We start from the raw sequence: 92,619 nt of genomic DNA on the forward strand, positions 1-92,619 counted from the left end.
GATCTGATTTTATTTGATGATGATATTCATGTCTCACTGACTATGGTGGGAGGAAATATTGTATTCAAAGGAGAAAACAAATGAAAAAATTTATAAAAGAATTTAAAGCATTTATTGCCAGAGGCAATGTGATGGATCTGGCTGTAGGGATGATTGTGGGGTCAGCTTTTACTGCTATTGTCAATTCATTGGTCAATGATATGGTAATGCCTTTTATTGGCTGGCTTATCGGCGGAATGGATTTTAGTAGTCTTAAGATTCAGCTCAATGAAGAAGCCGCTATCTATTATGGACAGTTTATTCAAAATATCATTAGCTTTTTGGCCATTTCCTTTGTCGTCTTTTGCATGATCAAAGCAATTAACCGCCTGCATGCTAAAAAAGAAGAAGAGAAGAAGCCAGAGGCACCGGCAGTTTCTGATGAGGTTAAGTTATTGACGGAAATTCGAGATCTATTAAAGGAAGCAGAAAAAGAATGAAAAAAATTTTGTTTATTGCGACCGGCGGTACAATTGCCTGTAAAACAACGGATAACGGATTAACGCCGTTAATGTCTTCGGAAGAGCTTTTAAGCTATGTCCCGGCGGCTAAGAATTTTTGTACGGTGGATGCGATTCAGATTATGAATATTGATAGTACGAATATGCATCCGGATTATTGGGTAGAAATGGCCAGAAAGGTAGAGGAGGAGTATGCGCATTATGATGGATTTGTAATCGCGCATGGAACCGATACGATGGCCTATACGGCAGCTGCGCTTTCCTATTTGATTCAAAATAGCGGGAAGCCGATCGTGATTACAGGCTCGCAACGGCCGATTGAAATGGATGTAACAGATGCCAAAACAAACCTCTTAGACAGCTTACGCTATGCATCATGGTCAAAGGCAAGCGGTGTCAATATTGTTTTTGGCGGAAAGGTAATTGCTGGTACACGGGCCAGAAAAATGAATACTAAAAGCTTCGATGCGTTTCAAAGCATTAACTTTCCTAATATTGCCGCTATTCAGGATAAGGGAATTGTACAGTACATTCAAAATCTCCCGGTACATACCTCGGCTCCTGTGTTTTATCATACAATGAATCCACGCGTATTTGCTTTTAAGTTGATTCCGGGAATGGATCCAAAGGTACTTACGATGATTGAGGATCAGTATGATGCTTTTGTATTAGAAAGCTATGGTGTCGGCGGAATTCCTGAGGGAGAAAAATATGATTTTCACTCTGTACTGGAATCATTAATTCAAAATGGAAAGACGGTGGTTTTATCGACGCAGGCAATTTATGAGGGAAGCGATATTACCGTATACCGCTCTGGGCATGTGGCAAAAGCCGAATTTGGTATTATGGAATCCTATGATATGACCATGGAAGCAACGGTAACCAAGCTGATGTGGATTCTCGGGCAAACTAATGATCAGGCGGAGATTCGCCGGTTATTTAATACGACGATTGCAAACGATATGTTATCTCAGGAATGGGAATGGGAGGAATAAAAAGTGCTGGAGCATATTTTAAATCAGGAAATAGAAGCGGTATGCAAACAGCTGGGTCCTGATACAAAGCTAGCAAAGCTATTTCGTAATTGCTATCCCAACACTCTTTCAACAACAACAAAACAAGGAAAGGATGGACGATACTTTGTTTTTACAGGTGATATCCCGGCAATGTGGTTAAGAGATTCTTCTGCACAGGTACGGCATTATTTGCCGCTTGCCAGTCATCATCCAGAGATAGCGGATGTGATCGAGGGACTTTGCCAGCAGCAAACATTTTGTATTTTAACGGATCCCTATGCCAATGCTTATAATGAGGAGCCTAATTGGAATTGCTATCGTATTGATCATACAGAAAGAAATGCTTATGTATATGAAAGAAAATACGAGGTAGATTCTCTGTGCTATCCCATTCAGCTGGCATATCTTTTCTGGAAGCAAACGGGAAGAACCGGGCATTTTACCGCAGATTTCCATAAGGCGTTGCAATGTATTATCGATTTGTGGGTCTGCGAACAGGATCATATGAGGCAGTCAGCGTATTCCTTTGAGCGGGATCAGTGTCCTCCTTCCGATACGCTTTTAAATGGGGGAAAAGGGACTCCTGTAGCCGTGACCGGGATGACTTGGTCCGGTTTTAGACCCAGTGATGATGCCTGTCAGTATGGGTATTTAGTACCATCTAATATGTTTGCTTGGGTCGTACTGGCATATGTTCAGGAGATAGCTAAAACACACTATCAGGATGATTCTTTGTGTCAAAAAGCAGAAAAGCTTTGCAGGGAAATCAAGAGCGGAATTGAGAAATATGCAGTTGTAGAGCATCCTGATTTTGGCCTTGTATATGCTTATGAGGTAGACGGCCTAGGAAATGTTAATTTGATGGATGATGCCAATGTCCCCAGCCTATTATCCATTCCTTATCTCGGATATACATCAGCTGAAGATCCAATTTATCAAAATACAAGACGGATGATTTTGAGTAAGGTAAATCCATATTATTATGAAGGAGCTGCTTTAAAAGGGATTGGCAGTCCGCATACACCACCTGAGTATGTTTGGCATATTGCACTTTCCATGCAGGGACTTACAACGACTGATGCAGCAGAAGCAAAAGAACTTTTAGAGCTGCTGGTGCAGACAGATGGTGATACTGGATATATGCACGAGGGTGTGTACGTGCAGGACCCAAAACAATTTACACGTGCTTGGTTTGCTTGGTCTAATTCTTTATTCAGTGAATTTGTTCTTCACTATTTGGAAATGACATGATGTACAAACGAAGGGATTTAAAAAGGCAGGCGCGAAAAGCTTTAAAAAGAAATTATTTTGCCGCCATAGGCGTTTGCTTTATTATGATGCTGTTCTTTGATCGTTACGGGATATCGAAGCAGGCCATCAGCAGCTATAATCCAACATATGAAACGCAAGAGCCGGTTGTAGAGCAAAATACATCTTCCGGACGTTTTGCAATGTGGGATACTATATTGAATGATATCTCCCATCGAGTAGACCAAAAAAGGGAAGAAGATCCTGGCTATGCGACAAAGGGAGTATTAAGTACGCTTTTAAATCATCTTACCCAAAAAACGGGGCCTATTTTTAAAATTATCGGATCCGTAGATAGCTTTATTCGGCATCATATTTCAGAAGGTATTTCTTTTTTAATTAGTATGATGCTCAGTATTCTGACGACAATATTTATCATCAAATTGATACAGATTGGTGAGAAAAGATTCTTTCTTGAGTCAAGGTTATATTCCGATACACAAATTCGTAGAATTGTATATTTATTTAAAAACCCAAAAATTCTTCGACCAGCTTACATAGTATTTTTAACACAGCTTAAGCTGTTTCTTTGGATGCTGACAATTGTTATGTATCCAATTAAATATTATGAATATGCCATGATCTCTTATATTGTAGCAGAAAATCCATCGGCTTCGCCGAAGGCCGTCTTTCAATTGTCTAAGCAGATGATGAAGGGAAATAAGTGGAAGCTCTTCTGTCTGGATCTTTCTTATTGGTACTGGCATTTACTTAATTTTTTGTCCTTTGGCCTAGTGGGAATCCTATTTGTTAATCCTTATCGCATTGCGACTGAAACGGAAGTGTATATTACCTTGCGCAATCAGGCCATTGCAGAAAAATATGAATATTATGAGGTGTTATGTGATTCTTATCTGATTCAGAAGCCGTATGCGGCAAGAGAGGATGACGAACCGGACCTGTATCCGGGTTTATTCGAGGAGTTTAAGGATAAACAGAAAATCGGAACACAGCTGCTTCAGAATTATAACCGTTCCTATGCCATACATACATATATTTTGCTGTTTTTTAGTTTTTCAATGATTGGCTGGCTATGGGAGGTAGGCATCCACTTAATAGAAGATGGGCAGTTTGTAAACAGAGGAGTATTACTTGGTCCATGGCTGCCGATTTATGGAAGCGGCGGCGTTATTATCGTGTTTTTATTACGTAAAATGGGGAAGTGGCCAGTACTGGCATTTCTTAGCAGCATGCTGCTGTGCAGCCTTGTTGAATATTTCACTAGCTGGATGCTGGAAATAAGTAAAGGGGCTAAATGGTGGGACTATAGCGGCTATTTATTTAATTTGAATGGGCGGATTTGCTTAGAGGGGGCTTTAGTGTTCGGAATGGGCGGCTGTCTTTTCATTTATTTCTTAGCTCCTTGGTTAGACGATTTATATAAAAAGATCTCAGTCAGATTACAATGGCTAATTTGTCTTCTACTATTAGCATTATTTATGATGGATTCTATTTATTCTCATTTTTATCCTAATATGGGGGAAGGCATTACAGACTATGATGCGGCATATACGCTGCAGAATATAGCAGTAGGTCATGAAAGATCCTAGTTAAATTTTTCACAAATTCTTTATCTGCCTCGAAAAATGCCTTGCATTTTCATGGTAGATGATTTAAAATAGGCATAGTGGATAAGTTTGGAATATTTGTCTAAACTACTAGCTAACTTCAATTGAAAGGGGTTCACCTGATATGCTGAACAAAAAATCTGTAGATGATATTAATGTAAAGGGTAAAAAAGTTCTTGTGCGCTGCGACTTCAACGTACCGCTGCAGGATGGAAAAATTACCGATGAGAATCGTCTGGTTGCTGCACTGCCTACGATTAAAAAGCTGATCAATGATGGCGGCAGAGTCATTCTGTGCTCCCATTTGGGCAAGCCAAAAGGAGAGCCAAAACCAGAGCTTTCGTTAGCACCAGTTGCTGCGCGTTTAACAGAGCTGTTAAATCAGGAAGTTAAGTTCGCTGCAGATCCTGAGGTTGTTGGCCCTAATGCTAAGGCTGCTGTAGAGGCTATGAAAGATGGCGAGGTAATTTTATTAGAAAATACCCGATATCGTGCAGAAGAAACCAAAAACGGAGAGGCTTTCAGCAAAGAGCTGGCTTCCATCTGTGATGTATTCGTCAATGATGCGTTTGGTACCGCACATCGTGCACACTGCTCCAATGTTGGTGTTACTGAGTTCGTAGACACCGCAGTAGTAGGCTACCTGATGCAAAAGGAAATTGACTTCTTAGGCAATGCCGTTAATAATCCGGAGAGACCCTTTGTAGCAATCTTAGGCGGAGCTAAAGTTTCCAGCAAAATTTCCGTAATTGAGAATCTGCTGGATAAAGTAGATGTCTTGATCATTGGCGGCGGTATGTCTTATACGTTTTCAAAATCTTTGGGCGGTCATATCGGTAACTCTCTGTGCGAAGATGATTATTTAGAGTATGCACAGAAAATGTTGAAGAAAGCAGAAGAAAAGGGCGTTAAATTATTGCTGCCTGTGGATAATCGAATTGGAGATGACTTCTCCAACGATTGTAATATACAGGTTGTTAAACGAGGAGAAATTCCGGATGGTTGGGAAGGTCTGGATATTGGTCCCGAAACAGAAAAATTATTTGCCGAAGCAGTCAAGGACGCTAAAACGGTTGTTTGGAATGGTCCGATGGGATGTTTTGAAATGTCCAATTTTGCTAATGGCACCAAGGCTGTTGCTGCGGCTTTAGCAGAGACGGATGCTACCACCATCATCGGCGGCGGAGATTCTGCAGCTGCTGTAAATATTTTGGGATATGGCGATAAAATGACGCATATTTCAACAGGTGGCGGCGCTTCTTTAGAGTTTCTTGAAGGCAAGGAACTGCCGGGCGTAGCAGCTGCTAACGATCGTTAATCAGGAGGATACAAATTATTATGCGTAAGAGAATTGTTGCCGGAAACTGGAAGATGAACAAAACTCCTGTACAGACAAAGGAGTTAATTGAGACGCTTAAACCTCTGATTGGATCTGAGGAAAAGACAGAAGTTGTATTTTGTCCTCCTTATATTTGCTTGACAACGGCAGTAGAGGCTGTTAAAGGAACCAATATTAAAATTGGCGCTCAGAACATGTATTATGAAGAAAGTGGAGCGTTTACAGGAGAGGTTGCTCCTAATATGCTGAAAGAAGCCGGCTGCGACTATGTCATTTTGGGTCATTCTGAACGCCGCGGCTATTTTGGTGAAACGGATGAGCTCATAAATAAAAAAGTTTTAAAGGCATTTGAACATGATTTGATTCCTATCATCTGTGTGGGCGAGACTTTGGAGCAGAGAGAGCAGGGAATCACAGAAGATTTGGTTCGCCTTCAAACAAAGATTGCCTTGAAGGATGTTCCTGCATCTGATGCAGAAAAGGCCGTTATTGCTTATGAACCCATCTGGGCTATCGGCACTGGAAAAACAGCAACTAACGAACAGGCACAGGAGGTTTGCGGAGCTATCCGTAAGGTGCTTTGTGAGGTTTATGGTAAAGAAACAGCTGAAAAGATTCGCATTCAATATGGTGGTAGTGTAAATGCCGGAAACGCGGCAGATTTATTTGCTATGCCAGATATTGATGGCGGCTTAGTAGGCGGTGCTAGCCTGAAGGCTGATTTTGCAGATATTGTAAAAGCATAAATAAAAGCTGCATAGAAGCCATATCCTTTAACGATATGGCTTCTTTTCATATCATATTTATAAGAATTCTAAAGGAGAGCAATATATGAAGTATACAGAAATGACTATACCGCAGCTACAATCGTTAAAAACAAAATTAAATCTCGAATACGCTGCGTTACAGGCTAAGCAGCTAAAATTAGATATGTCCAGAGGAAAACCTGGAAATGCACAGCTTGATCTGTCAATGGGAATGTTATCGGTTCTATCAACAGCTGAAGACTTGATCAGTGAGGAAGGCATTGATTGTCGTAATTACGGTGTTTTAGAAGGGCTTTTAGAAGCGCGGCGTTTGATCGCAGAGCTTACCGATGCTAGACCGGAGCAGGTCTTTATTGCTGGAAATGCAAGTCTTAACCTCATGTATACTATGATTGCCAATGCTTGGATTTATGGAGTCAATCGATACACACCTTGGGGACTGCAGGGAAAACCCTGCAAACAAGGAACCATTAAGTTTTTATGTCCGGTTCCCGGATATGATCGTCATTTTAAAATCACAGAAAGCTTTGGAATTGAGATGATCAATATTCCGATGACCCCTGAGGGTCCTGATATGAATTTAGTGGAGAGATATGTGGAGCAGGACCCCTCTGTAAAAGGAATTTGGTGTGTTCCCAAATATTCGAATCCTGATGGATATAGCTATAGTGATACAGTTGTTCGCCGAATGGCATGCTTAAAACCGGCGGCTCCTGATTTTCGCATCTTTTGGGATAATGCATATATCATTCATCATCTTGATTTTGAGGATCAGGATCATATTCTGAACATTTTAGAGGAGTGTGCTAAAGCAGGAAATCCTGATATGGTATACGAGTTTGTATCAACTTCTAAAATGGTTTTTCCCGGAAATGGAATTGCGGCTTTGATTAGTTCTGATGCTAATATTGCTGATATGAAGCGTTTGATGGCATCCGAAACGATTGGATATGACAAAATCATGCAATTAAAGCATGTCAAGTTCTTTAAGAACTTAGCCGGAATAGAAGCACATATGAAAAAGCATGCTGCGCTGCTTAAACCGCGTTTTGAAACGATATTTTCTCTTTTTAAAGAATTGGGCGAACTTGGTATAGCTCGCTGGACGACACCTAAGGGCGGATATTTTGTCTCTTTATATACGATGGAAGGGTGTGCTAAGCGTGTGGTTACGCTTTGTAAAGAAGCTGGAGTGATTTTAACAGGGGCGGGCGCTGCTTATCCGTATGGGAAAGACGCACAGGATTCTCATATTAGAATCGCGCCAACCTATCCCTCTAGCGAGGAGCTGAGAGAGGCATGCGAGGTGTTGATTCTTTGTGTTAAGCTAGCCTCTGTAGAAAAATTGCTACAAGAATAAAAGGGAGTACTATCCAATGATATGTGATTCTGTATTTATGGAAGGCGCCATGACGAAGGTATATTCTCTAAATACTATAATTGTTGGAGGAGGAATTGCCGGACTCAATGCTGCATTGAATTTATATGAGCATGGTCAAACGGATATTGCTATTTTAATTGATTCAGCTGCAGGCAGTACAAGTCGCTATGCCTGCAGTGATCAGCAGGCCTATTATAAATTAGCTTCTTTATCGAATGATTCAGACTCTCCTTATCGGATGGCTAAGGCGCTGCAAAGCAGCAATAGCAGCGATGGAGATATCGCTTTAGTAGAGGCTTCTTTATCGCTTAAATGCTTTTATCGTTTAACAGAATTGGGGCTTGCGTTTCCGCAAAACCAATATGGCGAATATATCGGAACGAAGGCCGGCCAGGACAGCGCCCGCCGCTGTATCAGCTGCGGTCCTAATACAACAGCCCAAATTCATCAAGCTTTAGAGCGTGAAGTGAAAAAGAGGGAGATTCCTATTTTTTACGGATATCAGCTGGTAAGAATCTTTACCGATGTCGACCAAAAAGAAGTAATTGGCCTCTTAGCTTTAAATTATGAAGGAGTTAGGGAACGTCATCAGCGGTACCTTCTTTTTAATACTACGAATGTGATCTTAGCAACTGGTGGACCTGGCGGATTATTCCATAATGAAGCGTATCCGGCTGCTCATACTGGCTGTTTAGGAATGGCATTAGAGGCAGGAGCTAAAGCAGTCAATCTAACAGAGTTTCAATATGGTATATGTGCCGCTTCCTTTTCTCTAACAATGAACGGCGCATACCAAGAAGCAATTCCGCGGTACATTTCAGTAGATGCGGAAGGAAATCATGAAAGTGAATTTTTGCTTTCGTATTTTGATGATCTGGAAAAGCTTTATTCGTTGATCCGCCTAAAAGGAACACAATGGGCATTTGATGCTAAAAAGGTGCGTGAGGATGGAACTTCACTGCTCGATCTCTTGATCTATCACGAGATATCAATGAAGGGGCGGCGGGTTTTTATGGATTATCGGGCAAATCCGAAAGGATATGTGGATCCATTAACGCCGGCACAAAGGCTGCAAAAATTGAGCCCTGCTGCTTATCAAATTTTATTGGAACAGGGAATCAATCCAGTGAACACGCCTGTTGAAGTGTGTACGGCCATAATGCATCATAATGGAGGCTTAGCAGTAGATTTTAATTGGGAAAGCACACTTAAGCATCTATTTCCCATTGGGGAAGCTGCTGGTACACATGGCTTTTTTGTACCTATGGGGGCATCCATAAATGAAACACAGGTATCAGGGCTTAGAGCTGCCAGTTATATTGCATCTCAATATCAAAGAGATCCTATGGATATTCATGCCTTTGTCGAAAGGATACGGGAAGCTTATCATCAGAGAATTGAGATGACAGAAGCATTTATTTCTGAGCTGCAGCGTAAGCAGGAGGATCAGGCAATTAGCATTCGCAGTGTACGGACGGAGATTGGAAAACGAATGGATAAAGCCTGTGGACTCTTTCGGGATGCTTCTCGTATTGCTTATGAGCTTAAAACAGCTAAAGAAAGCTTGCGTCAATTACCTTTCTTTTTTAAACCCTATGCCATGCTGGATCTTTCTTTATTTTTTAAAAATTATGATTTACTCATATGCCAAATTGCTTTTTTGAGCGCAATGCTTAATTATGATCATGCCGGTGGGCAAAGCAGAGGATCTTATTTATTATACCACCCCAAAGGAAGCTTGCCTCATCCTAAGCTAGAAGAAATGTTTCGATTTTCTGTTACGGGTTCCGTTTTCTCGGGGAAATTACAGGAAGTTACATATCAGCCAGATTCGATGGAATGTGAGATAGCATGGAGGCCTATACGGCCCATCCCCAAAAGTTGATAAACTATAAAAAAGAGAGGGTATCCTATGATTGTCAGGATACCCTCTTAGATTTCATACAATTCATCATTCTTCTGTATTTTCAGTTAGCGATTGAACGCTTACTACATTACCTCCAGCCGCTTTAAGACGCTGTTTATATTCCTGTTTCTTTTTCAGAAGATCCATCTGCTTTGTCTTATACCATTTCCAGTATAAGATAAAAATAGCTATGGATATGCCGGCAACAACGATATTAGCAGCTAAATACCACATATTCCCGCCAAGTGTAAGGCTAAGATTAAGCAGTGTTAATAATACTAAATGGCCTCCCAGTGCCAACCAGAAAAATCCTTTATTCTTTCGTTTGATAGCATGAAACAAGAAAATGCAAAGCACGGCAGTCATGATAGAAAGCACAAAAACAGCTAGCATTTGAAGATAAAAAGAACTGATTCCGTTTAAATCAAGCTCAGCAGCGTATTCTTGCAGAGTCTCTAATGAAAGATTTTCTGTAACCATTTCATTTAAACGTCCTTCTAATGACATAGAAGCAATTCTAGCATAGCTAACGGAACTGGTAGAAAGCATTAATGCATTACCAAGCCAATAAGAAATGCCGATTGCAATCGCATCGTAAATACGAATTTGGCTTTTTAGTACTAGCTTCATTACAAGATAGAGTGTTACATTCTGTAATACTACATTTAATAACATGTTAATAATATTATACAGCGTTTCATGTGACTTCCAAAAATCAATTGTTAGTCCCACGGAAGACATGAGCATGCTAAACATCCCCATTAAAATATTAGTAGCCAGGAAATAGCTTCCGATACCGCTAATTACAGAAGAAATGCGATATTTATGCGTTTTACGAAGAAAAATTAAAACTAATATCGGCAGTAGGATTTCCACACCGCCAATGATATAGAGTTGCATAGAAATACTCATAGGAACCTCCTAATAATAAACAAAGTGAAAACATATGTTTATCATTATACACGAACTTTTTGTTTTTGTACAGGGGAAAAGCTCCTATTTTACTGGTTTTTCTTGCGTTTCCTTTTTTTGACGCTTGACCTCAATGATTGGTTTTCGAACTAAGATATTAGATAAGGCTTTGCCATCAAAAGGAATGAGCGGCCAGGTATAACGAAGCCCGCTAAAGGATTTAGTTGTATAAAGAACCAAAAAAAGAATAGCGATGCTAGCAATATATCCGACTAAACTGAACAAGCCTGTCATAATGAGAATAAACATTCGGTAGATACGAATTCCCATTCCAAATTCAATACTAGGAACGGCATAGGTAGCTAATGAAGATATTGCCATAAAAAATACTGTATGAGGCGTAAGCAAATTAATTTCAATAGCATATTCACCTAATATTAGTCCCCCAATAATACTCATAGCGGTACTAAGGCTGGAAGGGGTATGAATAGAAGCCATACGAAGAATCTCCAAATTAAGCTCGACAAGAAGTAACTGAATAAAGAGAGGAAAAACCACTTCTACCTGTGGCAGAAGAAACTGGAGCCATTCGGGAGTTGCAGAAGGATTTTCTGCGATCAAGAGCCATGTTGGCGTAAAAAATAAAGAAATTAAAATAGCGGCAAATCGAATCCATCGAATAAAGGTACCTACCAGAGGATTTTGATAATAATCCTCTGAATGCTGTGTAAAATGAAAAAGTGTAGCAGGAAACAGCATTACGGAAGGAGAATTATCGACAAAAAGAGCAACGTGACCTTCTAAAAGATGGGCGGATACAACGTCAGGACGTTCTGTAAATTTGGCTTGAGGAAAAGGATTATACCAACGTTTTTTAATCATTAATTCTTCTAAAGTTTTTTCCCCCATAACAAGTGCTTCCGTATCCAGAGTGGAAATCGTCTGTGTAATGTGCTGGACTAATTTAGGGTCTGCAACACCTTGAATATAGCCAACTGCCACGTCTGTATGCGAACGCGTGCCTACTTCCTTTATTTCGTAGACTAGCTTAGGATCTCGGATTCTTCTGCGCACTAATGCGGTATTAAAAACTAACGTTTCGACCATGCCATCTCTTGCACCGCGAGTGACTTTTTCTAAATCGGGTTCTTCAGGACTGCGTGTAGGATATTCACGCATATCTAGAATCATAGCCTCTTCAAAACCATCGATGACGAGAATTGTAAAACCGGATAAGATACTGGTTATAAGTTTATCAAAAGATCTTTCCTTTGTTACTTCGCTATTGCCAAGCTGAATCTTTAAAAAGCTTTCTAGCGAATCAACACCTTTTGTTTCTTCATCACCTTGAAAATGCTGAAAAAGCCGTAGAACAAGACTGGAATCAATCAAGCCGTTAATAAGGATATAGTATGCCTTATGTGCTCCAATCGTAATTTCTCTCGCAATTAAATCAAAGCTTTTTTCAATTGGAAGCCTGTTTTTAAATTCTCGGATATTTTTTTCTAATTCATTCGATATGATATCTTGCTGCGTAGAATTTTTATTCACTGCCCGACACCTCCATTTTTGCTATAGCTTGTACATTTTTACCTTTATTTATGTAATCAAAACCAGAGTTTTAGGCATCTTGCAGTTTCTTTCAAAAAGCAACAAATTTACTTTTCTTTCTTTTTTTTATATGATATAATCAAAATACAGGGCAATTAAAAGAGCCCCTTAGGGTTATTTGTAAAGTAAACATTTTAGAAAGAGAGGATTTTATATGCCTTTTTCAACGACTGTTGATCATGTGAAACATCCACAGGTAGCTACTTTAGGTCTTATGGCTTTAGACAGTGCCAATGAATTAGGGAAAAAAGTCGATGAACATTTAAGGGAGCTTTATCACAATCAGGAGGATAGCTGTCAAAACGGTGAATCTTCTTTCTTAATTCCTTGTTCTTGTCCCAGGTTTCAAAATGGAGATGCTAAAGGAATTATTCATCAATCAGTAAGAGGCGTTGATTTATATCTTCTTACAGATGTAGGAAATTACAACTGTACATATAAAATGTTTGGAGAAGAAGTACATATGTCTCCAGATGATCATTTTGCAGATCTAAAACGTGCAATTCAGGCAATTAGCGGAAAAGCCTATCGAATTACAGTCATCATGCCTAATATGTATGGTGCTCGTCAGCATCGCCGCAGCTACAGAGAATCTCTTGACTGTGCCGTTGCACTTCAGGAGCTGCAGAATATGGGAGTTTCTTCTATTTTGACTTTTGATGCACATGATCCAAGAGTTCAAAATGCAGTACCGCTCATGGGGTTTGATAATGTGATGCCTTCCTATCAGGTATTAAAAGCACTTTTGCAGCATGTGCCTGATATTCAATTAGATAAAGATTCTTTTATGGTGGTAAGTCCTGATGAAGGAGCCATTTCTCGAAATGTTTACTATGCATCTGTTATCGGAGTAGATATGGGGATGTATTATAAACGCCGTGATTATTCGCGGATTGTGAATGGAAGAAACCCAATTGTTGCACATGAGTTTTTAGGTAGTGACATTAATGGAAAAGATGTGCTAGTCTATGATGATATGATTGCCTCAGGGGATTCTATGTTGGATATTGCTTATGATCTTAAGCGAAGAGGAGCTAGAAGAGTATTTGCTGGCTGTACATATGGATTATTTACGGAAGGTTTAGATCGGTTCCATGAGGCAGTAGAACGTGGTGTTCTTTCTGGTGTCCTTTCCACTAATCTTACATATCGTAAACCGGAGCTTTTAGCGGCTCCTTGGTATTATGAAGTTGATGTTTCTAAATATGTTGCGTATTTCATTGCATCGATGAATCATAATATGTCTGTCAATAGTCTATTGGATCCTCATCAAAAAATTAAAGATTTGATCGATGGACATAGAAAAGGGCAGTTAGAACAAATGAATTTATTTTAACCTAAAAGTAAAAAGGAGGTTTTCCCTTTAAAGTGGGAAAACCTCCTTTTTTAGTTAATGATAAAATACTACATAATAGAGCGGAAGAGACCGATCACTTTTCCTAATATAATACAGTCTTTTACTAAGATAGGATCCATATGATCATTTTCTGGCTGCAGGCGAATATAATCCTTTTCTTTATAAAATGTTTTTACTGTAACACTATCCCCTAAAAGGGCAACAACCTTATCATGATTGACCGCTGTATTTTGTTTACGGATTAAAATTAAATCATTTTCATAAATACCAACATTGATCATACTTTCTCCCTGTACGCGTAGCATAAAACACTCAGAATTATGTGTAAAATCTACAGGGATCGGAAAGTAATCTTCAATATTTTCAACGGCAAGAATGGGCTCGCCTGCACGTACACGTCCTAAAATCGGAACTGCGATTAGTTCAGGACCTTGCACAGGGTTTTGAAAGGCAACTACGCGCTCTGAGGGAATAAAAGATTGACCGGATAAGGAATCTTCTTTTTCAGGACGACGGCAAATTTCGATAGCTCTTGTTTTGGCGGGATCTCTTCTAATATATCCCTTTTCCTCCAGCCGCGTTAAATGACCATGCACCGTAGAAGTGGAGCGGAGCCCTACAGCTTCGCAGATTTCTCTGACGGAAGGGGGATAGGCCTTTACTTCCTGTCGACGAATGATGTATTCCAAAATTTCTCTTTGTTTTTTAGAAATGCTCATATAATAATTTCTCCTCATTTAGTATATATTCCGCTCGTTCTTTACTGAACACTCGTTTGACTTACAGCAAGCAGAATCCAGTGATACCGTAATTGACGAGAGTATGTCAGCTATTTATTATGCTTATTATATCATGGAAAATGGGCGTTGTCAAACGAGCGTTCGTAAAATGTTTTTTTGAATTTTCAGCTTGACAAGAAAAGATGTTCGTGTTATGATAAGAACATTCAATCGATAGAACATTTTTTCGCATGTAGGGAAAGGAGGATCTTATGGTTTACAGTATATATAAACAGCGAGCACTTCGCCAGAGAAAAATCAATCGTCAGTATCGTCAGCTAGTGTTATTTCTTTGTGGTATTATCACTTTGCTATTGGTTTTATTAATTTTTACACGTAGCAATCCAGCTAAAGCAGAGGATTGGGTGGTTGAAACATATCAAAGTGTTATTATACAGCCGGGAGATAGCCTATGGGATTTAGCCGAGGCGCACCGTCAGCCCAATATGGCAATTCAGGATTATATAAAAGAAGTGCGACAAATTAATCACATAAAAACAGACGAACTAGTGTCCGGAGAATATTTGATCTTACCCATTTATACGTATGATTCTCCTATAGAAAATTAGCAGATTTCTTTATTTTGGAATATGGGGGAGAAGCTCTCATACCTATTTTCCCGTTTTAGGTATGAGAGCCTTTCATTTTCTAGAACCGCCTGATAAATTCAGGAAAATAGAGGCTTTTGCTTGACATGAAGGAAATTCTATGATACACTCCAATAGTTGCCGCACGAAGAGGTTTTAAATTCCTTATGGATACCACATTCGGCGAGTTTATATGAGAAGGAGGTGCTCGGATGTACGCTGTCATTGAAACAGGTGGGAAACAGTACCGGGTACAAGAAGGAGACGTTATCTCTGTTGAGAAGTTAGGCTTAATCGAGGGCGAGATCTATGATTTTGACAAGGTATTACTGATCGCAGATGAGGCCGGTATCAAAACAGGAAGCCCTTATGTAGCTGGTGCTAGTGTAAAAGCTACTGTAATCACGGAAGGACGCGGTAAAAAAATCTATGTTTACAAGTATAAGTCCAAAAAGACTTATCATAAGAAAACAGGTCATAGACAGTATTTTACCAAAGTGCAGATCAATGCGATCAATGCTTAATATAGTCCGATGATTACTGCACGATTGTTCCAAAACTCAGTCAATCAGTATTATGGTTTCTTAATTGAGGGACATGCAGGATACGGCGAAGAGGGAGAGGATATTATCTGTTCTGCTGTATCAGCCTTGGCATTAAATACCGTTAATTCGATTGAGAAATTTACTGCATTTCAGCCCTTTTGCAAAATACAGGATGGATATCTATCCTGTACAGTATCTGAGCTACAATTTCCAAATTCAGCTTCTGATATTGATTTTAAAGATGTCAGTTTATTATTGAATTCTCTGGCTCTTGGACTGGAATCAATTGTACAGACATATGGAACACAGTATCTTCATGTATTGATTACTCAAAAATAAGGAGGTGCGTTTTCATGTTCATGATGAATCTTCAACTGTTTGCCCATAAAAAGGGTGTTGGTTCTACTAAAAACGGCCGTGATTCTGAATCTAAACGCCTTGGCGCTAAAAGAGCAGATGGTCAGGTTGTTAAAGCAGGTAATATCTTATACCGTCAGAGAGGTACTCGTATTCATCCCGGTATCAATGTAGGGATTGGTAAGGATGATACTTTGTTTGCTTTAGTAGACGGAAGAGTCAAGTTCGAAAGAAAAGGACGCGACAAAAAGCAAGTATCTGTATATCCTGCTTAATAGCGCTCTAGATAGCCTGATTAAAGGAAATCTTAGTAGCAACTGACAGGCTTCAAATATCGTATTTGAAGCCTGTTTTTTTCAAAGTAAGCGTATCGAAAGGAAGTATGAGCATGTTTGTAGATGAAGCAAAAATTTTAATTCAGTCCGGAAAAGGCGGCAATGGCTGTGCTTCCTTTAGACGTGAAAAATATATTCCCAACGGAGGCCCGGATGGCGGAGACGGCGGTAAGGGCGGCGATATCATTTTTATGGCCGTAGAAAATTTAAACACCTTAGCTGATTTTCGTAATCGTAAAAACTTTAAGGCAGAAAACGGCAGGGATGGAAGTGGCAATAATTGCTCCGGAAAGAAAGGAGAAAATTTGATTATTGAAGTCCCAGTTGGAACTGTCATTCGAGAAGCAGAAAGTAATCTTGTGATTATTGATATGGCATACGCTGGGCAGCAGGAGATCCTTTTAAAAGGCGGAAAAGGGGGAAAGGGGAATCAACATTATGCTACCTCTACCATGCAGATTCCGCAATATGCCCAGCGAGGACAAGAGGGAAAAGCGCTTTTAGTTAAATTGGAATTGAAGGTTCTAGCGGATGTAGGCCTTCTTGGATATCCTAATGCCGGAAAATCTACTTTTTTATCCCGCATATCAAATGCTAAACCTAAAATTGCAAGCTATCCATTTACAACCATTGCTCCGAATCTTGGCGTTGTGAATCTATCATATGGAAAAACCTTGGTTGTGGCTGATATCCCAGGACTGATTGATGGTGCTGCTGAAGGAGTAGGACTTGGTCATGAATTTCTAAAACATTTGGAGAGAACCCGCGTTTTAATTCATTTAGTGGATACGGCCGGAGTAGATGGCCGAGACCCGGTAGAGGATATAGAAAATATTAATCGAGAGCTCTCGCTTTATAGCCAGGAGCTAGCCTCACTCCCACAGGTCATCGGCGCCAATAAGATGGACTTGCCTGATTCTGAGCTTTATTATGAAGAGCTTCAAAAATATTGCATTCAGCATGGCTATGATTTATTTCCAATTTCGGCTGCAACGGGGAAGGGGATCCAAGAGCTTTTAAATAAAGTAGTCCAGATTAGAGATACAATGGAAGCAGAGCCCGTTGTATTTCCCAGGGAGTTCTTTGTAGAGCAGTCCAGTACTCATGAAGAGGGCGACGGTATTTTGGTCGACTGTACAGAAGCACATGTTTATGAAATAACAGGGGAGCCCATTGAAAAAATGCTCGGCTATACTAACTTAGAATCAGAAAAGGGATTTGATTTCTTTCAAAAATTTATGCGTGAACGAGGGATTATTGCTAGGTTAGAGGAATTAGGAATAGAAGAAGGAGATACCGTTCAGGTGGGCGGTATTGCTTTTGAATATTATCGTTAAATAAGGAGCTGACTATGATTACAAGCAAACAAAGAGCCTATTTAAGAAAATTGGTGCATGATATGGAGCCTATTTTTCAAGTAGGCAAATCTGGAATTACTCCAGAGCTGGTGCAGGCAATTGATGAAGCATTAGAAGCCAGGGAGCTCATTAAAGTAACCGTTCTAAAAAATTGCGAAGAGGACGTGCGTTCTATTTGTGAAAAGGTAACCTCCAGAACACATAGTGATCCTGTTCTTGTGATTGGACACAAATTTTCTATTTATCGTGCTGCGGATAAACCCAAGTTGGAGCTTCCTAAAAAATGATAGAATCTAAAGGGAAGAGCAGACCTAAAATTGCCGTCATGGGCGGCACATTTGATCCAATTCATTATGGACATTTAGTTACGGCTGAAGCAGTCATGTATGAGTACCAAATTGACCGTGTTTTATTTATCCCCAGCGGTCAGCCGCCGCATAAGGCAGGAAAAACAGTTACGGCAGCTGAACATCGTTATTTGATGACGCTGCTTGCAACAGAAACCAATCCTCAATTTTTTTGTTCTCGTATTGAAATTGATCGTCAAGGGTATACCTATACGATTGATACAATTCAAGAACTTAAAAAAATGAATCCAGAAACAGATATCTATTTTATTACAGGCGCGGATGCGTTTTCAGAGATTCTAACATGGAAGGATCCAGAACTGCTTTTATCAAGCTGTCATTTTGTGGCAGCAACCAGGCCCGGATACAGCCGAAAACAGGCAGCTCCTCAAATTGAAGCCATAATGAATCGTCATAAAAATACGCTTCATTATCTGGAAGTACCAGCTCTTACTATTTCTTCCAGTGATATCCGTAAGCGCGTTTCTGAAGGCAGACCTATTAAATATCTTTTGCCAGAGGCAGTAGAAACTTATATTAAAAAACATGGGTTGTATTGTTAAAGAGGAAACTTAATATGACTGATAAGGAATACCAAGAATTAAGAAATGATATTTTAGCATGGCTCTCAAAACGGTTAAAACCCAAACGTATAACTCATACCTTAGGAGTAGAAGAGACAGCAGTAGCTTTAGCGCGTATCTGGGAAAATGATGTATATGAGGCATCTTTGGCAGCATTATTGCATGATAATGCAAAGAATTTAGATACTCAGTTTCTTTATGAAATATGTCAGAAAGAATATCCTTCTTTTTCTCTTTCTTTAGAGTATGCTTCGGTGCTGCATGCCTTTGCCGGCGCCAGCATTGCTGCTAAGCGATACCCGATGCTATCTGAGGACATCATCTATGCTATTTGTTATCATACAACGGCAAGGCCTCATATGTCGCTGCTGGAGAAGATTATCTATGCAGCTGACTTTGCAGAACCAGGCCGTGAATCCATTCCGGGCTTAGAAATCATCAGAGAACGCCTCTTTATCGATTTAGAGGCAGGGATACGGCAAATTCTACAGCAGACAGTCAGTTATGTTAATCTGAAAAAGAAAAAGATACATCCATTAACATTGGATGCATTACAATATTATGAAAATCAATCAAAATCATGAAGTAGAGAGAAAGGAAAAGACAATGGATAAAAAAGAACTTTTAGCTGATCTGGCAATATCTGGAAAAATGGCAAAAGCAGCTTATGAGGCACTGGAGGATAAACAGGGAGAAGATATCAAGGTATTAGATATTCATGAAATCTCTGTTTTAGCAGATTATTTTATCATTGCGCATGGAAATAACCCTAATCATGTAAAGGCTTTAATCGATGCTGTTGAAGATCAATTAGCTGAGCTGGGTTATACAACCAATCACGTTGAGGGATATCATGAAGGCACTTGGGTGCTATTAGATTTTGGCCGCATTATTGTTCATGTATTTCATAAGGAAGCACGTTTATTTTATGACTTAGAACGTATTTGGTCGGATGGAAAAACGATTTCCATTGAAGAATTACCTCGGGCATAAGCGTTTAAGAGAAGTAGATTTCTCTTGATATATCTTTTCGTAAAACGCAAGTTTTACGAAATGTATAAGCTAAAAAAGAATCTCTCTCAATTTGAGAGAGATTCTTTTTTATTTCTTTTCTTTATAATAGCTTTGCGCATGATTACAAGACGGACAGATTCTGGGAGCTTCATATCCTTCGTGAATATAGCCACATATCATACAAATCCATTTTGTTTTTTCTGGGCGTTTAAAAACTTCGTCACGTTCCATGCGTTCTTTTAATTCCAGAAAACGCTGCTCATGAAATTCTTCTACCTTGGCAATGGCCTTATAAGCAGCGGCAACCGTTTGAAAGCCTTCTTTTTCAGCCATATCAGCGGCCTCTTTGTATAAGGCTGCCCATTCCTCATGTTCTCCCTGCGCCGCGCTGAGTAGATTATCCTGCGTATCACCTAACGATACTGGATAATCAGCACCGACTGTGACAGCATCATGATTTAAGCCACCCTCAACTAAAAAATTATAAAAGCGTTTGGCATGTGCCTGTTCATTGGCAGCTGTTTCTTCAAAAATTTCTGCTATTTCCATATAGCCCTCACGGCGTGCGGTATCTGCAAAAAATACATACCGATTGCGTGCCTGTGATTCTCCGGCAAAAGCTTTCATCAAATTATCCGCTGTTTCCGTTCCTTTTAATTGCAGTGTTTGCATTGGTTTCCTCCTAAAAATAAATGAGTATTGATAGCTTATGTTTTTATGGGTAATTTATACATTTTAATAAAAAAACCTTAACTATTCGTTAAATATATGCTACAATAAGCAAATAAGGAGGAACATCCATGAATTATCAACGACTTTTAAGCTATACGCGCAAAGCGATAGATGAATATCAAATGATTGAAGAACATGATCAAATTGCAATTGGTGTATCAGGGGGCAAAGACAGTATCACATTGGCACTTGCCTTAAAAGGACTGCAGCGTTTTTATCCTAAACCGTTTACCATCAAAGCCTATACGGTTGCCCTTGGGTTTCCAGAAATGGATTATGCCCCGCTGGAGGCCTTTATGGCCGATTGGGAGATTCCGTTTGAAGTAATCCAAACGGATATTGCACAGATTGTTTTTGAAGAACGAAAAGAAAAGAATCCTTGCGCGCTGTGCGCGAAAATGAGGAAAGGTGCATTCAATGAGAAGGTTAAAGCAGACGGATGCAATAAAGTAGCTCTTGGCCATCATAAAGAAGATGTCGTAGAAACATTTCTTTTAAGTCTTTTGTATGAAGGACGCTTTCATACGTTTTCACCGGTTACGCATTGGGATCGTATGGGCCTCTACTCTATTCGTCCGCTGATTTATGTGCCGGAGCAGGAAATTGTTTATTTTGCCAATCAGAATCAGCTGCCTGTTATGAAAAATGCTTGTCCTGCAGATGGATATACGAAGCGGGAGGAAGCTAAGCAGCAGCTGCGTTTATGGAATCAAAGGGATCATCATGCGACGAACCGAATTTTTTCGGCAATACAGAATTCCAAGATGAAAGGATGGGGATGAAGATGACCTATCATGAGGAAGAAAAAAAAGAGCTGACAATCAAGCTTAGAAAGCTATTGCTGACACTGCCGGAATTTTGCTACGAGTATTTTAGGGGAATTGAACCGACAACGGCTGAGCGTACGCGGTTGGGCTATGCTCATGATTTGATGATTTTTTTTGAGTTTATGCGGGAGACGTTGCCGTCACTTAAAGAAAAAACAATTCAAGAGATCCAGATCTCTGATTTAAAAAGTATAACCACCACACAGCTTGAGATGTTTTTGGATTACTTGACTTATTATGACAGGGAGGGAGAGGAATTCCAAAATGGAGAAAAGGGAAAGGCAAGGAAGCTGGCGGCCGTAAGAAGCCTTTTTAAATATTTCTATCGTAAACAGCTTCTGCCCTCTAATCCAGCTTCTTTGATCAGCACACCGAAAATACATGATAAAACGATTATTAAATTGGATGTAGATGAAATCGCACGTTTGCTGGATCAGGTAGAATCCGGAGATAAACTGACCAAAAAACAGCAGGCCTATCATAAAGCTACCAAAACCCGTGATCTGGCGATTGTAACGCTGTTATTGGGAACGGGAATCCGTGTCTCCGAGTGCGTGGGGCTGGATGTACAGGATGTAGATTTTAACCATAATGGCATTAAAATTATTCGAAAAGGCGGTAATGAGGCAATCGTCTATTTTGGTGATGAGGTTCGCGAGGCGCTGATCGATTATATCGCCCAGCGAAAAGACATTTTGCCAATGGCCGGGCATGAAAACGCGCTTTTTCTTTCTATGCAAAAACGGCGGCTAACAGTGCGTTCGGTTGAAAATTTAGTGAAAAAATATTCTCAAAGTGTGATTGCCCTCAAACATATTTCCCCCCACAAGCTGCGCAGCTCCTATGGTACGGCTCTATATAATGAAACGGGTGATATTTATTTAGTAGCTGATGTGCTGGGGCATAAGGATGTAAATACAACTCGAAAGCATTATGCTCAGCTAGAAGATGCGAGAAGGCGTTCTGCCGCCAAAGCAGTTCATTTGCGGCGAGAAGATTAGATATGAAATTGTCTGGAAAGAGGTTTTCCCTTTCGTTCACGGGATATCTCTACCAGCCCTAGCTGCGTAAAGCCATGAACCTTTGTTTTGTGCAGATCGAGCTCAGAAAAAGTCTTTTGTAAGATTGCTAAAAGCTGATTTTTATGAGCTATCTCCCGCATATCGATAAAGTCAATCATAATAATACCAGCAAGATTACGCAGCAGAATTTGTTGTACAATATAGGGCACCGCTTGGATGTTAAACTGGGCCACCGCTATTTCCTTATCACGGCCGGCGATTGCCTTTCCGGTGTTTACATCAATTACGGCAAGAGCCTCTGTCTCTTCAACAAAGAGATAGCCGCCATGAGAAAGAAATACTTTCTTCTGCAGTGCCTTGGGAAGCTGAGCGGAGATCTTGTAAAAATCCATCAGCGGCCAATGAGAATCCTGATATAATTGAAAGCAGGATTCTAATTCAGAATGCTGCAATAAGATCTCTTCTTTGATTTGTTTAAATAAAGCAGCATCATCTACTACGATTTTTCCAATCTTTGCGACTGGTAAAGATAAAATTAATTTTCCCACAGAGCTGCCAGCTCGGTATAGCGTATCTCCAATGCGGCTATATTTGGCCTGTTCTGTAATTTTCTGATACAGCTGATACAAACGGAGAGCTTCCTGCTGCAAAGGGAGCTCTTCTTTGCTCTGACTATCCGTTCGTAAAATATATCCTATTTTTCCGCATTGCGGAAAAGAGCTGCCGATATCCTTCAAGCGGGCACGTTCCTTTGGATCGGCAATTTTAGCGGAAACTCCCAGTTTAGAGTTAGCAGGTGTAAGCACAATGTATCGGCCTGTCAGGCTAAGCTGATCGGTGACAACCATCCCCTTCTCTCCCACTGCGTCCTTTTGCAGCTGCACTAGGCATTCCTGACCAGGTTTATAGTTTCTGGCAGTCGTTTGATCTATGGGCATAAAAGCCGGCCGTTTTTCTCCAATATTGAGAAAAACGGCATTGATTCCCGGGACAATTTCTTCAATTTGAGCTAAACGAATATCTCCTAAAATTTCTTCGTTTTCTTGTACATATTCATGATAGGCAATGAGCTGATCCTCCCATAAAATGCCGGCCTGTATTTTTTCTGGAAGCTTTGAAATCATAATCTGATACATGAAGCTCACACCTCACCTGGATTGGATAAACTTTGAAACCCAAATTTAGATTTTTCAAACAGCTCTAATCTGGTAATTTGTTCCGTATACTGATAGCTCTCCTTATGCATGTGCTGATAAAGCGCTTCTACCAATAGCTCCGGCTTTAAGTTTTTTTCGCTGCCGCAGGCGCATAATAAAAGAAGGGTTTGAGCATCCTCCATTTGCCAGTCATAGATCCAGGGCTTGATATCTACCTCAATCTGCTGCTTGCGGCCATGAAGCTTTCCCAATTTAGTCACCAGAATCTGCTCCTGCTTAATCCACTCCTCTATCAGGGCAGGCCAATTTTCGGATGCCTGAAATTGAATACGATACAGAGCAGCCTGTACCTTAGCCATAGCGGAGGGCCCCTGCTCCTCTATGGTACGGCAAGCAAGCACCTGTAACCCTTCTGGCAGCTCTTGATTAAGCAAGCACAGCAAATCTTCGTCGCCCATTTCCTTTTCAAGCTTTAACTCCATGACTTCCTTTTCTCCTACACAGCCAAGAGCAAGCGGACTGGCAAAGCTCATCAGTGGATGCGGATTAAACCCCTGTGAATACGCAAGCGGAATCCCCGCACGCCGTAAAGCGCGCTGCAGCGTTCGCATAAGGTCTAAATGACCAACAAATTTTAATATTCCGCCTTTATAAAATACAAGTTGTTTTTTCATTGGTGATTCTCCTCATAACATACGCCAGTATCAGAAATCTTTCGTATTCCGCAGCCTGCGCAGTTTTCACGGCAATTAGGCGTTACTACACCCTTTAGGCCATTCTGATATTCTCGGTACAGGAATTTTTTATTTACGCCCACATCGATATGGTCCCAAGGAAATACTTCGTCCTCTTTCCGCTCGCGGTAACAATAATAAGAAAGCTCTACGCCGCTTTCTTCAATTGCTGTACGCCAAGCTGCTTCATCAAATAAATCAGACCAACTGTCAAATTTGCATCCATTTTTCCAGGCATGATAAATCAGCGAGCCCGTTCTGCGATCGCCTCGTGCTAATAGCCCCTCTAATGTGCTTAAGAAAGCGTCATGACAGTTATACTGGATTTTTTTATTGTAGATTTGGCTATTTAAGAAATGCTGTTTATCCATATAGGATTCATAATCTGTTTGAGCACACCACTGAAACGGAGTAAAAGGCTTGGGCACGAAGAATGAGGTGCTTACTGTGACACGCAGATCACGCGAACGGTTTTCCTTGGGAATGGCATGCCATTCTGAAACGATTTTACCGGCCAAATTAGCGATCCCCTGAATATCCTCTTCCGTTTCGGTGGGGAGTCCCAGCATAAAATAAAGTTTAACACGATCCCATTTTCCTTCAAAGGCCAGTTTAACGCCAGTTAAGATCTCTTCTTCCGTAATCCCCTTATTGATCACATCTCTCAGTCTTTGGGTGCCGGCTTCCGCCGCAAAAGTCAGACCGCTTTTTTTGCCTTGTGCCAATTCTTCCATCAATTTGAGCGAAAAAGCATCTACGCGTAAAGAAGGAAGCGAGACGTTGATATGAGGATAGCGCTCATGAATTTCCCTTAACAGATCATATAATCCCGGATAATCGTTGGAACTGAGTGAAGTGAGTGAAATTTCATCATATCCGGTAGCCTTTAACGTTTCATCAGCCCACTGCATGATTTTTTCACGGCTGCGCAGCCGTACAGGGCGATAAATCATGCCGGCCTGACAAAAACGGCATCCGTGGATGCAGCCTCTGAAAATCTCCATAACAGCTCTATCATGTACAATTTGAAGATAGGGAATAATAGGTTTGGTTGGATAAGATAGCTCGTCCATTGAAGATACGAGAACCTTGGTGACCTTTTTCGGTGCTTCCGGACAATTGGGCCGAATCGCTGCGATTCTGGGCATATGATCGCACCCTGCTGCAGGTTTATCTTCATAAATGACATCATAAAATGAGGGTACGTACATCCCTGGAATCTGTGCCGCTATTTTTAAAAACTCTCTTCGGCTGCCACCGCTTTTTTTATGAGCAGAATAAGCATTAAAAAGATGCTCGTACTCGACCTCTCCTTCTCCCATATAATACAAATCAATAAAATCGGCTAAGGGTTCTGGATTATAGGCGTTCGGTCCTCCGGCAATGACAAGAGGATCCTCATCTCCCCTCTCCTTGCTATAAAGAGGAATACCAGCCATATCGAGCATATTTAAAATATTGGTATAGGACATTTCATATTGGAGCGTAAATCCAACAAAATCAAATTCCTTTAGAGGCGTATATGTCTCTAAAGAATAAAGTGGAATCTGCTGCGTACGCATTGCTTTTTCCATATCAGGCCAAGGAGCAAAACAGCGTTCGCAATATACGCCTTCATAACGGTTGAGTTCATGATATAATACCTGCAGCCCCAGATGACACATACCTACATCATATACATCTGGAAAGCAAAAACAAAAATGTGTATCAATTTGAGCAAGATCTTTATGAATTGTATTGACTTCTCCGCCAATATAACGAGCAGGCTTTTGAACAGATAATAATAAGGAATCCGGTAATGTAACCCGCAAAATAGTGCCTCCTTTAGATATCGATAAAGTTTAAAATTACCTTGTCCTTTATTATACCTTAGTAGCAGTGAGATTGCAAACGGATTCTGATCTCTGTTATTTAGGGAAAAATAGCTCCTTCAAGGAACCGCTCCATTCCTTAGAAGGCAGTTCTATGGTAGAAGTCAATTCTTTTTTTACAAAGGAATGCAGTTGCTCTGAGGCAGAAGAAGGAAATATATATTGACTTCCCAGAATTAACATGAGAACAAGAATAGCTCCTCCTATTTGAAAAAAGTGACAAAAAGGATATACAGCATGGGAATAAAGCTTAGTTCCTTTCTTTTTAGGAATACGATTTCTATGTAACTCTTCTCTTTTCATGTAAATCTCCCTTTGACAGCTTGGTTATTTTATTATATGCATAGAAATTTTCACTATTCCTTTAGTACGCTATGAAACACGTAAATCATTTAACCAATGAAGGTTTCTAAAAACAAAAAATCGTATCGCTCAGAAAGACTTTGCGATACGATTTTTCTATTTTTAATGGTTTCATGTATAATAAAAGCTTATTTATAAAGTGTACGCCAATCTAAGTCCCCACGATCAAGCGCTAAAATCAATAATTCAGCAGTAGCCAGATTCGTTGCTACCGGTATATTATGTGCATCACAATGCAATACCACATTGGCCAAATTAGGCTCATGTGGCTTACTGGTTTCCGGATCCCGTAAAAAAATGACCATATCAATCGTATCGTTATCTATCTGTGCACAGAGCTGCTGCTCGCCAAAAGAACCGGTTAAGAATTTTTTGATGTGTAAATTAGTCACTTCTTCAATTCGGCGGCCGGTTGTTCCGGTAGCACATAAATCATGCTTTGACAAAATATGATGATATGCTACACAAAAATTCTGCATAAGAGTTTTTTTGTTGTCATGGGCAATGAAACCAATATTCACATTCCATACCTCCTTAATCTAATTTTTTTATTTTCTGCGTTAATACGAAGTACCAATCCAATGCCTATCATATTCGCTGTTAAAGAACTAAGTCCATAGCTAACAAATGGTAACGGCAAACCGGTATTTGGTAAGACTGCAGTGGATACTCCCATATGAATTGCTGACTGAAAGGCAATCATCGTTGCAATACCAATACAAATTAGTTTTCCAAACAAATCTTCTGCGTGGGAAGCGATCCGTAAAATCCTAAGTGCTAAAGAAAGAAACAATAAAATGACAATACTACATCCGACAAAGCCGAGCTCCTCGCCAATAATCCCAAAAATGAAATCTGTCGTTGGCACAGGAACCATACCGCTATTATGAAAAATACCCACACCATATAATGCGCCAGAACCAATAGCCGTCCGTGATTGAATTGTTTGATATGCAGTCGTCAGAGCATACTCTTCCGGATGTAACCAGGCCAAAATACGATCAACTTGGTATTCTCCTAAAAGACGCGGTGTCGGGCTGATCGCATCATAATAAACAACGATAACAAATATAATCATTAGAATGAGACCGGGAATGACATATCGCCATGGCAATTTAGCAGAAAATAAAGTAGCACCTGCAATCGCAAGGATAACCAATGAAGTAGAAAGATCTGGTTCCTTATAAACTAAAAATAAAGGCACTAGAATAATCAAAACTGCGATGAGTATGATACCAAAACGATGAATTCGGTCCTGAAACTTATCAAGAAACCATCCAAGTATCAGCGTCAGTGAAATTTTACATAACTCTGAAGGCTGAATATTAAAATCACCGATAAGCGGTAACCATCTCCTGACATTATCATTTTCATCAGCCCCTGTGCCAAATTGCAAAACGAGAACTAATAAAATCAGAACTATCCCATAGGCAGGGATCGCGATCATCTTTAAAAAAGAGTAATCACATAACATGATCAGCAGGATGGCAATTAAACCTAATACATAGCCAATAAGCTGCTTAATCATCAGACTATCCAGAAAAAAATGCTCGCTATCATATACCCATCCATTTGCGCTGCCAATCATAACGGTACCGAAGAGCACCAGTATGGTAACCAGCAATAAAACCCAACCATCAAAATATTTAAAATTTTCCGTTCGTAACATACAAAGCCTCTTTCTGCTTTTTGTACGCTTTACACAAATAGATAAGGCATTTCATAGCAAGTATATTCAATTTATCATATCTACTGTCTTGTGTCAAGCGCAATTCCATAATAATTTGCGATTACATCCCGAAAAACAGGGATCGCATTAGCCGATCCACCCCCATAGGGAATCACCACCGTTACCGTAATTTGCGGATGATCGTAGGAGGCGTATCCAGTAAATAAAGAATGATCCGGACGATCTTCTAACTCTTGAGCTGTACCCGTCTTTCCGGCTGTGTGCAGACCAGCAGCATCCAGTATGGATAATTCCTGAGCATGTTCATCTGTAACAACGCGACGCATTCCTTGCTGTACAATAGAAAAAATTTCTGAACTGATTTCAGCATCGCTTTCCTTATGAGGTGCGCTCTCAAATATAATTTCTCCTTTTGCAGAATGAATCTCATCTACCAGATATAGATTATAAACAGAGCCACCATTTGCTAAGGTACAGGTATATCGATTGATATTAGCTGCAGAAAATGCATTTGTTCCCTGCCCGATTGCCGAACGGACAGCATCCTGATCAGAGGTTTTGGGAGTCCCCTCCCCTATTTCAATTCCTGTTGGAGTTGCCAATCCTAATTTTTCAGCATACGTAGCTAATTTTTTTAAACCAACCATATCATTAAATTCTGATGCACTATTGGGATCGGAGAGTCTAAAGCCAACATCATAGAAAAAATAATTACAGGAATGATTGAGTGCTTCTATTACATTAAGGGTGCCATGACTTACTGTACTCCAGCAAGTCGGTTGATCTATACTATTTACATTAGGATATCGATAGGCATCATAAATTGTGGTATATGCATCAATATATCCTAGATCTAGTCCCGCAATGGCTGTACACATTTTATATGTGGAACCAATTGCTCTCATCTCATATAACGCCCGAAATGCCAAGGGGCCAGAATTATCCTGCACAATTTGATTATAATAATTCAAATTATTGATAAATAAATTAGGATCATAGGATGGATAGCTCACCATAGCTAATACCTCTCCTGTATTACAATCTGTGAGAACAACAGATCCGCTACAGGGATCCAGATTCAGATGAGCAGGTGTAATTTCATCCTCTTGAATTTTTTTTATCAAACAATCCAAAACGGAAAGCTCACCGCTTAAAACGGCCTCTCTGCTCCCATCTTGATTATGGATCAAACCTTCCTCATACATTAAATATAAAACAGAAGCCTGTGAATAAAGGTTGTTTTCAATCAGATATCGATAGATTCTTTTTTTATATTCTATATTTTGGCGCAAACGTTCCATCTCTGTATCAACGATTGTTTCCAATATTATATCAATGTTGGTTTCCTCTCCTACAGAATATTGAGCCCTGTCTAAATATTCATGCTGCAGGCAATATTCTAAGAATTCACGAATGCTCAGCTGTTCCTGTGCATAGACAGAATAAAAATCACTATCCTTTTGATAGTCATAAGATAAATACCCCTGATCACGCATAGCTTCAATCATTAGGTTATATATATCTTTCAATAGCTCTGGATATTGAGAAAGAGAAAGCTGTGAATTGAGCATTGCATCTTTTAATTGAGATAATTCCCAATCAGATTCCTGCTGATATAAATTTTTTAAGGAAACTGAATATTCTCCAGTGCTGCTTTCGATTTTTGCAATAGAAATAAAATTATTTTCAATAAGCGCACAATATATATCCTCTAAGCTATAGGTTTTTCCTTTTTTAGAAGATTCCCCTGTAATTTTGCTGATCAAAAGCGATTTGATTTGTTGGTACAGAGCATGATACGCTTGTTCCTGCAAATCTCTGTCGATTGTTAAAAAAATACTATTTCCCTGCACAGCAGGAATTAATGTTGTCTCATTGACACGCGTACCAGATTCCCCATCCAGCTCAATTCGAACGCGTCCACTGCTGCCACGAAGCTGTTCTTCATACTGTAATTCAATACCTGTTTTGCCGATGGTGTCATTTTCCGTATATCCCAATTCCTTTTTCTCTTCCAGCTCCTCTTCGTTGATATGTCCGGCATATCCCACAATATGAGCAAATAATTCTCCTTCTGGATACTCTCTTGCATATTCTGTTTTTACAGAAAAACCAATAAAATCACTTCTTCGCTCCATAATAGCGGCTTGTGTTTTCTCCGAAACATTTCGGATCAATAAAATAGGTTTAGTTGGTTCCCAACGACCACAAAAGATGGCATAGCGAATTTGAGCCAGCGTAAACTGTTGTTCAATAGAGGCTGTCTCCGGTAAATGAAAAGTATTTTCTTTTATTTGTTGAAATGCTTCTTCAGCAGTTGTTTTCTTTTGTTCAAAACTTAATTCATCGCGGCTTGTTCCAAAAATCTCTGCTAAAAAATTATATAAAGCTACCTGATTTTGCTCCGAAGAATAAGCAGACAAATAATAAAAACCAACCGATGGATCATACTCAATCGGAAAAGGCTGAGAAAGTGAAATCTGATCCTTGTTCTCTTTTATAATCTCCAAAAGATATAAAATAGACGCATTTAAATTCTCATTATCTGCATCCGGAGTATAGTACAATGAAAGGCTGCTGTTATTTAATGCTAACGGCCTTCCGTATCGATCATAAATGCAGCCCCGGATTCCTTCCAGTTCTTGTTCTTCATAAATATTTTCAGCGGCCATTTTTTTATAATGATCCGCATCTAAAATCTGAATTTGGTACAAACTTGTCCAGATTCCGCCGAAAATAACTAGGACAACTATTGTAATTAAAAATATGCGGTTAGTGATCGCCGCAAGTAATCGCTTCCAAAACGCCTTCAAGCTTTTCTATCCTTTCCGTTTTGTATCCAATGATCTATTTTTTTAGTCCCTTGACTTAACAGTCGTATCATAGGATAAATGGGTACGCTGATTAAAACGGTATAACATAATTCCGGCAAGATCCTATGCAGCATATAGAAACCTAAATGCAAGTCGCCGGTAAAAAAACAGTAAATAAAATATTGAATTAAACCATATAAAAAATCAGCTCCTGCCACAATCACTAACGGCAATATGAAATGTCCCTGATGAAAATCTTTATTAAAATATCCACTTATATGACCTATCATATAGTATATTAAACCATATACACCAAGAACCTTACAAAAAAGGAAATCCTGTAGTAATCCAATCCAAATTCCTAGCCTTCTCCCCCGTTGACTTCCCTGTAGAATTCCCCAAAAGACAATCAGCAGTAAGGATAAATTAGGCGTAATATGAGCAATAGCCAGCTGTCTCACCCATGTGGCTTCTCCTAATAGATTAAGAAAACCGATTATCCCTATAATGAGCATGCTCATGAATTACCATCTCCTGCAATTTCTTTGTGCATATCTTGTTTCCAAATTTCTGTAATTACCAAAACTGTATCAAGCTGATCCAAATTAACAACAGGTTTTACATACGCCAGACTTTCATATCCGGTGCCCAAAGGTTTAATTTCAATTACAGTACCAATTCTAAGTCCTGGGGGATATATATCTCCTAATGAGGAGGTTACAATTTCATCTCCGATTGTAATGTCAATATCATTCGTTACAAATTGAATCATACACAAGTCTTCATCAACCGCTCCTGTATCAGGAGAACTATACCCTCGTGCTCCCTGAACAGCGACCAAATCACCGCCTTTACGATTGATTTGTCCATAAATATAACTGTCTTTATTGACTACTGATACAATTTTTGCATAGTGCCCATAAACTTCACTTACATGCCCAGCTAAGCCATTATCAGCTAAAATCGGCATGTACTTTTCTATTCCATCTTCGCTTCCCTTATCAATGATAAAAGACTCATACCAATTGTTTGGAGAAAGTCCAACAATTTGGGCACCTGTTTTAGGATAATCTTTATAATAGGTATCTAGTGCATATAACTCTTCTAATTCCTGTACACGCCGAGCATCACTTTGCAGGCGCAAATTTTCATTTTGCACCCGCTCTAATTCTTCTTTGAGACGTACATTTTCGTCTTCTAAATTTTTCTTGGTCTGCATATCTTGAAGAATATCCATAACCCAGCTTTCTGCTGCTAAATATCCTTTTTGAATCGGCTCTGCAACCGTATTAAGAGTACTGCGTACTGCTTCAAAACGCTGTCCTAGTAACCAGGTAGCAAGCAATAAGACACCACAAAAGCTTATTCCTATTATTAGTTTCCATTTAGTAGGTAATTTTTTTTTCTTTTTCTTTTTTTCTTCCTGCATTTAACTTAAACCCTTTTAATCTGTTAAACGAGCCGGTACCAAAACATTTTTCAGTCGGTCCAGAGATTCTAGTACGATTCCTGTCCCATTTGCCACACAATCTAAAGGATTTTCTGCAATATTAACAATCATTCCTGTATTTCTTTCAATCATGCGATCAAGTCCTTTGAGCAACGCTCCGCCGCCTGTGAGCATGATCCCTGTATCCAAAATATCTGCTGAAAGCTCTGGCGGGGTCTTTTCTAAAGTAACCTTAATGGCATCAATCATTGTCATAACAGGTTCGTAGATAGCCTCTGCTACTTGAAAATTATTGATCTCAACTGTTCGAGGAAGCCCAGACATTACGTCACGCCCCTTGATACTCATTCTTTCTTCCGGTGTATTTTCATCCACATAAGCAGTGCCAATTGTCATTTTCATCTGCTCGGCAGTTCGTTCTCCGATCATTAAATTATAGGTACGCTTAATATAAGATACAATCGCTTCATCCATTGCATCGCCTGCTACCCTTAAAGACTTGCTTGTCACAATACCACCTAAAGAAATGACAGCAACCTCTGTTGTTCCGCCACCGATATCAACGACCATACTTCCCATCGCATTTTCTACCGGCATACCAGCACCAATAGCGGCGGCCATTGGTTCTTCAATCAAATAGGTTCCTTTTTCACTAGCGCCTGCCTGCAGAGAAACATCAATAATGGCTCTTCGCTCTACTTCCGTAATTCCATAGGGAATACAGATCACCAGATTGGGTTTTTTACCAAACCTCTGATTGACAACCTTTCGAATAAAATATTGCAGCATCGCTTTCGTTGTTGAATAATCAGCAATGACGCCATCCTTCATAGGACGTACTGCAATAATATTCCCTGGTGTACGCCCTATCATCCTTTTGGCTTCATCACCAACGGCGACTACCTCACGCGTATCCGAATTAAGGGCCACCACAGAAGGCTCATTAACGATAATCCCCTCGCCTTTTAAAAAAACTAATGTATTAGCTGTTCCTAGGTCAATTCCTAGGCCTTTTTGTAAAAACATTGCTTACCTCCTCTATTGCTCTTCTCTTTGTGTATTTTCGTGTTCTTTAAAAGAATAATACCGTCCATCTCCCAAAATGATATGATCAATCATTGGAATTTCTAATAATTTTGACGCTTGTCTAAGACGATCCGTTAAAACAATATCATTTAAACTAGGAAGCGGATTGCCGCTTGGATGATTATGGAGCAAAACAAATGCATAAGCGCCTTGCTCCCAAGCCGCTAAAAAAATGCTTCTTGGACTTAGAAGGGATCGCGTCATAGTTCCCACTGAAAGATTTTGATCTCCCAACAGCTCCATTTTGGAGTTAAAATATATCGCTTTGATGACTTCCTGCGTTAGATAGCGCATTTCTTCCATATATAAATCAGCGATTGACTTGGGAGTATCCAAAATGATTCTCTCTAATGCCCTCTGCTTACTTAACCGTCTGGAAAGCTCTGCTAAAGCACGGATTTGGATGGCTTTAACCCGTCCGATTCCTTTATACTGCTGTAGTTTTCGCAGTGATTGATGACAAAGAGCTGTCAAAGGTTCTCTTCCCTGCGCCGGCACAGAAGCAAGCAATCGCGTTGCAAGATCCACAGCCCTTTCACCATTTGAACCAGTTTTTAATACAATGGCTAAAAGCTGTGCATCCGTAAGGGATTCTTCGCCTTTAGCTTCTAAAAGCTCATATGGCTGTTCTGAATACGGCAGCTCCTTCATTGTCATATTTTTTATTTGCATATAAAGCCCTTCTGATCAATTGATCTTCTGATGGCTTATTTTGCAGCAGGGGTGAAAAGTGAAATTCTTTCTCTATATCCTATAATTTCCGAAAAATGAAATCTTATACAATCCGTTTATATTTTTCTATAAATAAGAATGGAAATAAAAATTCCAATGATAGACGCTAAATTAATACTGAATTGAAAGCCAAATGTGAGTTGAATCACACTCAAATTTAAGGTAACTGTTTCAAGCCCAAATGACTTTCCATATGCAAGCCAATAGAAAAAATCATATTGTCCCAGCCAGTTTCCCAAAAATCCGCCTAAAACAATTCCTGCAAAAATAAATAAAAATAACGTGAGCGTACTTTTTCCTTTTACTGACATGCTTTCCTCCTATAAGTCACTAACCCATGTAAGATATTTTACCATGATTTTCAGGGTTTGTATACCGATATAAAAAAATTTACATTTTATCTGTTTAACCAATTTATGCTACTATAAACATACATACGCCACTGTATGCAAGCACCCGCTGAAAAGTTAATAACTTCTCAGCGGGTATTTGTTTCTTTTAATATGCATTTTATTCCGCTAAATGGATAATCTTAACCGGACATTTTTCTGCGCAGGCATGACATCCTGTACACAGAGAAGCATCTATCTGCGGCAGCCCATTTTCCATTTTTATTGCGCCGGCTTCACAAGCCCTCATACAAAGCCCGCATCCAATACAGCCAACCTGACATACCTCTTTTACCTCTTTTCCTCGTTCAGGATTAGAACAAGAAGGTCTAACCGATAATGAAGCAGGAACCATAGAAATCAAATTTTTAGGACATGCTTTTATACAGCTGCCACAAGCCTTGCACTTTTTCTCATCAACCTTCGCTACGCCGTTTACAATCTGAATGGCATCAAAGGAGCAAACTGCAAGACAGCTGCCAAAGCCTAAACAACCATATGCACACAGCTTTGGCCCTCCTCCCGGTATCATAGCGGCCTCATTACAGCTGTGAATGCCATGATACTGGTATCGGTCGCCGGCAACATCCTTATTTCCGCTGCAGCGTATGTAGGCTACCATACGATCTCCTGTTTCTGCTGCAACACCCATAATTTTTCCCATCGCCTCTGCCGTCTTAGCGCCTCCAACCGGACATTTTCCTACAGCCGCTTCTCCTGCTGCTACAGCCTTCGCATAGGCATCACATCCGGCATACCCACAGGCCCCGCAATTGGCGCCCGGGAGCGCGTCTCTCAATTCAGGAAATAGCGGATCTTGCGGTACTGCAAATTTCTTGGAAGCATATCCCAGCAGCAATCCAAAAACAATCCCCAGTATTCCAAGAATAAGTAAAGGAATCAGAACATTCCAAATCATAGTAAGTCCTCCTTAGATCAACCCTTGAAAGCCAAGGAATGCAATCGCCATTAATCCTGCAGAAATAAGTGCAATCGGAAATCCTTCAAAACAGGAAAGAATTTTATTATGTTCCGTTCTTTCGCGGATCCCTGCAAATAATACGATACCCATCATAAATCCTAATCCGCCTGCAAATCCATTTACAACGCTTTCCAGCATATTATAGCCAGATTGCATGTTGAGCACCGCCACTCCCAACACGGCACAATTTGTCGTAATCAGGGGTAAATATACGCCAAGTGACGAATAAAGTGCAGGACTAATTTTTTGAATAACCATTTCCACAAATTGTACCAAAGAAGCGATGACCAAAATAAACGCAATTGTGTATAAGTACTCTTTATGAAGAGGAACCAAAACTAACGTATAAACCAGATAGGAAAATGCAGAGGCCACTGTCATGACAAAAGTAACGGCAAGTCCCATGCCAACTGCAGAATCCAGCTTTTTAGAAACGCCTAAGAAAGGACAAATGCCCATAAAGCGCGACATTACAAAATTATTTACGAAAATAGAGCTGATAAGAATGGTAATGAGTGATGCCATTGTTTATTCCCCCTTTTTCTTTTCGCTTTTCTTGCGAACAGCATTAAAGACCGCAAGCAAAATTCCCAGAGCAAAAAAGGCACCCGGCGCCATAATCATGATGGCGGCTGGTTGATAGGCAGATGGCATCACCTGCAGTCCAAAAAGAGAGCCCGCACCTAAGATCTCACGTACAGCTCCTAAAACTGTCAGCGCTACCGTAAATCCAAGCCCCATTCCTAATCCATCGAGCGCTGAATCTACAGGACCATGTTTAGAAGCATATGCTTCTGCCCGGCCTAAAATAATGCAGTTTACAACAATCAATGGAATAAATAATCCTAAGCTCTGATACAGTGTATCATAAAAAAGTGCCTGCAACAGCAAATCAATAATGGTAACAAAAGAAGCAATTACCACAATAAAAGCAGGAATTCGAATTTTATCAGGAATCGCCTTTCGTAAAAGCGATATAACCAGATTAGCCCCGATCAAAACTACCGTTACGGATAACCCCATACCTAAACCATTTAAGGCTGATGTTGTGGTGGCTAAGGTTGGACACATCCCGAGTACTTGGATAAAAGTAGGGTTTTCAGTGACCAATCCGCGTTTTAAATGCTCACTTATTTTAGCCATCCTACTTCTCTCCCTTCAAATATTCATTATAATAGGCAAAGGCCATGTTGACCCCAGCCGTTACACCATTCGAGGTTTTGGTTGCCCCTGTAATAGCATCAATTTCTGTGTCAGAAGCCGCTCCTGTTTTGGTAACACTCAAATCAGCAGCCGTTGTTTTTTCTTTATATTGCTCTAAAAATTCATCTTCTGCCGCTTTAGCACCAAGGCCCGGCGTTTCTGCATGACTAATAACCTTCACGCCTGTTACCGCTCCGTTTAGATCGATACCAACGGCCATTTCCAAATCATCTCCGGCATATCCTTTAGTCAGAACCTTAATGGCATATCCTTTTTCTGAGCTATACACCTCTAGGATCTCTTCTTCCCATTCTTGTGCGACCTCTACAGAGGTAAGCGTCCCTGCATCCGGCAGCACCTTCTGATAAGCAGCCTGATTCACAGATTCTTTTTTATCGGCAATTAAATCCTTTGTAGATTCATAGACGATGCCCAGCAAAAGCCCCGCTGCTGCACAAACAAATAGGAGAACAAATCCCATTTTTAAAATTGCATTTTTTTTCATGCTGATTTCTCCTCCTTTTTCTTAGCAGCCTTTTTAGAAGAGGTTCCAAACACACGCGGCATCGTAAAACGATCAATTAAAGGTACGCATAAGTTCATCAATAAAATAGAAAAAGAAACGCCCTCTGGATATCCGCCATAAAAACGAATTAAGACAGTTAACAGCCCACAGCCTACTCCCATGATCCATTTTCCAGCCTTATTCATCGGAGAAGTTGTATAGTCAGTTGCCATAAAGAAGGCTCCCAGCATTAAGCCGCCGGTTAAAATCTGATAGATACCATCCTGTCCCAGCAAATAGGAAAGAATCAATACCGTTCCAATATAAGAAACCGGAATAATATAATCGATCACTTTGCGCAGAATTAGATAAATCCCGCCCAGCAAGATTAATACTGTCGACGTCTCTCCCAAGCTTCCGGGAATCACGCCTAAAAAGCAGCTAAGCTTACTAGGAATCTCCCCCGCCTCGCTTTGCATCATGGCTAAAGGCGTAGCAACTGTAACGCCATCAATTTGGAACGTCACCATAGCAGAGGACCATGCTACCAATAAAAAGCAGCGGCCAGCCAGTGCAGGATTCATAAAGTTTTGGCCGATGCCGCCAAAAATCTGCTTGACAATAATAATAGCAAATGCAGAACCGACAATCGGCATCCACCACGGAACACTAGCTGGTAAATTAAATGCCAAAAGCATTCCTGTTACAATAGCACTGCAATCTGAAACCGTTACCTTTTGCTTAGTTACTTTTTGCCAGATATATTCTGAAAGTACAGCAGAGACAACAGATAGAACAATGATAACAAGCGCTCTGATTCCAAAATATAAAGAAGAAAAAATAACGATCGGAATCATAGCAAAAATAACATCGCGCATAATAGAAGCTGTAGAGTGCGATGCTCTTTCATGGGGTGATGTAGATGTATATAAAAGCTGCTCTTCTGCCATTAGTTTTTTCCTCCTTTCACGGCGGCTTGTCTTTTTAAATCAGCAATCGTTTTTCTTCCTAATTTACAGGTTTGCGTTAAATGTCGTTTGGCAGGACAAGCGTAGCTGCAGGATCCGCATTCAATACAATCTGTGCCATGCAGCCGTACAAAACCATCCCAATCTCTTCTCAGCACCAGCTGATTGAGTTCATAGGGCTGCAGATGAATGGGACATGCCTCAATACATTTACCACAGCGAATACATGCACTCTCCTCCGGTAATGCAGCTTCTTCCTCTGACAATAATAAAATACAAGAAGAGGTTTTGATAACCGGAATTTCTAATGTGCTAACCGGCATCCCCATCATCGGACCACCGCAAATCATTTTAGCCGGCTTCTTAATCAAACCTCCGGCTGCATCAACGACTTCTTGAAAACTTGTGCCAATTCGTACTCGAAAATTTCCTGGGTTTTTAACACAATCTCCAGCCACTGTTACGATACGGCGCTGCAACGGACGAGCTTGCGTAACAGCTCTTGATATCGCTACTACAGTATCTACATTTAATACAATGCATCCTACATCGGCAGGCAGGCCTCCGGAAGGAACCTCTCGTCCCGTTACGGCATAAATCAGCTGTTTTTCGCCGCCCTGCGGATATTTGGTTTTTAATGCAACAATATCTATATCTTTTTCATCCTGAATATAGGACTGAAGTGTTTCCATCGCTTTAGGCTTGTTATTTTCAATACCAATACACGCTCTGGCCCCTGGAAATAAAGACAGCGCAATACGAAGTCCATTGACTACACGCCATGAATCCTCCAGCATAACGCGATAATCTGAAGTCAAATATGGCTCGCATTCAGAACCATTCATAATCACATATTCAATCTTTTTATCCGGTGCAGGACTTAATTTGATATGTGTTGGAAACCCGGCTCCTCCCATGCCTACAATGCCTGCCAATTTGATTCTCTCTAAAATCTCTTCTTTTGTAAGCTCTTTATAGCTGCATGGTTTTATCTCTTTTTCTAATGTATGATACTGATGATCGTTTTCAATAATCACGCTCAGAACCTTTGTACCGTTAGGATGCAGCACCGGCTTAACATCCTTTACTGTACCGGATACGCTGGTATATATATAAGCGCCCAGCCCCGTCGGCTCTCCAATGATCTGATCTCTAAGTACGCAGTCTCCCTTTTTTACAATAGGCCTGCAGGGAGCCCCCAGATGCTGCTGCATAGGATAGATCATATCCCCCTGAGGATCCATAAAATCCTGGATCGGCTTATCGCAGGTCTGAAGCTTTTCATCCGGCGGATGAACCCCGCCTTTAAAGGTTTTCAATATCGAAGAGAACTGATTCTTCACTACGCATTTCCTCCTAAACTTTTTCCTGAAAGCTACTATTTCTATTGTAACGGATATTTAAAAATTGTCAATGACTCAATTTTTAAAATATATTGTATATTTTTTCACAAATGCACCATGATAATCAGTAGAAAGGAGGATATACTCATGAGTTCAAAACCTTTTGATATTTTATGTCTGACTTTGACAATTGTAGGCGCAATTGTATGGGGCTTAATCGGTTTTTTCAATTTCAACCTAGTTGACGCCCTCTTTGGTTTTTCCTGGGTTTCGCGTGTGATTTATGCCTTAGTTGGCCTCTCAGGCCTGTATTGCTTAAGCATGTATGGCAAAATCGCCGCTGCTGATGCCTACCACAGATCGTAAATCCTATCACGCCCAACGGCAACCAATGCTTTGGGCGTGATATTTTTATAAAATCTAAAAAATGATTTGAAAATATGCCTTCATAATGCTATAATATCTATAACAAATTTACAAGCCTTATATCTTTATGAAGGCACTCATTAAGGAGGAATTCTTATGATTCAATTAATTGCTGGGCGTGAAGGTGCCGGAAAAACTAAAAGTTTAATTGACATGGCTAATGCTCTTGTAAAAACCAATGATGGACATATTGTGTATGTCGATGCAGACCAGAGTCAGATTTTCCGTTTGGATTACGCAATTCGGCTGGTACAGACAGCTGAATATCCCATGGAAACCAGCAGTGAATTTTTTGGTTTTGTTTGTGGTATCCTTTCTCAGGATTATGATATTAACACCGTTTTCATCGATGGACTGCTGAAAAATGCCAAAATTGAGGCTACACATATGGAAGAGCTGCTCGATAAGGTAAACGATGTTGCCGACAAATACAATATTCATTTCATTATTAGTATGTGCTGCGATGAATCACAGATTCCTGAAAAGTATCAGTCTTGCTTGTTAAAATAAAATTCTATAAAAAAAAGAGAGAGTAAATTCTCTCTTTTTTTATTGCAAAAATACTCCGTTTTCCTCCATATACTTCTTCATTGATGCTGGCAAATCAGCTTCCACCACTCTTCCTTCCATGTATTGAAGATGATCCGGACAGTCTGCAAATACCAATCGTTTGGCAACCAGCATAGGGGCAAAGCAGTTGGCTTTTTGATTATATTTTCCATCCCCCACAATAGGATGTCCCTCATAAGCTAGCTGCGACCGAATTTGATGACTTTTTCCCGTGAGCAGCTGCACCTCTACCAGGCTATAGCGTCCGCATTGCCGCAGCAGCTTTACATAGCTCTCGATCCTTTGATACTCCCCTTGATCCTCCTGATATGGACACAAAATGGCTTTATTATTCTTTTCATCCTTTCGCCATGTATGAATCAGCTGTGTTCTTTGCTGCCACTTTTCAGGGAGTCCCTCTACCAGCGCCCAGTAAAATTTCTGTAAAGTATGTTCCTTGAGCATTTGCGCAATCGCCTGCCCGCTTTCTACATTTTTAGCCAAAATGACAGCTCCCGATGTATTTCGGTCCAGACGATTGCAGACACCAGGCCGATAGGAAGCAGCCCCACCATGTTGCTTTACAATCATTTGTCTGCCGATCTCTGTAAGTGATATATCCTGCGGCTTACTTTTCTGCGACAGCAATCCTGCCGGCTTATCTAAGATCAACAGGTTTTCATCCTCATAAAGCACCGGCACAGCCGGAAAAGAAGGAGGCACTTCTTCTTCTTTTCTCTCTCGATAGCCAAAAGAGCTAAGCTGCTCATTGGTGAAAAACAATCGAACCACATCGTTCTCCTGCAGAATCATCGATAATTCTTTAGGCTTTTTTCCATTCACCTTAATCTTGCGGCTACGCAATGCCTTAAAAAAAAGGCTGCGGGGAGCCTTAGGGAAAATCTTTTCTAAAAAGCGGGCCAACTGACGGCCCGCTTCTTGTTTTTGAATCACAAATTCAATCATTTTTCAGGAATATCCATTTTCTTGGCCAGCTCCGTAGCAGAAGTAACCAAGCCAGCCAACGACTGAATCTCTGACGGAATGATAATTTTTGTCGCCTGACCATCCGCAGCTTTGGCAAATGCTTCGAGGCTTTTCAAAGAAATGACACCGGCATCCGGCGCCGCATTTTTCAGCATAGAAATACCTTCTGCCGTAGCCTGCTGCACCTTGCGGATAGCCTCTGCTTCACCCTCAGCCTCACGGATCTGCGCTTCCTTCTTAGCCTCCGCGTGCAAAATAGCCGCCTGCTTAGAAGCTTCTGCCTCCAGAATCAGAGATTCCTTTTTACCTTCCGCTACCAAAATCTGAGACTGTTTAGTTCCCTCTGCACGCAAAATGGATTCACGCTTTTCACGCTCAGCCTTCATCTGCTTTTCCATTGCCTGCTGAATCTCTGCCGGCGGGATAATATTTTTAACCTCAACGCGGTTTACTTTAATCCCCCATGGATCCGTAGCTTCATCCAGAATGGTGCGCATTCTTGTATTGATAATATCACGAGAGGTAAAGGTTTCATCCAGCTCCAAATCACCGATAATATTACGAAGCGTTGTCGCTGATAAGTTTGCGATAGCCATCATCGGCTTTTCTACGCCATAGGTATATGCTTTGGGATCTGTAATCTGGAAAAAGACAACCGTATCAATTTGAATCGTTGCATTATCCTCTGTGATAACCGGCTGCGGCGGGAAATCCGCCACCTGCTCCTTTAAATTGACTTTACGCGCCACCTTATCTAAGATCGGCACTTTAAAATGAAGCCCTACACCCCATGTCTGCTTATAGGCACCCAGCCTTTCAATAACATATGCATTCGCCTGTGGCACAATCCTAAAGCAGGAAGCTGCCAGCATGATAATCAAAAGAATAATAATACCGCCAATAATATATCCCATTTCTTTTCCTCCTCTTTTATGAACGAACTACAACCTTTACGCCTTCTACGCGTATCACTGTCACAACAGTCCCCACCGGTATGGCTGTTTTACCGTCTTCGACTTTAGCAGACCACACCTGCCCTTCGAGCTTAACCTGTCCTTTGCCTTCCATAGGAAGAATTTCTTCAATGACTTCTCCCATTTTTCCCGGAATCGCATCCACATTGGTCTTTTTCAGGCCCGGCTTTAGGAATTTAACGGCCAACGGCCTTGTTAAAACCAGCATCACAATCGTCACAACAATAAAGCAGACGATCTGCAGCCAAAGGGCGGCTCCTAGGATGCCGGCTACAAGGGCTGCGAGCCCTCCAAATGCAAACCAAATGGAAGTTAATCCAAGCGTCAGCGCCTCTACGACCACACAGATAATCGTCAGCGCCAGCCAAAAGTAGACTATGGTATCGATGCTTGTCACCCCCTCTATATGCTATATCCGTATTATAGCATTTTCCTTTTTAAAGTCAATAATACAGCACATTATGCTTCTAGTATTTTCATGATTTTTTGTTTAATTCTCTGCAGTGCATTATCAATCGATTTAGGCTGCTTTCCCAAATGATCTGCAATCTGAATATAATCCATACCAGACAAAAACAGTGTTAACACATTCTTTTCCATGCTGCTGAGCCGATTTCCAATAGATTGCTTAAGCTGCTGCATTTTTTCTTCATCCATCAAAATTTTCTCTGGATTTAGATCAGAAGGACCCGGCAGGACATCTGCCAGTCTTCTTTCTTTGCCCTCTTTATCCCAAATATGGCTTTCTAATGAGACAGCCTGATTCAGCGGCATATGCTTTAAACGGGAAGAGATGCGTACAGCGGAGATAATCTGTCTTGTGATACACAGCTCTGCAAATTTTTTAAAATTGACATCCTTTTCCGGCCGAAAGTCCATAATCGCTTTATATAAGCCAATCATTCCTTCCTGGATGACATCGTCTCGGTCAGCTCCCATTAGAAAATATGTTCTGGCCTTGCCGCGGACCATCTCCTTATAGCGTTCCATCAGTATATCTGTTGCTTCTAGTATATCTGACATCTGATCTGTCTGATGGATTCGGGCAAGCAGTTCCTCATCCGGAAGTGTATTTCCATTTTCTTTTATCATTTCCCTACCCTGTATTTTCATTAAGACCGCTGCCGCAGCGCTTCAAACAGCAAAATACCGGCCGCTACTGAAGCATTTAAAGAAGTGACCTGCCCTTTCATTGGCAGGCTTACAACAAAGTCACAGCGCTCCTTCACCAAACGGGTAATTCCCTCATGCTCACCGCCAATAATAAGCGCAAGTGGTCCCTTCAAATCTGTCTGATATACGCTCTGCCCGTCCATATCAGCACAGGCAGTCCAAATGCCCTGCTGTTTCAGCTCTTCAATGAGCTTAGCGACGCTTGCTACCTTGGCTACCGGCATATATTCCAGAGCACCGGCGGCTGTTTTGGCCACTGCTTCTGTGAGCCCCACCGCATGATGCCTGGAAATAATCACGCCATGTACGCCGGCGGCTTCCGCACTCCGCAAAATGGCACCCAAATTATGGGGATCCTGAATGCTCTCACAGATTAAAAGAAAAGGGGCCTCGCCTTTTTCCTCCGCTCGTCTTAAAATATCGGCTACCTCAGCATACTGAGAAGCGGCGCACAGCGCAACGACCCCCTGATGATTGCCTTTATCACACAGTGTATCCAGCTTAGCTTTGTCCGTCTCCTGTATTAAAATTCTCTTTTTCTTGGCCAGTCCCGCAATCTGAATCAATGAACCGCTGTGCGGAGGCCTAGACAGATATAGTTTCTCAATCTCTCGGCCGGCTTTGATCGCTTCTAATACGGTATTTCTGCCATAAATAATCGAATCCGTCATTCTTTTCCTCCTGTTTTTTCCCTCTTAAACCGATCTGTCGCCAGCTTCATAAGCGCATATAAACGCTCCTCCTGTTTCGTTACATACAAATACCCCAGCAGCGCTTCAAACCCAGTAGCCCATTTATAATCCACCAGCGTCGTATTTTTAGGCACGGTTAAAGACTTTTGATTTCTTCCGCGTTTAAAGACCTCTGTCTCTTCCTCTGTTAAATCCTCCATAATCAGCTTCATCATTTTCGCCTGAGAAGAAGCCTTAACAAAATGAACCGCTTCCACATGCATCTGTTTAGGTGTCTCCTGCTTGGTAAGCACCAGATGACTGCGGATATACAGGTCATACAGCGTATCGCCTATATATGCCAGTGCCAGCGGCTTGATCTGCTTAATTTCAAGCTGCTGGCCGGCGGCTTCCTGACAAATCAGCTCTAGAATGCCCATGCCTAGTGCTGCACCTTTTTCTTCATATCCGCCCAGGAGGCATGAATTTTAAATCCAGCCTTTTCATAGGCGCTTCTAGCCGGATTATCCTCCGCCGTAAACAGCGTCATATAGCGAGCGCCCGCCCGCTTAAACTCCAGACAAAGCTTATTAAACAGAACACTGGCAGCCCCGCACCCGCGGCACTCTGAATGAATTGCCAGTCCAAGAAAATATCCGCGTCCATAAGCATCCGGCACAATAGGCCCGGCAAAGCCTCCTACTCTTCCGTGATCAGACACAATCAGCATCGGTCTTGGCCCTCCCTCTCGGTTCATTTCTGCGGGGATTTGCCAGTTCCATAAATCATTATTTAAATCATCCACCAGCTCCTGCATTCCATGATGCCGCTTCGCATCATAAAATTCTACAGTATACCCAGCCTTCTCCATTTTTTGCTGATATGGCTTTAGAGCCTCCTCGGGCCATTCATAGTCAGCCAGCTCCAGATGATAGCTGTTTTGATATGAAAAATCACGAAAGCCCATATTCTTAAAAAACAAATGAGCGCCGCTGCCAAGCTGCACGCCTGGCGCATTAGGATGGCGGTGCGCCTGCGTATTCGGTAAAATCCAGGTAATATTAACTGGATTAAAATAGGATACCTCCAGCTCCTGCATAGGGATTTGCCGCTCCTTCGCAAAGCAAAGCATGGCCTGCTGCAGCTTCTCAAGAAGCGCACGGCCTACTCCCTTTCTGCGCTTAGCAGGAATCACCTGAATCATCGTAACAAAAAACTTTTTTACGCCGCTATCAAAAAGCCCTAAAATGAAGCCCTCTTCTTCCGGTGCATAAAAAGAAAAAACCTGATCCTCCGCTTTAGGCGGTACTAAAAACAGGTCACAGAATTCTGCTTCCGTTAAACGCAGATAAAGCTGCTCTCCTCTATCGGTACATGCATTGTATATCTGAACAGCCCTTTGACAATTTTCTTTTGTAATCGGCCTATACGAGTTTTCCATTTTATTCTCCTTTAACTTGACATTTATTCTGATAGAGTGTTTAATAAGACTATCCTAGTATATTACAAATTTTTCAGGAGGTCAACGCATGCTTTATGATATTATGCAGAAAAACGAAAAGCTGGTTATAGGCCTGATGAGCGGAACTTCTGCAGATGGCATAGACGCCGTACTGGTAAAAATCAGCGGCCATGGCATCGAAACAAAGGTAGAGCAGCTCGCTTTTGTCAGCCCTCCCTATACCGAAGAGGTCAGGGAACGCATTTTACAGGTCGCTGCCGGGAACTTTGGCGGAAGTCAGGAGCTTTGCTTAATGAACGTATTGCTTGGCGAATTATTCGCCGATGCCTGTCTCATGCTCTGTGAAAAAGCCGGCATCCAGCCAAGCGATGTCGACTTAATCGGAACTCACGGGCAGACGGTATATCACATTCCTACCGCTCAGCCCTATCTGGGTCATTCCATTACGGCAACCCTTCAGATCGGTGAACCCTCTGTACTCTGCGAACGGCTCGGCATCCTTACCGTATCCGATTTTCGCGTACGCGATGTAGCGGCTGGCGGCTTCGGCGCGCCTCTTGTGCCCTATACTGAGTACATTTTATACAGCGACCCGACGCGCCATGTCGGACTGCAAAACATCGGCGGTATCGGCAATATCACCGTCTTGCCCGCCGGCGGGAAATTAGACGACCTCACTGCCTTTGATACCGGTCCTGGTAATATGCTGATGGACAGCGTTGTAGGTCAGATTACCAATGGACGTCTTCGCTACGATGAGGGCGGTAAAATTGCTGCCAGCGGTCGGGTCAGCGAAGCCCTTCTTGAAAAACTAATGCAGGATCCTTACTTAAAGCAAACCCCTCCTAAAACAACCGGACGTGAATATTACGGGCAGGATTTTGTCCGCAAAATTATGCAGGATGGTCAGGCGCTTTCTCTATGTGATGCTGACATTTTGGCAACCACCACGATGTTTACAGCTGCCTCGATTGCTTACTCCGTAAACCATCACTGCCAGCCGAAACCGCAGCGCTTGATTGTGGGCGGCGGCGGCAGCCTAAATCCCACCTTAATGCAGATGATCGCTTCCTGTCTGCCTCAGGTAGAGGTCATGACCAACGAGGATCTTGGTCTTGACAGCAGCGCAAAAGAGGCCGTAGCCTTTGCCCTGCTTGCTAATGAAACCATCCATAGCCAGTGCAATAACGCCCCGGCAGCTACCGGAGCCAAGCATCCAGTCATTATGGGTAAAATCTGTCAGTAAATACAAAGGAGTATCATTATATGGCATCATCTTTATCTCATGCAGAAGCTTTACTAGAGCAGGGGCTTCGCGATCGGGTCTATTCCGGTGCTGCGCTTGCAATTGGAAATGCAGAGCAGGTATTTGTTTCTCACACAGTCGGGCATGTTTCTTATGAGGAAAACGCCGCCCCCATTACCTCCTCTACTCTTTTTGATATGGCCAGCATCTCTAAAATTCTGGGAACGACCTTCTGCGCATTTCATATGATTGAGGAAGGCCGTCTATGTCTTCAGGATTCGTTAGCGGACTTCTTTTCTGATGTGCCCGAAGATAAACAGGATATTACTATCTATCATCTTATGACGCATACCAGCGGCCTACCGGCTGAGCTCTTTCTCTGGAAGCTCTGCCAGACGCCTGAGCAGGTAGTTTCGGCCATTCTAAATGCGCCACTAGATTTTCCCATCGGAAGCAATATTCAATATAGCTGTATGGGCTATATTCTGCTTGGCAAAATCATGGAAGGCATTACCGGGCGCAGTCTGGATCAGCTGGCTAAGGAATGGACCTTTGATCCTCTCGGTATGCGGGCCACAGGATATCGTCCTGTATCTGCCTGCTCTCCTGATCCTTCCATCGCCTATACGGAAACGATGACGCTATCCGGCCCCGGCCTTCCCGGTGTGGTACATGACGAAAATGCTAGATTCTTAAACGGTATTTCCGGCAACGCCGGTGTTTTCTCTAATTTAGATGATATGATTCTTTTCGCTCAGATGCTTTCTCAAAAAGGAAAACCTCTGATCAGCCGCCGTCTGATGGAACTTGCCTGCCGTAATTATACGCCCGGGCTGGATGAAAACCGCGGCCTTGGATTTCAGCTGAGCGGTCCGGCGCCTACCTTTTTTGGCGATCTCTTTGGAAATGACGGGATTGGACATACTGGATATACCGGTACTTCCCTTGCCGTGGACCCTCACAGCGGCCTATATGTCGTACTGCTGACGAATCGGGTGCATCCTACCCGTGATAATGCAGGGCTGACGCGGCTGCGGCATCAGATTCACAATGCAGCTGTGGCAGAATTTCTTCACTAATTGATATCATAAAAACGGAAGCGTTATCCCCGATCGGTGGTAAACGCTTCCGCTTTTTTAATATTCGACTTCCATTAGCATCAGGCCGCTGGAGGGCGCTGTGAAACCGGCGTTTCTGCGATCCTTTCCTGCCAGCATGGCAGGGACGTCGCTGGGGAGCTTCTCTCCCATGCCAATTTCGATCAATGTGCCAACCATAATACGAACCATATTATATAAAAATCCATTTCCGGTAATCGTAATGCGAATTTCCGGCTCCAGCTCTTCGATATTGATTTCATATATAGTTCTGACCGTTGACTTTTTGAGCCGTTTATTAGAACAAAAGGCTTTAAAATCATGTTCGCCGATCCAATACAGCGCTGCCTCCTTCATTCGGTCTGTATTTAAAGGCTCTGCAAGCTCATACACAAAATTTTTTTCAAACACATTGGAAATGCAGCTATTCCAGATCCGATACTGATAGGTTTTGCGTTTCACATTAAAACGGCTATGGAACCGATCCGGCACTCTTTCCACACGGCTTACCGCAATGTCCTTTGGCAGGTAGCGGTTTAGGTATTCTAAAATTTCCTCGGGATCCATCTCAACGGGCACATGGAAATTCGCAACCTGACCAAAGGCATGGGCACCCGCATCGGTACGTCCTGAGCCAATGACTTCGACCGGAATCGTAAACAAACGCTCTAAAATGGCTTCCAGCTTGCCTTGAATCGTGTTTTCTGTATTCCCTTGTCTCTGCCAGCCATTATATTTCGTCCCTACATACTGAATGGTTAATTTATAATTTGCCATTATAGATTGACCGCTTTCTTAATGCTTCCGGTATAGAAAAACCGGCAAGCCATTTTCCATCACAGGCCGTGACTCTCCCTGAATCAAGGGAAGGGCATACTGAACAAATTCCTGCGTAATGTCACTGCCGTCTTCACTGATCCAGGCTTTGGGAAACAGCTTTTCCTGGTTGCAAACCTGTGACACATCTACTGCCTTGTACTGCATTACATAAGAATCGGCAGCCCTGCGCTCCATTCCAATCATCACGCCGCTTTCTCCCTGAAGCGCCAGACTCACGCCCTCTTCGCCGCAGCGCTGCGCTTCCTCCACATCGGTAAGCGAGGCCTCGATCGCATTAGAGCGCTGCGTAATGTTGAGTTCTACAGAACGAACCTTGACTCCCAGCCGCTGCTTGATTGTATTTTCCAATATTTTTCCACAGCCGGTTAAATTTTTATGGCCGAAAACATCCGTTGCAATTTCCTGTTCATATTCACATATCAGCTTGCCAGACTGATCATGAATTCCCTCTGATACACAGATAATCAGATTCTGTTTCGATTCCAAAAGTGTCTTTACGCGGATAAGCATGTCCTCTAAATCAAAATCAGCTTCCGGCAGATAAATTAACACCGGATTGTCTCCTTCATATTTTCTGGCCAAGACAGAGGCGGCTGTAAGCCATCCAGCAGATCTTCCCATGATTTCAACAATCGTAACCGATTTTGTATGATAAACCTCTGAGTCCAAAACCATTTGCCGTACCATGGAAGCAACAAATTTTGCGGCACTGCCAAAACCAGGCGTATGGTCTGTCATGATGAGATCATTGTCGATTGTTTTAGGAATCCCAATAAAGCGGATATCCGAATGAATTTGCTTAGCATAGCGGGACAGCTTGCTTACTGTATCCATAGAATCATTGCCGCCTATGTACAAAAAATAACCGATATGATAGCGGTTAAGCTGCTCAAAGATCTGCGCATACACGGCATGGCTTAGATCTTCTGGAAGCTTATAGCGGCAGGAACCCAGATAGGCCGCCGGCGTTGTACGCAGCAGCATAGCCTCCTGATCAGAAAGGCAGCTTAAGTCCAGTACCTGATCCTGCAGGAATCCTTCAATTCCATTGACCATTCCTATGACTTTGTGCTGAGCAGCTCTTCCGGCTTTAAGCACACCATATAAACTGCTGTTAATCACTGCGGTAGGCCCACCGGATTGTCCAACCAAAATATTCTTCTTCATTCCCCTTCATTCCTCTCTGCCATTTCGTCTTTAATCATGTGTATTATACGGTATCCACTCTATAAAGTCAATTTATGTTGTTGATAAAGTTTCATAAAACTCTTGACAATCTATGATAACTATACTATAATAATCAAGCATTTGCTTCCATGGCTCAGTAGGTAGAGCGACGCACTCGTAATGCGTAGGTCATCGGTTCGAATCCGATTGGAAGCTTTTTTTATTGTTTATTTTCCATATTTCTTTTTGGTGCCCGTGTGCATAAAAATAGGCTGCTGCTCCAGTAGATCTCTTCTACTTTTGCAACAGCCTTTTGTTCTTATAGAAGCTTCATTATGCGAAGCGTCTCTTCCAGATGCTGCCGGTTTTTTTCTTCCATCGTTGTCAGCGGAAGCCGGCACTCTCCAACCTGCATTCCCAGCATGTTCATCGCTTCTTTTACAGGAATGGGACTGGTCTCGCAGAATAATACCTTAATCAGCGGAAGAAGCTCGATCTGCGTCGCCGCTGCTTTGCTATACTCTCCGCTTAAGCATGCATGCATCATCGAGGATACCTGATTAGGCAGAAGATTGGCTACTACCGAAATAACACCGCTTCCTCCCATACTCATCAAAGGAACCGCTAAGCCATCTTCTCCCGAGTACACCTGTACTTCAGGGCCGCATAGCTGAAAGATCTCGCCTACCTGATTAAAATTGCATTCTTTAACACCAATAATATTATCGCATGCCTCCATCAAAGAAGCTACCGTAGATGGCTCCATATTCATCCCGGTACGTCCCGGCACATTATATAGAATGATCGGCACGGAAACCGCTTTGGCAATGCGCTTATAATGCTCAATCAGACCCTTCTGCGTGGTCTTATTATAATAAGGCGTTACGCTCAAAAGTCCGTCGGCTCCTGCTTCTTCTGCCATACGGCTCAGTTCAGCCCCATGCTTGGTATCATTCGAGCCACATCCGGCAATGACAGGAATTCTATGCCGCACCGTCTCTACCGTATGCCGGATCACATCAATCTGCTCTTCATCCGTCATAACCGAGGCTTCCCCTGTTGTACCCGTGATGATAATCGCATCTGTTCCGCCTTGTATCTGAAATTCTAAAAGCTCATCCAGTTTTTGGAAATCAACACCAGTTTCATTAAATGGAGTGATCAATGCTACGCCGGATCCTTTAAACACCGACTTTGCCATAATAATCCTCATTTCTGCACCGCTTTTGATACATCCATCACTTTGCCTCAAGCGGTACGCAGATGCAAAGCGTCTATCTCCTGACTCTGCTTAGTTAGCTCTTCCTAAATATTCTCCGGTACGCGTATCAATTTTGATCTTGCTTCCGATATTGATGAAAAGGGGCACATTGATCGTGGCACCTGTTTCCAGCGTCGCGGGCTTCATCACGTTGGTAGCAGTATCACCTTTGATACCGGGCTCTGTATGCGTAACCTCCAGCTCTACAAAAAGCGGCGGCTCTACTCCGAATACGTTTCCATTATGAGATAGAATCTTGACAGATTCATTTTCCTTTACAAACCGAAGCGCATCTCCCAGCTGCTCCTGATTGAGGCCGATCTGCTCATAGGTCTCGTTATCCATAAAGTAGAACAGGTCGCCGTCATTATACAGATACTCCATATCTTTGCGGTCGATATGCGCCCGATCCACCTTTTCTGTGGGACGGAAGGTCCGCTCGATGACACCGCCATCAATTATATTTTTTAATTTGGTGCGTACAAACGCCGCTCCTTTTCCCGGTTTTACATGTTGAAATTCAATAATCGTATAGATATTGCCTTCCATCTCGATCGTAACGCCATTTCTAAATTCGCCAGCGCTAAGTACATCTGCCATAGTTCATTCCTCCTAAGAATTCATCTACAAATTGTAAAATACAAAAATACGTCATTTAAGTCTATAGTTTACCTGATTCTTTTCAAATTTTCAACTGTTTTTTTGTAAAAATTCCTTGACCCGTATGAGCCCCTCTCGGTAAGAAGCAAATCCAAGTCCGCTGATCTGGGCAATGCATACCGCCTCCGTCACACTAACATGACGAAAATCCTCGCGCTCCTGAATATCAGACAGATGCACTTCCACCGTAGGAATCTGCACCGATGCGATCGCATCCCGCAGCGCATAGCTATAATGCGTCAAGGCTCCCGGATTGATTACGATTCCATCCACTCCTTCATAATATGCATTCTGCAGCTCATCAATCAGATTGCCCTCATGATTCGACTGCATACAGCGAACCTTTAGGCCCAGCTTTGCTCCCTCCTGCTCCACATAGGAAACAAGCGCTGCATAATTCTGTGTTCCATATACAGCAGGCTCCCGAATTCCCAAAAAGTTTAAATTGGGTCCATTCATGACCAAAACCTTCTTCGGCTCCAAAGAGTCCGCTAGCTTCTGTGCGATTTCTTCTGCGCTCATGTGCTCTGCCTCCTGTCTTTTAGTCGCCGCTCCTTCATAAAATGGCCTGCGGTACGTCATCATCTCTGTGATACGCTTTCTTTTCTCTTCTTCTGTGGCAGCGGTTTCCAAAAGGGGTCTGCTATGATCCTCTCGAAGCCGCTGATAAACCTCTTCCGGGCTTACATCCAGCCAGATAACCTCTGCCTGCTTTTCCTTAAGTAAACGGGCATTTTTCTGCTGCAGTATTGTCCCTCCGCCTAATGCTATAATATGCCCGCTTGTGCACAAAAGTTCCTCCAAAAGCTTATTTTCAATTTCCCTAAAATAGGCTTCTCCGTGCATATTAAAAATCTGTGATACCGACTGTCCCTCTCTGTCTTCAATCTCCTGATCGAGGTCAAGGAAAACACGGCCGCTTTTTTGCGCTAAGAGCTCTCCGACTGTTGTTTTGCCGCATCCCATATATCCAATCAAATAGATATTTTCTTTTCCTCTATTCATTGCTGAGCCTCCGTTTAGCAAGCAGCTGGAACCGGGCATGCATTCGTTTCTTTTCCTTTTCTTTAAAGTTCTTGCCCGTCCAGATCTCATAAGACCGAAGCCCCTGATAAAACAGCATGGAAAGCCCTCCTACTGAAAAACCGCCATATTCCCGCACTTTGCGGCAAAAAGCGGATTCCAGCGGATTAAATACCATATCAGCCGCATACCGAATCTGCCGGTAAAAGGCCTCGTTATACACTGGCAGCGTATCAATATCCGGATACATCCCTGCTGCCGTTGTCTGCAGCACAATCGGAAATGGCTCCTGCAGCAGCTCTTCTGCTGTGATACAGCGCATCCTCATGACTTCCTGCTGATTAAGAGACTGCAGCTTCTCCCGAAAATCCTGCAAAAGTTTTTCCGCTCGCTGCGCCGTTCGGTTATACACCACAACCTCCTTAGCCCCCTGCAGGTAACAAACCGTCAATGCGCTATGCGCTGCCCCGCCAGCCCCTAGGATGAGGACTTTCTGGCCTTTAATAGGAATCCGGTTGATTTTAAGAAGCTGTGTGAATCCATCCACATCTGTATTATATCCCTTATATCCTTTGGGCGACCATTTCAGCGTATTGACCGCCCCAACCAGCCGGGCGCTTTGATCCAGCTCATAGGTGCATGCCATGACCGTCTGCTTATGCGGAATCGTTACATTGATTCCGCGAATTCCCAGTCCCCAGGCTCCCTGCATGGCTGACTGCAGATTTTCCGGCTTAACCTGAAACGGCATATAAGCATACTGATCGCCGCGCGCCTCGATAAAGATCTGATGAATCATCGGAGAAAGCGTATGCGCAATCGGATCGCCAATCACGGCCAGCAGCTGCGTAGAGCCGTCCACCCGCATCACGGCTTTCTTTTCTCGGTAATGCCGGATGCGGCCCTTTAAATTCAGATTGAAATGAGCAATCAGGTGCCGCTCTGGCTCCCGTTTGATTTTCGTCACCCATTCATCCCGCTCTTCTGAAATGGGTTTCACTAAAATACTATAAATTTTCCCTAGATTTCCTGCCCATATATCTGTAAAAAGCTGATCGCCAATGATGGCAATTTGCTTTGATTTTAGCTTCATTTTCCGCCGGATACGGCCAATCCCGGTTGGAAATGGCTTGCGCGCTTTCCAGATCGCCGGCACCGAAAGACGCTCTGCAAAAGACAGCACGCGCTCTTTTTTGCCATTAGAAATAATCCATACCGAAAATCCAACCTCTCGAAGCTGCTTGACCAGCTCCTCTGTGGGCTTATTCGGCAAAGGATCGTCATAGGGAGCCAGCGTATTGTCAATATCAAAAAGCAGTCCGCGGATCCCTTTATTCCATAGCTCATCATAGTCAATATCAAAAATAGATTTTACATATTCCTTTGGCCTGAATATTTCTAGCATATCCGTAAGCCCTCCCGGTTTAGACCATTTTTTCCTGCTTCACTTTTTGATCGATCACATGACGAGATGCCAGCTCGCGCCTAACCTCATCCAGTGTAACACCCTGCTGCAGCATCAGCACCAGCGCATGATAATACAGATCCGCCAGCTCATAGATGAGCTCTGCATTGCCCTCCTGTGATTTAGCGGCAATGATCACCTCTGTACATTCCTCGCCCACCTTTTTCAAAATCTTATCCAGCCCCTTCTGAAAAAGATAGGTCGTATAGGATCCTTCCGGCAGCTGCTCCTTTCTTTGCAGCAGCAGCTCATAGAGCTTCTCCGGTGAAAACGCCTCTTCTTCCCTTTGTTCAATGATCTGTGTAAAGCATGAATCCGTCCCCTGATGACAGGCCGGTCCCTGTTTAATCACTTCGATAAGCAGCGCATCCTGATCACAATCCGCCATAATAGAAACCACCTTTTGCACATGTCCGCTGGTTTCTCCTTTTCGCCATAGCGTATTGCGGCTCCTCGACCAAAAGCAGGTATACCCTTCCTCCTGTGTAATCGCCAGACTTTCCTGATTCATATAGGCTAGGGTCAATACCCTTTTTGTCTCATAATCCTGCACAATGACAGGTATAAGCCCCTGTTCATTCCATTTAAGCTGTTCCGGCTGCATGCTGTTCCTCCTTAATTTGTTTGTCTGACAACAATCTGATTCTGTGCCAGATAAGCCTTAAGCTCCGCAATCTTCACCTCTTGATAATGAAAGATGGAAGCGGCCAGTCCTGCACTGACACTGGGCAGACTTTGAAAAAGCTGTAAAAAATCCTCTTTCTTTCCGGCACCGCCGGAAGCAATAATGGGTACTGCATATTCAGTCAGCTCTGCAAGCATTTTCAAATCAAAGCCTTGCTTCACGCCGTCCATGTCCATGCTGTTGAGCACGATCTCGCCTGCTCCCCGCTCTACGCCCTCTTTGACCCATGCTTTTAGCAGGCGGCCTGTATCTTCGCGGCCTCCCTTGGTAAATACATGAAATTCTCCGTTTACCCGCTTAGCGTCAACGGAAAGCACTACGCATTGGTCGCCGTATTTTTGGGCGGCTTCTTCGATGAGCGCTGGATTTTTCAGCGCTCCTGAATTGACGCTGACCTTGTCAGCTCCGCTTGCGAGAACCCGATCAAAATCCTGCAGGCTCTCAATGCCTCCGCCTACGGTTAGGGGAATAAAGATCTGTTTGGCTACCTCTCTTACCATATCGGTAAAGATCTTGCGCCCTTCTGCCGAGGCCGTAATATCGTAAAATACCAGCTCGTCAGCCCCTGCTTCATTATAAAACGCTGCCATAGCAACAGGATCCTCTACATCACGGATTCCCTCAAACTGTCTTCCTTTTACCACGCGGCCGCTTCTCACATCTAAGCAGGGAATGATCCTTTTGGCTAACATTCTGCCACCTCCAACACCTTTTTTAGGTCCAGCATGCCTTCATAGAGGGCTTTGCCGACGATGGCTCCGGCTATACCGATGTCCTTTAGCTTTTCAATCTCCTCCAGATAGGTGATGCCGCCGGAGGCGATAATGGGAATCGTCAGCTCTTCCTTAAGCTGCTTATACAGTGGCAAATTGGTGCCGCATAGCCCTCCGTCCTTTGCGATATCAGTATAAATGACCGCGCAGACGCCTAGCTTCTCCAATTCTTTGCAAAAGGCTGCTGCCGAAAGCGCGGTTACTTCCTTCCATCCTCGTAGGGCAACCCTGCCTTTCTTGGCATCAACGCCCACTACAATTTGCTGCTGATACCGGTCGACCATCTTTTGCAGAAAGGAAAAATCTTCAGCTGCCGCAGTGCCTAAGATGACCCGGCTGACTCCCGTTTCTAAATAGCGCTGGATGCGCTCCTCGGTGCGAATGCCGCCGCCTACCTCAATCTGCAGCTGACTGCCCTCTACCAGCTGACGAATGGTTTCAAAATGGCTCATACTGCCATCGCGCGCGCCTGCTAAATCTACCAGATGCAGCCGTTTAGCCCCTGCCGCTTCAAAATAAGTCAAAATTTCCTTAGGGTTATCAAAATATACCTTTACGTCTTGATATTGCCCCTGCGTAAGGCGGACGGCCTTTCCGTCCAATAAATCAATTGCCGGCCAAATCTGCATGACGGTATCTCCTTTTCTGCTGAGTATTACAGACGATTTGCCAAAGCAGCAAACTGCTGCAGTAGAGCAAGCCCCTCTTTTCCGCTTTTTTCCGGATGAAACTGCATTCCATAAATCAATCCTTTTCCTACAACCGCCGGAATCGATAGGCCTTCATATTCTGCATCGGCCAGCAAGACAGAGCCGCATTCACAGGCATAATAAGAATGCACAAAATAAACGCTGGAATGCGCTGACAACGGGGAAAGGATCGGATCCTGCTTCACCTTCCGAAGCTGATTCCACCCCATGTGAGGAACCAAAGCCTTAGGGTTTGGTATAGCCTGCCGGAGCGCATGAATGGTACCAGGCAAAAGACCAAGGCCTGCATGTTCCCCATATTCATAGCTTTTTTCAAATAAAAGCTGCATCCCCAGGCAGATTCCAAGCAGCGGCTTTCCCTTCTGTGCCTGCCGGATGACGAGTTCCCCGAGCTTAGATTCCTTCAGCTTTTGAGCTGCATCCCCAAACGCACCGACGCCAGGCAAAATGATGCCGTCTGCCGCTTCTATCGTGGCAGGATCTTTTGTCAGCTGACTCTCAATATGCAGATGTGCCAATGAGGCTGTGAGCGAAAATATATTGCCAACTCCATAATCAATCACGGCAATCATAGTAGGCAGCTTCCTCCTTTTATATCAAAATGCCCTTTGTAGAGGGGATCTCATCCTTGGCCAGCGGATCCTTTGCGCAGGCCTGCTGCAAAGCCTTCCCAAATGTTTTAAAAAGGCATTCCAAAATATGATGCGTATTTTCTCCGGCAAGCTGTTTAATATGAAGCGTCGCGCCCGCATGGCGGGAAAAACCCAGAAAAAACTCTTTGGCAAGCTCCGTATCAAAATTCCCTACCTTCTGCGCATTTAAAGCTATATCATAGTTTAGATAGCTGCGTCCGCACAGGTCAAGCCCAACCAGCAAAAATGCGTCATCCATCGGTAAGGCAGCGCTCCCATAGCGCTGAATGCCCCGCATATCGCCCAGCGCCTTAGCAAGCGCCTGGCCGAATACAATGCCAATATCCTCCACCGAATGATGTGCATCTACTTCCAGATCGCCCTGACATTGAACGCTCAAATTAAAACGGCTCTGCTTTGTCATAGCTGTCAGCATGTGATCTAAAAAACCAATGCCTGTTTGTGCCTGGCAGATACCGCTGCCCTCTACCTGTAACCGCAGCTCAATTTGTGTCTCATTTGTTTTTCTTGTAATCAATGCTTCTCTCAATTTAGGAGTACCTCAAATAATTTTCGTTTAAATTGTTCCATTTCATTCTTGGTGCCAATCGTAACCCGAATGTAGTCCTCAATCAGCGGCTGATTAAAATGACGTACTAAAATTCCTTTTTCTCTAAGGCGCTGATACAGCTGATGTCCAGTAAACTCCGGGCACCGGAGCCACAAAAAGTTTGCCTTTGAATCCGTGACCTCGATAGCATGCTGACGAAGCTCTGCGATAAGCTGATCTCTCGTCTCCCTAATCTGCGTGCATGTCCACTGAAAGTATTCCTCATCTAGTACAGCCATGGCACCAGCCTTTAAGGTAAAACGGGAAATGGTATAAGAATTAAAGGAATTTTTTATCCGCTCCAGCGCTTCAATCAGATGGGCCTGCCCCATGGCAAAGCCTAACCGTGCGCCGGCAAGCGCCCTGGATTTAGAAAAGGTTTGAATAACCAGCAAATTAGGATATTGATGAATATAAGGGACCATGGACTGCGCCCCAAAGTCCACATACGCTTCATCTACAATCAAAAGCCGCTGCGGATGACGCGTTAAAAATTCAACCATGTCCTGCACAGGGATCGCAAGCCCTGTCGGCGCATTGGGATTGGCGATAATAACCGGCCCCTCCAGAGCATCATAATCCTTTAAGTTTAGTTCAAATTTTTCTCTGAGTGGAACAATATGTTCTTGCAGCTTAAATAGCCGCGCATACACGGGATAAAAGCTATAGCTGATATTGGGATGCGCTATTTCCTTATCCATAAGTGCCATAAAGGTAAATGCCAGGATTTCATCACTGCCATTGCCTACAAACACTTCATTTACATCCAGCTGGGCGCGCGCTGCCAGAATTGAACGCAGATTCTCTGCGGTAGGGTCCGGATATAGCCTTAAATTTTCCGCTGCAAAATCTAGCTGATTGAGCCATGGCGTTGGTGGATAAGGACATTCATTGGTATTTAATTTGATATATTGCTGATCCTGCGGCTGTTCGCCTGGCGTATAAGGCAGAGCCTGCTCTGCCATCGGACTCCAAAAGAGATGCATCACCGCGCCTCCCCGCGGATCTCCGCTGCTCTGGCATGTGCTTCTAAGCCTTCTGCTCTGGCGAGCTTAGCAATTTTATCACTCACTGTCAAAAGTGATTCTTTTGTATAATACGTGATCTGTGATTTTTTAATAAAATCATCCACAGAAAGCGGCGATGCAAATTTAGCAGTACCGCTGGTTGGCAGCGTATGGTTAGGGCCTGCCCAATAATCTCCAAGAGATTCTGGCGCATAAGCGCCTAAGAAAACAGAGCCTGCATTTTTTACCTGACTCAGCAAATCAAACGGATGCCGCGTATAGATCTCTAAATGTTCTGGCGCGATTTCATTCGCCACCTCCATAGCCTGCGCCAAGGATGTCACATGAAAAATCCGGCCGTACTCCTGTAATGAGGCCTCTGCAATCTCTCTCCTCGGCAGCTCCTTCAGCTGTCTTTGCAGTTCCTTTTCTGTTTTTTCTGCTATCTCCAAACTATCCGTGACTAAAATAGCACAGGCAAGCTTATCGTGCTCTGCCTGCGATAACAGATCTGCTGCCAAATGAGACGGATCTGCCGAATCATCTGCTACAATCAAAATCTCGCTAGGTCCGGCGATCATGTCAATATCCACTTGTCCAAACACCATTTTCTTGGCCATAGCCACATAAATATTTCCGGGACCAACAATTTTATATACCTTAGGAATTGATTCTGTTCCATAGCTAAGGGCAGCGATCGCCTGGGCGCCTCCAACCCTAAATACTTTGTCTACACCGGCGACATAAGCAGCTGCCAAAATCATATCTGCAATCTCTCCCGTTTGGCTGGGAGGCGACACCAAAATCAGCTCCTCCACGCCAGCCAGCTTGGCCGGCACTGCATTCATAAGAACCGTAGACGGATAGGCCGCTGTTCCTCCCGGCACATAAATGCCTACCTTTTCAATTGGATTGATCAATTGCCCAAGCACGATTCCCTGCTGCTCATGTATCATAAAATCATGCTTTAACTGCTTTTCATGGTAGCGCCGGATTTGGTCGCAGGCTTCCTGCAAAATCACTTGCAATTCTTTTGAAATTCTGTCAAAGGCAGCCCGTATTTCCTCTTTACTGACTTCAAGCTGCGGCGTATCCGCATGGTCAAACTTTTGGTTATATCGCTTTACCGCCGCATCCCCGTTTTTTTCTACATCTGCTAAAATGTCCTTTACAGCCGCATTGACCTCGTCATATGCAAACTGACTTCTCATTGGAATCTGATCCTGCCATTTTTCTTTCCTAAGCTCTGTGACTGCAATCATGCGCATTCTATCTCCTTTAATCGATTCACAACCTCATCGATTCTGTCTTGCTTAAATCGATAGCTTGCTTTATTAACAATAACTCTTGCTGATATGGGCATAAAGCGGTCGATGACCGCCAAATGATTCTCTTTTAGCGTCGTTCCTGTTTCTACAATATCTACAATGACATCCGAAAGCCCCAGCACCGGCGCCAGTTCAATGGAACCATTCAGATGAATAAGCTCTATATCCCGTCCTTGTCTGGCATAATGCTTTCTCGCAATATTTTCAAATTTAGTGGCCACCCGAAGCTTTCGGCTGAAATCCTCTTGATAATCCTCTTTGGCAGCAACAGCCATATGACAGCGCCCAAACCCTAAATCAAGCATTTCGTATACATCTGCTTCTTTTTCTACCAGGATATCTTTACCGGCGACTCCTAAATCGGCAGCGCCCTTTTCTACATAAACAGCCACATCAACAGGTTTAACCAGCAAAAACCTCAGTCCTGCCTGTGTATCCTCCAGCACTAGCTTACGTCCAATATCCTCCATAGCGCTGCACGCATATCCGGCTCTTTTTAAAAGCGCATACACCTGCTCACCCAATCGGCCCTTAGGAAGTGCAATGGTCAGCATATGGTCTCCTCCTTCCTTTTCCAAACAGGCTCTAGCGCCTCCAGATCAATCGCAAATCCAATGGCGCCACATCTTTTTTGAGCGGAAGGCAAAAAGCGTTTAGCTAAATGATCATAGCGTCCGCCGGAAAGTACATAGCTGCTGCACCCTTGCAAAAAGCCTTGAAAGACCAGCCCGTTATAATAGCTTAACGGATTCACTAAAGAGAAGTCCAATATAACCTTTTGCCCCGGAAGCTCAGAAAGCTGAGAAACTTGAGCACATACCTCCTCTGCAGCGCTTTGAAGCTCTTGACCCAGCTGCTCTTTTTTTATGATTTCTAAGACCTTTTCCGGCCTGCCGGTCAGCACTGGCGCAGCCGTAAGCTTTTTTTGCTCCTGAAGCGGACATCCTGCTCCTTCTAAAAATGTTTTCAGATCATGCCTGTTTTTCTGCGCAATATAGAGCAGGATTTGATCTCTGATCTCAGAGCTTTGCTTGATATACCATTCATTATTAAGTAAAAATCCCATATGGGACAGTACCAAAACCGTACGATCTCCTAAACAAGCCAGCGCCTGCTGTGCCAGAGCCAGCACCTCGCTGCCATCACTAGCCGCTTCCTTTTCAATCGCCTCTGCTCCGAACTGGGCATGCGCTTCATATTGATGTGTATCGGAGGATAACCGAAATACATTTTCTTTATAATAAACCTTATAAACCGGATCCGGCTGATAAGCCGCCTGTTTCATAACCGAAAGTGTGACATCGGGACGAAGCGCATATAACTTTCCATAGGGGTCTGTGAAGGTAAGCATTTTATCGCCCTCTAAAAAGGCCCTGTTTTGATCAAATAGTTCATATTCATCAAATTGTCCCAAGCGGCATCTTTTATAGCCTGCCCGCCGAAATAAGCTGATCAGCTCTATTTCCTTGCGTTCCTGAGCGCTTAGACTGAGCATCGTATCCACCCCTTTCTCCCTGCCCATATAGCATTTCTTAATCACCATTCAATTTGCTCTATCGGCACAGGTTTTGGATTCATTTGCATCTGACTGACTTGTCCGTTCTTAATATGAATCACGCGATCCGCCATAGCCGTCAGCGCCTGATTATGCGTAATCACAATGACGGTTTTCCCGGTTTCTCTGCAACACCCCTGCAGTAACTTTAAAATCGTCTTTCCCGTATGATAATCCAAAGCCCCTGTCGGTTCATCGCATAATAAAACCTTGGGATTTTTAGCAATCGCTCTCGCAATCGCTACGCGCTGCTGTTCGCCGCCAGACAGCTGGGCCGGAAAATTGTCCATCCGATCCTCCAGTCCTACTGCGCTTAACGCCTCCTTAGGATCCAGCGGATCCCTGCAAATCTCGGAGGCCAGCTCTACATTTTCCAGGGCCGTTAGATTTTGTACCAAATTATAAAACTGAAAAACAAATCCTACATCATATCGGCGGTAATTGGTCAGCTCCTTTTCATTCAGCTCTCCGATTGATATGCCGTCCAGCAGGATTTTGCCTTCATCACATGAATCCATTCCGCCAAGCATATTCAGCACCGTCGTTTTTCCAGCTCCGCTGGGACCGACAATAACACAAAACTCTCCCTGACCAATCTGAAAGGAAATATGATCAGCCGCAGCAATTTTATGTTCACCCATCTGATAATATTTACACACATTTTGAAATTCAATAAACGCTGTCATTTTCCTTATACTCGGTTTATCCGCAGCCGAGTCCGTCCCTCCTTTACCGATGATAATTATGCCCATTATAAGTTGACCATTTCAAGCCGTCAAGCAAAAATTCGCGCTTTATAAATATTTTAACTGTACCGCGGCCGGTTCCCTCGTACAGATGGTTAATACATAGCCCTTCTCCAGCCATACTTCTTGGAATGCAGCCGAAACAGTAAAGACGGAAAACTCTCTAAAATGTGCGTCGATGCCGGCCCCCGTAAGCTTTACATAGCTTTCTTTTCTCGTCCATATACGGTAAAAATCATCAAATCCTGATTTTTCCAATTCATTTACCTCTTGCGGATGAAAAAAACGCCGTGCCAGCGCCTCATAGCGAACTGCCCGCATTTCCTGCACATCAACGCCAATCTCGTCATAAGCCAGTGCGAGGACCCACCATCGACCGCTATGGCTAATCGAAAGCTTTAAAGGAATCCCCTCAAAAAAGGGCTTGCCTCGCTTAGTTCTGCCAATTTTATATTCCGCCGGCGGAAAATCAGGCGCAAAATCCTGTACGGCCAAGGAAAGCCGCTCCCCGACCAAGCGCACGTCTGTAATCGAAAATACATATAAGCCTGCATCTACCATAGCCGATTTTCCTTTCTGCATTGATAATTATTCAATTTTAGCATGAATCCAAGGTTTTTACCAGCAAAATTTACTTTTGCCTTTTAAGACTCAGTAACAAGAAAAAGCTGCTAAACATATGTTAAGAAAGAGAAGAAACATGATGGTATGTTTTTTCAAATCAATATGGTTTTAGGAGGGAATTGCCATGGCAATTTGTGCAAATCAAGGGCGCATGTATATGGGAACTGCCCGGCAGTGTATGGAAGCCAGAGATTGCTGTCAGACAGCAGTGCAGCCATCTCCTGCTCCTGTGCGGATGCAGAGAAGACAAGGCACCTGCAGCTGCGTCCGGGAAGCAGATCGACAGACGATCCGCACTGCAGAAAGACGAATCTTTACCTGTCCGGAGGATGGCTGCGAACCGCAAAGCCTATGCGCCGGTCTTCCGCTGGCTGCTGCTTATGTAAATCCCCAGCCCTATACCGGTCTGGTGGATCCTGATACGGCTTTAAACAGAGGAAGCGCTTTTAATAATTTATATGATCCCTGGAATCCTGGGCGTCATTGTTAAGAAGGGGGGCATATATTATGATGAATCGCGAGTGTCAGAGAGACGGAGGCTGTATGGCCTGCAGAAATACCCAAAGAGATCGTGAATCGCTCTTATGGGAAATTCATAAGACTGACTTTCTCATTAACGATCTTCAGCTATATTTGGATAATCATCCGGATTGTGAAGCTGCTTTGGAGGATTTCAATCGATTAAGCGACCTGAGTATGGAATTGAAAGAAGAATTTCATCACCTTTATGGTCCTATTATCAATAATGGCTATCAGACCAGTGAACTTCCCTGGCAATGGACGAATGATCCCTGGCCTTGGCAGCGCTGCTTCATGAGCGGACAATAAAGGAGGAAGCAATTATGTGGTATTATGAAAAAAAATTACAGTATCCTGTCAATATTAAACGCTGTGACCTGAGAATGGCTAAGGTTTTAGCGGCACAGCTCGGCGGCCCCGACGGAGAACTGGCAGCTAGTCTGCGCTATATGAGCCAGCGCTATATCATGCCGACCGGAAAAACGAAGGGACTGTTGACTGATATTTCAACAGAAGAGCTCGCCCATGTTGAAATGATCTCCGCTATGATGTTTCAGCTAATGGAGGGAGCTACGCCGGCGCAGCTTCAGGAAGCGGGTCTTGCCGGATATTACACGCAGCATGGCCGCAGTGTTTTTCCGGCAGACGCCAATGGGGTGCCTTTTACCTCCGCCTATTTCCAGTCTATGGAAGATCCGATCACAAACCTGCATGAGGATATGGCTGCAGAACAAAAAGCCAGAACCACGTATGAGAATCTGATGAGCCAAACGGATGATCCGGATATTCTGGAGCCACTTCGCTTTTTACGTCAGCGTGAAGTGATTCATTTCCAACGCTTCGGCGAAGCATTAGATGATATTCACTTTTTAAATGGAATGAAAAAGATTCATTAAAATCAAATGCTGTCAGCGCAGGCTTCCTCAAGAGGTCTGCGCTGATTTTTATTTTATACTCTCCGATATTTTAAAACTATTTTAAAATATCGCTAAAATCACTTGAAATTTATTATGCAGTGTGTTATAGTATAGTCAATATGTGAATGAAAGCATTGTGCATTCCTTTGAATTTCTGAGGAAATGCATCCTTTCTTTCCATCTATACTGAGGAGGTTTTTCCTATGTACAATTATCCTATCGGTGTCATTCTGGATTCTTTCCGTACTGACATCCCCACTGCGCTGGATAAGGCCGTTAAAGTAGGTGCTCAAGGCTTGCAGGTATATGCAACTACCGGAGAAATGAGCCCTGAAAATCTGGTCGGCGCAAAAAGAAAAGAATTTAAGGATATGGTTGCTTCTCACGGTTTGGAGATTTCTGCCCTTTGTGGAGATTTGGGCGAAGGTTTTTCCAACCCTAAGAAGAATCCTGAATTAATTGAGAAATCCAAACGTATTTTGGATTTGGCTGTTGAACTGGGAACCAACGTCGTTACCACTCATATCGGCGTCGTTCCTACTGACCCTCGCCATCCTCGCTATGCTATCATGCAGGACGCTTGTGGTCAGCTGGCTGAGTATGCAGATTCTTTAAACGCTCACTTTGCGATTGAAACCGGCCCTGAGGAAGCTATGGTTTTACGTTGCTTCTTAGATGGTCTTCACAGCACCGGTGTAGCTGTTAACCTGGATCCTGCTAACTTTGTTATGGTAACCGGCGATGATCCGGTAAGAGCCGTTTATACTTTGCGTGAATACATTGTTCACACACATGCTAAGGACGGCGTTCGCTTCTACTATGAGGATCCGATCGTAGTATACAGTGGTCATTCCGCTGAAGACGTAATCGTTACCTCTGCTGCTTTCGAAGAGAAAGCACTTGGTGAGGGTGCTGTCGATTATGATCGGTATCTGGCTGCTCTGGAGGATATTGGATACAAAGGATATCTGACCATCGAGCGTGAAGTGGGCGATGATCCTGAAGCTGACATCGCGAAAGCTGTTGCTTTCTTAAAAAGCAAGTTTTAATAAACTTAATTAAAAAAGGAGACGTTTACAATGGACAAGATTAAAGTTGCGATTGTTGGTACCGGTACTATTTCCAACGAGCACATCCGCGCTTACCAGAACAACCCCAATGTAGAGCTGTATGCTTTCTGTGATCTGGATGAAGCTAAGGTAAAAAGAATGGCTGAACAATATGGTGTTAGCCGTACTTACACCGATGAAGAGACCATGCTTAAGGAGCTGCCTGAAATTGATGCAGTCAGCATCTGCGTATGGAACAGCAACCATATGCCCTGTACCGTTATGGCTTTGAATTATGGTAAAAATGTTCTTTGCGAGAAGCCGATGGCTACCTCTGCTGAAGAAGCTCGTATCATGAAGGCTGCTGCTGACAAGGCTGGCAAGCTTTTGATGATTGGTTTTGTACGTCGTTATGGTAATGATACCGCTATTTTCAAGGATTTCCAGGAGCAGGATTACTTTGGTGAGATCTACTGGGCTAAAGCACAGTATATTCGCCGCAATGGTAACCCCGGCGGCTGGTTTGGCGAAAAGGCTAAATCTGGTGGCGGTCCTCTGATCGATCTTGGCGTTCATGTTATCGACTTAACTCGTTACATGATCGGCAATCCGAAGCCTGTATCTGTATACGGTGCTACCTTCCAGAAATTATTTGATCGTCGTAACCTGAAGACTCCCAAAGGATATGTATCTTCTTCTCACACCGATCATGACATCTGCGATGTAGAGGATGCTGCTACAGCTATGATCCGCTACGACAATGGCGCTGTTGTACAGGTTGAGGTTTCCTTCTCCCTGAATGTTGAGAAAGAAAGCGGCGTTATCGAACTGTTCGGTACCAAGGGCGGTGCTAAGATTGATCCTGAGCTGAAACTGATGAGCGAAGCTAACGGATACATGACCGACACCACTCTGAAGGCTCGCACCGCTATGAACATGGGCGTTATTTTCCAGAACGAGATCAATCACTTTGTTGATTGCGTTCAGAATGGTACTCAGTGCAAATCTCCTGCTGAAGACGGTATTACCTTAATGGAAATTTTGGATGCCATCTTCGAGTCTGCTCGCACTGGTCATGAGGTTTTAATCAATCAATAATTGTTTTTCAGTACCTTCTGAAATTCATTAAAGATCGCTTGGCAAAGGCAGCTGCATCATGCAGCCTGCCTTTGCCTTATCTTGTATATTACGGAGGATATCTATTATGATGAAAACAGCTGTCAGCTCCTATAGCTTTATGCAGGCGCTTAGAAACGGAAGCCTAACGCTTATGGAGTGTATTGGCAAGGCCAAGGAAATTGGCTTTGATGCCATTGAATTTGTTGATTTTACTATGACCTCTACCCTTCCCGAAGGCATGACCCTGCTGGAATATGCCAAGTCTTTAAAAGCAGAATGTGATCGTGTTGGCCTGACGATTACTAACTATACTTGCTCTGCTGATTTTCAAAATAACGAAGTCGCTGCTGAGGTAGAGCGAATGAAGGGTCAGATTGACATCGCAGAGGCCATGGGTGCTATTGGCTGCCGTCATGATGCCTGCTGGGGCGCTAAAGACGGTAAACCGTATCAAAGCTTTGATTCTTTGATTCCCCGTCTGGCCGACGGTATCCGTCAGGTTACAGAGTATGCTGCGACCAAAGGCATTAAAACCATGATTGAAAACCATGGATTCTTTGCTCAGGATGCACTTCGTGTTGAAAAACTGATCAATGCTGTTAACCATCCGAATTTCGGCTGGCTCGTTGACATGGGCAACTTCACCTGTGCGGATGAGAATCCGGCAATTTCTGTCGGCATTGCCGCACCCTATGCCTTTAATGTGCATGCCAAAGATTTTATCATTAAACCGGCGGATGGTCCCAACCCGGGCAAATTCTTTATGCAGTCCAGAAATGGAAACTATCTGCGCGGTACGATTGTCGGACAGGGAAATGTACCGGTCAAGCACTGTCTGATTGCCCTTAAAAAAGCTGGGTATGACGGATATGTTGCCATCGAGTTTGAGGGTATGGAGGATTGCCTTCTTGCTCTGGAAGCCGGTCATGAAAACTTAAAACGCTATATCGAGGAGATTGCCTAATCTTTCTCCTATTAGGGCGCAGCCGTCTGGCCGCGCCCTTCTCTATTCTCATACACTATTTTACATTTAATTTGGAGGCTTTATCAATATGAAAACAGCCGTTAGTGTATACAGCTTTCATCAGGCAATCAAAGCAGGGCGCCTTACTGTCATGCAGTGCATTGCAAAAGCTAAGGAGATGGGCTTCGATGGATTTGAATTTGTAGATTTTGCTACCGCCCTCCCTGCTGAAACTTCCTACGTCAGCCGCGAGGAGTATGCTGCCGCTTTGCACGCAGAATGTGAGGCACAAGGCATTGCGGTCACTAATTATGCATTCGGCGCTGATTTTCAATCGCGTGATCTAAAAGAAGAGCTTGCAAGAGTTAAAAAAGAAATTGATATTGCAGAAATCCTAGGCGCTCCTATCATTCGCCATGATGTAGCCTATGGCAGCCATAACGGCCAATATGAAAGCTTTGATTCTATTCTTCCCCGCTTAGCAGGTGCAATTCGTGAGCTTACCGAATATGCTGCCGGCAAAGGAATTAAAACCACCGTAGAAAATCATGGAATCTTTGTTCAGGACGCACTCCGCGTTGAAAAGCTCATTAATGCTGTTCGCCATCCCAACTTTGGCTGGCTCGTTGATATGGGCAACTTTACCTGTGCAGATGAGAATCCGGCGGTCTCTGTTGGCATTGCCGCTCCTTACGCTTTTAATGTACATGCCAAGGATTTCATCATTAAGCCTGCTGACGGACCTAATCCCGGCAGATTTTTCTTTCAGTCCAGAAATGGCAATTATCTGCGCGGTACGATCGTCGGACAGGGAAATGTACCGGTTAAGCACTGCCTTAAAGCGCTGAAAAAGGCCGGCTATGACGGATATGTTGCAATTGAGTTCGAGGGCATTGAAGACTGTTTCCTAGCCTTAGAGGCTGGGCTGGAAAATCTAAAGCGCTATATCAGCGAAATAGATCAGTAATTCTAAAAAAAGGCTTTATGATTCGAATCATAAAGCCTTTTTTTTATTCGCCTATCTCGATCACTTCGCATCCCTCTACTGCTCTTGTAATCTGTTCCTCTAATTTGATAAGCGCCCGCTCACTTTTCTTCATATCCTCCAGCTTAGGACGTGTAACCGGATGCTTAGCCACAAAAATTGTGCAGCAATCTTCATATGGCAAAATGGATGTTTCAAATGTATCAATCCTCTGGGCAATATCGATAATTTCCTGCTTATCAAATCCAATCACCGGACGAAAAACTGGCAGCTTACAAACTTCATTCGTGCAGTAAAGACTAGCCAGCGTCTGACTGGCCACCTGCCCCAGACTCTCTCCTGTAATCAAGGCCTGAGCCTCTTCCTGCACGGCAATTCGTTCTGCAATTTGCATCATAACTCGCCTCATAATAATGGTCAGCTGTTCATGCGGGCATTTCTCATATATCTCCAGCTGAATTTCCGTAAACGGTACGACATAAAGCTTAATTTTTCCGGAATACAAGCTAACTCTGCGTGCTAATTCAACTACCTTTTCTTTTGCCCTATCCGTTGTATAAGGATGCGCATGAAAATATACAGCACATAGCTGCAGCCCTCGTTTAGCCATCATCCAGCCTGCCACAGGGCTATCAATTCCACCGGAAAGCAAAAGCGCTGCCTTCCCTGCCGTTCCTACCGGCATACCACCGGGGCCCGGAATTGTTTTACCATATACATATACCTGATTGCGCAGCTCCACATACAAATATACCTCAGGATGATGGACATCCACCTTCCACTCAGGAAATGCCGCCAATACACGGCTGCCCATTTCGCATGCGATTTCCATACTGGTCATCGGATACTTTTTATTGGCTCTCTTACATTCTACCTTAAACGTATGCTGTCCTGTATACTCCTGATGAATATGGCGCACCAGCGCTTTCTCTATGGTATCCAATTCATCATTTTCCAAAATCTCGACCGGACAGATCCCAATAATGCCGAATACTTTCTGCAGCCCCTCTATCGCACTTTCCATCCAGTCCTGTGTATTGTCTTTCGGTGCCGGAATAAATAAACGCCCCTGCTCCTTTTCAATCCACAGCTTTCCCAGACCCCGCAGCGTATGCTTGATATTTTTTATCAATACATTCTCAAAAATGGCCCGATTATTCCCCTTGATGGCAATCTCACCATATTTTACCAGAATTCCCTGATTCATTTGTTTTCCACCCTATTTTTATTTTCTAACAAACCGCCGTAGCATCGGTACAACCTGTTTCATTGCCGATACTACAGCCTGTATATCCTCTTCTGTATTATACCGCCCAAAACTAATCCGAAGCGATTCGTCAATTTCAGCAGCCGTTAATCCGATGGCATGAAGCGCAGGACTTTTTTCGTCCGGCTTATTCGATGCACAGGCTGACCCGGAGCTTACATAGATCCCATATTCCTCCAGTGCATGCAAAAGCACCTCTGAACGTACCTGTTCCACTCGTATGTTTAAGATATGCGCCGCCCCACCCTCCGGGCTTGCTCCATTGCATGTAATACCGTCTATCTCCTGCTGCAGTGCCTGAATCAGCTTAAGCTTCCATTGCTGCATCTTGGCTGTCAGCTCTTCATGCTGCTGCCACAGCTCTTCTGCTGCGGCTCCAAACCCTGCAATAAAAGGAACATTTTCCGTACCGGAACGAAAATGCCGTTCCTGACCTCCGCCCAAAATCAGACTGGGCAAATGAAGCCCTCGCCGAATATACAAAAATCCAATCCCTTTAGGACCATTGATCTTATGCGCACTTGTACTCATCAAATCGATTTCCCATCGTTTAGGGTATACAGGATACTTGGCAAAGCTCTGTACGGCATCCACATGAAACAAACATTCCGGCGTATTCTGATGAATCAGCTTTCCCATCTCCTGCACTGGATTGATGCAACCGGTTTCATTATTCACATGCAAACAGGTAACCAGAATCGTATCCGGTCTGATTTTTTGCTGCAAATCCTGCAGACGAATCTGTCCTGTCGCATCATTTTCCAGCTCCTCGACCTCATATCCCTGATCCTGTAAAAAACGCAGATTCTCTCTGGTTGCGGCATGCTCGCTGCGGCTAGTCAAGATGTGCTGTCCGCGCCGCTTCCCTCTCTCTGCTGCCCCTCTAATGGCCGTATTACTGCTCTCTGTTGCTCCGGATGTAAAAAATATCGTCTCCGGTTCTGCCATCAGGATCTGTGCCAGCTTCATACGGGCCTGCCTGATATACTTTTCAGCCTCCTGCCCCTTTCTGTGAAGAGAGGATGGATTTCCATAGGCGCTTTCCAAAACCTCCTTAATGAGCTGCACTGCCCTTTCACTCGGCTTTGTGGTTGCCGCATTATCTAAATAAACCTCTCTCATTTTCCGCCATCCACTTTCCTGTCACATTTGATCATATTCATATAAAATAAGGGCTGCCGCCGCCATGCCGGCTGTCTCTGTCCGCAAAATCCTAGGGCCTAAGCCTGCTGTCACTGCGCCTGCCCTTCGCAATGTCTCGATTTCCTCCGGCGCCCAGCCCCCTTCCGGCCCAATCCATACGGCAATCCTTTGCGGCCGCTCCTTCATTCCTCTCAAAATCTTTTTTAACGACTGATCCTTCGTCTCCTCATACAGTACCAGAACAAGGTCATAGTTGTCAAATGTTTTTATGCTTTCCTTCAGAGAAGCCACCGGATAAACCTGAGGCAGTACGCCGCGACCGCTCTGCTTGGCTGCCGACTCCGCAATTTTACTCCAGCGCATTCTCTTGCCTTCTGCTTTCTTTTGTTCCAGCTTGACCACGCTGCGCTCCGTCATCACCGGCACAAAACCACAGACTCCAATCTCCACCCCTTTTTGCAGGATCCATTCCATTTTTTCTGCCTTTGGCAGTCCCTGAAAAATCGTAATGGCAACCGCCGGCTCCGCCTGACACGGATATCGCTTTAGGATCCGGCATTTAATTTCTCCGGCCGCGGCCGAAAAAATTTCACAGGCATAATCCTGTCCCTGTCCGTCACATACGGTTATCCGGTCTCCCTGTTCCTTACGCAAAACATGGAGGATATGATGGGCGTCTTCTCGAATCACCAGAAAATCGCCCTGAACATCCTCCATCGGTATAAAAAACTTTGGCATACTTCTTCACTGCAGGCGGCTGTAAATCGCAACCCAGCTGCCCTGCTCCCTTACCTCTATGATTTGATATCCTGCCTCTGTCAGCATCTTTTCTACATCTGCGCGGCGCTCCTGAATAATGCCTGAAGCAATAAAGCAACCGCCTTTTTTCAGAAATTCTTTCGCCTGCGGTGCCAGCAGGATAATCACATCGGCGATAATATTGGCTACAATCACATCGGCCTTAATCTGCTTTAGAGCGTCCACCTCTGTTAAGTTCCCTGCATATACGGCTACCTGCTGCTGCACCTGATTTTTCTGTACGTTTTCCTTGGCCACCAATACGGCATTAGGATCTAAATCCGAGCAGATAACCTGTTTGGCCCCTACCTTGGCCGCTACAATTCCCAAAATGCCGCTTCCGCATCCGATATCCAATACCGTGTCGCCAGGCTGAACCTGTTCCTCCAGCAGCTCCATACACATCGAGGTTGTTTCATGTGTACCCGTGCCAAAAGCCATCCCAGGATCCAAAGAAATGCGGATATCTCCTGGTTCATCCTCAGCCTCCACCCAGGAAGGCACTACAAAAATGTGATGTCCTAAATGAAAGGGCTGATAATACTTTTTCCATGCATTCGCCCATTCTTCCTCGGCCATCAGCTGCGTATCAATCTGAGCGCTTCCTACCGGCAGATAAGCGGCAATCCCGTCAATGGATGCCTTAAGCCTAAAGAGTAAATCCTCCAGCGCCGCCGGCGTGGGCACGATTTCTGTTGAAAAGTAGCAGCGCATGAGCACTTCATCTCTTTTTAGATCCTTTAACAGCTCTTCGTCGATATAATCCCAGCTAGTCGGATCTTTCTCCTGATTTAAAATATCCTTAGGATCAAAGATCTCTACGCCGCCGGCCCCCAATTCAGTAAAGGCATAACTAATCGCCTCTACTGCCTCTGTCACCGTATGCACCGTAATCTGATGATATTTCATCTAAGTCCGCCTCCTTAGCGTTTCTTTTTAAAGAACGATGGCTTGGATTGATCCCTTGTTGTCGTCCCCATGGCCTCGCCAAATTCTTTCAAAAGCTTTTTTTGATGCTCCGTCAGCTTCCGGGGAACCTCTACATTCACCGTCACATACAGATCGCCTCGCTGGTTCTGATTGCGGAGATAGGGAACTCCCTTTCCTCTCAAACGGAATCTGGTCCCTGTTTGCGTGCCGGCCGCCATATCATACTCCACTTGGCCGTCCAGCGTCGGAATGGTAAGCGTATCGCCCAGCGCCGCCTGCACAAAGCTCACAGGCACGCTGCAATACAAATCATAGCCCTCACGGCTAAAATTGGCATCCGGCTTTACCATCACGGTAATATACAGATCTCCGTTTGGTCCTCCCTGTGTGCCTGGCTCTCCCTTTCCGGGCATGCGCACGCTTTGTCCGGCGTCAATGCCCGCCGGTATATTGATTTCATAGGTCTTTTTCACCTTGATGCGGCCCGTTCCGCCGCACTTTTCGCATTTTTCACGAATGTATTGTCCGCTGCCACCACAGGTGGAACAGGTTCTAACGCTCGCCATAGTGCCAAACATCGTCTGCTGCTGCACGCGCTGCTGGCCGCTTCCATGACAGGTTGGGCACGTTTCTGGCTGTGTGCCTTTTTTCGCGCCGTTGCCGCCGCATTCCGGACAGGTATCATATACCCAGAGATCCACATTTTTTTTGCAGCCAAAGGCCGCCTCTTTAAAGGAAATTTCAATCCTTGTCTGCACATCATGTCCCGGCTGCGGACCTCCCCTTCTTCTGCTGCCGCCGCCAAAGATATCACTAAAGCCACCGCCGAAAATATCACTGAAACCGCCAAAGATATCATTAAAATCAAAGCCGCCGAATCCACCGGCGCCGCCAGCGCCTCCTTCAAAGGCGGCATGGCCATATTGATCATACTGTGCTCTTTTTTCCTGATCGCTCAGTACCGCGTATGCTTCGGAAGCTTCCTTAAATTTTTCCTCCGCTTCTTTGTCGCCGGGGTTTGCATCAGGATGATATTTTTTCGCCAATTTCCGGTATGCGCGTTTTAAATCCTGATCTGTCGCATTTTTTTCAACGCCTAAGACTTCATAATAATCTCGTTTATCTGCCATCTTACTCCTACACTCCTATTATCGTTACCACTCTATATGCACTCAAAGGCGCCTTGTTCCAAGGCGCCTGTTGAGATTCAATTTTATACTTCCTTAAAATCAGCATCTACCACGTTATCATCCTGCGGTCCGTTATTTCCACTATTGCCGCCGGTATGACCCGTATCCTGGCCAGCTGATCCTTCCTGCGGAGCTGCCTGCTGATACATCTTGGTAGCCATTTCATTGAGTGCTTTGGTCAGTGCCTCGGTCTGTGCTTTCAGTTCTGCTACTTCAGCATCGCCCGGATTCTGATTATTTTTATTCTTCTCTACGAGAGCCTTCAGCTTTGACAGCTCTGCTTCAATCGCACTCTTATCGGCTGCCGGTACCTTATCGCCCAGTTCCTCCAAGGATTTCTCTGTCTGGAAGACCATCGCGTCCGCCTCATTCTGAGCATCAATCGCTTCCTTGCGCTTTTTGTCCTCCGCTGCATACTGCTCAGCTTCTTTTACAGCCTTATCGATTTCATCATCTGACAAATTCGTTGAAGCTGTAATGGTAATTTTCTGTTCCTTACCGGTTCCCAGATCCTTTGCTGTTACATTTACAATACCATTGGCATCGATATCAAAGGTAACCTCAATCTGCGGTACACCGCGGGGAGCTGCCGGAATTCCATCCAGGCGGAAGCGACCTAAAGTCTTATTATCCTTAGCCATGGGACGCTCGCCCTGTACAACATGGATATCTACCGCGGTCTGATTGTTCTCAGCCGTAGAAAATACCTGACTCTTCTTTGCCGGAATTGTCGTATTTCTCTCAATTAAAGGAGTTGCTACGCCGCCCATTGTCTCGATTCCCAGTGTCAGAGGCGTTACATCCAGCAGCAAAATATCGCCGGAACCCGACTCGCCGGAAAGCTTTCCGCCTTGAATCGCTGCGCCAATTGCTACGCACTCATCGGGGTTAAGGGCCTTGGAGGGTTCTTTTCCTGTAATCTTTTTAACAGCCTCCTGAACAGCCGGAATACGCGTAGAACCTCCGACCAGTAGTACCTTATCCAGCTGAGATGCCTGCAGCCCTGCATCATTTAATGCATTGCGTACGGGCGTCATCGTTCTTTCTACCAGATCAGCCGTCAGACGGTCAAAATCTGCTCTTGTCAAGCGCACAGACAGATTCTTATAGCCATCCTCATTGGCTGTAATAAACGGAATATTAATATCGGTACTGGTCATATTAGACAGCTCTTTTTTTGCATTTTCTGCTGCATCCTTCAGACGCTGCATAGCCATTTTATCACCGGACAGATCAATTCCCTCTTCCTTCTGGAATTCTTTAATCAGATGATCAATCACGCGCTGATCAAAATCATCGCCGCCCAGATGATTATCGCCGCTGGTGGCCAGCACTTCAATGACACCATCACCAATATCAATAATCGATACATCAAAGGTACCGCCGCCCAGATCGTACACCATGATGGTCTGTTCATTTTCATTATCCAGACCATACGCCAGTGCAGCTGCCGTAGGCTCATTGATAATACGCTTAACATCCAAACCGGCAATTTTACCGGCATCCTTTGTCGCTTGACGCTGTGCATCGTTAAAGTAAGCAGGTACCGTAATTACGGCTTCGGTTACGCCCTCTCCCAGATAGCTTTCTGCATCGCTCTTAAGCTTCTGCAAAATCATTGCGGAGATTTCCTGCGGGCTATAGCTTTTTCCATCGATTTCGGTACGGCTGTCAGTGCCCATTTTTCTCTTAATAGAACGCACCGTTTTATCCGGATGTGTAATTGCCTGACGTTTTGCCAGATCGCCTACCAGACGCTCTCCTGTTTTACTGAACGAAAGGATGGAAGGGGTCGTACGACTTCCCTCCGGATTCGTAATTACAACCGGCTTGCCGCCTTCCATAACGGCTACACAAGAATTGGTTGTACCTAAATCAATACCGATAATTTTTCCCATGATACATTTCCTCCAATTTTATCAATTAATTTGCCACTTTTACAAGGCTGGGACGAATTACTACATCATTCAGCATATATCCCTTTTGGAATACTTCGACGATCTCGTTTTCACCATATTGATCATCCTCTACATGCTGCATTGCATCGTGAAAATGCGGATCAAAGCTCTGCCCAAGCGCCTCCATCTGTTCAACTCCCAGATTTTTCAGTGCTCCCAGCATCTGCTGATAGGTCATTTCCACACCCTTTACAAAAGTATCTTCTTTATCCTTTGCGGCGGCAAGCGCTCGTTCAAAGTTATCAATAACTGGCAGGATGGCTTCTACCACATAGCTAACGCCCCTGTTAAAGATCTGTTCTTTTTCCTTGGTGGTCCGTTTGCGGTAATTGTCAAACTCTGCCATCGTGCGAAGCAACTGATCCTTCATTTGCGCAAGCTTAAGCTCTGCCTCTTTTTCTGGTGAAACCACTTCCTCCTTGGCTTCCTCTGTCTGCTCAGCTACTGCAGAATCAACCTCTTCCTGCGTTTGATTTACAGCTTCTTCTGCCGCTTCCTTCTCACGGCTTGCCTGATCTGCTTCCGTCATATCGTTCCTCCTCTTTTCCGCCTTCCTCTTCAAAAAACTGAGGAAAGTCTTTTGTTAAATATTCTAAGGCGGAAACCACCTTATCGTAATCCATTCTCATAGGACCTACCACGCTGATCGACCCGATACTGCGGTGATTGTAGTGATATGTCGCCGTGACAATACTGCAGTCCTGAAGCTGCTCCGCTTGATTTTCCGAGCCGATCCGAATCTGCAAGCTTCCTCCTGCTTTTTCATGCTCATCGCTTCCAATCAAATGGAGCATCTGATCCTTTTGCTGGAAAAACTCCATCAAGGCTCTTGCCCTGGAAATATCGCTAAACTCAGGAAAATTCAAGATATTCGTAGTGCCGGCCGTAAACACATCCACATCATCTGCATATTGCATCGTATCGTTGATGGCGCCCAAAAGGCTTTCCATCATTTCACTCTCAATCTGGCTCTCACGCTTGATTTTCTGAATCAATGGGAGATTCATCTCGCTCACCGCCAGACCTGCCAGATTGCGATTCAGCACATCAGATAACCGATACAGAGCTTCTGGTTTCATCGGTCTCGCAATGGGAATCACATGGTTGCGTACGATGTTCCCATCTGTCACCAACACCAAAATAACAGATTTTTGATCCAGCGGAATCAGCTGAATATGCTTAAGCTTTGCTTTTTTAAACTGCGGCATCGTTACAATTGCCGTATATTTAGTGAGTGCTGCCAGAAGATCGCCAATTTCACGAAGCATGGAATCCAGCTGCATGGTTTTTTCTCTTAAGATACTCTTAAGCACATTTGCCTGCTCCTGACTCATCTGATCCCGCTCCATCAGCTGATCTACATAAAGCCGATACCCTTTGGAAGAGGGAATGCGACCGGCCGATGTATGCGGCTGTTCAATTAAGCCAAGCTCCTCAAGGTCCGACATCTCATTGCGAATCGTAGCAGAGCTAATACCCATCGGAAACCGACGCGAGATGGTCCGCGAGCCCACGGGCTCTGCTGTCTCCAGGTAATTCATGATGATGGCCTGCAAGATCTGAAGCTTGCGCTCGCTCATGTCCATTGTCATCACCTGCCATCTATTTTGTTAGCACTCAACGTTAAGGAGTGCTAACATCTGGTTATAAGATAGCACTTGCCCTTTAGTTTGTCAAGTGCTTTTTTTAAATAATCATAAAATTTTAATCCAGCAAAAAATCAGCAAATACCTGATTGGCCACATCCAGTCCTCGCTTCGTAAGATAGATCCTATCTTCCTCCTGTTTCAATAGCCCATACTGCAAATGCTTTGATATGGCAGCTTCGTAGACCGTCTCCATGGACCTCCCAAAAAGGCGCAAAAACTCGCTCCCTTTCACGCCGTGCGTGCATCTAAGCCCCAGAAACATAAACTCCTCCATCTGATCCTGAATACTTAGCACCTGCCGCTCTTCACAAATTGCCTTCTGATCAGCACTATGAGCAATATAAAGCTCCAGATCGCTTGTGTTTTTTGTACGAATCTGCTCTTTTAATAAAGAGGATGCCCCAAGGCCAAGGCCGATATACGGCTTACGCCGCCAATAGCCTATATTGTGCCGGCTTTCATAGCAGGGCTGCGAGAAATTTGAAATCTCATATTGCCGCATGTTTGCTTCTGACAATAGCTGACATGTGCGCCAGTACATCTGACGCTCCGTTTCTTCGTCCGGCAAATCCAGCTCTGATTGTTTTTCAAAAAAGAGTGTTCCTTCTTCTAAAATTAAACTATAGCAAGAAAGATGCTGCGGGTTTAGTGTTAGCGCTTGGCGGAGCGTTTCTTCCCACATTGAAAGCGTCTGGCCCGGAAGACCCATCATTAAGTCAAAAGAAATATTCTCAAAGCCTGCCCTGCGAAGGAGCTCCCAGCTTTCTATGACCTGCTTCTTTGTATGAATCCTCCCTAATCTTTTAAGTAAATGATCATCCATAGCCTGTACACCCATACTAATCCGATTGATCCCCTTCTGCTTCCAAAAATGTGCTTTTTCAGCTGTAACGGTTCCTGGATTGACCTCTATTGTCTGCTCTGCATCGTTCTCTATATGAAAGCTCTTCTGCAGCGCCTTCAGGATTGAATCCAATTCATCGCAGGACAGCACAGACGGCGTGCCTCCTCCAATAAAAACAGAAGACACCGGCCAGGTCTCTTTTCCTTTCCAGCTTTCAATTTCTGCACACAGCGCTTTCACATAGGCTTGCCTGCATTCTGCGGCTGCCGGAAAGGAAAGAAAGTCACAGTAGGCACATTTTTGTATACAAAAAGGGATATGCACATATAGCATCATGCTTGACTGCATACCCCTTCACTCCTTACTTTTTATTTTCTTCCGATATCGTGACGGTAATGCACATTTTCAAATGTGACATCATCAATGTGCTTATAGGCTTTATCAATCGCTTTGTCAAGAGCAACATCCAAGGCTACAACTCCTAATACGCGTCCCCCGTTTGTCACAATCTTTCCCTCTGCATTTTTCGTAGTTCCCGCATGGAAAAGCAGCATATCCTTCCGGTCCTTAAATGCATCCAGTCCTTGAATCGGATATCCCTTCTGATACTGCACCGGATACCCTCCGGAAGCTAAAACCACACATACGGCCGCATTATCTTCCCATTCAATTTCAACCTGATCTAGGCTTCCATCGATACAGGCTTCAAAAATATCGACCAAATCGCTTTTTAGCCGCGGCAATATAACCTGTGTTTCGGGATCACCAAAGCGTGCATTATATTCAAGCACTTTAACCCCCGACTGCGTCAGCATCAGCCCAAAGAAAATAATTCCTTTGAAAGTACGTCCCTCTGCGTTCATAGCATCCACAGTCTTCTGGAATATTTTTTCCTCTGCTTCCTTTTGATATGTCTCTGTATAATACTGACTCGGAGAAAAAGTACCCATGCCGCCGGTATTAAGCCCTTGATCATGATCCAGTGCGCGTTTATGATCCTGTGCGCTTACCATGGTACGGACCGTCTTTCCATCACAGAAGGAGAGCACCGAGACTTCCTGTCCCTGTAAAAACTCTTCCACCACCATCTGTGCGCCGGCCTGTCCAAATTTCTGATCGACCATGATCTCATCTACGCCTGCAAGCGCCTCTTCCTCATTCTGACAGATCAGTACCCCTTTGCCAAGAGCGAGTCCATCTGCTTTCAGAACAATCGGATATGTCTTATGCTCCCTTAAAAAGCTTTTAGCCGCATCGGCATCGTTAAACTCCCAATAGCCTGCTGTCGGGATTCCGTATTTCTGCATGAGCCGTTTAGAAAACACCTTGCTGCCCTCTAAAATGGCGGCATTGGCTCTTGGTCCAAAAATCCGCAGTCCCCGCGCCTCAAACTCATCTACAATTCCAAGCATCAATGGATCATCCATGCCCACTACTGTCAAATCAATCTGTTTCTCTACTGCAAAATCAGCTAAGCCCTTGATATCGGTAGCAGAAATGGCTACACATTCTGCTAGCTGTGCAATTCCGGCATTTCCCGGCGCACAATAGATTTTTTCTGCTTTCTGGCTCTGCGCAAGCTTCCATACAATTGCATGCTCTCTTCCGCCGCTTCCTACAACCAAGATCTTCATTCTGCTCTCTCTCCTTTTATCGTGACTTTATGATCCTCTATAATAAGCTGATCCTCTGAAAAAAGCCGTACTGCCTCTGGAAGCAGCTTCCACTCTGCCTCTTCCATCACGCGTCTTTGCAAAATTTCCGGCGTATCTCCTGTCATTACCTTAACCGCCTGCTGCAGCACAATCGGCCCGGTATCAGTGCCGGCATCCACAAAATGCACGGTCGCCCCTGTCACCTTAACGCCTCTCTTCAGTACCTCTTCATGCACCTTTAATCCATAAAAGCCATCACCGCAGAAAGAAGGAATCAAGCTGGGATGAATATTGAGAATCCGACCTTCAAAAGCATCTGTCACCGCCTTGCCAAGCACTACTAAATATCCTGCCAGAACAATGAGATCAATTTCCCGTTCCAGTAAAAGATCCCTTAAGGCCACATCATATTGCTGTTTGGTTTCAAACTGCAGCGTCGACAGATAAATCGATTCTATGCCAGCCTGCTTGGCCCTTTCCAGTCCGAATGCTTTTTTTCGATTACTGATTACACAAACAAGCTCCGCTAGTGGCAGCCGCCCCTCTGCTTTTGCATCGATCAGGGCCTGCAGATTGGTACCGCCTCCAGATATTAAAACCGCTACTCGTTTCATTATGCCTTTTCTCCAATTTAAGTTTATCGTGAAGCAATATAAAAAATCAGTTTTTTCAACTGATTTTTTATAAATCCCATTACAGGATCACACCTGGTGTCTCTTCTTCACTTTTTACAATACGGCCAATCTGATATGCTTTTTCTCCGCTTTCCCGCAGTGTTTGCAGTGCCAAATCTGCCTCTGCCGGATCAACGGCCAGCATCATACCGATTCCCATATTAAACGTATTGAACATTCCTTGTTCGCCTACGCCGCCGCGCTTCTGCATGAGAGCAAAAATAGGCGGAATTTCCCAGCTTCCTTTTTCAATCTGTGCGTTCGTATAATGCGGCAGCATTCTAGGAATATTCTCGTAAAAACCTCCGCCGGTTATATGGCTAATCGCCTTAATTTCTACTTTTTTCTTTAGCGCTTCAATTGCATTCACATAAATCTTGGTAGGTGCCAGCAGCACTTCTCCCAGCGGCTTGTCCAGCATTCCAAAATCATCTGCTAAAATTTCTTTTGCTCTTTCCGTATCCAAATCGAAAATTTTGCGAACCAGAGAGAAGCCGTTACTATGTACACCACTGCTCGCGATCCCAATAATCACGTCGCCTTCTTTTACTTTAGATCCGTCGATCACATCCTTGCGATCCACAATACCCACTGAAAAACCAGCAATATCATATTCATCTACCGGATAAAAGCCAGGCATTTCAGCGGTCTCTCCGCCGATGAGAGCACTATGGCTTTGACGGCAGCCATCGGATACGCCCTTTACAATCTCAGCAATCTTTTCCGGTACATTTTTACCGCAGGCAATATAGTCCAAAAAGAAAAGCGGGGTTGCACCGCAACAAACGACATCATTAACGCACATGGCCACTGCATCAATGCCAACCGTATCATGCCGATCCATCAAAAAGGCTACTTTTAATTTTGTTCCCACTCCATCGGTCCCGGATACTAAAATTGGTTCCTCCATTTTCTGATCAGCAATCGAAAATAGTCCGCCAAAACCACCTAAATCCGTAATCACATTCGAATTAAACGTAGTCTGTACATGCTGCTTCATCAGAGCGACAGCCTTATAACCAGCCTCTACATCAACTCCGGCACTTTTGTATTCAATAGCCATATAATCCTCCATTCTAAGCTGTACCTATTTGGCACTCAAATTCTACATTTATTTTACCCTGTGCATTATCGATTGTCAATCTGCTTTTTCAGTTAATAGTGACCAAATCCAAGTTTTTACCTGCTCTAAATTGCTTGTATTATTGACAATTCCTAAATATAAAGGAAGTCCCGGCGCACAGGCATCCAGTTGCGCATCCCCGCCGGCAACGCGGATCAAACAGGGAAGGTCTTTTACCATCGACTCCGCCCGTCCGTTATTGGTGGTAATTTTATAGGATACATATAAAATGCCTTCTTCTCCTTCCGGAGCTTTTTCCGCGGCCAATCGCTCCAATTCAAGAAATTCTTCTTCCGTAAATACATCCCTTAGATCCAAATACAGTCCCATGGATACATCGTTTACCATGCTATCCTGATCTCCTACAACCACATCCAGCATCCCAGCCGCAACACTGCCAGCTAATCGGTATAGCATAGCGTTCGCTTCCTCTGCTTCCGCCTGACTGTAACCGGTATAAAATTGCTCAGCCCAAAACTGTTTTTCTCCGTTCTCTGTCATTTGCGGAAACTTTTCTGAAAGATGAACCGGCAGGGCGTCGATCGCATCCGGATCTAAAAGCTTAGCCCTTACTCCAATCTGCAAACATTTCTCCTGCGGCTTATCAAAGGTAAATCTTCCAATGAACCATACGAGCATGCCTAATAAAGCCATTCCAATCAAAATCTGCAGCCAATAATTCTGCAGAATATAGCTGATTTTTTCTTTTATTGTCATTTGCTGATAAGCTGTTTTTACTTTTTCACGATCTGTATCCATTCTGCCTCCACCTTCTGGTTAATATAATTTAGTCTACCTCTTTTCCCCCTTTTTTGCAACAAAAAGAAAAAAACAAACTGTAAACAAATAATGAAATCTACCCTTTATTTTAGACTCCGTTAAAATTTCGATAAAATTCCTCATATTGACAGGTGTATCTAAAATTGAAACTCCCATACTAAAATTGAGCTCGTCAAATCTCAAAAGAAAGGATGGTAAATCATGATGAATTGTGTATTTAAGGGTTTTTTTAATGATCCCGATAGTGCAGAGGCTGCTTACTATGCGCTTCGCAGCAAACAGCTGGTCAACGACCTGGAAACCTCGAATTTAGCGACGCCTCGTTTTACCAGCATGGCTCCGCAAATTGCATATTCTGCTGAGGGGAATACGATGATCAATTCTTCCGTAGAACATGCAGGGCTTTTTAACAATTTTTTAACCAACAATGATCCCCGAGTCGCCATGACGCCATTTCTTCAGGCTTCTGAACGAGAAAAAGAGGCGTCCTCCAAAGCAGATACCTCTTTTTATCTATATGGTCACTGCCGCCGAAAAGATCTGGATGCAGTCAGCGCCTGTTTAAGGAATTTCGGCGCTTACTCCGTGCTTAGCTCCGGTGTAGAACGCCCTTCTCGCTTTCAACATTAAAACTTTTTCCGATAGTCACCAAAGACCTGACGGATCACCTGCGTCAGGTTTCTGGTCTCTATCACTTCTACTTGGGATAGCTTTTTCTTTCCCTCCGCTTTTAAACTATCCGGCGGCACAAAGATTCTGCTAAACCCCATCCGGACAATTTCCCGAATCATCATCTCTAAAGAAGGAACTTTTTTTAGCTCTCCCGTCAATCCTACATCCCCAATAAATACTGTATCAGCAGGGATGCTTTTTTTTAAGGCTGAAGATACCAGTGACATAATGACAGCTAAATTGACGGACTGCTGATTCAGCTTCAGCCCTCCCGTCGACTTGACAACCACATTTTTATCATATAGTGCAATCCCGCCTCGCTGCTCCAAAATAGAAATCAATGTAGCTAATTGATCGCGTTTCATGCATTCTGCAATCCGAGAGGGATAGGGGGTAAAGCTCTGTGAAATCAGCGTTTCTACTTCCGCAATCATGGGTCTGGTGCCTTCTTTAATGACGGATAAGGCGCTTCCTGTAATATCAGCCTCAGGATCGCGTTTCGTCATAAAATACTGAGACGGGTTATCAATTGCCTGCAGTCCATTTTCTTCCATCGTAAAAAATCCCATCTCTCCAGTGCTTCCAAAACGATTTTTAGTCGCAGAGAGCGTTCTCAGTTCCTCTGCTGGATCCGCTTCCATATATAAAACTGTATCGACCATATGCTCCAATGCACGCACGCCAGCCAACTCATCCTCTTTTGTCAGCTGCCCTGCCATTAAAACAGCTCTTGGATGCGCCGGATTTTTAGCCAGTTTCATAATGACATTCGTACATTCCAGTATTTGCGTAGGCGAACCAGGCCTGGAAGAGTACTCATCCAGAAAAAAAGTCTGAATGCTGTCTAAAATAATCAGCGCAGGGTCCGTCGCCTCAATGGCAGAAAGCACCTCATTCATATGTGAAGTAGAATGGACCCAAATATTTTCATGGATATCTTTCAAAATGCGGGCAGCTCTGCGGCGCAGCTGACTTTCGCTTTCCTCTCCGGATACATAAAGCACACGATATCCTGCCGATGCCACATCCTGTGCTGTCTGCAGCAATAAAGTAGATTTTCCTGCCCCCGGGCGTGCTGCGATAATGCTAATAGAATCTCTTACCAGACCGCCACCCAGCACGCGGTTTAATTCCTTCATCTGCGTCACAATTCTGTCGCTGCTTTGTACTGAAACCTTTTTCAGCTGCCTCAGCCCTTCACTTACTTTTACATGTGCATATTGGGTCTGTTCTGTCGATAAAACTGGTGCCTTTTCTTCTAAAGTATTCCAGGCATGACAGGCAGGACACTGCCCCATCCATTTACTGCTTTCATATCCACATTCTTTGCAAACATAGATCTCTTTTGTTTTAGCCATGTTCCCTCCTAGATCGACTGGTCACAGTCTCATTCCAGTATCCAGCTTAAATTCTCTTTTCCTTTCTCCAATCTAATATGATCGCCTGCTTTTATTTCTCCAGCCAAAATCTTTTCTGCCAGAACATTTTCTATCTGTGTTTGAATTACGCGGCGCAGCGGTCTCGCTCCATATACCGGAGTATAACCTTTTTCCGCTAACCAATCTGCCGCTTCCGGAAGGAGAGTCAATTCAATTTGCTGACTTTCCTGCACACGCCGCCTTACTTCAGCAAAGAGAATCTCCACAATTTGCCGAAGCTCCTCTTTATTCATCGGATGAAATACGATCGTCTCGTCAATTCGGTTTAAAAATTCAGGTCTAAAAATCCTCTTTACTTCTTCCAGTACTCCTTTTTTCATAGCTTCATATTCTTGCTGATGAGTTTCACCAGTCGCAAATCCCAGCTGCTTTGGCGCGCTGATACTCCTAGCTCCTGCATTGGATGTCATGATGATCACCGTGTTTTTGAAATCGATCCTACGTCCTTGTGAATCCGTAATATGGCCATCATCTAAAACCTGCAGCAAAATGTTAAACACATCTGGATGCGCTTTTTCAATTTCATCAAACAAAATTACCGAATATGGCTTGCGTCGAACCTTTTCGCTTAGCTGTCCGCCCTCTTCAAACCCTACATAGCCAGGAGGAGACCCAATCATCTTGGAGACGCTGTGCTTTTCCATATATTCTGACATATCGATGCGAATCAGCGCATCCTCCTGTCCAAATAGCACTTCGGCCAGGGCTTTACACAGCTCTGTTTTTCCCACGCCAGTGGGACCAAGAAACAGCAAAGACCCAATAGGACGCTTAGGATCCTTTAATCCGATCCTTCCTCTTCGTACTGTCTGTGCTACTGCTGTCACAGCCTCATGCTGTCCAATCACTCTTTCATGCAGGCGTTTTTCTAGATTACGCAGATTTTCTCCTTCTGCCTCTGCCAGCCTTTGGACAGGAATTCCTGTCCAATTCGCTACCACAGCTTCCACATCATCTACGCTTACCTCGCCACATGTTAAAGAGGCGCTTTTTTGACTTCTTTGCAGCTTAAACAGCTTTTCCTGTACTTCCATCTCCTGTTTTTTAATGTCCAGCGCTTTTTCCATCTGCCCCTTTAGAATAGCAGTCTCCTTTTCTTTGGCCAGCTGCTGCAGCTTTCTTTCCTGTTCCTGCAATAGCTGTGAATCTGGTTTGGAAAACATTCTCATATGCACGCGAGATCCTGCTTCATCCAGAAGATCCAAGGCTTTGTCCGGCAAAAAACGATCTGTAATATAGCGATGCGCCAAGTGTACGCATGCTTTGAGAGCCTCTGGCTGGATGTTGACCTGATGATGACGCTCATATTGTCGTTTTAGCCCCTCTAAAATCACCTCTGTCTCTTCTTCAGAGGGTTCCTCTACCTGAACTGATTGAAATCTTCTTGCCAATGCTCCGTCCTTTTCAACGTACTTTCTATATTCTCCCACTGTTGTAGCGCCGATCAGCTGCATCTCTCCCCGCGAAAGCGCCGGCTTCAAAATATTCGAAGCATCCATACTGCCTTCGGCAGCTCCTGCCCCTACCAGCGTATGAAGCTCATCCATAAATAGAATGATATTGCCCTCTCTCTGTACTTCCTCCATACAGCGCTTAAGACGTTCCTCAAATTCACCGCGATATTTAGAACCAGCGATCATCGCAGCCATGTCAAGCCCTAAAATTCTTTTTCCTTGCAGCATTTCCGGAACTTTTCCTTCTGCAATTCGCTGTGCTAATCCTTCCACGATAGCTGTTTTACCAACGCCGGGTTCTCCAAGCAGGCAGGGATTATTTTTAGTTCGCCTGCATAAAATCTGCATAATTCTCTCGATTTCTTTTTCTCTTCCGATAATCGGATCAAACAGATTAGCCCTTGCCATTGCAGTAAAATCTCTGCTAAAGCGCTCCACCACTGACCCTGCCGTTTCCTGTGGCGGCATTTCTTCTTCATGCATATCTGTCATCTCTCTTGCATGGCGCTGCTGCTTAGGCTTTGCAAGTCCAAGCTCCTGAAGAATCCGCTGTGCTATCTCGGGAACAGCCACTCCCATGATGCCTAAAAATCGAGCAGCGATAGATTCTGGCTCTAACAAAAGAGCCAGCAGCAGATGCTGCGTACCAATCTCCTGAAGCTCATTTTTTTGAGCAAGCTCTGCCGCATGCTCTAAAAGTACCTGCGCTTTGGGAGCCCATTCGATCGGATGCATCAGCTCTGATTCTGCACTGATGTCCATTTTGCTTAGCAGCTGCTCAAGCTTTTCCTCCGTTACCTCCAGCTGCTGCAAAATTTCTGCTGCATAAGAATCCTTTTGCATAGTCAGCGCCATGAGCAAATGCTCTGTACCAATATATCCATGTTCTAGCGCTAATGCGATCATTTCTGCACTTTTTAACGCTTCCTGTGCCTTCTTGGTATAATTCATTCACTTTTCCCTCTTTCTCGATTCATGACTCTCTTTAAAAATTGCCCCGTGTAAGATCCCGGCTCCTCTGCTACTGCCTCTGGCGTACCGGTTGCAATCACCTGTCCACCCTTATCGCCGCCTTCCGGACCTAAATCAATAATATAATCAGCCGTTTTAATCACATCCAAATTATGCTCAATCACCAGTACTGAATTGCCACCTTCTACCAGCTGCTGCAAAATAGTGACCAGCTTATGCACATCTGCAAAATGAAGCCCCGTCGTAGGCTCGTCCAAAATATAAAATGTTTTTCCTGTGCTGCGGCGACTCAGCTCCGTAGCAAGCTTTACCCGCTGTGCCTCACCGCCGGAAAGCGTAGTGGAAGGCTGCCCCAATTTGATATAGGACAATCCTACATCATAAAGCGTCTGAATCTTAGCGCGAATGCGCGGTACATTCTCAAAAAACGTCAGTGCTTCCTCAACTGTCATATCCAGCACATCCGCAATCGACTTTCCTTTATAATGCACTTCCAGCGTTTCACGATTATAACGCTTACCATGACAAACCTCACAGGGCACGTATACATCCGGCAAAAAATGCATCTCAATTTTCAAAATTCCATCGCCTGAGCAGGCCTCACAGCGCCCGCCCTTTGTATTAAAGCTAAACCGCCCCTTCTGATACCCGCGCAGTTTGGCATCCTGCGTTGCCGCAAAAAGCTCTCGAATCATATCAAACACACCTGTATAGGTAGCCGGATTAGAACGCGGCGTTCTCCCAATTGGCGATTGGTCAATTACAATGACCTTATCCAAATATTCTAGGCCAGTAATGCTTTCATAATGCCCCGGCTTAACCCGTGCCCGATTCAAATCTCTTGCTAAAATCTTATATAAAATTTCATTCACAAAGGTACTCTTACCTGACCCGGATACACCCGTCACACAGGTAAAAACTCCCAGCGGTATATCAAAGTTTGTTCCCTTTAGATTATTCTGTCGCGCTCCTCTTAAATGAAGCCATCTCTCTCCCGGTTCCCTACGCGTTTTGGGAATTTCAATCTTTTTACGCCCGCTCAAATAATCTCCTGTAATTGAATCCGGACAAGCCATAATCTCTTCTGCCGTTCCCTGGCAAATCAGCTCTCCGCCATGAACACCGGCCGCCGGTCCAATATCCACAATATGATCTGCTGCCAGCATGGTATCTTCATCATGCTCTACTACAATCAATGTATTCCCCAGATCCCGCAGCTCCTTCAGCGCATCCAGCAGCTTTTCGTTATCCCGCTGGTGCAGACCGATGCTGGGTTCATCCAAAATATATAAAACGCCTACTAAACCTGAACCAATTTGAGTGGCTAATCGAATTCGCTGTGCCTCACCGCCGGAAAGCGTACCCGCAGAGCGGGAAAGCGTCAGATAATCCAATCCTACATTATACAAAAACCCAAGTCTGGCCCGAATTTCCTTTAAGATCTGATGACCAACCAGCTGATCTCTTTCAGAGATCGTAAGCGTATCAAAAAACTGCTTTGCCTCTCGAATCGACATATCTGTCAAGCTTGCAATGCTGGTATCTCCTACTGTAACTGCCAGCGCTTCCGGCTTCAGCCGGTATCCATGGCATACTGGGCAGGCTGTATGTGTCATAAAAGCTTCGTACTCTCCGCGCATACTTTCCGGTGTCTCCTGATAGCGGCGCTGCAATGTGGGCAGCAGCCCTTCGTATTTCATGGAATAGCTGCGCGGACCAAAACGCCCTTCATATTCAATATGAAATTCCTCACCCTGATCTCCATAAAGCAAAATCTGCATCACTTCAGATGGCAGCTCTTTTACCGGCGTATCGAGTGAAAATTGATGTCTCTTCGCTAAAACCCGCATAATTTTGCCCGAATAGCTATCTGGATTACTTACAGAACCATACCCAGGTGCAACAATAGCGCCCTGATTTAATGACAGTTCCTTATTAGGAATCAAAAGATCTGGATCAAACTCTGCCTTAACACCCAAGCCTAAGCATTCCGGACAAGCTCCAAAGGGATTATTAAAGGAAAACATTCTTGGCTGCAATTCATTGATGCTGATCCCGCAATCCGGGCAGGCAAAATTCTGGCTGAAGGTATGCCTCGCTTTACCATCAACCTCTACCTCCAATAGGCCCTCTGTTAGATGCAGAACCGTTTCTATTGAATCCGTTAGCCTTTTGGCAATCCCTTCTTTTACAACTAACCGGTCTACGACAATCTCAATCGTATGCTTCACGTTTTTTTCCAACTCAATGTTCTCATCTAGCATATACATATTGCCATCAATCATTGCACGCACATATCCTGATCGCTTGGCCTTATCAAGCAGCTTGGTATGCTGCCCTTTTCTTCCGCGCACAACAGGCGCCAATAGCTGAATCCGGCTTCCTTCTGGCAAAGACATAATTTGGTCGACCATTTGATCTACAGATTGTTTAGCAATCTCCCTGCCGCATTTAGGGCAGTGAGGAATTCCGATTCGTGCATATAAAAGACGCAGATAATCATAAATTTCCGTTACTGTACCTACCGTAGAACGGGGATTTTTTGAGGTGGTTTTCTGATCAATCGCAATGGAAGGAGAAAGCCCCTCGATACTCTCTACATTTGGCTTTTCCATTTGACCTAAAAACATACGTGCATAGGAGGATAAAGACTCCATATATCGACGCTGTCCTTCAGCAAATATGGTATCAAACGCCAAGGAGGATTTCCCTGAGCCTGAAAGACCAGTGAACACCACAAGCTTATCGCGCGGAATCGTTAGATTCAAATTCTTTAAATTATGCTCATTGGCTCCCTTAATACGAATAACTGACCGATCTTCCATTATACTTCTCCTTTATTCATTTCTAAGCTATCCTTCATCCTATACTTCCATCTCTATATCACGCAGCGCTGTCTTCATCTCGACAATACGGTCACGAAGCTGAGCTGCTTCTTCAAAGCGCAGATCTGCTGCTGCCTTTCGCATCTCATTTTGCAATGCCGCAATATTTTTAAGCAGATCCTGTTTGCTCATGGATTCCGGTTCTACAAGCAACCGATCATCCTCTTCTGCCTCTGGAGCTAAAGTAGCCCGAATCACATCATGCACTTTTTTGGTAATACTCTTAGGAATAATGCCATGTTCCTCATTATACTTGGTCTGAATTTCTCGTCTCCGGTTTGTTTCATCCAGTGCCCGCTGCATAGACCCTGTCATCGTATCAGCATATAAAATTACGCGTCCATCTACATTTCGCGCTGCTCGTCCAATCGTTTGAATCAGCGCTGTTTCCGAACGCAAAAATCCTTCTTTATCTGCATCTAAGATAGCAATGAGAGAAACTTCAGGGATATCCAGCCCTTCGCGTAGCAGGTTAATACCGATCAAGACATCATAGACACCTGTCCTTAAGTCCCTTACAATTTCTAGTCTCTCCAGCGTATCAACGTCTGAATGCAGATACTGTACTTTAATCCCGGCTTCTTTTAAATACTTTGTCAAATCCTCCGCCATTTTTTTAGTGAGCGTCGTCACCAGTGTTTTTTGTTGTTTAGCTGTAACCTTTCGAATCTGAGCAATCAAATCATCAATTTGCCCTTCTACTGGACGAATTTCTACAAATGGATCGATCAATCCTGTCGGCCGAATAATTTGTTCAGCCTTTAGCTGCTCGTGCTCTGTCTCATAGGGTCCAGGAGTAGCCGATACAAATAGAATCTGATGGATTTTCTGTTCAAATTCTTCAAAATTTAATGGTCTATTGTCCTTAGCAGAAGGCAAACGGAATCCGTAATCCACCAAAGTTGTTTTACGGGATTGATCTCCATGGTACATAGCCCTTACCTGAGGCAGCGTCATATGCGACTCATCGATCATGATTAAAAAATCTTTAGGAAAATAATCCAACAGGGTATGAGGCGTACTGCCCACCTCCCGTCCTGAAAGATGTCTGGAATAATTTTCGATTCCACTGCAAAACCCGGTTTCACGCATCATCTCGATATCAAAATTAGTACGCTGAGCAAGTCTCTGTGCTTCTAAGATCTTATCCTCGGCCATTAATTCCTTTAGCCTTATATCCAGTTCTTCTTCTATGCTCGTTACTGCTTTTTCCATCTTGTCTGCCGGCGTTACATAATGAGACGCGGGGAATAAAATAATATGCTCTCGAATCCCTACGATTTCTCCGGTCAGAGTGTCCACCTCTACAATTCGATCGACCTCGTCCCCAAAGAATTCAATCCTGTATGCATTCTTATCTTCGGCAATCGGCATAATCTCTAAAACATCGCCTCTGACCCGAAAGGTACCTCTAGCCAAGTTCATATCATTTCGCGTATACTGCAATTCTACTAAACGCTGCAGCACACTGTCTCTTTCTTTGATCATCCCAGGTCTAAGCGATAAGGTCATACTATTATAATCAATGGGATCCCCCAAACCATAGATACAGGAAACACTGGCTACAATAATGACATCACGCCGCTCAAACAAAGCGGCCGTCGCAGAATGTCGAAGTTTATCAATCTCATCATTGATCGCACTATCCTTTTCAATAAAGGTATCTGTCTGCGGCACATATGCTTCCGGCTGATAATAGTCATAGTAGGACACAAAATACTCCACTGCATTATGGGGGAAAAACTCTTTAAATTCACTATATAACTGCGCTGCTAATGTTTTGTTATGCGCCAGAATTAGAGCCGGCTTATTTAGTTCTGCAATAATATTAGCCATCGTAAATGTCTTACCGGAACCGGTTACTCCTAATAAAGTCTGACACCGATTTCCTTTCTGAAAGCCTTCTACCAGCTGCTGAATTGCCTGAGGCTGATCTCCTGTTGGCTTAAAGGGTGAGACAACTTGAAACTTATTCTCTTTTTGCATATGAATCTCCACTTAAAAAATCTTGTTCTTTTCTCTAACTTTAAAACTACGATAAAGAACAAGTGTTCTCCTTATTTTACTGTAAATCATGATAAATGTCAACTGTTATTATACTGTTTTTCATCTTTCTTCAATAAGGATATACGAAAAAGCAGGAGGCTTTAAGCAGCCTCCTGCCTGTAATGATGATATGCTCTTTCCTAGGCGTCTTAGGACTCCCTGCGTCCTGCAGCTCTCTCCGCCATGCTGCTCGCCAGCTCATCCTCCATACTCTTCTCTCTCTTCTTCTGCTTTACCATGTGCACAATCAGCACAACCACCATCGCCAACAGTATGATCAGCGCCGGTATATCCCACATGCAAAATCCTAACGTCGTATGAATCATTTCACTCATCCTCTCTTCCTCCTTTCCTTATCTTCCTGTTTCCTCTAGCTCTTTCCTTAGCTCAAACATCCGTTTCTGTCTCTTCTTCCGGTCATGCGTGTAGTACAGCTCTACCATAAACGCCACCATAAGCAGGATCAGATGCAGAATGC

Annotated in this window: 97 protein-coding genes and 1 tRNA gene (1 of these 98 cut by a window edge); 34 read left to right on the top strand and 64 right to left on the bottom strand. The window is 43.6% G+C overall.

Annotation, left to right across the window (positions count from 1 at the left end; translation table 11 throughout):
* The 9 genes from nagA to HFE64_04235 form a co-directional block, all read left to right on the top strand.
* Positions 1 to 84 carry the end of an N-acetylglucosamine-6-phosphate deacetylase gene (gene nagA / locus HFE64_04195; GenBank protein MCI8632669.1) on the top strand. 1,104 nt of this gene lie to the left of the window's left edge, so 84 of the gene's 1,188 nt are visible here — the last part of the coding sequence; the start codon falls outside the window, past its left edge; the stop codon is at positions 82 to 84.
* Positions 81 to 479: a large-conductance mechanosensitive channel protein MscL gene (gene mscL, locus HFE64_04200; GenBank protein ID MCI8632670.1), complete on the top strand. Its 399-nt coding sequence runs from the start codon at positions 81 to 83 to the stop codon at positions 477 to 479. Before nagA ends, mscL begins: the two co-directional genes overlap by 4 nt.
* Positions 476 to 1,495 carry an asparaginase gene (locus HFE64_04205; GenBank protein ID MCI8632671.1) on the top strand — a complete coding sequence of 340 codons (1,020 nt, stop codon included), beginning with the start codon at positions 476 to 478 and terminating at the stop codon, positions 1,493 to 1,495. The genes mscL and HFE64_04205 overlap by 4 nt, the downstream gene beginning before the upstream one ends.
* A 3-nt stretch (positions 1,496 to 1,498) precedes the next feature.
* Positions 1,499 to 2,767 carry a glycoside hydrolase family 125 protein gene (locus HFE64_04210; GenBank protein MCI8632672.1) on the top strand — a complete coding sequence of 423 codons (1,269 nt, stop codon included), beginning with the start codon at positions 1,499 to 1,501 and terminating at the stop codon, positions 2,765 to 2,767.
* Positions 2,767 to 4,374, top strand: a complete 1,608-nt coding sequence (locus tag HFE64_04215; GenBank protein MCI8632673.1) for a DUF975 family protein — start codon at positions 2,767 to 2,769, stop codon at positions 4,372 to 4,374. The genes HFE64_04210 and HFE64_04215 overlap by 1 nt, the downstream gene beginning before the upstream one ends.
* 142 nt (positions 4,375 to 4,516) lie before the next feature.
* The gene (locus tag HFE64_04220; GenBank protein ID MCI8632674.1) at positions 4,517 to 5,710 is read left to right on the top strand and encodes a phosphoglycerate kinase; all 1,194 of its coding nucleotides are present in this window, start codon (positions 4,517 to 4,519) and stop codon (positions 5,708 to 5,710) included.
* Positions 5,711 to 5,727: 17 nt separating this feature from the next.
* Positions 5,728 to 6,477: a triose-phosphate isomerase gene (locus HFE64_04225; protein MCI8632675.1), complete on the top strand. Its 750-nt coding sequence runs from the start codon at positions 5,728 to 5,730 to the stop codon at positions 6,475 to 6,477.
* An 85-nt stretch (positions 6,478 to 6,562) separates the two neighbouring features.
* On the top strand, positions 6,563 to 7,858 hold the full coding sequence (locus tag HFE64_04230; protein ID MCI8632676.1) for an aminotransferase class I/II-fold pyridoxal phosphate-dependent enzyme: 1,296 nt from the start codon (positions 6,563 to 6,565) through the stop codon (positions 7,856 to 7,858).
* A 16-nt stretch (positions 7,859 to 7,874) separates the two neighbouring features.
* Positions 7,875 to 9,764: an FAD-binding protein gene (locus HFE64_04235; protein MCI8632677.1), complete on the top strand. Its 1,890-nt coding sequence runs from the start codon at positions 7,875 to 7,877 to the stop codon at positions 9,762 to 9,764.
* A 66-nt stretch (positions 9,765 to 9,830) separates the two neighbouring features.
* Here HFE64_04235 and HFE64_04240 read toward each other — a convergent pair whose 3' ends face one another.
* The gene (locus HFE64_04240) at positions 9,831 to 10,697 is read right to left on the bottom strand and encodes a YhfC family intramembrane metalloprotease (protein ID MCI8632678.1); all 867 of its coding nucleotides are present in this window, start codon (positions 10,695 to 10,697) and stop codon (positions 9,831 to 9,833) included.
* A gap of 84 nt (positions 10,698 to 10,781) precedes the next feature.
* Entirely contained in the window at positions 10,782 to 12,221 is a 1,440-nt protein-coding gene (locus HFE64_04245; GenBank protein MCI8632679.1) for a spore germination protein, read from the bottom strand.
* A gap of 241 nt (positions 12,222 to 12,462) precedes the next feature.
* Between HFE64_04245 and HFE64_04250 the strand changes: the two genes are divergently transcribed.
* On the top strand, positions 12,463 to 13,644 hold the full coding sequence (locus HFE64_04250; protein ID MCI8632680.1) for a ribose-phosphate pyrophosphokinase: 1,182 nt from the start codon (positions 12,463 to 12,465) through the stop codon (positions 13,642 to 13,644).
* Between the two features lie 68 nt (positions 13,645 to 13,712).
* On the opposite strand, the gene lexA is transcribed toward HFE64_04250, so the two are convergent.
* Positions 13,713 to 14,384, bottom strand: coding sequence for a transcriptional repressor LexA (lexA, locus tag HFE64_04255; protein MCI8632681.1), 672 nt, complete (start codon positions 14,382 to 14,384; stop codon positions 13,713 to 13,715).
* Positions 14,385 to 14,656: 272 nt separating this feature from the next.
* Here lexA and HFE64_04260 point away from each other — a divergent pair, with 272 nt between their 5' ends.
* The 9 genes from HFE64_04260 (at position 14,657) to rsfS (ending at position 19,550) form a co-directional block, all read left to right on the top strand.
* Positions 14,657 to 15,013, top strand: coding sequence for a LysM peptidoglycan-binding domain-containing protein (locus HFE64_04260; protein MCI8632682.1), 357 nt, complete (start codon positions 14,657 to 14,659; stop codon positions 15,011 to 15,013).
* Positions 15,014 to 15,243: 230 nt separating this feature from the next.
* Positions 15,244 to 15,555 carry a 50S ribosomal protein L21 gene (gene rplU, locus HFE64_04265; GenBank protein MCI8632683.1) on the top strand — a complete coding sequence of 104 codons (312 nt, stop codon included), beginning with the start codon at positions 15,244 to 15,246 and terminating at the stop codon, positions 15,553 to 15,555.
* A gap of 9 nt (positions 15,556 to 15,564) precedes the next feature.
* A complete protein-coding gene (locus HFE64_04270) occupies positions 15,565 to 15,915 on the top strand; it encodes a ribosomal-processing cysteine protease Prp (protein MCI8632684.1) in 351 nt (116 codons plus the stop codon).
* A 14-nt stretch (positions 15,916 to 15,929) separates the two neighbouring features.
* Positions 15,930 to 16,208, top strand: coding sequence for a 50S ribosomal protein L27 (gene rpmA / locus HFE64_04275; GenBank protein ID MCI8632685.1), 279 nt, complete (start codon positions 15,930 to 15,932; stop codon positions 16,206 to 16,208).
* A gap of 113 nt (positions 16,209 to 16,321) precedes the next feature.
* Positions 16,322 to 17,605 (top strand): GTPase ObgE, encoded by a 1,284-nt coding sequence (obgE, locus tag HFE64_04280; GenBank protein MCI8632686.1) that lies wholly within the window; start codon positions 16,322 to 16,324, stop codon positions 17,603 to 17,605.
* Positions 17,606 to 17,622: 17 nt separating this feature from the next.
* Positions 17,623 to 17,913 carry a ribosome assembly RNA-binding protein YhbY gene (gene yhbY, locus HFE64_04285; GenBank protein MCI8632687.1) on the top strand — a complete coding sequence of 97 codons (291 nt, stop codon included), beginning with the start codon at positions 17,623 to 17,625 and terminating at the stop codon, positions 17,911 to 17,913.
* A complete protein-coding gene (locus HFE64_04290; protein ID MCI8632688.1) occupies positions 17,910 to 18,536 on the top strand; it encodes a nicotinate-nucleotide adenylyltransferase in 627 nt (208 codons plus the stop codon). The genes yhbY and HFE64_04290 overlap by 4 nt, the downstream gene beginning before the upstream one ends.
* 14 nt (positions 18,537 to 18,550) lie before the next feature.
* A complete protein-coding gene (locus HFE64_04295) occupies positions 18,551 to 19,141 on the top strand; it encodes an HD domain-containing protein (GenBank protein MCI8632689.1) in 591 nt (196 codons plus the stop codon).
* Positions 19,142 to 19,163: 22 nt separating this feature from the next.
* Positions 19,164 to 19,550, top strand: coding sequence for a ribosome silencing factor (gene rsfS / locus HFE64_04300; protein ID MCI8632690.1), 387 nt, complete (start codon positions 19,164 to 19,166; stop codon positions 19,548 to 19,550).
* Between the two features lie 108 nt (positions 19,551 to 19,658).
* Here rsfS and HFE64_04305 read toward each other — a convergent pair whose 3' ends face one another.
* Positions 19,659 to 20,243: a rubrerythrin family protein gene (locus HFE64_04305; protein MCI8632691.1), complete on the bottom strand. Its 585-nt coding sequence runs from the start codon at positions 20,241 to 20,243 to the stop codon at positions 19,659 to 19,661.
* Between the two features lie 128 nt (positions 20,244 to 20,371).
* On the opposite strand from HFE64_04305, the gene HFE64_04310 reads away from it, so the two are divergent.
* Together HFE64_04310 and HFE64_04315 are read left to right on the top strand one after the other, a co-directional pair.
* Positions 20,372 to 21,085, top strand: a complete 714-nt coding sequence (locus HFE64_04310; protein ID MCI8632692.1) for a tRNA 2-thiocytidine biosynthesis protein TtcA — start codon at positions 20,372 to 20,374, stop codon at positions 21,083 to 21,085.
* Complete coding sequence (locus tag HFE64_04315; protein ID MCI8632693.1) at positions 21,082 to 22,131, top strand: tyrosine-type recombinase/integrase; 1,050 nt, start codon at positions 21,082 to 21,084, stop codon at positions 22,129 to 22,131. Before HFE64_04310 ends, HFE64_04315 begins: the two co-directional genes overlap by 4 nt.
* Here the strand turns inward: HFE64_04315 and HFE64_04320 are convergent.
* From HFE64_04320 to rsxC, 18 genes are all read right to left on the bottom strand, one after another.
* A complete protein-coding gene (locus tag HFE64_04320; GenBank protein ID MCI8632694.1) occupies positions 22,128 to 23,288 on the bottom strand; it encodes a ribonuclease E/G in 1,161 nt (386 codons plus the stop codon). The two genes, HFE64_04315 and HFE64_04320, sit on opposite strands and share 4 nt — an antisense overlap.
* Before the next feature lie 5 nt (positions 23,289 to 23,293).
* Complete coding sequence (locus HFE64_04325) at positions 23,294 to 23,983, bottom strand: DUF2344 domain-containing protein (GenBank protein MCI8632695.1); 690 nt, start codon at positions 23,981 to 23,983, stop codon at positions 23,294 to 23,296.
* Complete coding sequence (locus tag HFE64_04330; protein ID MCI8632696.1) at positions 23,980 to 25,857, bottom strand: TIGR03960 family B12-binding radical SAM protein; 1,878 nt, start codon at positions 25,855 to 25,857, stop codon at positions 23,980 to 23,982. Before HFE64_04330 ends, HFE64_04325 begins: the two co-directional genes overlap by 4 nt.
* A 93-nt stretch (positions 25,858 to 25,950) precedes the next feature.
* The gene (locus tag HFE64_04335) at positions 25,951 to 26,217 is read right to left on the bottom strand and encodes a hypothetical protein (protein ID MCI8632697.1); all 267 of its coding nucleotides are present in this window, start codon (positions 26,215 to 26,217) and stop codon (positions 25,951 to 25,953) included.
* Between the two features lie 188 nt (positions 26,218 to 26,405).
* Positions 26,406 to 26,798, bottom strand: coding sequence for a methylglyoxal synthase (locus tag HFE64_04340; GenBank protein ID MCI8632698.1), 393 nt, complete (start codon positions 26,796 to 26,798; stop codon positions 26,406 to 26,408).
* Positions 26,795 to 27,946, bottom strand: a complete 1,152-nt coding sequence (locus HFE64_04345; protein MCI8632699.1) for a rod shape-determining protein RodA — start codon at positions 27,944 to 27,946, stop codon at positions 26,795 to 26,797. The genes HFE64_04340 and HFE64_04345 overlap by 4 nt, the downstream gene beginning before the upstream one ends.
* An 80-nt stretch (positions 27,947 to 28,026) precedes the next feature.
* Complete coding sequence (locus HFE64_04350) at positions 28,027 to 30,780, bottom strand: hypothetical protein (protein MCI8632700.1); 2,754 nt, start codon at positions 30,778 to 30,780, stop codon at positions 28,027 to 28,029.
* A complete protein-coding gene (gene mreD / locus HFE64_04355) occupies positions 30,777 to 31,301 on the bottom strand; it encodes a rod shape-determining protein MreD (protein ID MCI8632701.1) in 525 nt (174 codons plus the stop codon). Before mreD ends, HFE64_04350 begins: the two co-directional genes overlap by 4 nt.
* On the bottom strand, positions 31,298 to 32,209 hold the full coding sequence (mreC, locus tag HFE64_04360) for a rod shape-determining protein MreC (GenBank protein MCI8632702.1): 912 nt from the start codon (positions 32,207 to 32,209) through the stop codon (positions 31,298 to 31,300). Before mreC ends, mreD begins: the two co-directional genes overlap by 4 nt.
* A 15-nt stretch (positions 32,210 to 32,224) precedes the next feature.
* Positions 32,225 to 33,256: a rod shape-determining protein gene (locus HFE64_04365; protein MCI8632703.1), complete on the bottom strand. Its 1,032-nt coding sequence runs from the start codon at positions 33,254 to 33,256 to the stop codon at positions 32,225 to 32,227.
* Positions 33,257 to 33,268: 12 nt separating this feature from the next.
* On the bottom strand, positions 33,269 to 33,967 hold the full coding sequence (gene radC / locus HFE64_04370; GenBank protein ID MCI8632704.1) for a DNA repair protein RadC: 699 nt from the start codon (positions 33,965 to 33,967) through the stop codon (positions 33,269 to 33,271).
* Between the two features lie 137 nt (positions 33,968 to 34,104).
* On the bottom strand, positions 34,105 to 34,359 hold the full coding sequence (locus HFE64_04375) for a DUF4321 domain-containing protein (protein MCI8632705.1): 255 nt from the start codon (positions 34,357 to 34,359) through the stop codon (positions 34,105 to 34,107).
* A gap of 199 nt (positions 34,360 to 34,558) precedes the next feature.
* On the bottom strand, positions 34,559 to 35,356 hold the full coding sequence (locus tag HFE64_04380; protein ID MCI8632706.1) for an RnfABCDGE type electron transport complex subunit B: 798 nt from the start codon (positions 35,354 to 35,356) through the stop codon (positions 34,559 to 34,561).
* 12 nt (positions 35,357 to 35,368) lie between these two features.
* Entirely contained in the window at positions 35,369 to 35,944 is a 576-nt protein-coding gene (rsxA, locus tag HFE64_04385) for an electron transport complex subunit RsxA (GenBank protein ID MCI8632707.1), read from the bottom strand.
* Positions 35,945 to 35,947: 3 nt separating this feature from the next.
* A complete protein-coding gene (locus tag HFE64_04390; protein MCI8632708.1) occupies positions 35,948 to 36,562 on the bottom strand; it encodes an electron transport complex subunit E in 615 nt (204 codons plus the stop codon).
* A gap of 1 nt (position 36,563) precedes the next feature.
* Positions 36,564 to 37,127 (bottom strand): RnfABCDGE type electron transport complex subunit G, encoded by a 564-nt coding sequence (locus HFE64_04395; protein MCI8632709.1) that lies wholly within the window; start codon positions 37,125 to 37,127, stop codon positions 36,564 to 36,566.
* Positions 37,124 to 38,077, bottom strand: a complete 954-nt coding sequence (locus HFE64_04400) for an RnfABCDGE type electron transport complex subunit D (protein MCI8632710.1) — start codon at positions 38,075 to 38,077, stop codon at positions 37,124 to 37,126. The genes HFE64_04395 and HFE64_04400 overlap by 4 nt, the downstream gene beginning before the upstream one ends.
* Positions 38,077 to 39,417 (bottom strand): electron transport complex subunit RsxC, encoded by a 1,341-nt coding sequence (rsxC, locus tag HFE64_04405; protein ID MCI8632711.1) that lies wholly within the window; start codon positions 39,415 to 39,417, stop codon positions 38,077 to 38,079. The genes HFE64_04400 and rsxC overlap by 1 nt, the downstream gene beginning before the upstream one ends.
* Positions 39,418 to 39,585: 168 nt before the next feature.
* Between rsxC and HFE64_04410 the strand changes: the two genes are divergently transcribed.
* Both HFE64_04410 and HFE64_04415 read left to right on the top strand, forming a co-directional pair.
* Positions 39,586 to 39,804: a DUF378 domain-containing protein gene (locus HFE64_04410; GenBank protein MCI8632712.1), complete on the top strand. Its 219-nt coding sequence runs from the start codon at positions 39,586 to 39,588 to the stop codon at positions 39,802 to 39,804.
* Between the two features lie 156 nt (positions 39,805 to 39,960).
* On the top strand, positions 39,961 to 40,374 hold the full coding sequence (locus tag HFE64_04415; GenBank protein MCI8632713.1) for a twitching motility protein PilT: 414 nt from the start codon (positions 39,961 to 39,963) through the stop codon (positions 40,372 to 40,374).
* Between the two features lie 39 nt (positions 40,375 to 40,413).
* Here the strand turns inward: HFE64_04415 and HFE64_04420 are convergent, their stop codons facing one another.
* From HFE64_04420 to HFE64_04450, 7 genes are all read right to left on the bottom strand, one after another.
* Positions 40,414 to 41,379, bottom strand: a complete 966-nt coding sequence (locus HFE64_04420; protein ID MCI8632714.1) for an RluA family pseudouridine synthase — start codon at positions 41,377 to 41,379, stop codon at positions 40,414 to 40,416.
* Positions 41,376 to 42,314, bottom strand: coding sequence for an SPFH/Band 7/PHB domain protein (locus HFE64_04425; protein MCI8632715.1), 939 nt, complete (start codon positions 42,312 to 42,314; stop codon positions 41,376 to 41,378). The genes HFE64_04420 and HFE64_04425 overlap by 4 nt, the downstream gene beginning before the upstream one ends.
* 16 nt (positions 42,315 to 42,330) lie before the next feature.
* Positions 42,331 to 42,771: an NfeD family protein gene (locus tag HFE64_04430; GenBank protein ID MCI8632716.1), complete on the bottom strand. Its 441-nt coding sequence runs from the start codon at positions 42,769 to 42,771 to the stop codon at positions 42,331 to 42,333.
* Between the two features lie 62 nt (positions 42,772 to 42,833).
* Complete coding sequence (sigH, locus tag HFE64_04435; GenBank protein MCI8632717.1) at positions 42,834 to 43,487, bottom strand: RNA polymerase sporulation sigma factor SigH; 654 nt, start codon at positions 43,485 to 43,487, stop codon at positions 42,834 to 42,836.
* Positions 43,487 to 44,218 (bottom strand): 23S rRNA (guanosine(2251)-2'-O)-methyltransferase RlmB, encoded by a 732-nt coding sequence (gene rlmB, locus HFE64_04440; protein MCI8632718.1) that lies wholly within the window; start codon positions 44,216 to 44,218, stop codon positions 43,487 to 43,489. The genes sigH and rlmB overlap by 1 nt, the downstream gene beginning before the upstream one ends.
* On the bottom strand, positions 44,215 to 44,658 hold the full coding sequence (locus tag HFE64_04445; protein MCI8632719.1) for a Mini-ribonuclease 3: 444 nt from the start codon (positions 44,656 to 44,658) through the stop codon (positions 44,215 to 44,217). The genes rlmB and HFE64_04445 overlap by 4 nt, the downstream gene beginning before the upstream one ends.
* Before the next feature lie 2 nt (positions 44,659 to 44,660).
* Positions 44,661 to 45,659, bottom strand: a complete 999-nt coding sequence (locus HFE64_04450; GenBank protein MCI8632720.1) for a GNAT family N-acetyltransferase — start codon at positions 45,657 to 45,659, stop codon at positions 44,661 to 44,663.
* 88 nt (positions 45,660 to 45,747) lie between these two features.
* Here HFE64_04450 and HFE64_04455 point away from each other — a divergent pair, with 88 nt between their 5' ends.
* A complete protein-coding gene (locus tag HFE64_04455) occupies positions 45,748 to 46,926 on the top strand; it encodes an anhydro-N-acetylmuramic acid kinase (GenBank protein MCI8632721.1) in 1,179 nt (392 codons plus the stop codon).
* 20 nt (positions 46,927 to 46,946) lie between these two features.
* The gene (locus tag HFE64_04460; protein MCI8632722.1) at positions 46,947 to 48,005 is read left to right on the top strand and encodes a beta-lactamase family protein; all 1,059 of its coding nucleotides are present in this window, start codon (positions 46,947 to 46,949) and stop codon (positions 48,003 to 48,005) included.
* 57 nt (positions 48,006 to 48,062) lie between these two features.
* Here HFE64_04460 and truA read toward each other — a convergent pair whose 3' ends face one another.
* Positions 48,063 to 48,800 (bottom strand): tRNA pseudouridine(38-40) synthase TruA, encoded by a 738-nt coding sequence (gene truA, locus HFE64_04465; GenBank protein MCI8632723.1) that lies wholly within the window; start codon positions 48,798 to 48,800, stop codon positions 48,063 to 48,065.
* Positions 48,801 to 48,818: 18 nt separating this feature from the next.
* Complete coding sequence (locus HFE64_04470; GenBank protein MCI8632724.1) at positions 48,819 to 50,030, bottom strand: 6-phosphofructokinase; 1,212 nt, start codon at positions 50,028 to 50,030, stop codon at positions 48,819 to 48,821.
* Positions 50,031 to 50,173: 143 nt separating this feature from the next.
* Here HFE64_04470 and HFE64_04475 point away from each other — a divergent pair.
* Positions 50,174 to 50,246, top strand: a tRNA-Thr gene (locus tag HFE64_04475).
* Between the two features lie 103 nt (positions 50,247 to 50,349).
* On the opposite strand, the gene HFE64_04480 is transcribed toward HFE64_04475, so the two are convergent.
* The 15 genes from HFE64_04480 to HFE64_04550 form a co-directional block, all read right to left on the bottom strand.
* Positions 50,350 to 51,231, bottom strand: a complete 882-nt coding sequence (locus HFE64_04480) for a 4-hydroxy-tetrahydrodipicolinate synthase (GenBank protein ID MCI8632725.1) — start codon at positions 51,229 to 51,231, stop codon at positions 50,350 to 50,352.
* Between the two features lie 90 nt (positions 51,232 to 51,321).
* On the bottom strand, positions 51,322 to 51,891 hold the full coding sequence (gene efp / locus HFE64_04485) for an elongation factor P (GenBank protein ID MCI8632726.1): 570 nt from the start codon (positions 51,889 to 51,891) through the stop codon (positions 51,322 to 51,324).
* A gap of 90 nt (positions 51,892 to 51,981) precedes the next feature.
* Positions 51,982 to 52,473, bottom strand: a complete 492-nt coding sequence (gene aroQ / locus HFE64_04490; GenBank protein ID MCI8632727.1) for a type II 3-dehydroquinate dehydratase — start codon at positions 52,471 to 52,473, stop codon at positions 51,982 to 51,984.
* Between the two features lie 475 nt (positions 52,474 to 52,948).
* Entirely contained in the window at positions 52,949 to 54,379 is a 1,431-nt protein-coding gene (gene aroE, locus HFE64_04495) for a shikimate dehydrogenase (protein MCI8632728.1), read from the bottom strand.
* A gap of 19 nt (positions 54,380 to 54,398) precedes the next feature.
* Positions 54,399 to 55,043 (bottom strand): bifunctional phosphoribosyl-AMP cyclohydrolase/phosphoribosyl-ATP diphosphatase HisIE, encoded by a 645-nt coding sequence (locus HFE64_04500; protein MCI8632729.1) that lies wholly within the window; start codon positions 55,041 to 55,043, stop codon positions 54,399 to 54,401.
* 11 nt (positions 55,044 to 55,054) lie between these two features.
* The gene (gene hisF, locus HFE64_04505; GenBank protein MCI8632730.1) at positions 55,055 to 55,816 is read right to left on the bottom strand and encodes an imidazole glycerol phosphate synthase subunit HisF; all 762 of its coding nucleotides are present in this window, start codon (positions 55,814 to 55,816) and stop codon (positions 55,055 to 55,057) included.
* The gene (gene hisA, locus HFE64_04510) at positions 55,810 to 56,526 is read right to left on the bottom strand and encodes a 1-(5-phosphoribosyl)-5-[(5-phosphoribosylamino)methylideneamino]imidazole-4-carboxamide isomerase (GenBank protein ID MCI8632731.1); all 717 of its coding nucleotides are present in this window, start codon (positions 56,524 to 56,526) and stop codon (positions 55,810 to 55,812) included. Before hisA ends, hisF begins: the two co-directional genes overlap by 7 nt.
* A 26-nt stretch (positions 56,527 to 56,552) precedes the next feature.
* Complete coding sequence (gene hisH, locus HFE64_04515; GenBank protein ID MCI8632732.1) at positions 56,553 to 57,179, bottom strand: imidazole glycerol phosphate synthase subunit HisH; 627 nt, start codon at positions 57,177 to 57,179, stop codon at positions 56,553 to 56,555.
* A 19-nt stretch (positions 57,180 to 57,198) separates the two neighbouring features.
* Positions 57,199 to 57,789 carry an imidazoleglycerol-phosphate dehydratase HisB gene (gene hisB / locus HFE64_04520; GenBank protein MCI8632733.1) on the bottom strand — a complete coding sequence of 197 codons (591 nt, stop codon included), beginning with the start codon at positions 57,787 to 57,789 and terminating at the stop codon, positions 57,199 to 57,201.
* On the bottom strand, positions 57,786 to 58,835 hold the full coding sequence (locus HFE64_04525) for a histidinol-phosphate transaminase (protein ID MCI8632734.1): 1,050 nt from the start codon (positions 58,833 to 58,835) through the stop codon (positions 57,786 to 57,788). Before HFE64_04525 ends, hisB begins: the two co-directional genes overlap by 4 nt.
* Positions 58,835 to 60,118: a histidinol dehydrogenase gene (hisD, locus tag HFE64_04530; GenBank protein MCI8632735.1), complete on the bottom strand. Its 1,284-nt coding sequence runs from the start codon at positions 60,116 to 60,118 to the stop codon at positions 58,835 to 58,837. The genes HFE64_04525 and hisD overlap by 1 nt, the downstream gene beginning before the upstream one ends.
* Positions 60,115 to 60,738, bottom strand: coding sequence for an ATP phosphoribosyltransferase (locus HFE64_04535; protein ID MCI8632736.1), 624 nt, complete (start codon positions 60,736 to 60,738; stop codon positions 60,115 to 60,117). The genes hisD and HFE64_04535 overlap by 4 nt, the downstream gene beginning before the upstream one ends.
* Positions 60,732 to 61,727 (bottom strand): hypothetical protein, encoded by a 996-nt coding sequence (locus HFE64_04540; GenBank protein ID MCI8632737.1) that lies wholly within the window; start codon positions 61,725 to 61,727, stop codon positions 60,732 to 60,734. The genes HFE64_04535 and HFE64_04540 overlap by 7 nt, the downstream gene beginning before the upstream one ends.
* Entirely contained in the window at positions 61,721 to 62,425 is a 705-nt protein-coding gene (locus HFE64_04545) for an ABC transporter ATP-binding protein (protein ID MCI8632738.1), read from the bottom strand. Before HFE64_04545 ends, HFE64_04540 begins: the two co-directional genes overlap by 7 nt.
* 108 nt (positions 62,426 to 62,533) lie before the next feature.
* Positions 62,534 to 63,067: a 4'-phosphopantetheinyl transferase superfamily protein gene (locus tag HFE64_04550; protein MCI8632739.1), complete on the bottom strand. Its 534-nt coding sequence runs from the start codon at positions 63,065 to 63,067 to the stop codon at positions 62,534 to 62,536.
* A 166-nt stretch (positions 63,068 to 63,233) separates the two neighbouring features.
* Between HFE64_04550 and HFE64_04555 the strand changes: the two genes are divergently transcribed.
* The 7 genes from HFE64_04555 to HFE64_04585 all read left to right on the top strand — a co-directional run bounded on the left by HFE64_04555 (position 63,234) and on the right by HFE64_04585 (position 68,644).
* Entirely contained in the window at positions 63,234 to 63,599 is a 366-nt protein-coding gene (locus HFE64_04555; GenBank protein MCI8632740.1) for a spore coat associated protein CotJA, read from the top strand.
* A 17-nt stretch (positions 63,600 to 63,616) separates the two neighbouring features.
* Positions 63,617 to 63,937, top strand: a complete 321-nt coding sequence (locus HFE64_04560; GenBank protein MCI8632741.1) for a spore coat protein CotJB — start codon at positions 63,617 to 63,619, stop codon at positions 63,935 to 63,937.
* A 14-nt stretch (positions 63,938 to 63,951) separates the two neighbouring features.
* Positions 63,952 to 64,524: a manganese catalase family protein gene (locus HFE64_04565; GenBank protein ID MCI8632742.1), complete on the top strand. Its 573-nt coding sequence runs from the start codon at positions 63,952 to 63,954 to the stop codon at positions 64,522 to 64,524.
* Between the two features lie 224 nt (positions 64,525 to 64,748).
* The gene (locus HFE64_04570; GenBank protein MCI8632743.1) at positions 64,749 to 65,594 is read left to right on the top strand and encodes a sugar phosphate isomerase/epimerase; all 846 of its coding nucleotides are present in this window, start codon (positions 64,749 to 64,751) and stop codon (positions 65,592 to 65,594) included.
* A gap of 30 nt (positions 65,595 to 65,624) precedes the next feature.
* Positions 65,625 to 66,692, top strand: a complete 1,068-nt coding sequence (locus HFE64_04575) for a Gfo/Idh/MocA family oxidoreductase (GenBank protein ID MCI8632744.1) — start codon at positions 65,625 to 65,627, stop codon at positions 66,690 to 66,692.
* Between the two features lie 106 nt (positions 66,693 to 66,798).
* Positions 66,799 to 67,677, top strand: coding sequence for a sugar phosphate isomerase/epimerase (locus tag HFE64_04580; protein ID MCI8632745.1), 879 nt, complete (start codon positions 66,799 to 66,801; stop codon positions 67,675 to 67,677).
* An 88-nt stretch (positions 67,678 to 67,765) separates the two neighbouring features.
* Positions 67,766 to 68,644 (top strand): sugar phosphate isomerase/epimerase, encoded by an 879-nt coding sequence (locus HFE64_04585; protein MCI8632746.1) that lies wholly within the window; start codon positions 67,766 to 67,768, stop codon positions 68,642 to 68,644.
* 43 nt (positions 68,645 to 68,687) lie between these two features.
* On the opposite strand, the gene thiI is transcribed toward HFE64_04585, so the two are convergent.
* The 13 genes from thiI to HFE64_04650 all read right to left on the bottom strand — a co-directional run bounded on the left by thiI (position 68,688) and on the right by HFE64_04650 (position 82,652).
* The gene (gene thiI / locus HFE64_04590) at positions 68,688 to 69,869 is read right to left on the bottom strand and encodes a tRNA 4-thiouridine(8) synthase ThiI (GenBank protein MCI8632747.1); all 1,182 of its coding nucleotides are present in this window, start codon (positions 69,867 to 69,869) and stop codon (positions 68,688 to 68,690) included.
* An 18-nt stretch (positions 69,870 to 69,887) separates the two neighbouring features.
* Positions 69,888 to 71,051 carry a cysteine desulfurase gene (locus HFE64_04595; protein MCI8632748.1) on the bottom strand — a complete coding sequence of 388 codons (1,164 nt, stop codon included), beginning with the start codon at positions 71,049 to 71,051 and terminating at the stop codon, positions 69,888 to 69,890.
* Positions 71,052 to 71,072: 21 nt separating this feature from the next.
* Positions 71,073 to 71,810 carry a 16S rRNA (uracil(1498)-N(3))-methyltransferase gene (locus HFE64_04600; GenBank protein MCI8632749.1) on the bottom strand — a complete coding sequence of 246 codons (738 nt, stop codon included), beginning with the start codon at positions 71,808 to 71,810 and terminating at the stop codon, positions 71,073 to 71,075.
* Between the two features lie 6 nt (positions 71,811 to 71,816).
* On the bottom strand, positions 71,817 to 72,779 hold the full coding sequence (prmA, locus tag HFE64_04605) for a 50S ribosomal protein L11 methyltransferase (GenBank protein ID MCI8632750.1): 963 nt from the start codon (positions 72,777 to 72,779) through the stop codon (positions 71,817 to 71,819).
* 14 nt (positions 72,780 to 72,793) lie between these two features.
* Positions 72,794 to 73,930: a molecular chaperone DnaJ gene (dnaJ, locus tag HFE64_04610; GenBank protein MCI8632751.1), complete on the bottom strand. Its 1,137-nt coding sequence runs from the start codon at positions 73,928 to 73,930 to the stop codon at positions 72,794 to 72,796.
* 83 nt (positions 73,931 to 74,013) lie between these two features.
* Positions 74,014 to 75,888 carry a molecular chaperone DnaK gene (gene dnaK / locus HFE64_04615; GenBank protein ID MCI8632752.1) on the bottom strand — a complete coding sequence of 625 codons (1,875 nt, stop codon included), beginning with the start codon at positions 75,886 to 75,888 and terminating at the stop codon, positions 74,014 to 74,016.
* A gap of 25 nt (positions 75,889 to 75,913) precedes the next feature.
* Entirely contained in the window at positions 75,914 to 76,477 is a 564-nt protein-coding gene (grpE, locus tag HFE64_04620) for a nucleotide exchange factor GrpE (protein ID MCI8632753.1), read from the bottom strand.
* A complete protein-coding gene (gene hrcA / locus HFE64_04625; GenBank protein ID MCI8632754.1) occupies positions 76,449 to 77,543 on the bottom strand; it encodes a heat-inducible transcription repressor HrcA in 1,095 nt (364 codons plus the stop codon). The genes grpE and hrcA overlap by 29 nt, the downstream gene beginning before the upstream one ends.
* 109 nt (positions 77,544 to 77,652) lie before the next feature.
* A complete protein-coding gene (locus HFE64_04630; protein ID MCI8632755.1) occupies positions 77,653 to 78,789 on the bottom strand; it encodes an oxygen-independent coproporphyrinogen III oxidase in 1,137 nt (378 codons plus the stop codon).
* A 20-nt stretch (positions 78,790 to 78,809) separates the two neighbouring features.
* Entirely contained in the window at positions 78,810 to 80,075 is a 1,266-nt protein-coding gene (gene purD, locus HFE64_04635) for a phosphoribosylamine--glycine ligase (protein ID MCI8632756.1), read from the bottom strand.
* Positions 80,072 to 80,710 (bottom strand): phosphoribosylglycinamide formyltransferase, encoded by a 639-nt coding sequence (locus HFE64_04640; protein ID MCI8632757.1) that lies wholly within the window; start codon positions 80,708 to 80,710, stop codon positions 80,072 to 80,074. Before HFE64_04640 ends, purD begins: the two co-directional genes overlap by 4 nt.
* 79 nt (positions 80,711 to 80,789) lie before the next feature.
* Entirely contained in the window at positions 80,790 to 81,827 is a 1,038-nt protein-coding gene (locus HFE64_04645; protein ID MCI8632758.1) for a phosphoribosylformylglycinamidine cyclo-ligase, read from the bottom strand.
* Between the two features lie 81 nt (positions 81,828 to 81,908).
* Positions 81,909 to 82,652, bottom strand: coding sequence for a hypothetical protein (locus tag HFE64_04650; GenBank protein MCI8632759.1), 744 nt, complete (start codon positions 82,650 to 82,652; stop codon positions 81,909 to 81,911).
* A 222-nt stretch (positions 82,653 to 82,874) separates the two neighbouring features.
* Here HFE64_04650 and HFE64_04655 point away from each other — a divergent pair, with 222 nt between their 5' ends.
* On the top strand, positions 82,875 to 83,303 hold the full coding sequence (locus HFE64_04655; GenBank protein MCI8632760.1) for a hypothetical protein: 429 nt from the start codon (positions 82,875 to 82,877) through the stop codon (positions 83,301 to 83,303).
* Here HFE64_04655 and radA read toward each other — a convergent pair.
* From radA to HFE64_04680, 5 genes are all read right to left on the bottom strand, one after another.
* Positions 83,300 to 84,703: a DNA repair protein RadA gene (radA, locus tag HFE64_04660; GenBank protein MCI8632761.1), complete on the bottom strand. Its 1,404-nt coding sequence runs from the start codon at positions 84,701 to 84,703 to the stop codon at positions 83,300 to 83,302. The genes HFE64_04655 and radA overlap by 4 nt on opposite strands.
* Before the next feature lie 29 nt (positions 84,704 to 84,732).
* Positions 84,733 to 87,189: an ATP-dependent Clp protease ATP-binding subunit gene (locus tag HFE64_04665; protein MCI8632762.1), complete on the bottom strand. Its 2,457-nt coding sequence runs from the start codon at positions 87,187 to 87,189 to the stop codon at positions 84,733 to 84,735.
* Positions 87,186 to 90,035 (bottom strand): excinuclease ABC subunit UvrA, encoded by a 2,850-nt coding sequence (uvrA, locus tag HFE64_04670; GenBank protein MCI8632763.1) that lies wholly within the window; start codon positions 90,033 to 90,035, stop codon positions 87,186 to 87,188. The genes HFE64_04665 and uvrA overlap by 4 nt, the downstream gene beginning before the upstream one ends.
* Positions 90,036 to 90,074: 39 nt before the next feature.
* Positions 90,075 to 92,081, bottom strand: coding sequence for an excinuclease ABC subunit UvrB (uvrB, locus tag HFE64_04675; protein ID MCI8632764.1), 2,007 nt, complete (start codon positions 92,079 to 92,081; stop codon positions 90,075 to 90,077).
* Positions 92,082 to 92,290: 209 nt separating this feature from the next.
* Positions 92,291 to 92,476, bottom strand: coding sequence for a hypothetical protein (locus tag HFE64_04680; GenBank protein MCI8632765.1), 186 nt, complete (start codon positions 92,474 to 92,476; stop codon positions 92,291 to 92,293).
* Positions 92,477 to 92,619: the final 143 nt, after the last annotated feature.

This window comes from Lachnospiraceae bacterium (assembly GCA_022794035.1).
Classification (GTDB): Bacteria; Bacillota; Clostridia; order Lachnospirales; family Bianqueaceae; genus CALWPV01.

Coding starts and splice junctions, on each gene's coding strand:
- mscL (MCI8632670.1), top strand. CDS start 81: ATGAAAAAATTTATAAAAGAATTTAAAGCATTTATTGCCAGAGGCAAT.
- HFE64_04205 (MCI8632671.1), top strand. CDS start 476: ATGAAAAAAATTTTGTTTATTGCGACCGGCGGTACAATTGCCTGTAAA.
- HFE64_04215 (MCI8632673.1), top strand. CDS start 2,767: ATGTACAAACGAAGGGATTTAAAAAGGCAGGCGCGAAAAGCTTTAAAA.
- HFE64_04220 (MCI8632674.1), top strand. CDS start 4,517: ATGCTGAACAAAAAATCTGTAGATGATATTAATGTAAAGGGTAAAAAA.
- HFE64_04230 (MCI8632676.1), top strand. CDS start 6,563: ATGAAGTATACAGAAATGACTATACCGCAGCTACAATCGTTAAAAACA.
- HFE64_04235 (MCI8632677.1), top strand. CDS start 7,875: ATGATATGTGATTCTGTATTTATGGAAGGCGCCATGACGAAGGTATAT.
- HFE64_04240 (MCI8632678.1), bottom strand. CDS start 10,697: ATGAGTATTTCTATGCAACTCTATATCATTGGCGGTGTGGAAATCCTA.
- HFE64_04250 (MCI8632680.1), top strand. CDS start 12,463: ATGCCTTTTTCAACGACTGTTGATCATGTGAAACATCCACAGGTAGCT.
- lexA (MCI8632681.1), bottom strand. CDS start 14,384: ATGAGCATTTCTAAAAAACAAAGAGAAATTTTGGAATACATCATTCGT.
- HFE64_04260 (MCI8632682.1), top strand. CDS start 14,657: ATGGTTTACAGTATATATAAACAGCGAGCACTTCGCCAGAGAAAAATC.
- rplU (MCI8632683.1), top strand. CDS start 15,244: ATGTACGCTGTCATTGAAACAGGTGGGAAACAGTACCGGGTACAAGAA.
- HFE64_04270 (MCI8632684.1), top strand. CDS start 15,565: ATGATTACTGCACGATTGTTCCAAAACTCAGTCAATCAGTATTATGGT.
- rpmA (MCI8632685.1), top strand. CDS start 15,930: ATGTTCATGATGAATCTTCAACTGTTTGCCCATAAAAAGGGTGTTGGT.
- obgE (MCI8632686.1), top strand. CDS start 16,322: ATGTTTGTAGATGAAGCAAAAATTTTAATTCAGTCCGGAAAAGGCGGC.
- HFE64_04290 (MCI8632688.1), top strand. CDS start 17,910: ATGATAGAATCTAAAGGGAAGAGCAGACCTAAAATTGCCGTCATGGGC.
- HFE64_04295 (MCI8632689.1), top strand. CDS start 18,551: ATGACTGATAAGGAATACCAAGAATTAAGAAATGATATTTTAGCATGG.
- rsfS (MCI8632690.1), top strand. CDS start 19,164: ATGGATAAAAAAGAACTTTTAGCTGATCTGGCAATATCTGGAAAAATG.
- HFE64_04305 (MCI8632691.1), bottom strand. CDS start 20,243: ATGCAAACACTGCAATTAAAAGGAACGGAAACAGCGGATAATTTGATG.
- HFE64_04310 (MCI8632692.1), top strand. CDS start 20,372: ATGAATTATCAACGACTTTTAAGCTATACGCGCAAAGCGATAGATGAA.
- HFE64_04315 (MCI8632693.1), top strand. CDS start 21,082: ATGAAGATGACCTATCATGAGGAAGAAAAAAAAGAGCTGACAATCAAG.
- HFE64_04320 (MCI8632694.1), bottom strand. CDS start 23,288: ATGTATCAGATTATGATTTCAAAGCTTCCAGAAAAAATACAGGCCGGC.
- HFE64_04325 (MCI8632695.1), bottom strand. CDS start 23,983: ATGAAAAAACAACTTGTATTTTATAAAGGCGGAATATTAAAATTTGTT.
- HFE64_04335 (MCI8632697.1), bottom strand. CDS start 26,217: ATGAAAAGAGAAGAGTTACATAGAAATCGTATTCCTAAAAAGAAAGGA.
- HFE64_04345 (MCI8632699.1), bottom strand. CDS start 27,946: ATGTTACGAACGGAAAATTTTAAATATTTTGATGGTTGGGTTTTATTG.
- mreD (MCI8632701.1), bottom strand. CDS start 31,301: ATGAGCATGCTCATTATAGGGATAATCGGTTTTCTTAATCTATTAGGA.
- mreC (MCI8632702.1), bottom strand. CDS start 32,209: ATGCAGGAAGAAAAAAAGAAAAAGAAAAAAAAATTACCTACTAAATGG.
- HFE64_04365 (MCI8632703.1), bottom strand. CDS start 33,256: ATGTTTTTACAAAAAGGCCTAGGAATTGACCTAGGAACAGCTAATACA.
- radC (MCI8632704.1), bottom strand. CDS start 33,967: ATGAAGGAGCTGCCGTATTCAGAACAGCCATATGAGCTTTTAGAAGCT.
- HFE64_04375 (MCI8632705.1), bottom strand. CDS start 34,359: ATGTCAGTAAAAGGAAAAAGTACGCTCACGTTATTTTTATTTATTTTT.
- HFE64_04380 (MCI8632706.1), bottom strand. CDS start 35,356: ATGATTTGGAATGTTCTGATTCCTTTACTTATTCTTGGAATACTGGGG.
- rsxA (MCI8632707.1), bottom strand. CDS start 35,944: ATGGCATCACTCATTACCATTCTTATCAGCTCTATTTTCGTAAATAAT.
- HFE64_04390 (MCI8632708.1), bottom strand. CDS start 36,562: ATGGCTAAAATAAGTGAGCATTTAAAACGCGGATTGGTCACTGAAAAC.
- HFE64_04395 (MCI8632709.1), bottom strand. CDS start 37,127: ATGAAAAAAAATGCAATTTTAAAAATGGGATTTGTTCTCCTATTTGTT.
- HFE64_04400 (MCI8632710.1), bottom strand. CDS start 38,077: ATGGCAGAAGAGCAGCTTTTATATACATCTACATCACCCCATGAAAGA.
- HFE64_04410 (MCI8632712.1), top strand. CDS start 39,586: ATGAGTTCAAAACCTTTTGATATTTTATGTCTGACTTTGACAATTGTA.
- HFE64_04415 (MCI8632713.1), top strand. CDS start 39,961: ATGATTCAATTAATTGCTGGGCGTGAAGGTGCCGGAAAAACTAAAAGT.
- HFE64_04420 (MCI8632714.1), bottom strand. CDS start 41,379: ATGATTGAATTTGTGATTCAAAAACAAGAAGCGGGCCGTCAGTTGGCC.
- HFE64_04425 (MCI8632715.1), bottom strand. CDS start 42,314: ATGGGATATATTATTGGCGGTATTATTATTCTTTTGATTATCATGCTG.
- sigH (MCI8632717.1), bottom strand. CDS start 43,487: ATGAAAATACAGGGTAGGGAAATGATAAAAGAAAATGGAAATACACTT.
- rlmB (MCI8632718.1), bottom strand. CDS start 44,218: ATGACGGATTCGATTATTTATGGCAGAAATACCGTATTAGAAGCGATC.
- HFE64_04445 (MCI8632719.1), bottom strand. CDS start 44,658: ATGGGCATTCTAGAGCTGATTTGTCAGGAAGCCGCCGGCCAGCAGCTT.
- HFE64_04450 (MCI8632720.1), bottom strand. CDS start 45,659: ATGGAAAACTCGTATAGGCCGATTACAAAAGAAAATTGTCAAAGGGCT.
- HFE64_04455 (MCI8632721.1), top strand. CDS start 45,748: ATGCTTTATGATATTATGCAGAAAAACGAAAAGCTGGTTATAGGCCTG.
- HFE64_04460 (MCI8632722.1), top strand. CDS start 46,947: ATGGCATCATCTTTATCTCATGCAGAAGCTTTACTAGAGCAGGGGCTT.
- truA (MCI8632723.1), bottom strand. CDS start 48,800: ATGGCAAATTATAAATTAACCATTCAGTATGTAGGGACGAAATATAAT.
- HFE64_04470 (MCI8632724.1), bottom strand. CDS start 50,030: ATGAAGAAGAATATTTTGGTTGGACAATCCGGTGGGCCTACCGCAGTG.
- HFE64_04480 (MCI8632725.1), bottom strand. CDS start 51,231: ATGGCAAAGTCGGTGTTTAAAGGATCCGGCGTAGCATTGATCACTCCA.
- efp (MCI8632726.1), bottom strand. CDS start 51,891: ATGGCAGATGTACTTAGCGCTGGCGAATTTAGAAATGGCGTTACGATC.
- aroQ (MCI8632727.1), bottom strand. CDS start 52,473: ATGAGCGCAGAAGAAATCGCACAGAAGCTAGCGGACTCTTTGGAGCCG.
- aroE (MCI8632728.1), bottom strand. CDS start 54,379: ATGCTAGAAATATTCAGGCCAAAGGAATATGTAAAATCTATTTTTGAT.
- HFE64_04500 (MCI8632729.1), bottom strand. CDS start 55,043: ATGCAGCCGGAACAGCTTAAATGGAATGAACAGGGGCTTATACCTGTC.
- hisF (MCI8632730.1), bottom strand. CDS start 55,816: ATGTTAGCCAAAAGGATCATTCCCTGCTTAGATGTGAGAAGCGGCCGC.
- hisA (MCI8632731.1), bottom strand. CDS start 56,526: ATGCAGATTTGGCCGGCAATTGATTTATTGGACGGAAAGGCCGTCCGC.
- hisH (MCI8632732.1), bottom strand. CDS start 57,179: ATGATTGCCGTGATTGATTATGGAGTTGGCAATATATTTTCGCTCACA.
- HFE64_04525 (MCI8632734.1), bottom strand. CDS start 58,835: ATGCATCTCTTTTGGAGTCCGATGGCAGAGCAGGCTCTGCCTTATACG.
- hisD (MCI8632735.1), bottom strand. CDS start 60,118: ATGATTGCAGTCACAGAGCTTAGGAAAGAAAAATGGCAGGATCAGATT.
- HFE64_04535 (MCI8632736.1), bottom strand. CDS start 60,738: ATGCTGACCATTGCACTTCCTAAGGGCCGATTGGGTGAGCAGGTGTAT.
- HFE64_04540 (MCI8632737.1), bottom strand. CDS start 61,727: ATGGTGATTAAGAAATGCTATATGGGCAGGGAGAAAGGGGTGGATACG.
- HFE64_04545 (MCI8632738.1), bottom strand. CDS start 62,425: ATGACAGCGTTTATTGAATTTCAAAATGTGTGTAAATATTATCAGATG.
- HFE64_04550 (MCI8632739.1), bottom strand. CDS start 63,067: ATGCAGAAAGGAAAATCGGCTATGGTAGATGCAGGCTTATATGTATTT.
- HFE64_04555 (MCI8632740.1), top strand. CDS start 63,234: ATGGCAATTTGTGCAAATCAAGGGCGCATGTATATGGGAACTGCCCGG.
- HFE64_04560 (MCI8632741.1), top strand. CDS start 63,617: ATGATGAATCGCGAGTGTCAGAGAGACGGAGGCTGTATGGCCTGCAGA.
- HFE64_04565 (MCI8632742.1), top strand. CDS start 63,952: ATGTGGTATTATGAAAAAAAATTACAGTATCCTGTCAATATTAAACGC.
- HFE64_04570 (MCI8632743.1), top strand. CDS start 64,749: ATGTACAATTATCCTATCGGTGTCATTCTGGATTCTTTCCGTACTGAC.
- HFE64_04575 (MCI8632744.1), top strand. CDS start 65,625: ATGGACAAGATTAAAGTTGCGATTGTTGGTACCGGTACTATTTCCAAC.
- HFE64_04580 (MCI8632745.1), top strand. CDS start 66,799: ATGATGAAAACAGCTGTCAGCTCCTATAGCTTTATGCAGGCGCTTAGA.
- HFE64_04585 (MCI8632746.1), top strand. CDS start 67,766: ATGAAAACAGCCGTTAGTGTATACAGCTTTCATCAGGCAATCAAAGCA.
- thiI (MCI8632747.1), bottom strand. CDS start 69,869: ATGAATCAGGGAATTCTGGTAAAATATGGTGAGATTGCCATCAAGGGG.
- HFE64_04595 (MCI8632748.1), bottom strand. CDS start 71,051: ATGAGAGAGGTTTATTTAGATAATGCGGCAACCACAAAGCCGAGTGAA.
- HFE64_04600 (MCI8632749.1), bottom strand. CDS start 71,810: ATGCCAAAGTTTTTTATACCGATGGAGGATGTTCAGGGCGATTTTCTG.
- prmA (MCI8632750.1), bottom strand. CDS start 72,779: ATGAAATATCATCAGATTACGGTGCATACGGTGACAGAGGCAGTAGAG.
- dnaJ (MCI8632751.1), bottom strand. CDS start 73,930: ATGGCAGATAAACGAGATTATTATGAAGTCTTAGGCGTTGAAAAAAAT.
- dnaK (MCI8632752.1), bottom strand. CDS start 75,888: ATGGGAAAAATTATCGGTATTGATTTAGGTACAACCAATTCTTGTGTA.
- grpE (MCI8632753.1), bottom strand. CDS start 76,477: ATGACGGAAGCAGATCAGGCAAGCCGTGAGAAGGAAGCGGCAGAAGAA.
- HFE64_04630 (MCI8632755.1), bottom strand. CDS start 78,789: ATGCAGTCAAGCATGATGCTATATGTGCATATCCCTTTTTGTATACAA.
- purD (MCI8632756.1), bottom strand. CDS start 80,075: ATGAAGATCTTGGTTGTAGGAAGCGGCGGAAGAGAGCATGCAATTGTA.
- HFE64_04640 (MCI8632757.1), bottom strand. CDS start 80,710: ATGAAACGAGTAGCGGTTTTAATATCTGGAGGCGGTACCAATCTGCAG.
- HFE64_04650 (MCI8632759.1), bottom strand. CDS start 82,652: ATGGATACAGATCGTGAAAAAGTAAAAACAGCTTATCAGCAAATGACA.
- HFE64_04655 (MCI8632760.1), top strand. CDS start 82,875: ATGATGAATTGTGTATTTAAGGGTTTTTTTAATGATCCCGATAGTGCA.
- radA (MCI8632761.1), bottom strand. CDS start 84,703: ATGGCTAAAACAAAAGAGATCTATGTTTGCAAAGAATGTGGATATGAA.
- HFE64_04665 (MCI8632762.1), bottom strand. CDS start 87,189: ATGAATTATACCAAGAAGGCACAGGAAGCGTTAAAAAGTGCAGAAATG.
- uvrA (MCI8632763.1), bottom strand. CDS start 90,035: ATGGAAGATCGGTCAGTTATTCGTATTAAGGGAGCCAATGAGCATAAT.
- uvrB (MCI8632764.1), bottom strand. CDS start 92,081: ATGCAAAAAGAGAATAAGTTTCAAGTTGTCTCACCCTTTAAGCCAACA.
- HFE64_04680 (MCI8632765.1), bottom strand. CDS start 92,476: ATGAGTGAAATGATTCATACGACGTTAGGATTTTGCATGTGGGATATA.